At 63.5% G+C, this 115,343-nt stretch carries 98 protein-coding genes, 1 tRNA gene, 2 pseudogenes and 1 riboswitch (2 of these 102 running past the window's edge); of the genes and pseudogenes, 46 read left to right on the top strand and 55 right to left on the bottom strand.

The features are described 5' to 3' along the window. From FJ430_RS18560 to FJ430_RS18545, 4 genes are all read right to left on the bottom strand, one after another. Nucleotides 1–798, bottom strand: the 5' portion of a protein-coding gene (locus FJ430_RS18560; protein WP_140709675.1) for an ABC transporter ATP-binding protein. Its footprint begins 1,008 nt before the window's first position; only the first 798 of its 1,806 coding nucleotides appear in the window; it begins with the start codon at nt 796–798; its stop codon lies beyond the left edge, outside the window. A gap of 372 nt (nt 799–1,170) precedes the next feature. Beyond that, complete coding sequence (locus tag FJ430_RS18555; RefSeq protein ID WP_140709673.1) at nt 1,171–1,578, bottom strand: GNAT family N-acetyltransferase; 408 nt, start codon at nt 1,576–1,578, stop codon at nt 1,171–1,173. A 20-nt stretch (nt 1,579–1,598) separates the two neighbouring features. Further along, nucleotides 1,599–3,278, bottom strand: coding sequence for an NAD+ synthase (locus tag FJ430_RS18550; protein WP_140709671.1), 1,680 nt, complete (start codon nt 3,276–3,278; stop codon nt 1,599–1,601). A gap of 81 nt (nt 3,279–3,359) precedes the next feature. Beyond that, nucleotides 3,360–4,073 (bottom strand): DNA-3-methyladenine glycosylase I, encoded by a 714-nt coding sequence (locus tag FJ430_RS18545; protein ID WP_140709669.1) that lies wholly within the window; start codon nt 4,071–4,073, stop codon nt 3,360–3,362. A 91-nt stretch (nt 4,074–4,164) separates the two neighbouring features. On the opposite strand from FJ430_RS18545, the gene FJ430_RS18540 reads away from it, so the two are divergent. Together FJ430_RS18540 and FJ430_RS18535 are read left to right on the top strand one after the other, a co-directional pair. After that, nucleotides 4,165–4,728 (top strand): DUF1003 domain-containing protein, encoded by a 564-nt coding sequence (locus FJ430_RS18540; protein WP_140709666.1) that lies wholly within the window; start codon nt 4,165–4,167, stop codon nt 4,726–4,728. Continuing rightward, nucleotides 4,725–5,324 (top strand): DedA family protein, encoded by a 600-nt coding sequence (locus FJ430_RS18535; RefSeq protein ID WP_140709664.1) that lies wholly within the window; start codon nt 4,725–4,727, stop codon nt 5,322–5,324. The genes FJ430_RS18540 and FJ430_RS18535 overlap by 4 nt, the downstream gene beginning before the upstream one ends. Before the next feature lie 14 nt (nt 5,325–5,338). Here FJ430_RS18535 and FJ430_RS18530 read toward each other — a convergent pair whose 3' ends face one another. Together FJ430_RS18530 and FJ430_RS18525 are read right to left on the bottom strand one after the other, a co-directional pair. Then, nucleotides 5,339–5,698 (bottom strand): diacylglycerol kinase, encoded by a 360-nt coding sequence (locus tag FJ430_RS18530; RefSeq protein ID WP_140709662.1) that lies wholly within the window; start codon nt 5,696–5,698, stop codon nt 5,339–5,341. Between the two features lie 78 nt (nt 5,699–5,776). Further along, a complete protein-coding gene (locus FJ430_RS18525; protein WP_140709659.1) occupies nt 5,777–6,196 on the bottom strand; it encodes a GFA family protein in 420 nt (139 codons plus the stop codon). 323 nt (nt 6,197–6,519) lie between these two features. Between FJ430_RS18525 and FJ430_RS18520 the strand changes: the two genes are divergently transcribed. From FJ430_RS18520 to FJ430_RS18510, 3 genes are all read left to right on the top strand, one after another. Further along, on the top strand, nt 6,520–7,590 hold the full coding sequence (locus tag FJ430_RS18520; RefSeq protein ID WP_140709657.1) for a GGDEF domain-containing protein: 1,071 nt from the start codon (nt 6,520–6,522) through the stop codon (nt 7,588–7,590). A gap of 64 nt (nt 7,591–7,654) precedes the next feature. Further along, the gene (locus FJ430_RS18515; RefSeq protein WP_140646156.1) at nt 7,655–8,032 is read left to right on the top strand and encodes an MbcA/ParS/Xre antitoxin family protein; all 378 of its coding nucleotides are present in this window, start codon (nt 7,655–7,657) and stop codon (nt 8,030–8,032) included. After that, a complete protein-coding gene (locus tag FJ430_RS18510; RefSeq protein WP_140709655.1) occupies nt 7,992–8,756 on the top strand; it encodes an RES family NAD+ phosphorylase in 765 nt (254 codons plus the stop codon). The genes FJ430_RS18515 and FJ430_RS18510 overlap by 41 nt, the downstream gene beginning before the upstream one ends. A gap of 110 nt (nt 8,757–8,866) precedes the next feature. On the opposite strand, the gene FJ430_RS18505 is transcribed toward FJ430_RS18510, so the two are convergent. Next, nucleotides 8,867–9,571 (bottom strand): hypothetical protein, encoded by a 705-nt coding sequence (locus FJ430_RS18505; protein WP_140709653.1) that lies wholly within the window; start codon nt 9,569–9,571, stop codon nt 8,867–8,869. 193 nt (nt 9,572–9,764) lie between these two features. Here FJ430_RS18505 and FJ430_RS18500 point away from each other — a divergent pair, with 193 nt between their 5' ends. After that, nucleotides 9,765–11,345 (top strand): glycosyltransferase family 39 protein, encoded by a 1,581-nt coding sequence (locus FJ430_RS18500; RefSeq protein ID WP_140709651.1) that lies wholly within the window; start codon nt 9,765–9,767, stop codon nt 11,343–11,345. Nucleotides 11,346–11,447: 102 nt separating this feature from the next. On the opposite strand, the gene FJ430_RS18495 is transcribed toward FJ430_RS18500, so the two are convergent. From FJ430_RS18495 to FJ430_RS18475, 5 genes are all read right to left on the bottom strand, one after another. Continuing rightward, complete coding sequence (locus tag FJ430_RS18495; protein WP_140709649.1) at nt 11,448–12,821, bottom strand: class II 3-deoxy-7-phosphoheptulonate synthase; 1,374 nt, start codon at nt 12,819–12,821, stop codon at nt 11,448–11,450. 194 nt (nt 12,822–13,015) lie between these two features. Beyond that, a complete protein-coding gene (locus FJ430_RS18490; protein ID WP_140709647.1) occupies nt 13,016–13,447 on the bottom strand; it encodes a DUF3995 domain-containing protein in 432 nt (143 codons plus the stop codon). A gap of 2 nt (nt 13,448–13,449) precedes the next feature. Further along, nucleotides 13,450–13,782, bottom strand: a complete 333-nt coding sequence (locus FJ430_RS18485) for an Mpo1-like protein (protein WP_140651155.1) — start codon at nt 13,780–13,782, stop codon at nt 13,450–13,452. A 175-nt stretch (nt 13,783–13,957) separates the two neighbouring features. Then, nucleotides 13,958–17,455, bottom strand: a complete 3,498-nt coding sequence (gene mfd, locus FJ430_RS18480) for a transcription-repair coupling factor (protein WP_140709645.1) — start codon at nt 17,453–17,455, stop codon at nt 13,958–13,960. A 13-nt stretch (nt 17,456–17,468) separates the two neighbouring features. Continuing rightward, nucleotides 17,469–17,756, bottom strand: a complete 288-nt coding sequence (locus FJ430_RS18475; protein ID WP_140646163.1) for a succinate dehydrogenase assembly factor 2 — start codon at nt 17,754–17,756, stop codon at nt 17,469–17,471. A 93-nt stretch (nt 17,757–17,849) separates the two neighbouring features. On the opposite strand from FJ430_RS18475, the gene recG reads away from it, so the two are divergent. Beyond that, entirely contained in the window at nt 17,850–19,958 is a 2,109-nt protein-coding gene (recG, locus tag FJ430_RS18470) for an ATP-dependent DNA helicase RecG (protein WP_140709643.1), read from the top strand. Here the strand turns inward: recG and FJ430_RS18465 are convergent. The 6 genes and pseudogenes from FJ430_RS18465 to FJ430_RS18440 all read right to left on the bottom strand — a co-directional run bounded on the left by FJ430_RS18465 (nt 19,910) and on the right by FJ430_RS18440 (nt 25,750). Next, a complete protein-coding gene (locus FJ430_RS18465; RefSeq protein ID WP_140651161.1) occupies nt 19,910–20,662 on the bottom strand; it encodes a DUF502 domain-containing protein in 753 nt (250 codons plus the stop codon). The two genes, recG and FJ430_RS18465, sit on opposite strands and share 49 nt — an antisense overlap. 84 nt (nt 20,663–20,746) lie before the next feature. Further along, nucleotides 20,747–21,046, bottom strand: a complete 300-nt coding sequence (locus tag FJ430_RS18460; protein WP_140709641.1) for a HigA family addiction module antitoxin — start codon at nt 21,044–21,046, stop codon at nt 20,747–20,749. Between the two features lie 231 nt (nt 21,047–21,277). After that, nucleotides 21,278–21,570, bottom strand: a pseudogene (locus FJ430_RS18455) (GIY-YIG nuclease family protein). Nucleotides 21,571–21,741: 171 nt separating this feature from the next. Beyond that, nucleotides 21,742–23,565 carry a glutamine--fructose-6-phosphate transaminase (isomerizing) gene (gene glmS / locus FJ430_RS18450; protein WP_140709639.1) on the bottom strand — a complete coding sequence of 608 codons (1,824 nt, stop codon included), beginning with the start codon at nt 23,563–23,565 and terminating at the stop codon, nt 21,742–21,744. Nucleotides 23,566–23,799: 234 nt separating this feature from the next. After that, nucleotides 23,800–25,167 (bottom strand): bifunctional UDP-N-acetylglucosamine diphosphorylase/glucosamine-1-phosphate N-acetyltransferase GlmU, encoded by a 1,368-nt coding sequence (glmU, locus tag FJ430_RS18445; RefSeq protein WP_140709637.1) that lies wholly within the window; start codon nt 25,165–25,167, stop codon nt 23,800–23,802. Between the two features lie 145 nt (nt 25,168–25,312). Continuing rightward, nucleotides 25,313–25,750, bottom strand: coding sequence for a nuclear transport factor 2 family protein (locus tag FJ430_RS18440; protein WP_140709635.1), 438 nt, complete (start codon nt 25,748–25,750; stop codon nt 25,313–25,315). 228 nt (nt 25,751–25,978) lie between these two features. On the opposite strand from FJ430_RS18440, the gene FJ430_RS18435 reads away from it, so the two are divergent. Further along, nucleotides 25,979–27,106, top strand: coding sequence for a hypothetical protein (locus FJ430_RS18435; protein ID WP_140709633.1), 1,128 nt, complete (start codon nt 25,979–25,981; stop codon nt 27,104–27,106). Nucleotides 27,107–27,132: 26 nt separating this feature from the next. Here the strand turns inward: FJ430_RS18435 and FJ430_RS18430 are convergent, their stop codons facing one another. Further along, entirely contained in the window at nt 27,133–27,879 is a 747-nt protein-coding gene (locus FJ430_RS18430) for a cytochrome c biogenesis CcdA family protein (protein ID WP_095765112.1), read from the bottom strand. A 165-nt stretch (nt 27,880–28,044) separates the two neighbouring features. Here FJ430_RS18430 and FJ430_RS18425 point away from each other — a divergent pair, with 165 nt between their 5' ends. The 8 genes from FJ430_RS18425 to rpmG all read left to right on the top strand — a co-directional run bounded on the left by FJ430_RS18425 (nt 28,045) and on the right by rpmG (nt 36,992). After that, nucleotides 28,045–28,422: a hypothetical protein gene (locus FJ430_RS18425; RefSeq protein WP_140651169.1), complete on the top strand. Its 378-nt coding sequence runs from the start codon at nt 28,045–28,047 to the stop codon at nt 28,420–28,422. A gap of 343 nt (nt 28,423–28,765) precedes the next feature. Continuing rightward, nucleotides 28,766–31,333, top strand: a complete 2,568-nt coding sequence (gene topA / locus FJ430_RS18420) for a type I DNA topoisomerase (protein WP_140709631.1) — start codon at nt 28,766–28,768, stop codon at nt 31,331–31,333. A 6-nt stretch (nt 31,334–31,339) separates the two neighbouring features. Next, nucleotides 31,340–33,646 (top strand): ribonuclease R, encoded by a 2,307-nt coding sequence (gene rnr / locus FJ430_RS18415; RefSeq protein ID WP_140709629.1) that lies wholly within the window; start codon nt 31,340–31,342, stop codon nt 33,644–33,646. Further along, the gene (locus FJ430_RS18410) at nt 33,646–34,089 is read left to right on the top strand and encodes a DUF983 domain-containing protein (protein ID WP_140646176.1); all 444 of its coding nucleotides are present in this window, start codon (nt 33,646–33,648) and stop codon (nt 34,087–34,089) included. The genes rnr and FJ430_RS18410 overlap by 1 nt, the downstream gene beginning before the upstream one ends. A 91-nt stretch (nt 34,090–34,180) precedes the next feature. Next, nucleotides 34,181–34,921 carry an NUDIX hydrolase gene (locus FJ430_RS18405; protein WP_140709627.1) on the top strand — a complete coding sequence of 247 codons (741 nt, stop codon included), beginning with the start codon at nt 34,181–34,183 and terminating at the stop codon, nt 34,919–34,921. 20 nt (nt 34,922–34,941) lie between these two features. Further along, nucleotides 34,942–36,117 (top strand): MFS transporter, encoded by a 1,176-nt coding sequence (locus tag FJ430_RS18400; RefSeq protein WP_140709625.1) that lies wholly within the window; start codon nt 34,942–34,944, stop codon nt 36,115–36,117. A gap of 93 nt (nt 36,118–36,210) precedes the next feature. Next, complete coding sequence (locus FJ430_RS18395) at nt 36,211–36,720, top strand: hypothetical protein (protein WP_226891772.1); 510 nt, start codon at nt 36,211–36,213, stop codon at nt 36,718–36,720. Nucleotides 36,721–36,824: 104 nt separating this feature from the next. Beyond that, a complete protein-coding gene (gene rpmG, locus FJ430_RS18390; protein WP_006201775.1) occupies nt 36,825–36,992 on the top strand; it encodes a 50S ribosomal protein L33 in 168 nt (55 codons plus the stop codon). 675 nt (nt 36,993–37,667) lie between these two features. Here the strand turns inward: rpmG and FJ430_RS18385 are convergent. Both FJ430_RS18385 and FJ430_RS18380 read right to left on the bottom strand, forming a co-directional pair. Further along, complete coding sequence (locus FJ430_RS18385; protein ID WP_140709623.1) at nt 37,668–39,041, bottom strand: PleD family two-component system response regulator; 1,374 nt, start codon at nt 39,039–39,041, stop codon at nt 37,668–37,670. 33 nt (nt 39,042–39,074) lie between these two features. Next, the gene (locus FJ430_RS18380) at nt 39,075–39,446 is read right to left on the bottom strand and encodes a response regulator (protein ID WP_027166515.1); all 372 of its coding nucleotides are present in this window, start codon (nt 39,444–39,446) and stop codon (nt 39,075–39,077) included. Nucleotides 39,447–39,688: 242 nt separating this feature from the next. On the opposite strand from FJ430_RS18380, the gene FJ430_RS18375 reads away from it, so the two are divergent. Both FJ430_RS18375 and FJ430_RS18370 read left to right on the top strand, forming a co-directional pair. After that, a complete protein-coding gene (locus FJ430_RS18375; RefSeq protein WP_140709621.1) occupies nt 39,689–39,988 on the top strand; it encodes a DUF3572 domain-containing protein in 300 nt (99 codons plus the stop codon). Continuing rightward, nucleotides 39,985–40,638 carry a hypothetical protein gene (locus tag FJ430_RS18370; RefSeq protein ID WP_140709619.1) on the top strand — a complete coding sequence of 218 codons (654 nt, stop codon included), beginning with the start codon at nt 39,985–39,987 and terminating at the stop codon, nt 40,636–40,638. The genes FJ430_RS18375 and FJ430_RS18370 overlap by 4 nt, the downstream gene beginning before the upstream one ends. Nucleotides 40,639–40,647: 9 nt before the next feature. Here the strand turns inward: FJ430_RS18370 and FJ430_RS18365 are convergent, their stop codons facing one another. Both FJ430_RS18365 and FJ430_RS18360 read right to left on the bottom strand, forming a co-directional pair. Beyond that, a complete protein-coding gene (locus FJ430_RS18365) occupies nt 40,648–42,225 on the bottom strand; it encodes a hypothetical protein (protein ID WP_140709617.1) in 1,578 nt (525 codons plus the stop codon). A 94-nt stretch (nt 42,226–42,319) separates the two neighbouring features. Then, nucleotides 42,320–42,895: a GNAT family N-acetyltransferase gene (locus FJ430_RS18360; protein WP_140651184.1), complete on the bottom strand. Its 576-nt coding sequence runs from the start codon at nt 42,893–42,895 to the stop codon at nt 42,320–42,322. A gap of 65 nt (nt 42,896–42,960) precedes the next feature. Here FJ430_RS18360 and FJ430_RS18355 point away from each other — a divergent pair, with 65 nt between their 5' ends. Then, the gene (locus FJ430_RS18355) at nt 42,961–44,289 is read left to right on the top strand and encodes a DNA polymerase IV (protein ID WP_140709615.1); all 1,329 of its coding nucleotides are present in this window, start codon (nt 42,961–42,963) and stop codon (nt 44,287–44,289) included. A 4-nt stretch (nt 44,290–44,293) separates the two neighbouring features. On the opposite strand, the pseudogene FJ430_RS18350 reads toward FJ430_RS18355, so the two are convergent. Beyond that, nucleotides 44,294–44,796, bottom strand: a pseudogene (locus tag FJ430_RS18350) (hypothetical protein). A gap of 175 nt (nt 44,797–44,971) precedes the next feature. Here FJ430_RS18350 and FJ430_RS18345 point away from each other — a divergent pair. Next, complete coding sequence (locus FJ430_RS18345) at nt 44,972–45,859, top strand: DMT family transporter (RefSeq protein WP_140709613.1); 888 nt, start codon at nt 44,972–44,974, stop codon at nt 45,857–45,859. A gap of 1 nt (nt 45,860) precedes the next feature. On the opposite strand, the gene dnaE is transcribed toward FJ430_RS18345, so the two are convergent. Together dnaE and FJ430_RS18335 are read right to left on the bottom strand one after the other, a co-directional pair. Further along, nucleotides 45,861–49,385, bottom strand: a complete 3,525-nt coding sequence (dnaE, locus tag FJ430_RS18340) for a DNA polymerase III subunit alpha (RefSeq protein WP_140709611.1) — start codon at nt 49,383–49,385, stop codon at nt 45,861–45,863. A 120-nt stretch (nt 49,386–49,505) separates the two neighbouring features. After that, nucleotides 49,506–51,518: an acetyl/propionyl/methylcrotonyl-CoA carboxylase subunit alpha gene (locus tag FJ430_RS18335; protein WP_140709609.1), complete on the bottom strand. Its 2,013-nt coding sequence runs from the start codon at nt 51,516–51,518 to the stop codon at nt 49,506–49,508. A gap of 253 nt (nt 51,519–51,771) precedes the next feature. On the opposite strand from FJ430_RS18335, the gene FJ430_RS18330 reads away from it, so the two are divergent. From FJ430_RS18330 to FJ430_RS18300, 7 genes are all read left to right on the top strand, one after another. After that, nucleotides 51,772–52,899, top strand: coding sequence for an S-(hydroxymethyl)glutathione dehydrogenase/class III alcohol dehydrogenase (locus FJ430_RS18330; RefSeq protein WP_226891770.1), 1,128 nt, complete (start codon nt 51,772–51,774; stop codon nt 52,897–52,899). A 66-nt stretch (nt 52,900–52,965) separates the two neighbouring features. Continuing rightward, nucleotides 52,966–53,535, top strand: a complete 570-nt coding sequence (gene gfa, locus FJ430_RS18325) for an S-(hydroxymethyl)glutathione synthase (RefSeq protein WP_140640289.1) — start codon at nt 52,966–52,968, stop codon at nt 53,533–53,535. A 66-nt stretch (nt 53,536–53,601) separates the two neighbouring features. Continuing rightward, entirely contained in the window at nt 53,602–54,069 is a 468-nt protein-coding gene (locus FJ430_RS18320; protein WP_140647814.1) for a YaiI/YqxD family protein, read from the top strand. A gap of 26 nt (nt 54,070–54,095) precedes the next feature. Beyond that, nucleotides 54,096–54,767, top strand: coding sequence for a DUF1345 domain-containing protein (locus FJ430_RS18315; protein WP_140652327.1), 672 nt, complete (start codon nt 54,096–54,098; stop codon nt 54,765–54,767). Nucleotides 54,768–54,866: 99 nt separating this feature from the next. Continuing rightward, complete coding sequence (locus FJ430_RS18310; protein WP_140707943.1) at nt 54,867–55,748, top strand: cytochrome b/b6 domain-containing protein; 882 nt, start codon at nt 54,867–54,869, stop codon at nt 55,746–55,748. A 1-nt stretch (nt 55,749) separates the two neighbouring features. After that, entirely contained in the window at nt 55,750–56,541 is a 792-nt protein-coding gene (locus FJ430_RS18305) for a molybdopterin-binding protein (RefSeq protein ID WP_140707945.1), read from the top strand. Next, nucleotides 56,541–56,993 carry a GNAT family N-acetyltransferase gene (locus FJ430_RS18300; protein ID WP_140707947.1) on the top strand — a complete coding sequence of 151 codons (453 nt, stop codon included), beginning with the start codon at nt 56,541–56,543 and terminating at the stop codon, nt 56,991–56,993. Before FJ430_RS18305 ends, FJ430_RS18300 begins: the two co-directional genes overlap by 1 nt. Here the strand turns inward: FJ430_RS18300 and FJ430_RS18295 are convergent. After that, nucleotides 56,990–57,991 carry a hypothetical protein gene (locus FJ430_RS18295; RefSeq protein WP_140707949.1) on the bottom strand — a complete coding sequence of 334 codons (1,002 nt, stop codon included), beginning with the start codon at nt 57,989–57,991 and terminating at the stop codon, nt 56,990–56,992. The two genes, FJ430_RS18300 and FJ430_RS18295, sit on opposite strands and share 4 nt — an antisense overlap. A gap of 223 nt (nt 57,992–58,214) precedes the next feature. Further along, nucleotides 58,215–58,301: riboswitch (glycine riboswitch) on the top strand. Nucleotides 58,302–58,450: 149 nt separating this feature from the next. Between FJ430_RS18295 and gcvT the strand changes: the two genes are divergently transcribed. From gcvT to gcvP, 3 genes are read left to right on the top strand one after another with little or no spacing between them, the layout of a single operon-like run. Further along, nucleotides 58,451–59,551 carry a glycine cleavage system aminomethyltransferase GcvT gene (gcvT, locus tag FJ430_RS18290; protein WP_140707951.1) on the top strand — a complete coding sequence of 367 codons (1,101 nt, stop codon included), beginning with the start codon at nt 58,451–58,453 and terminating at the stop codon, nt 59,549–59,551. A 6-nt stretch (nt 59,552–59,557) separates the two neighbouring features. Then, entirely contained in the window at nt 59,558–59,926 is a 369-nt protein-coding gene (gcvH, locus tag FJ430_RS18285; RefSeq protein ID WP_140652339.1) for a glycine cleavage system protein GcvH, read from the top strand. A gap of 17 nt (nt 59,927–59,943) precedes the next feature. After that, nucleotides 59,944–62,754, top strand: coding sequence for an aminomethyl-transferring glycine dehydrogenase (gene gcvP, locus FJ430_RS18280; RefSeq protein WP_140707953.1), 2,811 nt, complete (start codon nt 59,944–59,946; stop codon nt 62,752–62,754). 15 nt (nt 62,755–62,769) lie between these two features. Here gcvP and FJ430_RS18275 read toward each other — a convergent pair whose 3' ends face one another. The 9 genes from FJ430_RS18275 to cpaB form a co-directional block, all read right to left on the bottom strand. After that, nucleotides 62,770–63,939 carry a GGDEF domain-containing protein gene (locus FJ430_RS18275; RefSeq protein ID WP_140707955.1) on the bottom strand — a complete coding sequence of 390 codons (1,170 nt, stop codon included), beginning with the start codon at nt 63,937–63,939 and terminating at the stop codon, nt 62,770–62,772. 179 nt (nt 63,940–64,118) lie between these two features. Beyond that, on the bottom strand, nt 64,119–64,592 hold the full coding sequence (locus tag FJ430_RS18270; protein WP_140542191.1) for a hypothetical protein: 474 nt from the start codon (nt 64,590–64,592) through the stop codon (nt 64,119–64,121). Between the two features lie 284 nt (nt 64,593–64,876). Next, the gene (locus tag FJ430_RS18265) at nt 64,877–65,839 is read right to left on the bottom strand and encodes a type II secretion system F family protein (RefSeq protein ID WP_140652345.1); all 963 of its coding nucleotides are present in this window, start codon (nt 65,837–65,839) and stop codon (nt 64,877–64,879) included. A 1-nt stretch (nt 65,840) separates the two neighbouring features. After that, nucleotides 65,841–66,806 (bottom strand): type II secretion system F family protein, encoded by a 966-nt coding sequence (locus FJ430_RS18260; RefSeq protein ID WP_140647825.1) that lies wholly within the window; start codon nt 66,804–66,806, stop codon nt 65,841–65,843. A gap of 4 nt (nt 66,807–66,810) precedes the next feature. Beyond that, complete coding sequence (locus FJ430_RS18255) at nt 66,811–68,232, bottom strand: CpaF family protein (protein ID WP_140707957.1); 1,422 nt, start codon at nt 68,230–68,232, stop codon at nt 66,811–66,813. Next, a complete protein-coding gene (locus tag FJ430_RS18250; RefSeq protein ID WP_140647827.1) occupies nt 68,229–69,443 on the bottom strand; it encodes an AAA family ATPase in 1,215 nt (404 codons plus the stop codon). Before FJ430_RS18250 ends, FJ430_RS18255 begins: the two co-directional genes overlap by 4 nt. A gap of 13 nt (nt 69,444–69,456) precedes the next feature. Continuing rightward, nucleotides 69,457–69,732, bottom strand: coding sequence for a hypothetical protein (locus FJ430_RS18245; RefSeq protein WP_140647828.1), 276 nt, complete (start codon nt 69,730–69,732; stop codon nt 69,457–69,459). A 4-nt stretch (nt 69,733–69,736) separates the two neighbouring features. Next, complete coding sequence (locus FJ430_RS18240) at nt 69,737–71,176, bottom strand: type II and III secretion system protein family protein (RefSeq protein ID WP_140647829.1); 1,440 nt, start codon at nt 71,174–71,176, stop codon at nt 69,737–69,739. 29 nt (nt 71,177–71,205) lie between these two features. Further along, nucleotides 71,206–72,126: a Flp pilus assembly protein CpaB gene (gene cpaB / locus FJ430_RS18235; RefSeq protein ID WP_140652349.1), complete on the bottom strand. Its 921-nt coding sequence runs from the start codon at nt 72,124–72,126 to the stop codon at nt 71,206–71,208. Nucleotides 72,127–72,380: 254 nt separating this feature from the next. On the opposite strand from cpaB, the gene parE reads away from it, so the two are divergent. The 3 genes from parE (at nt 72,381) to FJ430_RS18220 (ending at nt 77,078) form a co-directional block, all read left to right on the top strand. After that, nucleotides 72,381–74,435, top strand: a complete 2,055-nt coding sequence (gene parE, locus FJ430_RS18230) for a DNA topoisomerase IV subunit B (RefSeq protein WP_140647831.1) — start codon at nt 72,381–72,383, stop codon at nt 74,433–74,435. Nucleotides 74,436–74,477: 42 nt separating this feature from the next. Beyond that, on the top strand, nt 74,478–76,559 hold the full coding sequence (locus tag FJ430_RS18225) for an FUSC family protein (RefSeq protein WP_140707959.1): 2,082 nt from the start codon (nt 74,478–74,480) through the stop codon (nt 76,557–76,559). Between the two features lie 81 nt (nt 76,560–76,640). Next, a complete protein-coding gene (locus FJ430_RS18220; RefSeq protein ID WP_140707961.1) occupies nt 76,641–77,078 on the top strand; it encodes a VOC family protein in 438 nt (145 codons plus the stop codon). A gap of 14 nt (nt 77,079–77,092) precedes the next feature. Here the strand turns inward: FJ430_RS18220 and FJ430_RS18215 are convergent, their stop codons facing one another. Continuing rightward, nucleotides 77,093–78,214, bottom strand: a complete 1,122-nt coding sequence (locus FJ430_RS18215; protein ID WP_140647834.1) for a DUF2336 domain-containing protein — start codon at nt 78,212–78,214, stop codon at nt 77,093–77,095. Between the two features lie 152 nt (nt 78,215–78,366). On the opposite strand from FJ430_RS18215, the gene FJ430_RS18210 reads away from it, so the two are divergent. Together FJ430_RS18210 and FJ430_RS18205 are read left to right on the top strand one after the other, a co-directional pair. Next, a complete protein-coding gene (locus FJ430_RS18210) occupies nt 78,367–78,819 on the top strand; it encodes a MaoC family dehydratase (protein WP_140647835.1) in 453 nt (150 codons plus the stop codon). Beyond that, a complete protein-coding gene (locus FJ430_RS18205; RefSeq protein WP_140707963.1) occupies nt 78,819–79,700 on the top strand; it encodes an HpcH/HpaI aldolase/citrate lyase family protein in 882 nt (293 codons plus the stop codon). Before FJ430_RS18210 ends, FJ430_RS18205 begins: the two co-directional genes overlap by 1 nt. A 104-nt stretch (nt 79,701–79,804) precedes the next feature. Here FJ430_RS18205 and FJ430_RS18200 read toward each other — a convergent pair whose 3' ends face one another. Continuing rightward, nucleotides 79,805–80,479: a methyltransferase family protein gene (locus FJ430_RS18200; RefSeq protein ID WP_140707965.1), complete on the bottom strand. Its 675-nt coding sequence runs from the start codon at nt 80,477–80,479 to the stop codon at nt 79,805–79,807. Nucleotides 80,480–80,552: 73 nt separating this feature from the next. Then, on the bottom strand, nt 80,553–81,137 hold the full coding sequence (locus FJ430_RS18195) for a nitroreductase (protein WP_140707967.1): 585 nt from the start codon (nt 81,135–81,137) through the stop codon (nt 80,553–80,555). Nucleotides 81,138–81,420: 283 nt separating this feature from the next. Between FJ430_RS18195 and FJ430_RS18190 the strand changes: the two genes are divergently transcribed. Continuing rightward, entirely contained in the window at nt 81,421–82,386 is a 966-nt protein-coding gene (locus tag FJ430_RS18190) for a hypothetical protein (RefSeq protein ID WP_140652364.1), read from the top strand. Nucleotides 82,387–82,399: 13 nt separating this feature from the next. On the opposite strand, the gene FJ430_RS18185 is transcribed toward FJ430_RS18190, so the two are convergent. The 5 genes from FJ430_RS18185 to yidD all read right to left on the bottom strand — a co-directional run bounded on the left by FJ430_RS18185 (nt 82,400) and on the right by yidD (nt 88,119). After that, nucleotides 82,400–83,227, bottom strand: a complete 828-nt coding sequence (locus tag FJ430_RS18185; protein WP_140707969.1) for an outer membrane protein — start codon at nt 83,225–83,227, stop codon at nt 82,400–82,402. 151 nt (nt 83,228–83,378) lie between these two features. Further along, nucleotides 83,379–84,320 carry a lysophospholipid acyltransferase family protein gene (locus FJ430_RS18180; RefSeq protein WP_140707971.1) on the bottom strand — a complete coding sequence of 314 codons (942 nt, stop codon included), beginning with the start codon at nt 84,318–84,320 and terminating at the stop codon, nt 83,379–83,381. 83 nt (nt 84,321–84,403) lie between these two features. Next, entirely contained in the window at nt 84,404–86,377 is a 1,974-nt protein-coding gene (gene thrS, locus FJ430_RS18175; RefSeq protein WP_140707973.1) for a threonine--tRNA ligase, read from the bottom strand. Between the two features lie 150 nt (nt 86,378–86,527). Further along, nucleotides 86,528–87,340 carry a class D beta-lactamase gene (blaOXA, locus tag FJ430_RS18170; RefSeq protein WP_140707975.1) on the bottom strand — a complete coding sequence of 271 codons (813 nt, stop codon included), beginning with the start codon at nt 87,338–87,340 and terminating at the stop codon, nt 86,528–86,530. A gap of 404 nt (nt 87,341–87,744) precedes the next feature. Continuing rightward, nucleotides 87,745–88,119 (bottom strand): membrane protein insertion efficiency factor YidD, encoded by a 375-nt coding sequence (gene yidD, locus FJ430_RS18165; RefSeq protein ID WP_140647844.1) that lies wholly within the window; start codon nt 88,117–88,119, stop codon nt 87,745–87,747. 85 nt (nt 88,120–88,204) lie between these two features. On the opposite strand from yidD, the gene FJ430_RS18160 reads away from it, so the two are divergent. Together FJ430_RS18160 and FJ430_RS18155 are read left to right on the top strand one after the other, a co-directional pair. Continuing rightward, on the top strand, nt 88,205–88,399 hold the full coding sequence (locus FJ430_RS18160; RefSeq protein WP_140647845.1) for a hypothetical protein: 195 nt from the start codon (nt 88,205–88,207) through the stop codon (nt 88,397–88,399). 31 nt (nt 88,400–88,430) lie between these two features. Continuing rightward, nucleotides 88,431–89,336: a LysR substrate-binding domain-containing protein gene (locus FJ430_RS18155; RefSeq protein WP_140707977.1), complete on the top strand. Its 906-nt coding sequence runs from the start codon at nt 88,431–88,433 to the stop codon at nt 89,334–89,336. A gap of 9 nt (nt 89,337–89,345) precedes the next feature. Here the strand turns inward: FJ430_RS18155 and FJ430_RS18150 are convergent, their stop codons facing one another. Continuing rightward, nucleotides 89,346–89,792: an iron-sulfur cluster assembly scaffold protein gene (locus tag FJ430_RS18150; RefSeq protein WP_140707979.1), complete on the bottom strand. Its 447-nt coding sequence runs from the start codon at nt 89,790–89,792 to the stop codon at nt 89,346–89,348. A 236-nt stretch (nt 89,793–90,028) separates the two neighbouring features. On the opposite strand from FJ430_RS18150, the gene folE reads away from it, so the two are divergent. The 3 genes from folE (at nt 90,029) to FJ430_RS18135 (ending at nt 92,207) form a co-directional block, all read left to right on the top strand. Then, nucleotides 90,029–90,658, top strand: a complete 630-nt coding sequence (gene folE / locus FJ430_RS18145) for a GTP cyclohydrolase I FolE (protein WP_140648134.1) — start codon at nt 90,029–90,031, stop codon at nt 90,656–90,658. Between the two features lie 40 nt (nt 90,659–90,698). Next, nucleotides 90,699–91,157 (top strand): phosphoribosyl-AMP cyclohydrolase, encoded by a 459-nt coding sequence (gene hisI / locus FJ430_RS18140; protein WP_140707981.1) that lies wholly within the window; start codon nt 90,699–90,701, stop codon nt 91,155–91,157. A gap of 84 nt (nt 91,158–91,241) precedes the next feature. Beyond that, on the top strand, nt 91,242–92,207 hold the full coding sequence (locus FJ430_RS18135) for a patatin family protein (protein WP_140707984.1): 966 nt from the start codon (nt 91,242–91,244) through the stop codon (nt 92,205–92,207). A 119-nt stretch (nt 92,208–92,326) separates the two neighbouring features. On the opposite strand, the gene recJ is transcribed toward FJ430_RS18135, so the two are convergent. The 5 genes from recJ to FJ430_RS18110 all read right to left on the bottom strand — a co-directional run bounded on the left by recJ (nt 92,327) and on the right by FJ430_RS18110 (nt 98,418). Then, nucleotides 92,327–94,111, bottom strand: a complete 1,785-nt coding sequence (gene recJ, locus FJ430_RS18130; RefSeq protein ID WP_140652384.1) for a single-stranded-DNA-specific exonuclease RecJ — start codon at nt 94,109–94,111, stop codon at nt 92,327–92,329. 139 nt (nt 94,112–94,250) lie between these two features. Further along, a complete protein-coding gene (gene glpX / locus FJ430_RS18125) occupies nt 94,251–95,234 on the bottom strand; it encodes a class II fructose-bisphosphatase (RefSeq protein ID WP_140648138.1) in 984 nt (327 codons plus the stop codon). A 141-nt stretch (nt 95,235–95,375) separates the two neighbouring features. Beyond that, nucleotides 95,376–96,689, bottom strand: a complete 1,314-nt coding sequence (locus FJ430_RS18120; protein WP_140707986.1) for a homoserine dehydrogenase — start codon at nt 96,687–96,689, stop codon at nt 95,376–95,378. A gap of 58 nt (nt 96,690–96,747) precedes the next feature. After that, complete coding sequence (locus FJ430_RS18115; RefSeq protein ID WP_140648140.1) at nt 96,748–97,965, bottom strand: LL-diaminopimelate aminotransferase; 1,218 nt, start codon at nt 97,963–97,965, stop codon at nt 96,748–96,750. A 48-nt stretch (nt 97,966–98,013) separates the two neighbouring features. Next, a complete protein-coding gene (locus FJ430_RS18110) occupies nt 98,014–98,418 on the bottom strand; it encodes a hypothetical protein (protein WP_181175501.1) in 405 nt (134 codons plus the stop codon). A 97-nt stretch (nt 98,419–98,515) separates the two neighbouring features. Here FJ430_RS18110 and phaC point away from each other — a divergent pair, with 97 nt between their 5' ends. The 5 genes from phaC to FJ430_RS18085 all read left to right on the top strand — a co-directional run bounded on the left by phaC (nt 98,516) and on the right by FJ430_RS18085 (nt 103,873). Continuing rightward, entirely contained in the window at nt 98,516–100,351 is a 1,836-nt protein-coding gene (phaC, locus tag FJ430_RS18105) for a class I poly(R)-hydroxyalkanoic acid synthase (protein WP_140708002.1), read from the top strand. Between the two features lie 325 nt (nt 100,352–100,676). Then, nucleotides 100,677–101,834, top strand: coding sequence for a YcbK family protein (locus FJ430_RS18100; protein ID WP_181175507.1), 1,158 nt, complete (start codon nt 100,677–100,679; stop codon nt 101,832–101,834). A gap of 142 nt (nt 101,835–101,976) precedes the next feature. Further along, nucleotides 101,977–102,051 (top strand) — tRNA-Glu (locus FJ430_RS18095). A 129-nt stretch (nt 102,052–102,180) separates the two neighbouring features. Continuing rightward, nucleotides 102,181–103,158: an AAA family ATPase gene (locus FJ430_RS18090; RefSeq protein WP_140708006.1), complete on the top strand. Its 978-nt coding sequence runs from the start codon at nt 102,181–102,183 to the stop codon at nt 103,156–103,158. Between the two features lie 145 nt (nt 103,159–103,303). After that, nucleotides 103,304–103,873, top strand: coding sequence for a hypothetical protein (locus tag FJ430_RS18085; RefSeq protein ID WP_140708008.1), 570 nt, complete (start codon nt 103,304–103,306; stop codon nt 103,871–103,873). 303 nt (nt 103,874–104,176) lie between these two features. Here the strand turns inward: FJ430_RS18085 and dpdD are convergent, their stop codons facing one another. The 5 genes in view from dpdD to dpdH are tightly spaced (each overlapping or abutting the next) and all read right to left on the bottom strand, a layout consistent with a single transcriptional unit that may run on beyond the window. Next, the gene (dpdD, locus tag FJ430_RS18080; protein WP_140708010.1) at nt 104,177–106,459 is read right to left on the bottom strand and encodes a protein DpdD; all 2,283 of its coding nucleotides are present in this window, start codon (nt 106,457–106,459) and stop codon (nt 104,177–104,179) included. Beyond that, entirely contained in the window at nt 106,456–106,995 is a 540-nt protein-coding gene (gene dpdK, locus FJ430_RS18075; protein WP_140708012.1) for a phospholipase D-like domain-containing protein DpdK, read from the bottom strand. Before dpdK ends, dpdD begins: the two co-directional genes overlap by 4 nt. Beyond that, complete coding sequence (dpdJ, locus tag FJ430_RS18070) at nt 106,992–111,545, bottom strand: protein DpdJ (RefSeq protein WP_140708014.1); 4,554 nt, start codon at nt 111,543–111,545, stop codon at nt 106,992–106,994. Before dpdJ ends, dpdK begins: the two co-directional genes overlap by 4 nt. Then, nucleotides 111,542–112,270 (bottom strand): hypothetical protein, encoded by a 729-nt coding sequence (locus FJ430_RS18065; RefSeq protein ID WP_140708016.1) that lies wholly within the window; start codon nt 112,268–112,270, stop codon nt 111,542–111,544. The genes dpdJ and FJ430_RS18065 overlap by 4 nt, the downstream gene beginning before the upstream one ends. Further along, a protein-coding gene (dpdH, locus tag FJ430_RS18060; protein WP_140708018.1) for a protein DpdH crosses the window boundary here: on the bottom strand, nt 112,267–115,343 show its 3' portion. 22 nt of this gene lie beyond the right edge of the window; 3,077 of the gene's 3,099 nt are visible here — the last part of the coding sequence; its start codon lies beyond the right edge, outside the window; the stop codon is at nt 112,267–112,269. The genes FJ430_RS18065 and dpdH overlap by 4 nt, the downstream gene beginning before the upstream one ends.

Raw genomic sequence — 115,343 nt, 5'->3', positions numbered from 1 at the left:
CCCTTGCGTGGTGCCGTTGGCGGTGCCGCGCATCCAAGTGCGTCCGGTGCGCAGGCGCCATTTGGCGACGACGCGCGCCAGCCGCGCTTCCTCGCGCGCCTCCGCGCCGAAGCCCTTGACGACGGCATTGCAGCTCACCGCGTCAGCCAGCGAGCCGCCCAGCCGCGTGTCCCAGCTGTTGGCGAGCCGCGCGGCAGGCGCGACATAGCCGAGCGACAGCATCGCCGTGACCGCGATGAACAGCACCGAACCGGCGGCCACCACAGCCCCCATCAGCGGCCAGAACCAGCCGAGCAGCAGCGTCGAACCGACGAGCATAACGACCGACGGCAGAAGCGCGATCAGGATCGTGTCGTTGAGCAGGTCCAGCGCCCACATGCCGCGCGTTATCTTGCGCACCGTCGATCCGGCAAAGCTGTTGGCGTGCCAGTCCGTCGAGAAGCGCTGCACCCGATGGAAGGCATCGGCGGCTATGTCCGACATCATCTTCAGCGTCAGCTCGACGATCCACAGGAAGGCGGCGTTGCGCAGCACGACGCCTGCCAGCGCCAGCGCCATCAGGGTCGAGAACGCCGTCATCGCCGCACTCCAGGCGACTGCGTCGGTTCCGGCGCCGCTGGCGACCGCATCGACCAGGCGGCCTGAATAAAAGGGTGTCAGCACGTCGGCGAGCGTCGAGAGCAGGAAGGCGCCCATGATGAGCGAAAGCCGCCACGGCTGGTGGCGCCAGTGACTGAACGTAAAACCAAGCACACTGCGAAAGGCGCTCGCGCGCAGATCGATCTTGAAACGAGCCATGATGTTCATCCAGGCGCAAACGAGCCCGGTCCCGGTAAAATCAAATTGGAAAACCCGCGTCCGCGCGTTGCGGCGTCTCTGAAAGCGGAAGGTTCAGTATGGTAGGCCGCCCGCCCGAAGGCGGCGACCGGCAGCGGCAAACGCCTCTCCTGCATCCAGCTTTCCGATCATCTTCGGAAAGCCTGAGCAGACCTAGGCTTCGCGGCCTCGCGTAACGATGTCAAATCCTGCCATACGGTCCTCCCGGAAGGGAATCGCGGAAACGCCCTTATAGGGAGGCATCAGCCGATCGCCAAGTCGGCCCGTCACGGAAATGGCATCTGGTCCAAGCACTGAGACGAATTTGCAACAACGGCGGGTTGTGGCCAGGCCTCAGGCAGCGGGTGAGCGATCCAGTCGCATGTAGCGCCCTTCCGCCCGGAATCCGAACTTCTGGTAGAGGCTGTGAGCGTCGCTGGTCGTGAGGCTCCAATGAGAAACCGTCTTCATATCGGGATGATCTAGCAGTGCCTGCACAAGCCGTTTGCCGATGCCATGCCCACGACGCTCCGGCCAGACGATGACGTCGGCAAGATAGGCAAAGACCGTGTAGTCGGTGATCGCGCGGGCGAAGCCGACCTGCCTGCCGTCGAGATAGGCGCCGACGCAAAGCGAATTGTCGAAGGCGCGACGGTTCGCCTCGTCGGTTCGCGACGCTCCCCAATAGCTTTGCATGAGCTGGTCGGAGGTCGCCCGGAAATCGACCCGCGACAGGTCGAAACTGATTTCGATATCCTGCATGCGCGGCGCAATCTCGCGGACTAGCCGCGATCCCGGAACCGGTTGGTGATCGGATAGCGGCGGTCGCGGCCGAAATTCTTCCGTGTGATCTTGACGCCGGGCGCGGCCTGGCGGCGCTTGTATTCGGCGATATAGAGCAGGTGCTCGACGCGTGCCACCGTGGCCCGGTCGTGGCCGCGCGCGACGATGTCGTCGACGCTCATCTCGTTCTCCACCAGGCATTCCAGAATGTCGTCCAGCACCGGATAGGGCGGCAGCGAATCCTGGTCGGTCTGATTTTCGCGCAGCTCCGCCGACGGCGCCTTGTCGATGATGTTGTTCGGGATGACCTCGCCGGAGGGTCCGAGCGCGCCCGGCGGCACGTGCGAATTGCGCCAGCGCGACAGCGCATAGACCTGCATCTTGTAGAGATCCTTGATCGGGTTGAAGCCGCCGTTCATGTCGCCGTAAAGCGTGGCGTAGCCGACCGACATCTCGCTCTTGTTGCCGGTGGTGACCACCATCGAGCCGAACTTATTGGAGATCGCCATCAGGATCGTGCCGCGGGCGCGGCTCTGCAGGTTCTCCTCGGTGATGCCTTCCTGGGTGCCTTCGAAGAGCTGGGTCAGCGCGTGCTTGAAGCCTTCGACCGGCTCGGAGATCGGCACGATGTCGTAGCGGCAGCCGAGCGCTCTGGCGCAGTCCTCGGCGTCCTTCAGCGAATCCTTCGACGTATAGCGGTAGGGCATCATGACGGTCCGCAACCGCTCTTCGCCCAGCGCATCGACGGCCAAAGCCGCGCAGATTGCCGAGTCGATACCGCCGGAGAGACCGAGCACGACGTTCTTGAAACCGTTCTTGTTGACGTAGTCGCGCAGGCCGAGCATGCAGGCGCGATAATCGGCCTCTTCGCGCTCGGGGATCTTCGACATAGGACCTTCCGAGCAGATCCAGCTGTCTTCCTTTCTTTTCCAGGTGGTGACGTCGACCGCGTCCTCGAACTGGCTCATCTGGAAGGCGAGCGTCTTGTCGGAACCTATTGCAAACGACGCGCCGTCGAAGATCAGCTCGTCCTGTCCGCCGAGCTGGTTGGCGTAGATCATCGGCAAGCCGGTTTCAATGACCTGCCTGATGACGATCTGGTGCCGGACGTCGATCTTGGCGCGGTAATAGGGCGAGCCGTTCGGCACCAGCAGGATCTCGGCGCCGCTTTCGGCCAACGTCTCGCAGACGGCGATGTCGCCCCAGATGTCCTCGCAGATCGGAACGCCGATGCGCACGCCGCGGAAATTGACCGGCCCCTGCAGCTCCGGTCCGGCCTGGAACACGCGCTTCTCGTCGAACTCGCCATAGTTCGGCAGATCGAGCTTGTAGCGCTCGGCGATGATCTTGCCACCGTCGGCGAAGACGATGGAATTATGCGTGCCGGTCTTGCGCTTCAGCGGCGTGCCGATGATGACGCCGGGGCCGCCGTCGGCCGTGTCCTTGGCGAAATCCTGCGCCGCCTTCTCGCAAGCCTTCAGGAAGGACGGCTTCAGCACCAGGTCTTCCGGCGGATAACCGGCGAGGAAGAGCTCGGTGTAGAGCACCAGATCGGCGCCCTGGCGCGCCGCGTCCGCCCTCGCCTCGCGCGCTTTGGCCAGATTGCCGGCGACGTCGCCGACGGTCGGGTTGAGCTGGGCGACGGCGATGCGCAGGATATCGGGAGCGGTCTTGGTCATGGAACGGATTTAGCGTGGCTGAAATCGCCCCGCAATGGCGATTGCTTGTGCCAATCCAAGGTGCGCACGAATGCGCTCAGCCTAATCGCCCATGTACTCGCGCAACGTCTCTGCCGACCGGTTCTCGCCGATCGACATCGCCAGGATGCGCGAGATGTGGCGGCGCGGCAGGCCGGTCTCGGCCGACCATCGGTTGATCTGCGCCTGGATCTTGTCGAGATCCCGCTTCGAGGTCGGGTTCTCGGCGATATCGAGGCCGGCGTCGCGCAAAGCCGCCGCCATGTCGGTGGAGACGACAAACGTGTCCCATTCCATCCAGCGCAGAAAATACTGTCCGGTGTTGCCGCCGAGCCGGCTGCCATGCTTGGCCAGATAAGCGGTCAGGCCGACCTGATCGTCCGCCGGCCAGGAGGCGATGAATTTGCCGAAGCTGCCATTCTCCTTCGAGACGCGATCGACGAATGCGGCATTGTCGCGCACCGATTTGATCTTCTGCGGATTGCGCACGATGCGGCTGTCGGACGCCAGCTCGTGCCAGAAGTCGTCCGGCTGGAACAAGAGCCGCTTCGGTTCGAAGCCGAGGAACGCTTCCTCGAAACCCGGCCATTTCTGTTCGATGACGCGCCACACGAAGCCGGCGGCGAAAATGCGCTCGGCCATGGTCGAGAGAATGCGGTCGTCAGGGATTTTCGCCACCGCGGTGTTGTCGGGCGCCGGGCCGAGCAACGGCGCCAACACGGCCTCCCCGCCCTTGCGCTTTGCCGCACGCGCATGGATTTTCTGGAATTCGAGCATCGATTTCCTCGCCTGTTCGCCGCAATCTAGCACTTCACGTCCGGCCCGGCAGCCTCTACCTCTATCGACGCCCGGCCGAAGGAGAAGGCAGATGAACAAGATCGTCGAGGACATGGCGAACCGTTTGCTCAAGCGAAAGCCGGAAGGTTTCGGTCCGCTCGAGAGCCGCGTGCTGCAGTCGACGCTCGAACGCACCACCATCGCGCGCGACACCAACAAGGCCGTCGCCTTCCACGAGACCTATGGCGACCGCGTCGCCGACAGCATCGCCAGGATCGGCGGCTCCTGGTCGTTCATCCTCGGCTTCCTTGCCTTTCTCGTTATTTGGACCGTAGGCAATGCCTGGCTGCTCACGCGCGACGCTTTCGACCCCTACCCTTTCATCTTCCTCAACCTTGTGCTGTCGATGCTGGCGGCGATCCAGGCGCCGCTGATCATGATGTCGCAGAACCGCCAGACCGAGCGCGACCGCATCGACGCGGCGCATGACTACGAGGTCAATCTGAAGGCCGAGATCGAGATCATGGCCCTGCATGAAAAGCTCGACGAGTTGCGCCACAGCGAGATCATCGGCATGCGTGACGAAATCCTGCGCATGGCCGAGCAGATCAGGCGTATCGACGAGAAACTGTCCGCGCGGTCCGCAACAGAATGAGCGAGACCATCCACCACCTCATCGAGCAATATGGGCTGATCGCGGTCTTCCTGGGTTGCGTCGCCGAAGGCGAAAGCGCCGCGATCCTCGGCGGCTTCTTCGCTCATCAGCATTTTTTCGTGTTGTGGCAGACTTTCCTCGCTGCCTTTGTCGGCGCCTTCGCCGGCGACACCTTCTTCTTCACCATGGGGCGCAGCTTCGCCGAACATCGCTATGTGAGACTGTTGCGCAGGCGTCCGGGCTTCAGCCGCGCCTACCGCCTGCTCAACACCCATCCCAACATTTTCGTGCTGACCAACCGCTATATCTACGGCATGCGCCTGGTCGGCGGCATCGCCGCCGGCCTGTCGACCGTGTCCATGCCGCGTTTCGTCATCCTGAATGCCATCTCGTCCGCGGTCTGGGCGGCTCTGTTCAGCGGCATCGGCTATGTCTTCGGCCTCGGCGCGGAGCACATTGTGGGCCAGGCGTTTGCTCGCCATGAGCGCCTGCTCATCGCCCTTGGGGTCGGCATCGTTGTCGCCGTGGTCGCCTGGTTGGTAGGCCATCACTTCGCGAAGCGCGAACGCGCCAGGGAAAACCGGGCGGGATCGTGATCAATCCGCGAGGATCAGATCGGCGCGCCGACAAGGCGTTCGATGAGGGCGATGCCCCAGATGCCGCCGGCGATCACGATCGAAATCAGCACCGCCAGCGAGCCGCAATCCTTGGCAAGCTGGATATCGATATGGAACTCTCGCGAGATCGCGTCGCAGGCCGCCTCGATACCGGTGTTGAGCACTTCGACCATGATCAGGAGCAGCACCGCGCCGACGAGCAGGGCATAGCCGCGCCAGGAGACCGAGATGAACCAGCCTGCCGGCAAGGCAAGAGCAAGCAACAGCAATTCCTGCTGGAACGCCTTTTCGTGGGCGGCCAGCTTGCGGAAAGCCCGCACCGAATTGATGAAAGCGTCGATCAGCCGCTGCATGCCCAGCCCCGTTTCGAGTCACCGGCAGGGGGATATCGCAATGGCGGGATCAAGGGAATAAGGCAGCCGCCGCAAAATTCATCCGTCCGCGATCTTTATCGACGGCGTCGATTTCTCGAACTGCGGCAACCCATCCTCGATCGAATAATAATCGCCCTTGTCGCCGACAAAGATGTGGCTTTCCGCCGAGAGGCCGCTCGGCCTCTCGAAGGATCCGGCCATGATGGAGATCGTATCCAGTCCATTGTACTTCCAAAAGAGCAGCGAGCCGCAGGTGCGGCAGAAGCCGCGTTTGGCCACATCGGAGGCGCCGTACCAGGTGAGCGCGGCGGCGCCCTCTATGACGATATCGGCGTCCTTGGAGGCGGTTGCCGCGACGAAATGGCCGGTTTGCCGACGGCACTGCGAGCAGTGGCAATAGACGACGCCGCGCAACGGCCCGCTCGTCCTGAAACGCACCGCCCCGCACAGGCACGACCCGCTATGGTTTTCGTCCATTCCGGCCTCCGTCGACATCATCTGCCCCGTTCTTTGCGGAATAGAATTTCAGTTTTGAAATGGCTGGGCACCGGCAAATGCGACACCGGAGCGACGCGTTTCAGAAGCCGCGGCTGCACCCGCTTTGCACCCTGTGGTAGCAGAGACAATGAGGAAATGCCGGCTATTAAGGAAACTTTAGCGGGACCGCATTTATGCTTCCCACAAGCAATGGTCGTGTTGGGGACGCGCCGTCGCAACCGCAATTCTGATTCAAATCCCCGCGTGAGCGACTCCCGGCGGTGGCAGGTCTCCGGTCGCACTGAAGGGGAAGTGAACACAACATGCAGCCGGCAGCCATTCCGACCGACAGGAATACCGACATCGCCAGCACCGTCGTGGCGACGATGCGACAGCTCGGCGTCCTCGGCCTGCCGCGCAACTATGAAATCTTCTACGAGGCGCTGAGCGGCAGCAATCGCGAGCTCAGCCTTGCCGTCGTCTCGTTGAACAACCGTCCCACCCAGGAGGACCTCGATCGCATCGGGCGGACCTTCTTCCCGCAGCACCACGGCCCCACCATTGTCGAGCACGCCCGCGAGATGGTGGCCAAGGAGCTTGAGGACATTGCCATGCTGTTGCGCAATGAGCACTCGCATATCGAGAAGTACGGCCGCATCCTCGACGAGACATCGAGCGGCCTAAGCAATCGCAGCTTGCTCTCGCAAGAGCTCCTGCAAAAGATCGCCGGCGCGATGTCGGCCGCCACCAACTCGACGATCGACCACGGCCGCCAGATCGCCAGCACGCTCAGCGAAAAGACGGCTGAGCTTGAAAGCGTCAAGTCGAAGCTCGAGGAATACAAGCGGCTGGCCGACACGGATCCGCTCACGCAGCTGTGGAACCGCCGCGCCTTCGACAAGGAGATCACCCGGATCTACAACAGCAATCGCGGCATCCTGTTCAACGCCTTGATCCTTGCCGATATCGACCATTTCAAGGACATAAACGATCGCTACGGCCATCCGGTCGGCGACAGGATCCTGCAGATCATCGCCGAGATCTTCCAGTCCAGCGTGCGTTCCGACATATTTGTCGCGCGCACCGGCGGCGAGGAGTTCGCGCTTATCGTCGAGGGCGCCAGCGAGGAAGCCACTTACGAGATCGCCGAGCGCATCCGCGCGCTCATCGAGCAGACCCCGTTCGCCAGCAGCCAGAGCGGCATCAACTACGGCACCGTTACCGTATCGCTGGGTATCTGCATGGCTTCGGAGGCGGAAAGCCCCGAAGACCTCTACACCAAGGCGGACCGGGCGCTTTATCGCTCCAAGGTCGGCGGCCGCAACCGCGTCACCAGGCATTCGACGACGGCGGGCCGCCCCGCCAAGGGCTGGCTGCTTTACAAGAAAGACTGACAAGCCCCTTTCCAGACGAATTTTTGTGGATTATATTTTCCACAGAAATGAAAAGGGTGCGCTCATGCAACGTCCAGTCGCGGCCGCGACGGCGGCCGAAAACGCCGTCATCACCAAGGCCACGCTGCGCGCGGCCGACCTGCTCGACATCACCGCCAGGACACTCGCTTTGGTCATCGGCGTGTCGGAAGCGACGGTCTCGCGCATGCGCCGGCAGGAATTCCTGCTTGAACGCGGCACCAAGCCGTTCGAGCTGGCGGTGCTGTTCGTTCGCCTGTTCCGCTCGCTCGACGCCATCGTCGGCGGTGACGAGACCGTCGCCCGGGCGTGGCTGAAGAGCCCCAACACCACGCTCGACGGCACGCCGCTCGAGAAAATCCTGACGATTGCCGGACTTGTCGATGTCATTGCCTACCTGGACTCCCGGCGCGCTCTCGTCTGAGGCCGTCAAGCTCGAAGGCAAGTACTGGCGGATGGTCGAGGCGCAGCACCGTGTCTCGACCCTCAAGCTCGTCGACACACTCGACGAGCAGGCGCTGCTGGAGGACCTCATCGAGGACGCCAAGCCGCAGATCCCGATGGAATGCCGCCATCTCCATTACCTGCTGGCGACGCCTTTTCGCTATGGCTCCGTCTACCCGTACGGCTCGCGCTTCCGCCGCGCCGGCAAGACCAAAGGCGTCTACTATGCCGCCGAGACGGTGCTGACGGCGGTGGCGGAAATGGCCTTCTACCGCTTGCTGTTCTTCGCGGAATCGCCGGCGACACCATGGCCGAACGACGCCGCGGAATACACCGCCTTCGCCGCCGCGATGAAATGCGATCGCGCGATCGACCTGGCACGGCCGCCGCTCGATCGCGACGAGAAGGCCTGGACGCACCCCACCGACTACACCGCCTGTCAGGCGATCGCCGATGTCGCCCGCGAGGCCGAACTGCAGGCGATCCGCTATCGCTCGGTGCGCGATCCGAAGGGCGCCAACATCGCGCTTTTGACGTGCAAGGGCTTTGCCAAGGCCAAGCCGCTGGAGCCGCAGACCTGGCGCATCCGGATCGGCTCTTTCGGCCTGCAGGCAATCTGCGAATTCCCGGACAAGCGGCTCGAATTCTCACGCACCGCCTTTGCCGATCCAAGGCTTGCCGGAATGCGCTGGGAGCGCCGCTGAAGTTCCTGCTAATGCATGTCGCGCAAAAATGACCTCGGTTTTGCGACAACGACAAGCATCAAGCAACGACCTAAAGCGCGTCGCATGAATCCGTTTCGACGCGACGCGCTTTAGGCCAGGATGTTCACGGCGCGCGCGGCCACCAGCGCGATCGTCAAGAGCGAGATCATCGCCTCGGCCATCATAAGCAGCTTCGCGCGCTGCGTGAGCGGCAAGGTATCGGTCGGCGAGAACGCCGTGGCATTGGTGAAGGCCAGGAAGACATAGTCGACGAAGCCCGGCAGCCAGCCCTGTATCTCGCGATCGGGGAGCGTCATTTGCGGGAACAGGAAGTCGGCCTGCGCACGCTTGACCAGGCCGCAGGTAGGCGGACCGCCCCGGTCGGTGCTCCAGAACCACAGCGCAAAGACGATCACATTGGTGACCCAGATGTTGAGCGCGTCGACGAGCAGCGTCGTGCCGGCGCCGGCATGCCCTTCCAGCAGCGCCCGCACCAGGTAAACCAGCGACCCGCAATTCATGATGCTGATGATGCCGGTCATCACCAATGCCGTGCGGCGGATATAGAGGCGCAATTGGCCGATCGCGTACCAATGCTCGTGATCGACTGCCTTGCGCGTCGCCATTTGCGTCCAGGCCGTCGCAATCGACAGCGGCACCAGCAGCGCCGCTTCCACTGTCGGGGCGAGCCAGCGCGGACCGAAGGACAGGTTGTTGATGACCAGAAGCTGCAGGCAGATGATGACGAGAACCGCGGCGCGCGCCGACCAGAAATCGAGCCCGCGGTGATGAATGACGGCATGCTGGTGGCGCATGGAGGCACCTGTATTGCTGGAACGGCGGCGCCCCTGGGCCGGCTCCGGCAACGATCAGCCGGCGGTTTCTGCCCGAAGCGCCAGCGACGGGTTCCATAGCAATCTTGGCTTTACAATGTTGCGGCAGCATACATTTTCGTAAGCTTTTGCTATCGGACTGTTCAGCAATCCACCGGTGTGATTTTAGGCCCGCATGTCGAGAACCAGCGAATCCGTGAATGTCTGGCCTGCCGCAGCCGGGGCTGAAGACGATCTGTCTTCGATCTGGAACAGCCTGGTCCGGCACCCATGGCGATTGCTGGCGCTTTTGTGTCTGATCCAGATCGCCTGCTGGACCGTGATGCCGGCGATCGTCAATGTTGGACCGCCGCGCGACGTCGTCGAAGGTTTCCTGTGGGGTCGCGAATGGGTGCTGCTGACCTACAAGCACCCGCAACTCCCCTGCTGGCTGCTCGAGATCAGCCATCTCCTGACCGGCTCGTTCCGCTGGCCGCAATACATGCTGTCGCAGCTGATGGTCTCGACGACTTTCGTCCTGGTCTATCTGCTCGCGCGCGACATCATGGGCCCGACCCGTGCGCTCGCCGCCGTGTTGTTGATGCCCGCGATCTATTTCTTCGGCTGGCCCACCCCGCAATTCAACCACGACTACGCGCAGATGCCTTTCTGGGCCGCGACCTCTTGGCTGCTATGGCGCGCGGCGCGCGACGGGCGGCCGGGCTGGTGGCTCGCCCTCGGCCTCGTTGCCGGCGTTGGGCTCTATGCCAAGTTCTCGACGGCTCTGCTGCTGGCCTTCGGCGGCATCTGGATTTTGTGCGACACCCGTGCCCGAAGCCGGCTCGCCACGCCATGGCCGTGGCTCGGCCTCGCGGTTTTTCTTGGCGTCGTGGCGCCGCTGGCTGTGGCGCTCGTCCGCCTCGATTTCCTGCCGCTGACCTATGCCGAGCATCGTAACGCCTGGGTGATCGCCAACCGCGCCCGGCTCTACTATATCGGCGTTCAGCTTGCCGGGCTTGCCGCTGTTCCCGTCGTTCTGGCTATTTCCGGCCTGTTGCGACGGCAGCTCAAGCCCGTGCAAGACCCCTTGCCGGCCTACCCTGCTCCCGAGCGGCGCGCGGTTGCCTACCTGGCATGGATGGGTCTAGGGCCGGCGCTCCTGATCATGGCCGCATCGCTGTTTACCGGCACCGGCGAAGCCTGGGGCGCGACGATGTACAATCTCGTCGGCGTCCTGGCGATCGCGCTTCTGGGCCGGCGGCTGGGACCAACGGAATTGCGCCGGCTGGCGGTGCTGGCGCTGCTATGCGTGGTCGGCGTGTCGAGCGCCTATGCGGCGACCCGCTGGACCAGTTGCAACATACTCGGCCGCCTGCAGCCAATGTGCTGGCCGGCGCGGTCGATTTCGCTGACGGCCGATGCAATCTGGCACGAGGCGGTATCCGCGCCGCTGGGCATCGTCGGCGGCGACGACGGCACGGCCAGGCTTGCCGGACTGGAAGCCCCGGACCAGCCTTCCATCTTCACGACCCTCGACAGGCGCCTCGCCCCGTGGATCACGGACCAGCGGCTGCGGGATCAGGGCATGCTGCTTGTGTGGCCGCACGGCTGGAAACTTTCTCCGCAACAGGAGGCCTGGACCGCCGGCCTGCCGGTCAAGACGGTGGCATTCAACTGGTCGCTCAAGGGACCGCCCCTGGAGATCAACTTTGCCGTCATTCCGCCCGGTAGAACCAGCTTCCCGGGCAATCCTCCCGGACCGCCCGATCCGGAATGAGCCGACCCCGAATAGCCGGCGGTTGAAACCTATCTGCCCAAATTGAAAAGGCGCCGGCTTTCGCGCCGGCGCCTCCGATAATAATCCGGCATTAGGTCCTGTTCAGGCGATGGCGGCCTGCTTGTGCTGCACCGGGTGGCTCTTCTTGAGCAGGTCCGAGACCAGGAAGGCGAGCTCGATCGCCTGATCGGCGTTGAGGCGCGGGTCGCAATGGGTGTGGTAGCGGTCCTGCAGGTCTTCCGCCGTGATGGCGCGGGCGCCGCCCGTGCATTCGGTGACGTTCTTGCCGGTCATCTCCACATGGATGCCGCCCGGATGCGTGCCTTCGGCGCGGTGCACCTCGAAAAAGGTCTGCACTTCCTTGAGGATGCGGTCGAACGGCCGCGTCTTGTAGCCCGCCGCCTCGATCGTGTTGCCATGCATCGGATCGGACGACCACACGACGTTGCGGCCTTCCTTCTTGACCGCACGCACCAGCTTCGGCAGGTGCTCGGCGACCTTGTCCGAGCCGAAGCGGGCGATCAGCGTCAGGCGGCCCGGCTCGTTGTCGGGATTGAGCAGGTCGATGAGTTCCATGAGACCGTCCGGCGTCAGCGACGGGCCGCATTTCAGGCCGAGCGGATTCTTGATGCCGCGGCAATATTCGATATGTGCGTGATCCGGCTGGCGGGTACGGTCGCCGATCCAGATCATATGGCCCGAGGTCGCGTACCAGTCGCCGGAGGTCGAATCGACGCGCGTCAGCGCTTCCTCGTAGCCGAGCAGTAGCGCCTCGTGGCTGGTGTAGAAATCCGTCTCGCGCAGCGCGAAATTGGTTTCCGACGTGATGCCGACCGCGCGCATGAACTCCATCGTCTCGGTGATGCGGTTGGCGAGCGCACCGTATTTCTCGCCTTGCGGACTGTCGGCGACGAAGCCGAGCATCCAGCGATGCACGTTCTCCAGGCTGGCATAGCCGCCCTGCGCGAAGGCGCGCAGAAGGTTGAGCGTCGCGGCCGACTGGCGGTAGGCCATCTCCTGCCGGGCAGGATCCGGGACGCGCGACTTGGCGTCGAACTCGATGCCGTTGATGATGTCGCCGCGATAGCTCGGCAGCGTCACGCCGGCCTTGGTCTCGTTGTCGGACGAGCGCGGCTTGGCGAACTGGCCGGCGACGCGGCCGACCTTCACCACCGGCTGCGCGCCGGCGAAGGTGAGCACCACCGACATCTGCAGGAAGACGCGGAAGAAGTCGCGTATGTTGTCGGCGCCATGCTCGGCAAAGCTCTCGGCGCAATCGCCGCCCTGGAGCAGGAAGGCTTCGCCGGCGGCCACCGCCGCCAGCTGCTTCTTCAGCTTGCGCGCCTCGCCGGCAAAAACCAGCGGCGGGAAGGTGGCAAGCTGCGCTTCCGTGGCCTTCAGAGCGGCAAGGTCCGGATACGCCGGGACCTGCTTGATCGGCTTTGCTCTCCACGAATTCGGCGACCATTTCGTCATCGCTGCACCCAAACGCCCTTTCGGAGCAACCCAGGGGAAAACTGTGAAATTTCCGTCGGAATTGCGTCAAAACAAACCGGCGAACGCGCTTGCCCGCCATTCCAGCCTCGATACGAGGTCGCGGCTCCTTACACGAAGCCGATTGCCTATTCTAGCCGGGTTTTTCACCAGTGGCGAATGGTTCCACCGCCTCGCTATGCCGTGTCCGCCAGCGCGAGCAGGAACAAGCCCAGCCCCAACAACAGGCAAGATGGGCTGTAAAGCAGGCTGTCGTATCTGGCGAAACGCGTGTTCCTGACCCGCTTGAACAGCCCGAAATATCGCGACCAGCTCAATGCCCGCAGGGTGAATGCGGCCGCCCACAGGACAAGGGCCGTCTTCAGCAGCCAGTGCGGCAGCGGCAGGCGGATCAGGCCGGCGAAACCAAGAAGGAGAAGCAGGACCAGCGCCAGGACCAGACCGACCGCCAGGGCACCGACGGCCGTCTCCTTCGCCGCCGGGCCGCCGTCCTCGCGTTGAGGCAGCGAAACGCCGGCGCCGATGCGGCCGCCGAAGGCCCAGTAGACATGGAATCCGGCGCCAAGCATCAGCACGGCTGAACAGGCAGCTACAACCGCCGTTTCCATGCCTATCTGCCGGCGTCCTTCAGACGGCTGAGCTGGCGGCCAAGACCGCCCGTCAAATCGAGCGCGAGCATGCGAAGCAGCGCAATGGCGCTCCACAAGGGCCGTTCCGCGAAAGGTTTGTTGCTGTTGTGCTCAAGCAGGGGATGGGTGAACAACGCCGCAAGGTAGAAGACGGGAATGATGACCAGAAAGGCCCACCACGTCACGAGGAAGGATGCCGCGACGCCGGCGATCGGCGCAAAGAAGAGGCCGAGGTAATGGATAAAGCGGGTTGAAGGTTTTGAGTGGCCGGCAAGGTAACCGAGCCAGTATTCATCGAAAGTTTGCGGGTTCATAAGCAGCCCCTGCAGCGATGATTAGATTGGCCTATTGAACCTCTCAAGTACAAATACTGCAATGGTCATAATCGTCGCACGCCCTGCAAGTGCGCGCGATCTTTCGGGTGGGTTACTATTTCCTTGCGAGGGGTGCGCCTGCCGCTGCAACAGGCCGCAGGCCTGGTTCACGTGCCTATGCGGCCTTGTCGACGAGCCGGGCCAGTTGCGTCATCACCACCGCCGATCCCGCCAGGCGTTTTTCGGCATTCGGCCAATCGCGCATGAAGACGACGCTATGGTCGGCGCGGATCTTGGCCAGCGAGCCCTGCTCGCCGATGAACTTGACCAGCCCGACCGGATTGGGGAACTCGCGCTTGCGGAAATGGATGACGACGCCCTTGGGCCCGGCATCGAGCTTCTCGACATTGGCCTTGCGGCAGAGCGCCTTGATGAAGACGATCTTCAACAGATGCGTCACCTCTTCCGGCAGCGGCCCGAACCGGTCGATCAGTTCGGCGCCGAAGCCGTCGATCTCCTCCGTGGTTTCGAGATCGCCGAGGCGCCGGTAGAGCGCCATGCGGAGCTGCAGGTCCGGCACGTAGCTTTCCGGGATCATCACCGCGGTGCCGACCGCGATCTGCGGCGACCAGCCGCCGTCCTGCGCCTCGCCGGTATCCTTCACCTCGGCCACCGCCTCTTCCAGCATCTGCTGGTAGAGCTCGAAACCGACCTCCTTGATATGGCCCGACTGCTCTTCGCCCAAAAGATTGCCGGCGCCGCGGATGTCGAGGTCGTGGCTGGCGAGCTGGAAACCGGCGCCCAGCGTATCGAGCGACTGCAGCACCTTCAGCCGGCGCTCGGCCGTATCGGTGAGCTTGCGGTTGGCCGGCAGCGTGAACAGCGCATAGGCGCGCACCTTGGAACGGCCGACGCGGCCGCGCAGCTGGTAGAGTTGCGCGAGGCCGAACATGTCGGCGCGATGGACGATCAGCGTGTTGGCGGTCGGGATATCGAGCCCGGATTCAACGATGGTGGTCGACAGAAGCACGTCGTACTGGCCGTCGTAGAAGGCGTTCATGATGTCGTCGAGCTCGCCCGGCGGCATCTGCCCATGCGCCACCGCTATCTTCAGCTCCGGCACGGATTCCTTCAGGAAATCATGGATTTCCGAAAGGTCACTGATCCGCGGCACGACATAGAAGGAATGGCCGCCGCGATAGCGCTCGCGCAGCAGCGTCTCGCGGATGACCAGCGGATCGAAGGGCGAGATGAACGTGCGCACCGCCATGCGGTCGACCGGCGGCGTCGCGATCAGCGACAGTTCGCGCACGCCGGTCAGCGCCAGTTGCAGCGTGCGCGGGATCGGCGTCGCCGAAAGCGTCAGCACATGCACGTCGGACTTGAGGTCCTTCAGCCGCTCCTTGTGCTTGACGCCAAAATGCTGCTCCTCGTCGATGATCAGCAGGCCGAGACGCTTGAACGAGATCGAAGACCCAAGCAGCGCATGCGTGCCGACGACGATGTCGACCGTGCCCTCGGCAATGCCCTTCTTGGTTTCCGCCAATTCTTTTGAACCCACCAGGCGCGATGCCTGCGCGATGCGGATCGGCAGGCCCGAAAAGCGCTGCGAGAAGGTCTTGAAGTGCTGCCGCGACAACAGCGTCGTCGGCACCACGACCGCGACCTGGAACCCCTCCATGGCCGCGATGAAGGCGGCGCGCAGCGCCACTTCCGTCTTGCCGAAGCCGACGTCGCCGCAGACCAGCCGATCCATCGGCTTGCCGGCGCCGAGATCATCCATGACGGAATCGATCGCCGTCTGTTGGTCGTCGGTCTCCTCATAGGGGAAACGCGCCGCGAACTCGCCATAAAGCCCTTCGGCCGGGATCATAGCGGGCGCTGCACGCATCTGCCGCTCGGCGGCGATGCGGATCAATTGCCCGGCCATGTCGAGCAGGCGCCGCTTCAGCCGCGCCTTGCGCGCCTGCCAGGCGCCGCCACCCAGCTTGTCGAGCGTCGCTTCGGCCGAATCGGAGCCATAGCGCGACAGAAGCTCGATATTCTCGACCGGCAAGAACAACCGGTCGTCGCCGGCATAATGGATTTCGAGGCAGTCATGCGGCGCACCGACCGCTTCGATGGTGCGCAAGCCGATGAAGCGGCCGATGCCATGGTCGGCATGGACGACGATGTCGCCCGCCGACAGCGATGAGGCCTCGGCGATGAAGTCGGAAGCCTTCTTCTTGCGCTTCGAACGCCGGATCAGCCTGTCGCCAAGGATATCCTGCTCGGCAACGACCACCATATCGTCGGTCTCGAAGCCGGATTCGAGCGGCAGCACGGCAAGACCCGCCTGCCCCGGTTCCAGTTTTTCAACGTCGGCAAGCGTCGCGACCGGCTTCAGGTTGCCGAGGTGATGTTCGGCGAGGATCTGGCCAAGGCGGTCGAGCGAGCCTTCCGTCCAGCCGGCGACAATGACGCGGCGGCGCGCGGCGCGCTCGTCGGCAATGTGTTTTACGACGACGTCGAAGACATTGATGTTCGGGTCGGCGCGCTCCTCGGCAAAGCTGCGGCCGTGCCGCGAACCGCCATGGAACACTTTTTTGCTCCCGACATCGGGCGCGTCGAAGACCGTGAAGTCGATGTCTTCGCGCGGACCGAGCGAAGCCTTGAGATTGTCCGGCGACAGATAAAGTAGGTCCGGCGCCACCGGCTTGTAGGGCACGGCGTCCTTCAGCGCGCTGTCGGCCTGTTTCCGGCGCGCCTCGTAGTGGTCGAGGATCAACGTGTGACGCTCGGCCAGCGCCTCATGCGCCAGATGATCGAAGACGACAGGCGCATCCGGCAGATAGTCGAACACCGTCTCCAGCCGCTCGTAGAAGAAGGGCAGCCAGTGCTCCATGCCGGCGAAGCGCCGGCCTTCGCTGACCGCCGCATAGAGCGCGTCGTCGCGCGAGGGCGCGCCGAAAGCCTCGATATAGGAGCGGCGGAAGCGGCTGATCGTTTCGGGCGTCAGCGCCACCTCGCTCATCGCCTGCAGCGACATCGACTTGCGCTGGCCGGTGGTGCGCTGCGTCGCCACGTCGAAGACGCGGATCGATTCCAGCGTGTCGCCGAAGAAATCGAGGCGCAGCGCCTCGCTCCAGCCTGGCGCGAAAAGGTCGAGAATGCCGCCGCGCACCGCGAATTCGCCAAGGCCGCGCACCGTCGGCACGCGCTCGAAGCCGGAGATCTCGAGCCGCGCGATCAGCGCGTTCATGTCGATCTGGTTGCCAGGCTTGGCATGGAAAGTCTGCGCTTGGATCAGCTCGGCCGGCGGGATGCGCTGCAACAGCGCATTGGCGGTGGTGAGGATTACGGCGCGATGCGGCTTCTTCGCCAGCGCGATCATGGCCGAAAGCGCGTCGAGCCGTCGCGCAGCGGCATCGGCGCCGGGCGAGACGCGGTCGTAAGGCAGGCAGTCCCAGGCCGGCAGCTCCAGCACCGGCAGGCCGGGCGCGGCAAAGGCGAGCGCCTCGATGATCGCCGGCAGCCGCTGGCCGTCGCGCGCGACGAACAGCACCGGCTTGTCGGGCGCGATCTCCTGCGCCGTCTGCACCAGGGCGAAGGCTTCGTAGCCGTCGGCGACGCCGTCGACGATGAACTGACCGGCGCGGCCCTTGGGCAGGCCAATGGAAGGAATGAGGCTCATGAATATGCGTTTTTCAAAATGTCATGGTCCGGCGCGACGCCAGGATCTTCCGCAGAACCGCGCAGTCGATATCGGGCGGAACCGGGCGTTCGCCGGTGACCATCGGCAGGAATTCGGTGTCGGGGATTTCGAGAAGCCTCTCATATTGGTCGATTTCATCGCCGGTCAAGGCGCCGATCTCGGCGTCGGCGAAGGAACCGAGGATCAGGTCCATCTCGCGCATGCCGCGATGCCAGGATCGGAACAGAAGCTTGCGGCGGCGGGCGTCGAGCCCCTCGCTTGATCGCTGTGTTCCGGTCATGTCGCCGCATCCCTGTCCAAAGCGGCGCATATAGCGTGGATAGAGGGCGGTGTCAGCCTTTGCGCTGCCGCCGTCGCGACATAAGCTGACAGGATGCGTCCCACCATCCTCGATCCCCTGTTCGTTCCGATTACCTCGCTTGCCGGCGTCGGCCCGAAAGTCGGTCTGCTGATCGAGCGTGTGGTGCCGGCCGATCTCGGCGACCGCGCCGCGCGCGCGGCCGACCTTCTGTTCGTTCTGCCCAACACCGTGATCGACCGCCGCAACCGGCCCGGCATCGCGCTTTCGGCCGAGGGCCAGATCGTCACGCTCGAAGTGCGCGTCGACCGCCACCAGCCGCCGCCGCGCGGCAACAGGTCGGTGCCCTACCGGGTCTACGCCCATGACGACACCGGCGAGGTCGCGTTGACCTTCTTCCATGCCCATGCCGCCTATCTCGAAAAGGCAATGCCGGTTGGTGAGCATGTTGTCGTGTCCGGCCGCATGGAGTGGTTCAACGGCCGCCCGACCATGGTCCATCCAGATCATATCGCTTTGGCCAGCGAGGCCGACGGCCTGCCCTTGGTCGAGCCTGTCTATCCGCTGACCGCCGGGCTGTCGGCCAAGGTATTGCGCCGCGCCATCGGTCAGGCGCTGGGCCGCCTGCCGGAGCTGCCGGAGTGGCAGGACGACGCCTTCATGCGGCGCCAGACCTTCCCCGCCTTTGGCGATTCGCTCGCCCGTGTCCACCATCCGGCGGATCCGATCGACGTCGCCGTCGAAGGCTCGGCCTGGCGGCGCCTTGCCTATGACGAATTGCTGGCCGGTCAGGTGTCGCTCGCGCTGGTGCGGGCAAAGGTGCGACGCCTGTCAGGACGGCCGCTGGTCGGCGACGGCAGCATCGTCGAGAAACTGCGCGCGGCCCTGCCCTACAAGCTCACACCCAGCCAGGAATTCGCGCTTGGCGAAATCAACGCAGATCTTGCCGATCCCGAACGCATGCTGCGCCTGCTGCAGGGCGATGTCGGCTCGGGCAAGACGGTTGTGGCGCTGCTTGCCATGGCGCGCGCGGTCGAGGCCGGCGGCCAGGCGGCGCTGATGGCGCCGACCGAAATCCTGGCGCGCCAGCATCTGGCGACCATCGCGCCGCTGGCGGAGAAAGTCGGCCTGCGCCTTGCCATCCTGACCGGGCGCGAAAAGGGCCGCGAACGCACGGAGACGCTTGCCGGTCTTGCCAGCGGCGCGGTCGACATCGTCGTCGGCACGCATGCGCTGTTCCAGGAAAGCGTAACGTTCCATGATCTCGTGCTGGCCGTCGTCGACGAGCAGCACCGCTTCGGCGTCCACCAGCGCCTCGCCATCACCGCCAAGGGCGACGCGCCCGACATGCTGGTGATGACGGCCACACCCATCCCGCGCACGCTCGTGTTGACCGCCTTCGGCGACATGGACGTCTCGAAGCTGACCGAGAAGCCGGCCGGCCGACAGCCGATCCGCACCGTGACCTTGCCGATGGAGCGGCTGGACGAACTGGTCGGACGCATGCGCGATGCGGTCGCCGAGGGGCAAAAAATCTACTGGATCTGCCCGCTGGTCGAGGAATCCGAAGAAATCAAGCTGATGTCGGCCGAGGACCGTTTCGCTTCGCTGAAACCACTCTTCGGCGACCGGATCGGCCTGGTGCACGGCCGCATGAAGGGTGCGGAGAAAGATGAGGCGATGCGCGGCTTCAAGCAGGGCGAAACGCGCATCCTGATCGCCACCACCGTCATCGAGGTCGGCGTCGACGTGCCTGACGCGACCATCATGGTCATCGAGCATGCCGAACGCTTCGGCCTTGCCCAATTGCACCAGTTGCGCGGCCGGGTCGGGCGCGGCGACAAGCCGTCCTCCTGCGTGCTGCTCTACAAGGAGCCGCTCGGCGAGACGGCCAAACGCCGGCTTTCGGTGATGCGCGAGACCGAGGACGGCTTCAAGATCGCCGAGGAAGACCTGAAACTGCGCGGCGAAGGCGAATTGCTGGGCACGAGGCAGTCCGGCACGCCCGGCTTCCAGGTGGCGCGGATCGAATTCCATGCCGATCTGCTGGAAGCGGCACGAGACGATGCGCGGCTGATCCTGTCGCGCGACCCGGAATTGCAGTCCGAGCGCGGCGAGGCGCTGCGCTTGCTGCTTTACCTGTTCGGCCGCGACGAGGCGGTGCGGCTGCTGCGCGCCGGCTGAGCGCCGAGCGGCGGATTGGCGAGCGGTCCTTCGACCGGTTCGCCATTCAGCGTCACCAGCTTGGCCTTGACCTCCGGCGCCACCATGCCGGCCGAGACGATCAGCTTGGCTCCGTCCTCGATCGACATGTCGAGCGGCACGATCTCCGATTTGTGCACATACATCAGGAAGCCGGTGGTCGGATTGGGCGTGCATGGCATGAACACCGCGATCAGCGGATCGCCTTCCTGGTCGAGCTTCTGGTTGATCTCGGTCTCCTTCTCGCTGGCGACGAAGACCAGCGACCACACGCCCTTGCGCGGATATTCGACGAGGCCCACCTGGCGGAACATGTCGCCCTTGTTCGACAGCACCGTCTCGAAGATCTGCTTCAGCGAGCCGTAGATGCCCCTCACCAGTGGCATGCGGCCAAGCAGCCGTTCGCCGAAATTGACGATGGCGCGGCCGACGATATTCGCCGTCAGGAAACCGATCAGCGTGATCAGCACCAGCGCCACGATCAGCCCGAAGCCCGGAACCGGAAACGGCAGATAGGTGTCGGGATTGTAGCGAACCGGAATGTAGGGCTTCACCCAGGAATCGACCCAACCGATCAGCGACCAGGCGATGTAGGCCGTGATCGCCAGCGGCGCGCAGACCACGAAGCCGGTCAGGAAATAGTTCCTCAGCCGGGTCATGCCAGAGGTCTTCAGGGCGTCGGACATGGGTTCACCGCGGCGCAGGTTGCAACGCTGAGATTAGTGAACCGCGAGCCGGTTTGGAACTGCGAAGTTTTTAAAGAGCGCTGGTCACGCCGCTGTATCCAGCGGCACGATCTTCTCGAGTTCCGATGCTATTTTGCTCGCTTCGATCTCCGACTCGTAGGCCTTCTGGAAGTTCATCCAGAACTCGGGCGTGGTGTTGAAGAACTTGGCGAAGCGAAGCGCCGTATCCGGAGTAAGACCGACCTCCTCCTTGACGATGCGCTCGATCCGGGTGCGCGGAAGATTAAGCTTCTTCGCAAGCACGCCGGCACTCATGCCGAGCGGCACCAGATACTCCTCGCGCAGGAATTCTCCGGGGTGGATGGGGCGTGCAAACTTGAGCATAACCCAGTATCCTCAAAGGTTAGGCGGGCGGCCCTCCTCGCGACATGTACCATGCTATGATAGAGAGCCAAGATCACAGCTCTTTACGTTCCAAACGGAAGCTGCTTCCGTTCACGATTAGCCGAAACATCCTTTCCTTCGTCATCCACGGGCGGAGCAAGGAGCGAAGCGACGCGCGTAGACCCGAGGATCCATTCCGTGACGTTTGCGGCGGATCAAATCATTGCAGAATTAGGCGCTACCACCCGTGCCGCGGAAAAGCTCGAACCACTCTGGATTAGCCTTCTCGATTAGTTCGATCTTCCATTGGCGCGGCCAGCGTTTCAGCGATGTCTCGCGTTGGATGGCGTCTCGGATGTCGAAATATTCCTCGTACCAGACCAGGCGTTGCACACCATAGCGCCCGGTAAAGCGCGAGCCTTCGCCGGTCTGTGCTCCGGCATCCGACGGCTAAGATCGTTTGTGGCCCCGATGTAGATGGTGCCGCGCTTCTTGCTCGCAGTCATATAAACATAACCCGTCATGCATGAAGGATAACGGATGGATGATCACGCGACCATTCTGATGGGTTGCATTCTTTGGCTTGCGTCACGGAATGGATCCTCGGGTCTGCGCAGGAGCTTCGCTCCTGCTCCGCCCGTGGATGACGAAGTGGGGCCGTTGGCGTCATCCGCAACTTGCAACGGTAGCGAAACCTACTCCACCGTCACCGACTTCGCCAGATTGCGCGGCTGGTCGACATCGGTGCCCATGAAGACCGCGGTGAAATAGGCCAGCATCTGGATCGGCAGGGCGTAGATGATCGGCGAGATGATCTCCGGCACTTCGGGCAGGATGATCGTCTCCATCGTCTTGATGCCTGCATGCGCGGCGCCCTTCGCGTCGGTGATCAGGATGATCTTGCCGCCGCGCGCCGCCACTTCCTGCATGTTCGAGACCGTCTTTTCGAAGATGCGGTCATGCGGCGCGATGACGATTACCGGCATGTTCTCGTCGATCAGCGCGATCGGCCCATGCTTCAGTTCGCCGCCGGCATAGCCTTCGGCGTGGATGTAGGAAATCTCCTTGAGCTTCAGCGCGCCTTCCATCGCCAGCGGGAAATTGGTGTCGCGGCCGAGATAGAGCACGTCCTTGTAGCGCGAGAGCTCGCGCGAGATCCGCTCGATCTGCTCGTCGAGCTTCAGCACCTGGGTAGCGAAGCGCGGCGCCTCGGAAAGCTCGCGCACCAGCCGCTTTTCCTCGTCGCGCGAGATCGTGCCGCGCGCCACGCCGGCGCGGACCGCGAGCGCAGCCAAGACGGATAGCTGGCAGGTGAAAGCCTTTGTCGAGGCGACGCCGATTTCCGGTCCGGCAAGTGTCGGCAGCACGACGTCGGATTCACGCGCCATGGTCGATTCGCGCACATTGACCACGGCGCCGATCTTCATGCCGGCCTGGCGGCAATAGCGCAGCGAGGCCAGCGTGTCGGCCGTCTCACCAGACTGCGAGATGAAGAAGGCCGCGTCGTTGGCCGACAGCGGCATCTCGCGATAGCGGAATTCCGAGGCGACATCGATATCGATCGGCAGCCGTGCATAGCGCTCGAACCAGTATTTGCTGATCAGCCCGGCGAGATAGGCGGTCCCGCAGGCCGAGAGCGCCAGCCGGCCGATCTTGGCGAAGTCGAACGGTAGGTCGAGCGGCTTCGACACGCCCGAGACGAAATCCACGTAATGCGCCAGCGTGTGCGAGATCACCTCCGGCTGCTCATGGATTTCCTTTTCCATGAAATGCCGGCGGTTTCCCTTGTCGACCATGAAGCTGGTCGACAGCGATTGCTGGCGCTTGCGGTCGACCTTGTTGCCGTCGATGTCGTAGATCGCAACGCTTTCGCGGCGCACCACCGCCCAGTCGCCGTCCTCGAGATAGGTGATCGAGTTGGTGAAGGGCGCCAGCGCGATCGCGTCCGAGCCCAAAAACATCTCGCCATCGCCATGGCCGACGGCCAGAGGCGGACCATTGCGGGCGCCGACGATCAGGTCCTCGTCGCTCTTGAACATGATTGCCAGCGCGAAAGCGCCGGAGAGCCGCTTCAGCGCCGCATACGCGGCTTCCACGGGCTTCAGCCCCTTGGCGAGCTCGCGCGCCACCAGATGCGCGACGACCTCCGTGTCGGTCTGCGAGGCGAAGCTGTAGCCGTCGCGAGTGAGTTCGTCGCGCAGCTCGGCGAAATTCTCGATGATGCCGTTGTGGACGATGGCGACGCCTTCGGAAAAATGCGGATGCGCGTTGGTCTCGTTGGGCACGCCATGCGTCGCCCAGCGCGTGTGGCCGATGCCGATCGTGCCGTCGAGCGGTTCGTCCTTCAGCCGGCGTTCGAGGTTGATCAGTTTGCCTTCGGCGCGGCGGCGGCCGAGCTCGCCCTTCTCGATGGTGGCGACACCGGCCGAGTCGTAGCCGCGATATTCAAGCCGCTTCAGCGCATCGACGATGAGCGGCGCGACTTGGCTTCGGCCGACGATTCCAACGATACCGCACATGGCGATTGCCCCCGATTCCGAGCGGAAAACCCGGCGTTATCTAGGGACTGCCGGCTTGCCGCGAAAGTCACTTTGCGTTTCGTTCCGTGTCAGCGGAACGGTTCTTTGCCAGTGCACAATGCCAGACTGCGCTTGCAATCCGGTTACCTGAACCGCTCGGGTTTTCAGGGCCCTGGTTTCCACTCGTTCATATCTGACCGAGTTGCAACCGCCTCCGCAAGGAAGCGCTGAAAATCATTCCGCCGCCTTCTTCCTCGCCGCGGCGGCCGAGGCGAAGCGCTCGCGCAGCTCCTTGCCCTTGCCGGGGATCGTCTTCTGGCGGGCGCGACCGAAGGCCAGCGCGTCGTCCGGCACGCTCTCGGTGATCACGCTGCCGGAGGCGATATAGCCGCCCTTGCCGATCGTGACAGGCGCCACCAGCGAGGAATTCGAGCCGACAAAGGCCCCCTCGCCGATGTCGGTGAAGAATTTCGAGTAGCCGTCATAATTGCAGGTGATGGTGCCCGCGCCGATGTTGGCCGCGGCACCCACGCGCGCGTCGCCGATATAGGTCAGGTGGTTGACCTTGGCGCCCTCCTCGATCGTCGCCTGCTTGACCTCGCAGAAATTACCGACCTTTGCCTTGTTTCGAAGATCGGCGCCGGGCCTGAGCCGCGCAAACGGCCCGACATCGCAGTTCGAGGCGATCGTCGCGCCCTCGATATGGCTGAAAGCGTGGATCTTGACGCCCGACGCGATCCTGACGCCCGGACCGAACCAGACATTCGGCTCGACGATCGTGTCGGCGCCGATTTCGGTATCGTGCGAGAAATAGACAGTTTCGGGCGCGATCAGCGTAACGCCGGAAAGCATGGCCTCGCGCCGCCGGCGCGCCTGCCAGATCGATTCCGCCTCGGCAAGCTCGGCCCGGTTGTTGATGCCGAGCGCACTTTCGAAGCTGGCTTCCGTCGCCACCACATCGAGGCCTTCCGCACCGGCGATCTCGACGATGTCGGTGAGGTAGAACTCGCCCTTGGCGTTCTTGTTGCCGACCTTGTCGAGCAGCCGCAGCGCATGCTTGCCCGCCACCGCCATCATGCCGGCATTGCAGAAGCCGATCTTCTTTTCCGCCTCGGAACAGTCCTTCTCCTCGCGGATGGCGACGAGACGGCCGCCCTTTTCGATCAAACGGCCGTAGCCGGTCGGGCTTGGCGGACGAAAGCCGATGACGGCGACGGCGGCGCCCTCCGCCAACTTCTGCCGCGCAGCCGCCAGCGCCCGCGCATCGATCAACGGCGTGTCGCCGAACATGACGAGAATATCGTCATAACCCTTTGATATCGCTTCGCGAGCAGCAAGCACGGCATGCGCGGTGCCGAGCCGCTTCTCCTGCACGAACGTTTCCGCCTTGGGCGCGAATTTCTGCGCCGCCTTGCGCATCTCGTCGGCGCCGTGGCCGATCACCAGCGCCACGCCGGTCGCGCCAGCTCCTTCGGCGGCCCTCACCACGTGAGCCACCATCGGCAGCCCGGCAATCGCATGCAGCACCTTGGGCGTAGCGCTTTTCATGCGCGTGCCCTCGCCGGCGGCGAGGATGACGGACAGGCAGGATCTCTGGCTCATATAGGGGCAACCGTATGAAAAGGTTTGGAATCAAGGCACATTTAGCATTGGTGCTATGCTGCACCAATGCGGTTAAATTCCGGTGAGATGGTGGAGCGGCTGACTCTTAATCAGCTGGTCCACGACCAAATCCGACGGGCAGAGCTTACAACAGCCCGTGCTTGTTGAATTCCGCCTGCTCGTCGCCGGCGATCCAGCCAAACACCTTCAGGCTGCCTTGGCGCCTTTCGACGAGATAATCGACTTCGAAATCGATGGTCACGAGCCTTTTGTCCTTGCGTTCGTATTCGCCCGACCATTCTACCTTGGCCACGCAACGGTCCTGATCGATGGCCGTCACCGAGACATCCTTGCAGGTCATCGTCTTGCTGCCCATCGCCCGATAGGCTTCAAAACCCTTCCTCATCGTATCTTGAAATTTCTTGCCGTTCTCGCCGACCATGACGCCAACCGGGGTGACCGAGACAAATCCGGTCGAATACATAGCTCCAAAATCGTCCATGTCGACATTGCCGGCGATCGCGTCGTTGTAGACCTTCTCGTAGGTCTTGAAGAACTTTTGCACGTCCGCTTTGGCTACCATTATCGCCTCGCTATCGATGTTGTGCTTGCGATTCGGCAACGTCGGCTTTTCGGCATCGTTCCGATCTGGGTATCGAGCCAACCGCCCACGCACGAAATTTTCCAACAGTTTCTCAGTGGTCCTTGGTATTGCAGAAATTTCGGGAAAAGTTTGTGTTAGATACCGTCGTCATCATTCATCTGGCCGCCCCGTTTATGGCGCCGGCGTGCACTGAAGGAAAGGCTTCAGATGTTGAGCCACGGCTTTGAAGCTTTCGCCGTGTTTATTTTTTTCATTTTCATATCGATCTGTCCGGGCACGGCTCGGGCCGATTACACCACTCCGCATGCCGAGGTTGTTTGCCAACCCGGCCGTAACGTCGCGCTGATCCGCTTTACGCTGACGATGGACGAAGATCCGGTCGGGTATCGCCGACTGCCCACCAGCGTCGATCAGGGATTATCGGCGACGCCTACCACGGGTCGATCGAATTGCACCATGGTCAATGGCTGGACGATCCGCCTCCGTGATGGGCAAGACCAGGCTTTTGGGTATGGTCAGGGCGGCGCCGATCCGCCAGCCTTCTTCAGCCTTTGGATTGCGAAGCGAAAGATTTTTTCGCGCAAAGAGTGGAAGCCTGGCTACGCGACGGACAAAAAGCGCTGGCTGATCGGGATGGTGATCAGGCCGGATCGGCTTAGCTATTGTCATGTCGTCGGAGACGAGGCGCCGGACAAGGGACCCATTGTCTGCCTGGATGAGCCTTTCCAACTGAACCGGTACAAGGTCGATCGCGTCGAATATGCGCCGCCGGGTCGCCGGCCACCGGTTGGCACCATATTGCTGACGCATGGAACGACTGAGCCGCGTCTTTGTCGAAAATTCCTGCGTCTTCGACAGGAAGGATTTGAGAACGTCAGCACCTCCACGAACGACAACGCCAACGTCTTTCCCACGGACACCGCGCAGCAAAATCTCGACATCAAGGTGGCGACGATCGAGGTCTCGCCCGGCGTGCGTCGCAAGCTTGTCCGCTGGAGTGGAACCAATCATTATTTCGACGGCGATGTCATGCTCTTGGCGCCGCTCGCGGCTGATCCATCGACAGTCTTGAAAGAGAGTATGCTTGACGGCGGCGACACGTTTTCGGACGAATTGCCCTCGGGATGGAGCGTCATATCAGGCCAACTCCCCCGCCTCTACCCGAATGTAAGCCGGCGCTACGTGCACTTCGATACGCAGCGGATCGATGGACGGCTTTACTTGCTGGCCCAACCTTCCAACCGGGACCAGCGCCCCACCGCTGTCCTCGTCCGGCCGCTTGCTGATGGGTTCAAGACCATTTGCGTTTTCCAGCGTGTCGAGCCTCATTTCTGACGACTCACAAAACGGACGCCGGACCGCTACCCCAACCGGCCCAGCACCGGGAAATTCTCCAGCAGCCAATACGACGCGCTCTGCACGCCGCCGGTGAGGAAGAACACGCCGGCGACGACCAGCAGCGCGCCGATCGCCTTTTCCACACGGCCGAGATGGACGCGGAATTTGCCGAGGAAACGCATGAAGGCACCGGAAAACAGCGCCGCGATCAGGAACGGGATGCCTAGGCCCAGCGAATAGGCGGCAAGCAGCAGCGCGCCCTCGCCAACAGTCTCGCGCCCGCCGGCTAAAGTCAGGATCGGCCCCAGCACCGGGCCGATGCAAGGCGTCCAGCCGAAGGCGAAGGCCAGCCCCATGACATAGGCCGCGATCATGCTGGCAGGCTTGCCCTGCGACTGGAAGCGCGCCTCGCGCGACAGGAGCGGAATGCGCAGGATGCCGAGGAAATTGAGGCCCATGATGATGATCAGCACGCCCGCCGCCATCGCCAGCGGCTCCTGCCAGACGCGCAGCAGGCGGCCGATGGTCGAGGCGCCGGCCCCAAGCGCCACGAAGACGGTGGAAAAGCCGAGCACGAAGGCCACGGAAGCATAAAGCAGCGCGCCGCGGGCGCCTTCCTTTGCCGTCACGCTTTGATTGCCGCGGAAATCATCGACCGAAACGCCGGCCATGTAGCAGAGATAGGGCGGCACCAGCGGCAGCACACAAGGCGACAGGAAAGAGATCGCCCCTGCTCCGACCGCGCTGACATAGCCGATGTCCAATGCCATCCAATGAGTCCCGATTGTGCTGGCGTCGATATAGCGATGCGGGCGCGCGCCTGCCAATCACCATTGTGTGGCACGTCGCCGCTTCGCCAAGGAAGAAACAGCCGCGCCAATGCGTTGTCGGAATAGGCGCGCGATTGCCGTGCGCTCGTTCTCAGGGAGATTGTCATGAAATCGATCGCACTCGGGTTTGCCGCCCTTCTGCTCGGCACCGCAGCGTCCCATGCCGCCGAAGCATGGAAGGAAGCTGAAGTCGGCGGCAAGAAGATCTATACCGACGCCAAAGGCATGACGCTTTACACGTTCGACAAGGACAAGAAGGGCAAATCCAGCTGCTACGACAAATGCGCCGCCAACTGGCCGCCGCTGAAGGCCGAGGCCGGTGCCAAGGCCGACGATGAATGGACGATCGTCGACCGCACCGACGGCAGCAAGATGTGGGCCTATGACGGCAAGCCGGTCTATACCTTCGTCAAGGACAAGAAGGCCGGCGACATGACCGGCGAAGGCGTTGCCGGCGCCTGGCACGTCGTCAAGGCAGATTGAGTTTCTCCCACCGCTGGCATGCGGAAGACTGCCTGGCCGCCGAATTGGTTTGATTTGGCGGCCAGCGATCTTTCCGGGCGGGGCCAGCGCCTCGTCACTGTCCCTCGACTCGACTGGCCGGCACAGGCCGTCCCGGCGTGATACGAGGCGCGCACGCCTCCATCCCCAAAAAATGTGATCTTTGCCATACACTCTAAGAGTGTATTGCCGGCGACCGCTTCCCAAATTGCCCGCCTCCCCTTGACCGATTGCAAAAGCACGGCCATGTGAGCGACGAAAAGAGTGGGATTTCGTCGTGCGTCGCGGAGTTCTTCCGCCACCTCACAGCTGATTAAGAGACCTCATGGACGTCGTCGTCGTCGAATCGCCGGCCAAGGCGAAGACAATCAACAAATATCTGGGCAAGAACTATAAGGTCCTGGCCTCGTTCGGCCATGTCCGCGATCTGCCGGCCAAGGACGGCTCGGTCCGCCCTGACGAGGACTTCGCCATGTCCTGGTCGGTGGACACCGCGTCGGGCAAGCGCCTCGCCGACATCGCCAAGGCGGTCAAGGATGCCGACGGGCTGATCCTCGCCACCGACCCGGATCGCGAGGGCGAGGCGATTTCCTGGCATGTGCTGGAAGTCCTGAAGCAGAAGCGCGCGCTGAAGGACAAGCCGGTCAGCCGCGTCGTCTTCAACGCCATCACCAAGGCCTCGGTGCTGGATGCCATGGCCAATCCGCGCCAGATCGACGCGCCGCTGGTCGACGCCTATCTCGCTCGCCGTGCACTCGACTATCTCGTCGGCTTCACGCTCTCGCCGGTGCTGTGGCGCAAGCTGCCGGGCGCCCGCTCGGCCGGCCGCGTGCAGTCGGTGGCGCTGCGCCTGGTCTGCGACCGCGAATCCGAGATCGAACGCTTCATCCGCGAGGAATACTGGCAGATCGCTGCCATCCTCGACACGCCGCGCAAGGACAGTTTCGAAGCGCGGCTGACCGCCTTTGCCGGCAAGAAGCTGCAGAAGCTCGACATCGCCAACAAGGCCCAGGCCGACGACATCAAGGCGATGCTGGAAGGCGCGACCTTCAAGGCATTGTCGGTCGAGGCCAAACCCACCAAGCGCAATCCCGGCCCGCCCTTCACCACCTCGACGCTGCAGCAGGCCGCCTCCTCCGGGCTCGGCTTCTCGGCCACGCGCACCATGCAGGTGGCGCAAAAGCTCTATGAAGGCATGGATGTCGGCGGCGAGACCGCCGGCCTCATCACCTATATGCGAACCGACGGCGTGCAGATGGCGCCCGAGGCGATCGAGGCTGCCCGCAGCGCCATCGTCAGCGAGTTCGGCGCGAAATACCTGCCGGAAAAGCCGCGTTACTACACCACCAAGGCCAAGAACGCCCAGGAAGCGCACGAGGCGATCCGCCCGACCGATTTCAACCGCACGCCTCAATCGGTCAGGCAGTATCTCGACGCCGACCAGGCCCGCCTCTATGAGCTGATCTGGAAGCGCGCCATCGCCAGCCAGATGCAGCCGGCCGAGATCGAACGCACCACGGTCGAGATCGAGGCGGTCAATGGCGCTCGCACTGCCGAGCTTCGCGCCGTCGGTTCAGTTATCCGCTTCGACGGCTTCATCGCCGCCTATACCGACCAGAAGGACGAGGACGCGGAGGACGAGGAGAGCCGCCGTCTGCCCGAGATCCGTTCCGGCGAGCAGCTCGCCCGTCAGGCGATCAACGCCACCCAGCACACCACCGAGCCGCCGCCGCGCTACTCCGAGGCGTCGCTGATCAAGAAGCTGGAAGAGCTGGGCATTGGCCGGCCGTCGACCTACACCGCGATCCTGAAGACGCTCGAGGATCGCGACTACGTCACCATCGACCGGCGCAGGCTGGTGCCGCAGGCCAAGGGCCGGCTGCTCTCTGCCTTCCTCGAAAGCTTCTTCGAGCGTTATGTCGAGTATGATTTCACCGCTTCGCTCGAGGAAAAGCTCGACGAGATTTCCGACGGCAAGCTCGCCTGGAAGGACGTGCTGCGCGATTTCTGGAAGGATTTTTCCGGCGCCGTCGACGACATCAAGGAACTGCGCGTCACGGACGTGCTCGATGCGCTCAACGAAGAACTGGCGCCGCTTGTCTTCCCGGAACGCGAGGACGGCTCCAATCCGCGCATTTGCCCGAAATGCGGCTCAGGCAACCTCTCGCTGAAGCTCGGCAAGTTCGGCGCCTTCGTCGGCTGCTCGAACTATCCGGAGTGTTCCTACACCCGCCAGCTCGGCGACGCCGCCAATCCCAATGGCGAGAACGGCAATGGCGAGGACGGCGTCAAGCTGCTCGGCAAGGATCCTTACACCGCAGAGGAAATCACGCTGAGGAGCGGCCGTTTCGGCCCCTATATCCAGCGCGGCGAAGGCAAGGAGGCCAAGCGCTCGAGCCTGCCCAAGGGCTGGACGCCCGAGTCGATCGACCACGAAAAGGCGCTGGCGCTGCTGGCCCTGCCGCGTGACGTCGGAAAACATCCCGAATCCGGCAAGATGATCTCGGCCGGTCTCGGACGCTACGGCCCGTTCGTGCTGCATGATGGCACCTATGCCAATCTGGAAAGCATCGAGGACGTGTTCTCGATCGGCCTGAACCGCGCCGTCTCGGTGATCGCCGAGAAGCAGCAGAAGGGCAAGGGCGGCCGCAACGGCGCCACGCCTGCGGCGCTCAAGGAGCTTGGCGACCATCCCGACGGCGGCGGCAAGATCGTCGTGCGCGACGGCAAATACGGGCCCTATGTCAACTACGGCAAGGTCAATGCGACGCTGCCCAAGGGCAAGGATCCGCAATCGGTGACGATGGAAGAGGCGCTCACCCTGATTGCCGAAAGGGAGGCTAAGGGCGGAGGCGGCAAAAAGCCCTTCCGCAGGGCGGCGAAGAAGGGATAGCGGGACGTGGCGCGCAGGATCTCCGGAAGAAGCCACGGCGATCCGCGCCACGCCGACACCAGGGCCAAGGTCAAAGACGACTACCGTCCCTCGCGTGACGAGGTCCTGCGCTACATCGCCGAAAATCCCGACCGCTCCGGCAAGCGCGAGATCGCCAAGGCCTTCGCGCTGCGTGGCGAGGACCGCATCTGGCTGAAAGACCTGTTGCGCGACCTGCAGGACGAGGGCCTCCTCAACAAGGAGCGCAAGCGACTCACCCGCGCGGGCGCCGTGCCTCATGTCGCGGTGCTCGACATTTTCGGCCGCGACGATGACGGCATGCTTCTGGCGCATCCGAACGAATACACTGGCAACGGCTCGCCGCCCGTCATCGCCATTCGGATTTCGCGCGGCGCCAACGGCCCGGTGCCCGGCATCGGCGACCGCGTGCTTGCCAAGACCTTCCCGACCGACGATCCGTCAGGCCCCGCCTATACCGGGCGGGTGATGAAGATCTTCGAGAAGCGCAGCGACGCGGTGCTCGGTGTCTTCCGCGTGCTGAAAGACGGCACTTTCCGCATCGAGCCGGTCGAACGGCGCCAGCCAGAGCTGATCGTCGACAAGGAATTCCAGAACGGCGCCAAAAACGGCGACCTGGTCGAGGTCGAGCCGGCGCGGGCATCCCGTTACGGACTGCCCAGGGCGAAAGTGCTGGCGGTGCTGGGATCGCTGAGCAGCGAGAAGGCTGTCTCGATGATCGCCATCCACGCCCACGACATTCCCCATGTCTTTCCGGCGGACGTGATTGCCGAGGCCGAAGCGGTGAAGCCGGCGACGCTCGATCACCGCGAGGATTGGCGCAACCTGCCGCTGGTGACCATCGATCCGGCCGACGCGAAGGACCATGACGACGCCGTCTTCGCCACGCCCGATGCGGACGAGAAGAACCCCGGAGGCGTCGTCGTCACCGTGGCGATCGCCGATGTCGCCGCCTATGTGCGCTATGGCATGCCGCTCGACCGCGAAGCCCTGAAGCGCGGCAATTCGGTCTATTTTCCGGACCGCGTCGTGCCGATGCTGCCCGAACGCATCTCCAACGATCTCTGCTCGCTGCGCGAAGGCGAGGACAGGCCGGCAATCGCCGTGCGAATGACCTTTTCGTCGGAAGGCCGAAAGCTCAGGCATTCCTTCCACCGCGTCATGATGAAGTCGGCCGCCAAGCTCGCCTACCCGCAGGCGCAGGCCGCGATCGACGGCGTGCCCGACGACAAGACGCGGCCGATCCTCGATGGCGTGCTGAAGCCGCTCTGGGACGCCTACGCGGTGCTGAAGCGCGGCCGCGACGCCCGCCAGCCGCTGGAGCTCGACCTGCCGGAGCGCAAGATCCTGCTGAAGCCCGACGGCACGGTCGACCGGGTCACCGTGCCGGAGCGACTCGATGCGCATAAGCTGATCGAAGAGTTCATGATCCAGGCCAATGTCGCGGCCGCCGAAACCCTGGAGGGCAGAAAAGAGCCGCTCGTCTATCGCATCCATGACGCGCCGTCGCTCGCCAAGCAGGAATCGCTGCGCGAGTTCCTGCAGACGCTCAGCCTGTCCCTGGCGCGCGGCGCGCAGATGCGGCCCAGCCAATTCAACGGCATCCTGGAGCGCGTGCGCGGCGCTGACAACGAGGCGCTGGTCAACGAAGTGGTGCTGCGCTCGCAGAGCCAGGCCGAGTATTCGCCGAAGAATATCGGCCATTTCGGCCTCAACCTCAGGCGCTACGCACATTTCACCTCGCCGATCCGCCGCTATGCCGATCTGATCGTGCACCGCGGATTGATCGCGGCGCTTGGTCTGGGTCCCGGCGGCTTGACGCAGCAGGAGGCGGACAGGCTGGAAGAGGCCGCCGCCCTGATCTCGGCCACGGAACGCCGCGCCATGGCCGCCGAGCGCGATACGGTCGACCGGTTGATCGCCGCCTATCTCGCCGAGCGCGTCAACGACACGTTCGACGCGCGCATCTCCGGCGTCACCAAGGCGGGGCTCTTTGTCCAATTGCCGCAGTACGGCGCCGACGGCTTTATTCCGGTGTCAACTCTGGGCGGCGACTACTATATCTATGACGAAACCGCCCGATCGCTGTTCGGGGAACGCACTGGCAAAGGCTATCAGCTTGCCGACCGCGTCGAAGTCCGGCTGATCGAGGTCGCGCCGATGGCCGGCGCGATGCGTTTCGAGATGCTGACCGACCCGAAGCCCCTGCCCGGCTCAAAGCGGTCGTTCCACAAGGCCAAAGGCCGCGCCCGCGCGTCGCAATCGCGCGTCGGTCCGCGCGGCAGGAGAAGATGATGCCAGGCGATTTGCGGGTGGAAGAACAGGTTTTCGGCGGCGAGCACCACTCAGGCCGCGTCGCGCGCCCGCTGTGGACGGCGATCAAGCGCGGCATGCTCGGCCGTTGCCCGCATTGCGGCAAGGGAAAGCTGTTCCACGCTTTCGTGAAGCCCGTGGACAAGTGCGAGGTCTGCGGCGAGGAACTGCACCACCATCGCGCGGACGACCTGCCTGCCTATCTGGTCATCGTCATCGTCGGCCATATCGTGGTTGGCTCGTTCATGGCGGTGGAGGCCGCCACCACGCTCTCGACCTGGCAGCACGCGCTGATCTGGGTGCCGTTGACCATCATTCTCGCGCTCGTGCTGCTGCAGCCGGTCAAGGGCGCCGTCATCGGCCTGCAATGGGCGCTTTATATGCACGGCTTCGGCGACGAGAAAGACGAATTCGAGAGCCATTGATAAGTCAGGTCGCGCCGCTGCCGGCCCTGGTGCAAAGGCCGCGACGCGCAAGCCACTTTCGCATCCGGGAAGTTTCCGCTAGGTCGAGCGCATGGAACGAATGACCAAGGCGGATGTCGACAAGCTCGATAAGGGCCTGGCCGTGCGCAACGGTCGGGCGCTGCGTCCGCGCGATGCCGCGACCCTCATTCTGCTCGATCGCCGGGGCAAGGACGTTCTGGTGCTGATGGGCCGGCGCCATGCCGGGCACGCCTTCATGCCCGGGAAATTCGTCTTCCCCGGCGGTCGCACCGATCCAACCGACAGCCGCATTCCCGTCGCCGCCCCTCTGCGCGAAGAAGAAGAAAGTAGGTTGGTCTCAGGCCCCGGCCGCGCCAGCGTGGCGCGGGCGCGCGCAATCGCCCTGTCGGCGATTCGCGAGACCTATGAGGAAGCCGGCCTGCTTATCGGCCGCAAGGGCGCCTTCTCGACCGCAAAGCGCGACTGGCAGGGTTTCGCCGAACATGGCGTGGTCCCCTCGCTGGACGTGCTCCGCTTCATCGCCCGCGCCATCACCCCGCCCAATCGCGTGCGCCGTTTCGATACGCGTTTCTTCAGCGCCTGGCGCCACGACGTTGCCGTGGAGTTGCCCGGCGGCGGTCCGACCAACGAGCTCGAAGAACTCGTCTGGCTGCCGCTTGCCGACGCCCGCAAGGCCGACATCCCCGACATTACCGGCATGATCCTGGAAGAACTGGAAAGTCGGCTTGCCGACGATCCCTTGCTGCGGCCGGGGGGCGCCGTGCCGTTCTTCCGGCTCGTCCGCAACCGCTTTGTCCGCGAAGTCCTTTAGAAGCAGAGCATTTTGATCCCATGACGGTCGATACCCAAGAACAGGGCGACGAACGCGTACACTGGCTGCCGATGATCGCGGCGATCTCCTCGATCAGCGTCGTCGGCATCGCCATCGGCCTCGGCATGCCGCTGCTCAGCGTCATTCTGGAAAGCCGCGGCCATTCCGCTTCGATGATCGGCCTCAACACGGCCGTCGCCGGTCTCGCCTCGATTGCCGGCGCGCCGCTCGCCACCCCGCTTGCCATGCGGCTCGGCGTCGCCTGGACCATGCTGTTGATGATTGCCATCGGCGCGCTCGCCTTTGTCGGCTTCCATTTCGCGCCGGATTTCTGGATGTGGTTTCCGCTCCGCGTCGCCCTGCACATCTCGCTGACGGTGCTGTTCATCCTGTCGGAATTCTGGATCAGCACCTCCGCCCCGCCGAACCGGCGCGGCCTTGTGCTTGGCATCTACGCCACCGTGCTGTCGCTCGGCTTTGCCGCCGGACCCTGGCTGTTCGCCCATCTCGGCAGCACGGGCTTCCTGCCGTTCGGCGTCACCATAGCGCTGGTGACGCTTGCCGCTATTCCGGTGCTGGCGGCCCGCAACGAGAGTCCGACCATCGTCGCCGACAGCGAGACCAGCCACTTCCTGCGCTATATCTGGCTGGTGCCGACCGCGACCTTCGCCGTGCTTGTTTTCGGCGCCGTCGAGACCGGCGGTTTCTCGCTCTTCCCCGTCTATGGCAGCCGTATCGGCTATTCGGAAGCCGACGCCGCGCTGCTCCTGACAATGATCGGGCTCGGCAATGTGCTTCTGCAGATCCCGATCGGCATGATCAGCGACCGCGTTTCCGACCGGCGCTACCTGCTGCTGGCCTGCGCCACGGTCGGCCTCATCGGCACGGTCTTCATGCCGTTCTTCGCACAGAACTGGCATCTGATGGCGGCCCTCCTGTTCGTCTGGGGCGGCGTCGTCGCCGCCATGTACACGATCGGCCTTGCCCATCTCGGCTCGCAGCTGTCCGGCCATGAACTGGCATCCGCCAATGCTGCCTTCGTGCTTTGCTATGGCGTCGGCATGGTGCTGGGTCCGCAGGCGATCGGCATCGGCATGGATGCCTTCGGTCCATCCGGCTTCGGCTGGTCGCTGGCCTTTTTCTTCGCTGCCTACATGGCTCTGATCCTGGTCAGGCTGGTGCGCAAGATTCTGTAGGCAAATGCCGCTGAAGCGTCGGGCATCCTGACATCACCGTGTCAGCAGCACCCCTGCTATACCCTGTCTCCAGCGCGAAGTAGGAGAATTGCGATGGTCGACAGCGGCTTTGAAACCAAATCCCTCAGGATGGAACTGCTTCTGCTCGTCACATTCCAGGCGCCGGCCGCCGATGTCGAGCGCATCATGGAGGCGGTGGTGGCGATCACGCCGCTGCGCATGGGCAAATATGACAGCAACGCCTATCAGTCGGCGCAAGGCGTCGAGCGCTATCGGCCGCTCGAGGGCGCCGCCGCGGGCGCCGAGACGGAATTGCGCCGGCGGCCCGGCACCGTTGAAGTGTCGTTCGAGATCGCCGACGACCAGCCGCTCGCCGCTCGTGTCGTCGAGGCGATATTCCAGGCCCACTCCTATCAGGAGCCCGTCATCCGCATCCAACCGCTACTCGCCAGCCGTTCCAAGGGTCTTGACGACCATGCCAATCCCAACCGTTGGTGGAACAGCACGGGCGACTGGAAAAAACGGCTCAGCGGGTCGGCGAGAACGCCTGAAGCGGCGAGATCGGCCATGTCCAAATGGAGCAGGGAAGGCGCCCGGGCTTGACTTTCCGGGCGCGTTCTTTATGTGTCGCGCCAAGTTTCCCGCGTCCGGGTGTTTTCCCCGTGCTCCAGCGGCCAAAACTCCACGAACATTAACGGACGAAAATCATGGCCAAAGCCGCAAACATCAAGATCAAGCTTCTGTCGACCGCCGACACCGGGTTCTTCTACGTCACCAGCAAGAACAGCCGTACCAAGACGGACAAGCTCTCGTTCCGCAAGTACGACCCGGTCGCCAAGAAGCACGTCGAGTTCAAGGAAACCAAGATCAAGTAATCTGGTTATCCCGAGAAATCAAAACGCCGCCCCTCGGGCGGCGTTTTTGTTTTGGAGCAATTCCAGGAAAAGTCCGACACGGTTTCCCGGCAGACGGAAAGACCGAGCGGCTGCGGAGCCTGCGCGACTGTCTGCGCAAGCTTCCGATGTCGGTTTTTGAGAAAAGGGGGCCGGTCGGCGTTTGGCAGCGGTACGAGGAGGCCACTATGCGCCAGCGCCGGCCGGCCGACCCCACGGACCCAGGAGATGCGGCGGACCTGAGCATCATGGGGTATTTTTTGGATCGAGCCGGCTAGTCTACCCTCGTGCCGGCCTCGCCTTCTGTCTATGCGTCGCAGATTTGCGCAAGACCTTATAAAAATCAACCATTTCTTAACCACCGCTCGCGAATCGCTTGGGTTAAGGTAAATTCGTAACCCTGTTGGGACGGCCGAGAATCGTCGCCTTTTGCCGAGCATGTCTCCCGAGAGTGGAAACCGGTTTCGGGACAAAGACAGGCGCGTGCTGGGTGTGAAAGATCGCGACGCGTTTTTGGGATGTGTTGAGATTCAGGTCAGGCCGAGCCGAGAACGTTGGTTTCCGAGAACCGGAGCGGAGCGTACTTAAAGTAAGTGAGCACCAGAAGCGCAGGAAACCATCGTTCGCAGGCCGGCATCACCTGAATATCAACACAGCCTAGGCGGCCTTGGCGACCACCCGGTTGCGGCCGCCGCTTTTGGCCTCGTAGAGCGCCAGGTCGGCGCGCTTCATCAGCGCGGCGACGCTGTCCGTCCCTTTCAGGACCGACGACACCCCGACGCTGACCGTGACCTCGATCATCTTGCCGTCGTTGCCGATCGCGAAAGGCGCCTGCGCGATCTCGGCGCGGATGCGCTCGGCGACCTTCTCGGCGACCGCGCCGTCGGTGTCCGGCATCACCACGACGAACTCCTCGCCGCCGAAGCGGCAGGCGAGATCGATGCCGCGCACATTCTTGCGCAGCCGCCGGGCGAACTCGCGCAGCACGTCGTCACCGCCGTCATGGCCATGGGTGTCGTTGATCGACTTGAAGCGATCGAGATCGGTGATCATCACCGACAGTGGCCGCCGCCGCGCCACGGCGCGGTCGAACAGCGTCTGCAGATGGCTGTCGAGGTAGCGCCGGTTGTGCAGCCCGGTCAGCCCGTCGATCACCGCCATCTCGATCGTCTGGGCGACGCTGGCCCGCAATTGGTCGTTGTAGCGCTTGCGCCGCACCTGCGTGCGCAGCCTCGCTGTCAGCTCGTGCTGGTCGATCGGCCGGATCAGGTAGTCGTTGATGCCGAGTTCCAGCCCGCGCAGGATGCGGCCCTCCTCGCCCTCGTCGGCGAGCAGCATGATCGGCAGGAAGCGGGTGCGGTCGAGCGAACGCAGCTGCGAGCAGAGCCTCAGCGCATCGAAATTCGAGAAGGCGGTCGACACCAGCACACATTCATACGCCGCCTCGGCCGCCTGGAAGAACCCGGCATTCGGATCGGTCGCGACATCCAGCTCGGCGCTGTTGCGCAGCATCTTCTGGATGCGTTCGACGGAAGATTTGCGCTCGTCGACAAGCAGCACCCTCGGCTTGGTGTCCTCGGTCGCGAAATCGCGGCTCAGAAGCTCTTCGATGCCGATATTGCGCGTCGTCGAGGCGCGCAGCCGTAATTCGTCGGTCAGCGACTTCAGCCTGACCAGGCTCTTCACGCGCGTCATCAGTTGCAGGTCGTTGACCGGCTTGGTCAGGAAATCGTCCGCGCCCGCCTCGAGGCCGCGCACCCGGTCCGACACCTGGTCGAGCGCGGTGATCATGACGACGGGGATATGCGAGGTCGCCGGATCGCTCTTCAGGCGCTTGCAGACCTCGAACCCGTCCATGTCCGGCATCATGACATCGAGCAGCACCACGTCGACCTTGCCGTTCTCGCAGGTCTCGATCGCATCCAGGCCGTTGCTGGCCGTCAGCACCTCGAAATACTCGGCAAGCAGCCGAACCTCCAGCAGCCGCACATTGGCGGGGATATCGTCGACGACGAGGATCCGCGCGGTCATCTCAACAAACTCCGGCTCTGCTGGTCTCGGGCATCAGGCGTCGCCCAGATAGGATTTGATCGTCTCGATGAAGCGCGGCACCGAGATCGGCTTGGAGATATAGGCCTCGCAGCCGCCCTGGCGGATGCGCTCCTCATCGCCCTTCATGGCGAAGGCGGTGACGGCGATGACCGGGATCGAATGCAATTCGTCGTCTTCCTTAAGCCATTTCGTCACTTCCAGGCCGGAGACTTCGGGCAACTGGATGTCCATCAGAATCAGGTCCGGCCGATGCTGGCGCGCGAGATCCAGCGCCTCCAGCCCGTTACGCGTGCGAACCGTCTCGTAACCGCTGGCTTCGATGAGGTCCCGAAAGAGCTTCATGTTAAGCTCATTGTCCTCGACGATCATGACCTTCTTAGCCATCAGTTTCCCGTCCCGACCGCCCTCGAAACCGAAGGCCGTCGCAATGCGTCCCCTTCGGACCGCACCCAACCCTTTTCCACTCTAGCCCAATATGATTGACGAAACGGAAACCGGAGGTTGGAAAGCTGCACCAATTCCACCTTCGGACGTTGTACGGGAAAGAGCGGAGGCTTGCCGCAAGCGACGCTTGCCGTTACTGCGGAAGGAGACTCGAAAAAAAATCCACCATTCCAAAGGTAATGATGGCGAACGCAGCGTCAATGCGCGAGGAAGCGGAAACCATTGCCGTCAGGGCTCTGGGCTTCGTCGCCGCCGATCCCGAACTTCTGCCCCGCTTCCTGGCGATCACAGGCATCGAGGCGAACTCGATCCGGAGGGCCGCAGCCGAGCCCGGCTTCCTCGCCGGCGTCCTGCAGTTCATCCTCGCCCACGAGCCGACGCTACTGCGCTTCGCCGACGAGACCGGTACCCCGCCAGCCGCCGTCGGCAAGGCGCTGCGCGCGCTCCCGCTCGGCAACGACGACCACGAGCGTTCGACATGAGCGATGATCCCGAGACGGCGCGGCAGATCGAAGAACTTGCCGCCGATGACCGGCCGCTGCTGGTGCTCGACGTCGACGACGTCGTGCTGGAATTCATCCGGCCGTTTCCGCACTACCTGAAGTCGCGCGGTTTCGGCCTGACGCTCGCTTCCTTCCGATTGACCGGCAACATCGCCGAGACGGCAACCGGCCGGCTGATCGAGCAACCCGAGGTGACGGCGCTCCTGGGCGAATTCTTCGATGCCCAGGCGGATTGGCAAAGCATCGCCGACGGCGCCGCGGATGCCCTGGCGATGCTCGGCCGAAGCGCCGAGATCGTCATGCTGACCGCCATGCCGCACAAGCACCGCGACGTGCGCCGCGCGCATCTCGATGCGCTGGGGCTAAATTATCCGCTGCTGACGACGGAAATGGCCAAGGGACCGGCAATCGCGAAACTGCGCGGCGTCAAGGGCCGGTCCGTCGCCTTCGTCGACGACCAGCCCTCCAACCTGATCTCGGCGCGCAATTCCGTCGCGGATGCCCACCTCTTCCATTTGATGGCCGACAACGCGCTGCGCGCCTTCTTGCCGCCAACGCCGGAAGACATCATCTCGGTCGAGGACTGGCGGGATGCGGCGCCAAAAATCGCCAGCGCTCTCGGGCTTTAACCCAAGCGCTCAGGGCTGCAGCTTCGCTCCGGCCCCGCCATTGTCGCCGCCATCCGTATCGTCGCCCCCACTCGAATTGTCGGTTCCGTTCGAGCCGTCATCACCACCCGAGTCGTCCTGACCCGCGCTGTCGTCCTGGGCGGCATCCGGCCCCTTCAGCATGGCGCCGTTGACCTTGACCGAGCCGTCGGCTTTCGTGTCGATCACCCACTCCAGGCGGCCATCCGGCAATGTCTTGCCAAATCCCTTGACGGCCAGCGCAAATGGGAAGGCTTGCGCCATCTGCTCATCGCTCTTGGCCGCTTCCTTCAGGGCATCGACGATCTTGTCGTAGCCGGTGACGTCGATGGTCACGGTCGCGTCGGGCTTCTCGCCGGGAAAAGTCATTTCACCCTCCAGCGCGACCTCGATATCGCCGTTCTTCACCGTGCTGTGCCCGATCACGACCTTCGGATTCTTGGCCTTGAAATCGGCGACCAGAGCCTTGCCGAATTCATCCGACAGCGGCGGATTCTTATTGAGATCAAAGGCTTCGATCGCCTTTTTCGCCATCGTATCGAGATCGATATTCGCGCCGCCGAAGTTCAGATCGATGTCGGTTGGCAGCAATGGGACGGTCCATTCCGGTAGGGTCTGCCGCGGAATTGTCAGGCCGGCAGCCTTGATCTTGTAGTCGACCTTGCCGTTCTGGGAGACGCCGTCCATGCCGAATGCGGTGCTGAATTGCGCGGCCCCGAACTTGCCGACAGGGCTCTCCACCTCGAAATCCTTGAAGCCGTAGTTGCCGTCGACCCTTTCCCAGATGGGCAGCGCGGCCAGCATGAGCGATTTGAGCTCAGCCTGGTTCGCCTTGAGTTTGGCTTCGTCCTCGTTGGCCACGGCAAAGGCAAGCAGGTCGAGCAGTGGCTTCGTCCGCACGCCTTTGCCGTTTGCATCCACCGAAAGTTCCGGCGTTTTCAAGGTGAGCGGGAAATTCATTCCGCTGTTGGGATCGTCGATCTTGATCTTCTCGACGAAGTCCGAAACTTTCTGGGTGGCCGTGAAGTCGACGCCGCCATTGGCTGATTTGGTCGCCGTGACGGTGGCGGTGCCGGCGCCGGTCGAGACATCGGCCTGCTGCTTGGCTTCCCGGGACGTCATGGTCATCCCGGCCAACGAGCTGGTGGCATTGGTGAAGGCGGCAAGCGCCGGATCGTAGACGCTGGTCAGCTTACCGTCCTTGATCGTGAACTCCATGCTCTGACGGCCTTCCGGCCCATCGAACTCGAGGGACGCACCCTGCGAGAAATTCGACGAGACGTCCCAGGATCCGTCGCTGCGCGGCTTCACCATCAAGGCATATGGCGCCATGTCGAATTTGAGGAGCTTCTGCTCCGGCAGCGCATTGACGAGCGATTTGACGTCAAACGCGATCTTGTAGGCGTCGCCCTCGACCGAAACCTTGAGCACGCCCTTGTCGAACGCCTGCTTGCCGAAATAACGCGCCAGATTGTCGGACAGCTCCTTGGCGCCTTGATTGTCGACAGTCTGGGCAAAAGCCGGCGCGCTGAGCGCAAGGGCAAAGGCAAGTGGCAAAATACGCTTCACGTCGGTTCTCCGTGATCTCGGAAAGATTGTGCTTCTGGTAGGCAAGAAGCGTTACAGCCGCAAGACGCCGACTGTAAGCCAAAAGCGCATCCGGCTAAAGCACCAGCCGCATCAGCGGCCGGCCGGGCTTGCGTTCGACAAGCCTCTGGAAGCCGGCCTTCTCGAACACACGCGACGAGCCGACGAAAAGCCCGATCGAGCGCGAATCGCGCGACAGGTCGATCGGGCAGGCTTCCAGCAGCCGCGCACCGTTCTCGCGCGCGAAGGCGATGCCGCCCTCGACGAGACGATGCGTGACACCCCTTCCCCTCGCCTTGACGCGAATGAAGAAGCACGAGATCGCCCACACGTCCGGATCGCCGGCATCGGCCGGATCGACCGGCGCCGAGCCCCTGCCCTGGTTGTTCCATTCGGGCACGTCGGCGCGCGGCCCGATCTGCATCCAGCCGACGGCCTTTCCGTCCTCGAGCGCCAAAAGCCCCGGCGGCGGGCCCGTTTCGATTCGCGCCTTGATGAGATCCTTGTTGCGCTCCTTGTCGCTGGCGCGCCGTTGCGCCGGCGCCAGCCGGAAATGCGTGCACCAGCACCCGTAACAGGCGCCCTGCTTGCCGAAGAGGTCCTCGAAATCGGGCCAGCGCTCGGGGGTCAGCGGTGCTATGGTCGTGCTCATGCGTTCTCCCCAGGCCAAGCTTGTTGCCAGCCTTGCGCTGTCGTACCATTGCATCTGTTCTCTTTATGTTCGCAGCGATGGCGGCTCCTGTCAACAATCCCGAAGACGGTTTTTGCCGTGACTGCCTGGCTTTCCAGCGCTCCGAGACGCGTCGCTGCGATCGCTGCGGCAGCCCGCGCCTTGTCCGCCACGCCGAGCTCTACCGGCTCAAGATCGCCCATATCGACTGCGACGCCTTCTACGCGGCGATCGAAAAGCGCGACAACCCGGCGCTGAAGGACAGGCCAGTGATCGTCGGCGGCGGCCGGCGCGGCGTCGTCTCCACTGCCTGCTACATCGCCCGCATCCAGGGCGTGCGCTCGGCCATGCCGATGTTCAAGGCGCTCGAACTGTGCCCCGAAGCGGTGGTGATCCCGCCCGACATGGAAAAATATGTCGGCGTCGGGCGCGAGGTCCGCGCGTTGATGCTGGCGCTGACGCCGCAGGTCGAGCCGCTGTCGATCGACGAGGCCTTTGTCGACCTGGCTGGCACCGAGCGGCTGCACGGCATGCCGCCGGCACTGGTGCTGGCGCGCTTCGCGCAGACGGTGGAAAAGGAGCTCGGCATCACCGTTTCGGCCGGCCTCTCCTACTGCAAGTTCCTGGCCAAGATCGCCTCGGATTTCCGCAAGCCGCGCGGTTTTTCGGTGATCGGCGAAGCCGAGGCGCCAAGCTTCCTCGCAGTGCAGCCGGTGACGATGATCTGGGGCGTCGGCAAGGCGCTTGCCGCGACGCTGGAGCGCGACGGCATCCGCATGATTGCGCAATTGCAGCGCATGGAGCGCGGCGACCTGATGCGCCGCTACGGCGTGATGGGCGACCGGCTCTATCGCCTGTCGCGCGGCGAGGACGATCGCCCGGTCGACCCCGGTGGCGATGCCAAGAGCGTCTCGGCCGAAACCACCTTCGACACCGACATCGCCGCCTTGGCGGAACTGGTGCCGGTGCTTCGCGGTCTGTCGGAAAAGGTCTCGGCGCGGTTGAAGAAATCAGGCATTGCCGGGCGCACCGTGGTGCTGAAGCTGAAGACGCAGGATTTCAAGCTCCGCACCCGCAACCGTCAGCTCGGTGACCCGACCCGCCTGGCCGACCGCATTTTCCAGACCGGGCTCGATCTGTTGCGCCGCGAGGCCGACGGAACAAAATTCCGCCTGCTCGGCATCGGCGTCAGCGACCTCTCTGACGACGAAAAGGCCGATCCGCCGGACCTGGTCGACATGCAGTCGCGCAAGCGCGCGCTGGCGGAAGGCGCGATGGACACGCTGCGCGACAAGTTCGGCAGGAAAGCCGTCGAGACCGGCTACACATTCGGCAAGGGCCGCGCCGCCAATCCGCCCGAGCCGCTGGAGGATTGAGGGGTCAGGTCCGCTTGAGGTCGATCCGGCTCGTCACCACCATCTTGCCGGTTGCCGGATCCATGTCGGTCACCGTCATGCGCATATTGTCCGGCCCGATCTTCTCGACCGTCAGCTCCGCGTCGCGGTCGCCATTGACGATTTTCGCCCAATGGATGTCGAGGTTGATCGCATCGCCCTTGCGGCTTCCGCTGAGCCCGGCAGGCCCGCTGCGCGAGCCGATATAGCTGCCGGTGTAGCTCTCCCCGCTGACCTTCAGGTCGGCGCGGATTTCCCGCGACATGATCAGCAGCGCGCGGCAGGTGCCGTCAAGCGACAGCGAGTCCGCCGTCGCGTCCGAGGTGAAGGTGCAATTGATGTTCACACCGGCGTGTTCGTCCTGATCCTGACCGTTCCCTTGCCGGAGAACTTTCCCTGCAGCGAGCGCAGGAAAGCCGCCTCGTCTGCATGCGCGCCCGTCGAGCAGAAAAGACAGGCGGCGGCCAGCAAAGCAGCAGTCGATTTCATCAAGACGTCCCCTCTTGCGATCATAGCCTTCCGATGGAAGCGTGGACTTAACTGGTGCCCAGGCGCCAGGTTCCGCCGCGGCGATGACGGTTTTTTTCACACCCGATCCGCTGGCCCAGTGGAATGACGCCACTAACGGTTGCGGCCGGGGTCCGGGTTTGCGATAGGGCCCCAAATGGCGCCCGCTTCCTCGATCCCAAAAGCCGCGTTCTGGATGGCTCTGTCAATCGCCTCGATGCTGGCGATGTCGGTTGCCGGTCGCGAAACGACAGCCGAGCTCAACGTCTTCCAGGTGCTGGAGCTGCGCTCGGTGATCGGTTTCTTCATCCTTTTGCCGCTGGTGATGATGAGCGGCGGTTTTGCCGCGATGCGCACCGAGCGTCCGTTCGCCCATGTCGCCCGCAACATGATCCACTATACCGGCCAGGCCGCCTGGCTCTACGCGCTGACGCTCATTCCGCTCGCCGTGCTGATCTCGATCGAGTTCACCACGCCGATCTGGACAGCGATCCTCGCCGTCAGCTTTCTGGGGGAAAGACTGTCGCGGTCGAAGCTCACGGCGATCGTGCTTGGTCTGATCGGCGTGGTCGTCATCGTGCGCCCAAGCGCCGGTTCGATGGACCCCGGCCACCTCGTCGTCCTGGGCGCCGCGGTCTGCTTCGGCATCTCGATGGTGCTGGTCAAGTCGATGACCAAAACCGAAAGCGTGGTGCGCATCATCTTCTGGATGCTGATCATCCAGTCGGTGGTTGGCTTGATCCCCGCTCTCTATAGCTGGCACAACCCTTCGCCAGGGCTCTGGCCGTGGATCTTCGTCATCGCCTTCACCGGCATGTCGTCGCATTTCTGCCTGGCGCGCGCTCTCACCCACGCTGACGCCACGATCATCTCGCCGATGGATTTTTTGCGCGTGCCGCTGACGGCGCTGGTCGGCTGGCTGCTCTATCACGAGCAGATCGACGTCTTCACCGCCGGCGGCGCCGCCCTGATCCTCGCCGGCAACTTGCTCAACCTGCAGCGCAAGACACCGCAAGTGGCAGAGGCGGAGGCGGCAACGCCCTGAGCTAGACCAACTCCACTTCCACCACGCCCTGCACCGCACGCATGGCAGAGGCGATTTGCGGCGAGACGCGATAATTACCCAAGCCGATCTCAACCTCGCCCTGCGCCTCTCCCTTGAGAACGATAATGCTGACTTGACTGTCGCCACGCTGTTTGAGCTGCGATTGAATGATCGATGATGGTCCATCGTCTCTGACAAAAATGCGTAGCGCTTTCTGGATGCGGCTGGCTTCGTCGTCCAGTGATTGCACCGAGTTAATGCGCAGATTTACGCCCTCAGGCCTGTCTTCGGCTGCAACCATAATCACCACCGAACTGCCGGGCTCCAGCATGTCGCGATACTGCGCCAGACCTTCGGAAAACAGCACAGCCTCATACTGTCCCGTCGTGTCGGAAAACTGCACGACGCCCATCTTGTTTCCGGTGCGGGTCTTGCGCTCCTGCTTGGAGGTGACCGTGCCGGCGAGGCGTCCGGCCGCGGCGCCGCGTTTGACCGCAGCCGAGAATTCCGCCCAGTTCTGCACCCGCATCTTCTGGAGCGCCGCCTTGTACTCGTCGAGCGGATGGGCCGAGAGGTAGAAGCCCACCACCTGGAACTCGCGGTGCAGCCGGTCCGCGGCAAGCCACGGATCGGTCGCGGGCAGGTTGAGCGCCTGCGACTGGCTCCCAAGCGAAGCGCCGAAAATGTCGGCCTGGCCGGAGATGGCGTTTTGCTGCGCCAGCGAGGCCAGGCCCATCATCCGCTCGACGCCGGCCATCATCTGCGCGCGATCGTGGCCGAAGCAATCGAGCGCGCCTGCCATGATCAGGCTTTCGAAGACGCGCTTGCCGACGATCTTCGGATCGACCCGCTCGCAAAAATCGGCAAGGTTCTTGAACGGCTTCTGGCCACGCTTCTCGACGATGTGCTCGACCGCCGCATCGCCGACGCCCTTCAGCGCCGCAAGGGAATAGAAGATCTTGTTTTCGCCAACCTCGAAGGGGCGGAAACTCGACATTACCGACGGCGCCACCACCTCGATGCCGAGGCGCATGGCGTCCTGGCGGAAATCGGCCAGCTTGTCGGTGTTGCTCATGTCGAGCGTCATCGACGCCGCAAGGAACTCGACCGGGTAATGCGCCTTCAGGTAGGCGGTCTGGTAGGAAACGACCGCGTAGGCCGCCGCGTGCGACTTGTTGAAGCCGTAGTCGGCGAACTTGGCCAGGAGGTCGAAGATGAAATCGGCCTGCGGCTTTGAGACGCCGCGCTCGACCGCGCCGGAGACAAAGCGCTCGCGCTGCTTGTCCATCTCGGCGCGGATCTTCTTGCCCATGGCGCGGCGCAAAAGATCGGCTTCGCCGAGCGAATAGCCGGACAGCTCCTGCGCGATCTGCATCACCTGTTCCTGGTAGACGATGACGCCTTGGGTCTCCTTCACCAGATGGTCGATCTTGGGATGGATCGAGGCCATCTCCTCCTCGCCATGCTTTCTGGCGTTGTAGGTCGGGATGTTCTCCATCGGACCGGGGCGATAGAGCGCCACCAGCGCGATGATGTCCTCGATGCAGTCCGGCCGCATGCCGATCAGCGCCTTGCGCATGCCGGCACTTTCAACCTGGAACACGCCGACCACCTCGCCGCGCGACAGCATGGCGTAGGTGTCTGGGTCGTCGAGCGGGATCGTCGCGAGATCGATGTCGACGCCGCGCCGGCGGATCAGCTTCACCGCGGTCTCCAGCACGGTCAGCGTCTTCAGGCCGAGGAAGTCGAACTTCACCAGGCCGGCCTGCTCGACATATTTCATGTTGAACTGGGTGACCGGCATGTCCGAGCGCGGATCGCGATACATCGGCACCAGTTCCGACAAAGGCCGATCGCCGATGACGATGCCCGCGGCATGCGTCGAGGCGTGGCGGTAAAGGCCTTCGAGCTTCTGCGCCGTGTCGAGCAGCGTCTGCACGATCGGTTCCTTCTCCGCCTCCTCGGCAAAGCGCGGCTCGTTGGCGATGGCATCCGCCAGCTTGACCGGGTTGGCCGGGTTCTGCGGCACCATTTTGGAGAGCTTGTCGACCTGGCCGTAGGGCATTTGGAGCACACGGCCGACGTCGCGCAGCACGGCGCGCGCCTGCAGCGTACCGAAGGTGATGATCTGCCCGACCTGGTCGCGGCCGTATTTCTGCTGGACGTAGCGGATCACCTCCTCGCGCCGGTCCTGGCAGAAGTCGATGTCGAAGTCCGGCATCGACACCCGGTCCGGATTGAGGAAGCGCTCGAACAGCAGCGAGAAACGCAGCGGGTCGATGTCGGTGATGGTGGTTGAATAGGCGACCAGCGAACCGGCGCCCGAACCGCGGCCCGGTCCGACCGGAATGCCTTGCGCCTTCGCCCATTTGATGAAGTCGGCAACGATCAGGAAGTAGCCTGGGAACTTCATCTTCTCGATGATGCCAAGCTCGAATTCGAGCCGTTCGCGATATTGCTCGACCGTGTAGCCGGGCGTCGGCCCGTGCGCGGCAAGCCGCGCCTCCAGCCCTTCGCGCGCCTGGCGGGCGAGCTCGGCCGCCTCCGCTTTCTCGGCCGCGTCCTTGTCTGCGGCGTCGGCGCCGGTGAAGCGCGGCAGGATCGGGCTGCGGTTCTTCGGATAATAGGAGCAGCGCATGGCGATCTCGACCGTGTTGTCGATCGCTTCCGGCAGGTCCGAGAAGAGCCGCGCCATATCGGCCTGGCTGCGCAGGAAATTGTCCGCGGCGAGCCGCCGGCGGTTGTCGGCGGCCACCACCGAGCCCTCGGCGATGGCGATCAAAGCGTCATGCGCCTCATAGTCGTCGCGCTTGGAGAAGAATGCCTCGTTGGTGGCGACCAGCGGCAGTTCATGCGTGTAGGCAAGGTCGACCGTCGACTTCTCGACCATGCGGTCATAGCCGGCGACCCGTTCCAGTTCGACATAGAGCCTGTCGCCGAACAGGTCTTTGAGGAAGAGCAGCCGCTGTTCGGCGAGATCGCGCCGGTCGGCCTTCAGAGCGGTGCCGATCGGGCCCCGCGGCCCGCCGGTGAGGCAGATCAGGCCATCGCTTCTGCCTTCCAGCATCGTGCTGGTCAGGTGCACCGGCTCGCCGGGCGGCGTCTCGAGATAGACCTTGCTGATCAGCCGCACGAGATTGGCATAGCCGGCCTCGCTGGCGGCGATCAGCACGACAGGCGACATTTCCGGTCCATGCCGGCGGCGGTCTCGCTGGCCGTCGCTCGCCTCGCCGGAAAAGGCGAGATCGACCTGGCAGCCGATGATCGGCTGGATGCCGTCCTTGACCGCCTTCTGGGCGAATTCGAGCGCCCCGAACAAATTGTTGGTGTCGGTGACCGCGATCGCCGGCGCCTCGTCCTTGACGGCATGGCCGACGATCGCGCCAAGCTGCAAGGCGCCTTCCAGCAGCGAATAGGCCGAATGCACGCGCAGATGGATGAAGGTCCGCGCCGGCGCTTCCGGCCGCGCGGCCTTCACGGCAGCTTCGCGCTGCAACGGGTCGCGAGGAAGTCGTTCATCCGCCATATTTTTTCGCGCCGTCCCAAAGACTCAAATCCATGCAGATGTATTGTCCCGGACGGGGCCATGCCAGTCCAGCACAATCGACCCACAGACCACAGGCTTGCGGCCCCGTATCGCCTCGTCTCAGGCGAACTCCATGATCACCGCATCGACCGCCAGGCTGTCACCCGGCTTGGCGTTGAGCTTGGCAATGGTGAGGTCGCGTTCGGCGCGCAGCACGTTCTCCATTTTCATGGCCTCGACCACGGCCAGCGTCTCGCCGGCCTTGACCTCCTGGCCCTCGGCCACGGCGATCGAGACGACGAGCCCAGGCATCGGGCAGAGCAGCATCTTCGAGGTGTCGGGCGGCAGCTTTTCCGGCATCAGCCTTTCGAGCTCCGCGGTGCGCGGCAGCATGGCTTGAGCCGTCACCGACATGCCTTTCCAGGCGATGCGCAAACCGTTCAGCATTGGGCGGATCTGGGCGGCGATGTTCTTGCCGCCAACCGTGCCCTGCCAGATCGCGTCGCCCGGCCGCCAGTCCGAAGCGACGGTCAGCGGCCTGCCGCCATCGATCGACAGATCGACCTCCATCGGGATGGAAACCATGCCGTCGACGATTTCGACCGGAAGATAGTCAGCGTCGATCTTCGCCACCCAATCGCGCTTGAGATGGCCGGAATGCGGCGCCAGCCGGCCGCTCAGGCGGTCGAGCCGGTCGCGGCGCAGCAGTTCGATCGCGGTTGCAACGGCGGCAAACACCGCCCTCTCCCCGCCATCGGGCTCGACCGGCGCGAAGCCGTCCGGATATTCCTCCGCGATGAAGCCGGTCGACAGCCGCCCCTCGCGCCAGCGCGGGTGCTGCATCAGCGCCGAAAGGAAAGGGATGTTGTGTTCGATGCCGTCGACGACGAAACTGTCCAGCGCCTCCGACATGGCGTCGATCGCCTCAAGCCTGGTCGGCGCCCAGGTGCAGAGCTTGGCCACCATGGGGTCGTAGAACATCGAAATTTCCGACCCTTCGGCGACGCCGGTATCGTTGCGGACCACGACATCGCCGAACGTGCCCTCCTCCGGCGGCCGGTAACGGGTCAGCCGGCCGATCGAGGGCAGGAAGTTGCGGAAAGGATCCTCAGCGTAAAGGCGGCTTTCCACCGCCCAGCCGTTGAGCTTCACGTCGCTCTGCTTGATGTCGAGCTTTTCGCCGGCGGCGACGCGGATCATCTGTTCGACCAGGTCGATGCCGGTCACGAGCTCGGTCACCGGGTGCTCGACCTGCAACCGCGTATTCATTTCAAGGAAATAGAAGTTCTTGTCCTTGTCGACGATGAACTCGACCGTGCCGGCGCTCTGGTAGTCGACGGCCTTGGCCAGTGCCACCGCCTGCTCGCCCATCGCCTTTCTGGTCTTGGCATCGAGGAATGGCGACGGCGCCTCTTCGACCACTTTCTGGTTGCGGCGCTGGATCGAGCATTCGCGCTCGCCGAGATAGAGCGCGGTGCCATGCGCGTCGGCCAGCACCTGGATCTCGATGTGGCGCGGGTCGACGACGAACTTCTCGATGAAGACGCGGTCGTCGCCAAAGGAGCTTTTCGCTTCCGAACGCGCCCGGTCGAAACCGTCGCGCACTTCGGCCTTGCTCCAGGCGATGCGCATGCCCTTGCCGCCACCGCCGGCGGAGGCCTTGATCATCACCGGATAGCCGATCTCGCCGGCAATCCTTTCGGCATGGTCGGCGTCTTCGATGACGCCCAGCCATCCAGGCACGGTCGAGACCTTGGCCTCGCTGGCGAACTTCTTCGATTCGATCTTGTCGCCCATCGCCTTGATGGCCTTGGGCTTCGGTCCGATGAAAACGATGCCTTCCTTCTCCAGCGCCTCGCAGAAGGAGGCACGCTCGGACAGGAAGCCATAACCCGGATGCACGGCTTCCGCGCCGGTCTCCTTGCAGGCGGAGATGATCTTCTCAGGGACCAGATAGCTCTGCGCCGCCGGCGAAGGTCCGATATGCACCGCTTCGTCGGCCATTTCGACATGCACGGCATCGCGGTCGGCGTCCGAATAGACCGCGACGGTGGCGATCCCCATCTTTCGCGCCGTCTTGATCACACGGCAGGCGATCTCGCCGCGATTGGCGATCAGGATTTTCTTGAACATTCGGATGTCGTTCCTCCGGCGAAGCGGTCCTGTTCTATGGACAATTCCGGCGCGTCTCAAGTGCCCACGGGGCCACCTCCCACGGCTGGCGCCGATTGCAGGAACCGCGCCGAAAAACGTCGCAACAGACGTTGGCCGCCAGCGCGGAACTCGCTAAGCTTGCCCGTGACGCCGAACGGATGGCAGGCTGCCATTCCCCACGAACAGCTTGCCGTTAGCTGAAACTTACAGATTGCCTTGGGAGGAGTGCCTCATGAAAACGCGTGCCGCCGTTGCCGTTGCCGCCGGAAAGCCGCTTGAGATCATGGAGGTGGACCTCGAAGGGCCGCGCGAGGGCGAGGTGCTGGTCGAGGTCAAGGCGACCGGCATCTGCCATACCGACGAGTTCACGCTGTCGGGCGCCGATCCGGAAGGGCTGTTTCCGGCCATCCTCGGCCATGAGGGCGCCGGCATCGTCGTCGATGTCGGCAAGGGCGTCACCTCGGTCAAGAAGGGCGACCATGTCATCCCGCTCTATACGCCCGAATGCCGGCAGTGCCCGTCGTGCCTGTCGCGCAAGACCAATCTGTGCACCGCCATCCGCGCCACGCAAGGGCAGGGCTTGATGCCCGACGGCACCTCGCGCTTCTCGATGGGCAAGGACAAGCTGTTCCACTATATGGGCTGCTCGACCTTCTCCAACTTCACCGTGCTGCCCGAGATCGCGGTGGCCAAGGTCAATCCCGACGCCCCCTTCGACAAGATCTGCTACATCGGCTGCGGCGTGACGACCGGCATCGGCGCGGTGATCAACACCGCCAAGGTCGAGCAAGGCGCGACGGCGGTCGTCTTCGGCCTCGGCGGCATTGGCTTGAACGTCATCCAGGGACTTTGCCTTGCCGGCGCCGACATGATCATCGGCGTCGATTTGAACAACGACAAGAAGGCCTGGGGCGAGAAGTTCGGCATGACGCATTTCGTCAATCCGAAGGAGATCGACGGCGACGTCGTGCCTTACCTGGTCAACCTGACCAAGCGCGGCGCCGACCAGATCGGCGGCGCCGACTACACCTTCGACTGCACCGGCAACACCAAGGTGATGCGCCAGGCGCTGGAGGCCTCGCATCGCGGCTGGGGCAAGTCGGTCGTCATCGGCGTTGCCGGCGCCGGCCAGGAGATCTCGACCAGGCCGTTCCAGCTGGTCACCGGGCGCAGCTGGATGGGCACCGCCTTCGGCGGCGCGCGCGGCCGCACCGACGTGCCAAAAATCGTCGACTGGTACATGGAAGGCAAGATCCAGATCGATCCGATGATCACCCACACGCTGAAGCTGGAAGACATCAACAAGGGCTTCGACCTCATGCATGAGGGCAAGTCGATCCGCAGCGTCGTGGTTTACTGAGGAAAAACAAGTCGCCGACCTATGGCCAGCGACTGAAGTTGCACAGGTTCAACAAGGGAGGAACTCATGCCTGAAAAACTGCATCCGAAGATCGACAATGGCCTGCCGAGGGAGAGCGCGAGCTTTGCCGGCGGCACGCTGGTCTGCCTGTGCACCAGCAATCCGGTGAAGGTGAAGGTCAAGGGCCAGATCGCCCACAACCACGCCTGCGGCTGCACCAAATGCTGGAAGCCGGACGGCGCCATCTTCTCGGTGGTTGCCGTTGCCGGCAGCGGCGACGTCACCGTCACCGAGAATGGCGACAAGCTGAAGGTGGTCGATCCCTCGGCCCTCATCCAGCGCCATGCCTGCACAAGCTGCGGCGTCCACATGTACGGCCCGGTCGAGCGCGACCATCCCTTCAAGGGCCTGTCCTTCATCCATCCCGAGCGCTTCGAGGAGGATGGCTGGTCGCCGCCGGGCTTCACCGCCTTCGTCTCCTCGATCATCGAATCCGGTGTCGATCCGAGCCGCATGGACGGCATCCGCGCCCAGCTGAAGTCGATCGGGCTGGAGCCCTATGACTGCCTCAGCCCCGGCCTGATGGACTATATCGCCACCTGGACCGCCAAGAAGTCGGGCGCCTTGGCGGCCTGACAAATCCTACGATTTCTGCCATGGGGCTGGCTGACACGCCGGCCCCATGTTTGTTTGGAAGTAACGATGCCCGCACCCGTTGTCTACGTCGATGCCGACGCCTGCCCGGTCAAGGCCGAGGTCGAGAAGGTCGCGGAGCGCCATGGCGTCATCGTCACCTATGTCTCCAATGGCGGCCTGCGGCCGTCGCGCGATCCGATGGTCCGCAACGTCGTCGTCTCCAAGGGCGCCGACGCGGCGGACGACTGGATCGTCGAGAATGCCAAGGCCAACGATGTCGTGGTGACGGCCGACATTCCGCTTGCCGCGCGCACGGTGGCGCTCGGCGCGCATGTGCTGGGACCCACCGGCCGCCCCTTCACGCCGGAAACCATCGGCATGGCGGTGGCGATGCGCGACCTCAAGCAGCATCTGCGCGAAACCGGCGAGAGCCGGGGGTTCAACGCCAGCTTCACGCAGAAGGACCGCTCGCAGTTTCTCGGCGAGCTCGACCGCATCTTGCGGCGGGCTTTGAAATCCGTCACACCGGACTGATCCAACGTCTTCAGGGGCCTCGGGCCATGGGTGAGGATCTCAACACGCCGATGCATCGGCACATGCAGTTCGCCCTCGCCGCGGCCATCGGCATCGTCGCGCTGCTGCTTGCCTTGTTGCTGCGCGCGCCGCTGCCCTACTCGATCGGCGCCAATGTGTTCTTCGCCAGCTATATCGCCCTGGTGCTGGCCCTGATGCCCAGCCTTACCGGGCGCTATCTCAGCAAGAACGCGCGCGCGACCGACCTGCCCGTCTTTCTGATCTTCGCCGTCACGCTCTTTGTCGTCGGCGCCGCCATCGTGTCGCTGTTCCTGCTCATCAACCAGAAGGATGCCGCTCATCCCCTGCAGCTCGCCTTCGCCATGCTGTCGATCCCGCTCGGCTGGTTCACCATCCACGCTATGGCGTCGCTGCACTATGCGCATGTCTATTGGAAGGATGGCGACGAGCTCGACGAGAAAACCCAGAAGAAGATGCCGGTCGGCGGCCTCGATTTTCCGGGCGGCAAAAGACCGGAAGGCTGGGACTTCCTCTATTTCGCGACGGTCATCGGCATGACGGCACAGACGGCGGACACGGCCATCACCACCTCGCAGATGCGGCTGGTCGTGCTCGTCCATTCGGTCCTGACCTTTTTCTTCAACACGGTGATCGTTGCCGCGGCGGTCAATCTCGCTGTCAGCCTGGGTTCTCCGTAATAAATCCGTGATCGCATGAAACAACGCTTTGCCTGACGGCGTATTGGGAGGAAGAACGCAAGCCGGTAAGCGGTGAGCGGTGCAGGGCCGGAGACGAAGATGGAAGCCATTGCCAGGAACGAGCCGGTAGCAGAGGCCGATAAACCTGTGCCGAAAAATGGGCCGCTCATTTACCGCCAGTCGGGCTGGACCCGCCTTACCCATTGGCTCTGGGCTTTCTCGCTGTTCTTCATGCTGCTTTCCGGTCTGCAGATCTTCAATGCGCGACCGCAGCTCTATGTCGGCAAGCAGTCCGGCTTCGAGTTCAACAACACCATCCTCCAGATCGGCGCCGAGAATACCGCCAACGGACCGCGCGGTTTCACCGAAATCTTCGGCCATCGCTTCGACACCACGGGCGTGCTCGGCTGGTCGGGGCCGCCGGGACAAGAGACGCCGCGCGCCTTCCCGGCCTGGGCGACAATTCCCTCCTATTACGATCTCGGCACCGCCCGCGTCGTGCATTTCTTCTTCGCCTGGATCCTGACCACAACGCTGCTCGTCTGGCTGATCGCCGGCCTGGTCAACGGCCATATCCGTCGCGATCTCGCCCCTCGCGTGTCGGACCTGCGCAAGCTGCCGCGCGACATCGTCGATCACGCGAAGCTGAAATTCCACCACACGCGCGAATACAACACGCTGCAGAAGATGGCCTATGGCGGCGTGCTCTTCGTGCTGCTGCCGCTGATGATCATCACCGGCCTGGCCATGTCGCCGAGCATGAATTCGGTGTTGCCCTGGCTGAATGAGATACTCGGCGGCAGGCAGACGGCGCGGACCATCCATTTCACCGTCATGGTGCTGCTCGTCCTTTTCTTCGTCATCCACATCCTGATGATTCTCGCCGCCGGCCCGATCAACGAGCTGCGCTCGATCATCACCGGCTGGTACCGCACCGACCCGCCCACGAAGCACGCCGAGCCGAGCGAGAGGAGCGCCTGACATGGCAAAATTCCAAATCAGTCGCCGCAAGTTCTTGACCGCCAGCAGCCTCGGACTGTCCGGGATCGCGCTGTCGGGTTGCGATGCCTTCGACAGCGGCCTCGGCATCGGTGGCGGCCTGCGCAGCTTCCTTGAGAACGCCAACGGCCTCACCTGGCGCGCGCAGCGCCTGCTTGCCGGCCGCGACGCGCTGGCGCCGGAATTCACCGAGGCCGATATCCGCCAGCCGCAGCGGCCGAATGGCATCACGGCGCCCGATGACGACACCTACAAGGGTCTGCTCGCCAACAATTTCGCCGACTGGCGCCTGGAGGTTTCAGGCCTCGTCGAAAAACCGCTGTCGCTGACTCGCGAGCAGCTCCAGAACATGCCGAGCCGCACCCAGATCACGCGCCACGACTGCGTCGAAGGCTGGAGCTGCATCGCCAAATGGACCGGCACGCCGCTGTCGTTGGTGCTGGACCAGGCGGTGGTCAAGCCGCAGGCCCGCTACGTCATGTTCCACTGCCTCGACACCATTGAGCAAAGCCTGTCCGGCAACATCAAATATTACGGCACCATCGACCTGATCGACGCCCGCCATCCACAGACGATTCTGGCCTATGGCCTGAACGGCAAGCCCTTGCCGGTCGAGAACGGCGCGCCGCTTCGCGTGCGGGTCGAGCGCCAGCTCGGCTACAAGATGCCCAAATACATCTACAAGATCGAGCTGGTCGACAGTTTTGCCAATGTCGGCGGCGGCCGCGGCGGCTACTGGGAGGACAATGGCTACGACTGGTATGGCGGGATTTGATGGTCCCTCGCCTGCAGGCCGAGCACGATCTGTCGCCCATCGAATTGGCTGCCCTCGAGGAACGTCTCAACGGCGACAACCGACGCAAAACCGGCTGCGATGATGATCGGGGGTTGATCTTCGTGATCCGCGACGAGGCCGGAGGCGTGATCGGCATTGCCGCCGGCTACTCGTGGGCAGGAACCGCCGAACTCAAATTGATGTGGGTCGATGAAACCTATCGAGGCCGCGGCTACGGCAAGAAGCTGCTCGATGCTTTCACAGCCGAGGCCGCCAGCCGGGGCGTCGGGCGGGTATGGGTTTCGAGCCACGACTTCCAGGCGCCGGGCCTTTACGAAAAAGCCGGCTTCGAGCGCATGGCCGAGTTGCCGCAATGGCCCGAAGGCCATTCCAACGTCATCCTTTGTAAGACGATAGCCGCCCGGCATCGACCGGGCGCGACGGAGGCTTAAGCAACCTTGTCGAGCAGCGGCCTCAGCGCCGGGTGGATTTCCGGCGAAGCGTGCTTGATCAGCGTCAGCAGTGCGCGCTCGTTGTCGCGCAGCGGCCGCTGGCCGCCGCCGACGCGCTCGGCCAGCCATTCGGCCTCGCTCGCATCGATCGTCTCGGCGCGGCGGGCAAGCGCTTCGGTGGCCCGGTTCCTGGCTTCCCATTCCGCCTCGATATCGCCGGGCGAATGGTAGGCTTCGAGGATTGCCGCGAACCCGCCCGAGACCATCCGGCTGAAGAAACCGCCAAGCGTCGGGCCTGCCTCGTCGAGGAAGGTCTCGTGGCGCAGCGCCACTTCGCGCGTCGGCGGCTCGTAGCCGGCCGAGCACATGACGTAATTGGCGATCGCCTTGACGAAGAGGTCGTTCCAGGACGGATCGTTCTCGGCGGCCGCGGTCCGGTCGTTGATCCTGAACAGGACCTCCGCCTCGGCCTTGCTGATGGCGATGTTGCCGTCGCCGCCATAGGCATAGAGGATGCGCCGCAACAGATCGACCTCGGCCTTGGTGATCAGCCCAGGTACGAGATCGCCGAGCATCAACGGGCCTTTGCCGTCGATTACCGCATGCGCGACCTGTTCCAGCGCGTAGGCCGAGAGCTGGCCGGGCGAGGATTTCGCTTCCTCCAGCACATGCACCAGCAGCTCCAGCTCGGTGCGGCTGTCGACCATGCCGTCGCGCGAGATCGTGCGGACCAGCCAGTCGGCATTTTGCTCGGAGATGTAGCCTTCCGGCTTTTCCTGGTGGACGATGTAGTCGGTCACCGCCTCGACGAAGAACGGCGCCCATTCGCCGCATTTGTCTCGCGCCGTCTGGTCGAGCGCGAACAGCGCCTCCGCTTCGCCGCGACCCACCACGCCATCCGCGAAAACCTCGTGCCGCAGCATCGTCACGTCTTCGGCCGTGATCTTGTTCTTCGAGGTCAGCCCCGCCACCGGAGCGCTCATGATCAATTCGCCCATTTGCCGTCCCTGCCTGTCGCCCGCTGCCGGCGAACTCAGTGCATTACCCCACCGAGCTTTATCAGCATTGTCTTGAGAAACCGGCAAACGGCGTGGTTAGCGAAGCCTTGTCGGCCAATGCATATCGCCGAAACGCAGGGCACGCTTTAAATGTCGCTGGGAGGTGACAAGGTGTCGCCGACGGGCTATGGATGGCGCGTCGGGGGCTCAGGTGACTGAGTCCTACCTGTTTGCGGGAGAGAGCAGCGCAAGCTGTCGCCGAAGGGGAAATCGCCCGAAATCTCTCAGGCAAAAGAACCGTAGACGGGAAAGACAACTCTGGAAAGTCGGGATTCGTCCCGCGCCGAAGGTGTAAGCGCTGCCGACAGAGTTACGGGGCGCGAGTCTCTCAGGCTTCAGACAGAGGGGCACGAATTAGGCCGCCGCCGGCGGTCGATTGCGTGCGACTCTGGAGAAGACATGACAGGCGACGACACCAGACATCTACCCCTTGAGGATTTGCATCAGGCCGCGGGCGCGCGTTTCGGCGCCTTCGCCGGCTGGTCGATGCCGCTCACCTACCCGCCCGGCGTGATGAAGGAGCACCTTCACTCGCGCGAGCATGCCGGCCTGTTCGACATCTCGCATATGAAGCTGTTCGAGGTCGCCGGTCCGGGAGCCATCGCATTGTTGAACCGCGCCTGCCCGCTCGATGCCGGCGCGCTGGACATCTCGCAGTCCAAATACACTTTCTTCCCCAACGAGGCGGCAGGCATCATCGACGACCTAATCGTGACGCGCCTGGGCGATGACCGGTTCATGGTGGTGGCCAACGCCGGCAACGCCGTCGAGGACGAGAAGCATCTGCGCGACCTCTCCGCCGATTTCGACGCCAAGGTCGAGCCGCTTGACCGCGTCTTCCTGGCGATCCAGGGACCGGACGCCTGGGCAGCCCTTGCGCGGGCCGGCACCGAAACCGGCTCGCTGCTCTTCATGCACGGGGTCGAGCCAAGGCAAAACTGGTTCATGAGCCGTTCCGGCTACACCGGTGAGGACGGTTTCGAGATCGGCCTGCCGGAGAGGGATGCCCGCGATCTTGTCGCCAGACTCCTGGAAGACGAGCGCGTGCAGTGGATCGGCCTTGCCGCTCGCGACAGCCTGCGGCTCGAGGCCGGGCTTTGCCTGCACGGCCAGGACCTGACGCCGGAAATCGACCCGGCAAGCGCCGGACTGATGTGGGCGATTCCCAAGGAGGTTCGGGCCTCGGGTCATTTCATTGGCGCCGACGCGCTGCGCTCTGTCATCGAGCGTGGGCCGTCGCAGAAGCGCGTCGGCTTGAAGCCCGAAGGGCGTCAGCCGGTGCGCGCCGGCGCGGCGCTCATCGATGCCGACGGCAATCCGGCCGGCCACGTCACCTCGGGCGGCTTCGGCCCCTCGACCGGGCACCCCGTCGCCATGGGCTACGTCAACACCTCGCTGGCCAAGCCCGGCACGAAACTCTTCGCCGACGTCCGCGGGACGAAAATCCCGGTCGACGTCGCGTCCCTGCCCTTCACCCCACATCGCTACCGCAAAGGATAAGACCCAATGGCAAAGATCTATTTCACCGAAGACCATGAATGGCTGCGCGTAGAGGGCGGCGTCGCCACCGTCGGCATCACCGACTATGCGCAGGAACAGCTCGGCGATCTCGTTTTCGTCGAGCTGCCGGAAATCGGCCGCAAGCTTGCCAAGGGCGACACCGCCGTGGTCGTCGAATCCGTCAAGGCGGCGTCGGACGTCTACGCACCGGTCGACGGCGAGATCACCGAGGCCAACGCCTCGCTGTCGGCCGATCCCTCTCTGGTCAACTCGGCCGCGACCGGCGACGGCTGGCTCTGGAAGATGAAGCTCGCCAACGAAAGCCAGCTCGACAGCCTCATGGACGAGGCCGGCTACAAAGCCCATATCGGCTGATATCAGGACATAAAGACATGACCGCAGCGCTTACTCCCTTCTCGGCCCGACATATCGGCCCGGGCATCAACGATGTCAGAGCCATGCTTGCCGTGCTCGGCGTTCCGTCCGTCGAAACGCTGATCAGCCAGGCCGTGCCGAGATCGATCCGCCTCGACCAGCCGCTCAACCTGCCGGCTCCGGCCAACGAAGCGGAAGCGCTGGCCGAACTGTCTGCGATCATGGCGAAGAACTGGGTGCTGAAAAGCTTCATCGGCGCCGGCTATCATGGCGTCTTCGTGCCGCCGGTCATCCAGCGCAACCTGTTCGAGAACCCGGCCTGGTACACGGCCTACACCCCCTACCAGGCCGAGATCAGCCAGGGCCGGCTGGAGATGCTGTTCAACTTCCAGACATTGGTGACGGAACTGACCGGCCTGCCGGTGGCGTCCGCCTCGCTGCTCGACGAAGCCACCGCCGTCGCCGAAGCCGTCGGCATCGCGCTGCGCCACCACCGCGACAAGCGCACCAAGGTGGCGCTTGCCGGCACGCCGCATCCGCAAACGCTGGACGTCGTGCGCACCCGCGCCGAACCGCTCGGCATCGAGGTCGACGGCGAGACGATCGACGACAACACCGCCGCCCTGCTCGTATCCTGGCCGGACACATTCGGCGTCTACGGCGACCACAAGGCGGCGATCGAGAAGGCCCGTGCCGCCGGCGCGCTCGTCGTCTTCATCGCCGATCCGCTGGCGCTGACCCTCACCGACGCGCCGGCGAAGCTTGGCGCCGACATCGCCGTCGGTCCGATGCAGCGTTTCGGCGTGCCGATGGGCTTTGGCGGCCCGCACGCCGCCTATTGCGCCGTTTCCGACAAGCTGACCCGCCTGATGCCCGGCCGCCTGGTCGGCCAGTCGACGGACACCATGGGCCGCCCGGGCTACCGGTTGGCGCTGCAGACGCGCGAGCAGCACATCCGCCGCGACAAGGCGACCTCCAACATCTGCACCGCGCAGGCGCTGTTGGCCAATATGGCGACGGCCTATGCGATCTGGCACGGTCCTGCCGGCCTGCAGGCGATTGCCGGTCAGATCCACGGGTTGGCCGATCGCCTCGCCTCGGGTCTCAAGGCTGCAGGCGTTGCTGTGCTTGGCGCAAGCCGCTTCGACACAGTGACCGCGGAAGTGAAGGGCAAGGCCGCGGCAATAGAAGCTGCCGCTCAGAAGACCGGCCGGCTGTTGCGCGTCATCGATGCCGACTGCGTCAGTGTCGCCTTCGACGAGACTTCCACGGAAGCCGACCTCGAGGCGATCGCCGCCCTGTTCGAGGCCAAGCCCGGCGCGGCGGAAGGCGGCTCCATGCCGGGCAAGCCGCGCGGCAAGGAATTCCTCACCCAGCCGGTCTTCCACGACAACCATTCCGAAACCGAGATGATGCGCTTCCTGCGCAGGCTGGCCGACAAGGACCTCGCGCTCGATCGCACCATGATCCCGCTCGGATCCTGCACCATGAAGCTCAACGCCGCCGCCGAGATGATGCCTGTGAGCTGGCCGAGCGTCGCCAATCTGCATCCCTTCGCGCCGGCCGGCCATTGCGAGGGCTATCGCAAGATGGTCGGCGATCTGGAGGCCTGGCTGTCGGAAATCACCGGTTTCGACGCCGTCAGCCTGCAGCCCAATGCCGGCAGCCAGGGCGAATATGCCGGCCTGCTCGCCATCCGCGCCTATCACCGCGCGCGCGGCGAAGGCCACCGCACCGTTTGCCTGATCCCGTCCTCCGCGCACGGCACCAATCCGGCGAGCGCCGCGATGGCTGGCATGAGTGTCGTCGTCGTGCGTTGCCTGGACGACGGCAACATCGACATGGACGATCTGCGCGCCAAAGCCAACGAGCACTCCAAGAACCTCGCGGCGCTGATGTTCACCTACCCTTCGACGCATGGCGTCTACGAGGAAGGGGCGCGCCATCTCTGCGCGCTGATCCACGAGCATGGCGGCCAGGTCTATTTCGACGGCGCCAACCTCAACGCCCTGGTCGGCCTCGCCCGCCCCGGCGACATCGGCGCCGACGTCTGCCATATGAACCTGCACAAGACCTTCTGCATCCCGCATGGCGGCGGCGGCCCGGGCGTCGGCCCGATCGGCGTCAGGGCGCATCTGAAACCCTATTTGCCGGGCCATGTCACCGAAGGCTCGGCGCAGGCCGTTGCCGCCGCGCCCTTCGGCAGTGCGTCGATCCTGCCGATCACGTGGATGTACATCCGCATGATGGGCGGCTCCGGCCTGAAGCAGGCGACCGAGACGGCGATCGTTTCCGCCAACTACGTGGCGACGCGGCTCGCGCCGCACTACCCGCTGCTCTACAAGGGCAGGAGCGATCGCATCGCGCATGAATGCATCCTCGACACGCGCGTGCTCAAGGAAAGCGCCGGCATCAGCGTCGACGACATCGCCAAGCGCCTGATCGACTACGGCTTCCATGCGCCGACCATGTCGTTCCCGGTTGCCGGCACGCTGATGGTCGAGCCGACCGAGTCCGAGCCCAAGCGCGAGCTCGACCGTTTTTGCGAGGCGATGATCGCCATCGCCAGCGAGGCGGCGAAAGTGGCGAAGGGCGAGTGGCCGTCCAGCGACAACCCGCTGGTCAACGCCCCGCACACCGCGGCGGAGGCGCTTGCCGGTGAGTGGAAGCATCCCTACTCGCGGCTGGAGGCGGCCTATCCGGCGGGCGACGCGGATCTGGCGGCGAAATACTGGCCGCCGGTCTCGCGCATCGACAATGTCGCTGGCGACCGCAACCTGGTCTGCTCGTGCCCGCCGCTGTCAGAATATCTCGGCGCCGCGGAGTAGCAGCCCAGATTTTGCTCAGGCGGTTTTCAGGGCCGGCACATCGGGCTGGCCCAATTCGGTCTGAGCGATGACGCGATTGCGTCCTGCACGCTTGGCCGCATAAAGCGCGGCGTCCGCTTGCGCCAGCACCTCGTCGAGGGGGCGGCCGGCGGTCGAGCCGAATCCCACGCCGCCGCTGACGCTGCTGCGCAGCGGGCCGCGATGGGTCGCAACGATCTCGGTGCCGAAAGCGACGCCGATCCGGCTTGCCATGTCATGCGCCTTTTCCGGCGTCACGCGCGTCATGACGAGCGCGAATTCCTCGCCGCCCAGCCGGAATGCGTCGACACCTGCCCTGCCGTATTTCTTGATCACCGCCGCGAAGCGGCAAAGCACCTGATCGCCGACGGGGTGGCCGAAGACGTCGTTGGTCATCTTGAAATGGTCGAGATCGAACATCGCGATCGCCATGAACGGACCGAAGCTGCGATCGCCGTAAAGCTCGGTGAGCGCCCTGCGGTTCATCAGGCCGGTCAGCGGATCGGTCATCGTCTCGGCCTTGAGCTCGATCTGCGCCTGCAGGTGGTGCAGCGAAAGCGTCAGCGCGCCGAGGCCGGTCATGCAGGCGACCGCGACGACGGAGTTCAGCCGTTCCGCCCAATTGTCGGGTGCGGCGCCGAGGACCCATTGCCCCTGGACGAGCAACACCGCGCCGCACAGCGCGAAGGACAGACCGCAGGCTCCGCTGAGGAAGGAGACGACCAGAAGGATCCGCCGGTCGTGATCCCCCTTCATCCAGAACATCGCCCCGATCGCCGCGAGCAGCGCCGTCACGGCCGCATAGGTGATCTGGAAGCCGATGCCGTCGAAGCCGAGATAGGTGACCAGAGCGCAGGCCGCCATCGCGGCCAGCGCCGGCACGATGGCGCGGCGGTAGTCGCGAAAGCCGAGATACTGCATGGCCGACAGGCAGATGATCAGGAAACCCAGGGTCAACAGCGCCAGCACGACCTGGCACAGCCAGGGACCGGCATCCTTGGCATAGCGCCAGAACGCGACGACATGGGCGACGAGCACCAGGGTGCCGCAGGCAACCGTGAGCACGAAGCGCGCCCGCGGCGTGGTGAGCCAGATTGCAAACATGGTGATGCTGAGGCATGTGCCCGACAGCGCCGCCGCGAGCAGGAGCGAACTGAAATCCAACATCCGTGAAGAACTGCCTCTAGCGTCTAACCGGTGCCCGTCCTCCAATGTAGGCTGACTGCGGCTGGCGCAAACCGTTTTCGGACGATGCCCAACGCTACCTCGACACAGGGTTTACAAAGCGTCGATATGTGAGGCGAAATCCCGTGAGGATACACGGGAAACGAGAACCCGCAGACGGATCAGCCCTTGTCGAGCAGCGCCAGATTGGCGTTGACCACCGTCTGGTCGGCCATGCCGGCCTTGGCTTCGAGCAGCAGCGCGCGCGCCTTCTTCTTGTTGCCGCGCAGAAGCTGCGAATAACCCATATTGTTGACGATCTGCGGCTTGCGCCCGGCGACCTTCAACAGCTGCATATAGGCGCGATCGGCGAAGTCGAAGCGGCCAAGCTCGTCATAAGATGCGGCAAGCCCCATCCAGGCCTCGGCATTGTCGGATTTGAGTTCTACCGCCTTGCGGAAATGCTGTTCGGCAAGGCCGAAATTCGCCTCGCGGAACTGCGCCTTGCCTTCAACGAGGTCGTTGGCGCTGACATCCTTGGCCACCGGCTGGATCGCCGTGGTCTTGGTCGTGTCGACGTTGTTGTTCGTCGTGCAGCCGGTAATCATCAACACGGCCGCCAACGCTGCCGCTGCCCTGGGAAGTCTCTGACGCATGCCCCTGCCCCATCGCCCGATTTGTCCGGGTCGTTCTTCAGGAAAAACCATACAGAAGAGCGATTAAGCTTCGGTGCCGAAATGCAGCTAAATTTTGGTTGCCCGCAGAGGATGCGTTAACCACGGTTGCCCGGATTCAGGTCAGGCCGAGCCGAAAGCGACGGGTTCCGAGAACCGGCCTACGCCGGCCGTACTTCATAGAGCGGAGACACTCACGAGCGCTTCGGCCGGCGAGGCCGGAAGCGCAGGAGGCCGCCATTTGCAGACCGGCCTCGCCTGAATCTTTAGTGCGCGGTCAGCTTCACGATGATCGGTATGATGGCGATCATCAGCACCACCGGCAGGATGCAGACCGTCACCGGGACTGACATCTTGGCCGGCAGGGCATGCGCCTTCTCCTCGGCCAGCGACATGCGCTTGTGCCGCATTTCGTCGGAAAAGACGCGCAGCGAGCCCGACAGGCTGGTGCCAAGTTCCTTGGATTGCTGCAGCAGCGTCGCGAAGGAGCGAACCTCGTCGAGGCTGAGGCGGTCGGCAAGCGCCTTCAGCGCGTCGTCGAGGCTGCGCCCGGCCCGCAACTCCAGCGACACCAGGATCAGGTTCTGGCTGAGCGACGGATAGGTCCTGGCAAGCTCCCTGGAGACCCGCTCGATGCCGGCTTCCATGCTCATGCCGGCATCGGAGCAGACGATCATCAAATCCATGAAATCGGGAAAGCCGTTGCGGTATTCGCGCATCTTTTCCCGAACCTTCTGCGTCAGCACCAGGCCAGGCAGGAAATAGCCGCCTGCAGCCGACAGGATAATGAAGGTCCAGCGGCTGGTCATGGTCGACTCGGCGCTGGCCGCCCAGTGGTTGACCAGGAATGCGCCGAACGCCGCGCCGACCAGCGCGGCGAAACGGATCAGGAAGAACATGCCGACGGCGCGCGGCTCCATGTAGCCGGCCTGGATGAGCTTCAGGCGCAGCCGCGCGACATTTTCCGGATCGCTCTTGGCATAGAACTCCTGCGCCCGTTTCACCGCCTTCTCGCGCACGGCGTTGGTGCTCTTCTTGGGCGCCGGCTCCGCCTGCTCGGCCGGCTGCAAAATCTCCACCTTCAGCCGGCGCTTGACGTCGCCGCGATCGCCCTTGGCGAGCACCAGCGGCCAGGCGACGGCGCCGCCGCCCAGCACAAGGAGCAGCACGGCGACCGGCATCGGCGAGGTCGGCGCGAGCGAAGCGAGGAAGCGGATGACGTCTTCCATTTCAGAACCTGAAATTCGACATCTTGAACATGATGGCGTTGCCGAGCAGCAGCCAGATCACGGAGCCGCTCAGCATGTACCAGGTCTTCGGCACGTCCCAGACATCCTGGTAGAATTGCGGCATCAGCACCATGATGGCGGTGAACAGAAGCACGGGGACCGCGGTCAGGATGTAAGCCGACATGCGCCCTTCCGTCGAAATGGCGCGCACCTTGCGGCGCAGCTTGCCGCGGTCGCGGATCGTCGCCGACAGGCCGTCGAGGATCTCGCGCAGATTGCCGCCCGAACTGCTCTGGATCGACACCGCCGTGACGAACAGCGGCAGGTCCTCATGCCCCACCCGGTCGAAAAGGTTGTTCAGCGCCGAGACCAGGTCGGAGCCATAGGTCACCTCGTCGGCGACGACGCCGAACTCGGTGCCGATCGGATCGGCCATTTCGCGCGACACCATGGCAATCGCCACCGGCACCGGATGGCCGGCCTTCAGGCCGCGCGTGATCAGCTCCAGCGCCTCGGGCAGTTGCATGCCGAACCGCTTGTGCCGGCGCTTGCGCAGGAAGCGCATGGCCATTACCGGCAGCACCGGCAACAGCAAGACAAACAGGATGAGGCCGAACAGGAGCGGCAGGCCCTTCCAGATGCCGACAAGCGCCAGCGCCGCGGCCACGCCCGAGGTGATCGTCAGGAACTTCGGCAGCGGCGTGGTCATGCCGGACTGCGTGCGCAGGGCGCGGAAGCGGTCGAGGGAAAAGATGGAGCCGCCGCCGTCGATCCCGCGTTCCTTGCGCAGCTGGATCAGCACCTGCTCCTGGCTGATCTTATTCTCCGCGAGCTTCATGCGGCGGTTGATGGCCGTGCGCTTGTCGCTGCGCCCGGCATAGAGCAAATAAAGGCCCTCGGCGATCATGATGCCGGTGAGCGCCGCCGCGGCGTAGACGACGTAGACCGGGCTGAATCCCTCGAACACCGGCCTAGTCCTGCGGCCGGCCGGGTTCGAAATACTTGCCCGGGAATTCGATACCCATGTTGCGCAGGTCCTCGAGGAAGCGTGGCCGGATACCGGTCGCTTCGAAGTGGCCGAGGATCTTTCCGTCCGCCTCCATGCCGGTGCGCACGAAGCGGAAGATCTCCTGCATCTGGATGACGTCGCCTTCCATGCCGGTCACTTCGGCGACGCTGGTCACCTTGCGCTTGCCGTCGGACAGGCGCGTCAGCTGGACAATGATGTCGATGGCGCTGGAGATCTGGCTGCGGATCGACTGCACGGTCATCGGCATGCCGGTCATGCCGAGCATCTGTTCCAGACGCGAGATGGCATCGCGCGGCGTGTTGGCATGGATGGTGGCCATCGAGCCTTCATGACCGGTGTTCATCGCCTGCAGCATGTCGAAGGCCTCCTCGCCGCGGCACTCGCCGAGGATGACGCGATCGGGGCGCATGCGCAGCGCGTTCTTGACCAGGTCGCGCTGCTTCAATTCGCCGTGGCCCTCGATATTGGCCGGGCGCGTTTCCATGCGCGCGACATGCGGCTGCTGCAATTGCAGCTCGGCCGCGTCCTCGATGGTGATCAAGCGCTCGTCTTCCGGAATGAAGGCCGACAAGGCATTGAGCATCGTCGTCTTGCCCGTGCCGGTGCCGCCGGAGATGATCGTGGTCTTGCGGGCATGCACCGCCGCCGCCAGCACCTCGGCCATGTTCTGGGTGATGGCGCCGAATTCGACCAGTTTGTGCAGGCCGAGCTTGTTCTTGGAGAATTTGCGGATCGACACCAGCGGCCCGTCGACGCCGACCGGGCGGATCGCCGCGTTGAAGCGCGAGCCGTCGAGCATGCGGGCGTCGACCATCGGCTGCGATTCATCGACGCGGCGGCCGACCGCCGCGACGATTTTATTAATGATTCGAAGTAGATGTGCCTCATCCTTGAACGGGATGTTGACCTGCTGCAGCTTGCCGCGCTTTTCGACGAAGCAGTTCTGGTGGCCGTTGATCAGGATATCGTTGATCTCGGGGTCCTTGAGCAGCGGCTCCAGCGGGCCGAGGCCCACCATCTCGTCGACGATGTCGTCGACCAGGGCGTCGAGTTCGGCGTTGTTGATCGCCATCCGCTCATTGCGCGTCTTTTCCGAGACGAATTCATGCACCTGCCGGCGCATTTCATCCCGGGGCAGCCGCTCTAGCGCCACGAGGTTGATCTCCTCGAGCAGCATGCGATGGATACGCACACGCGCATCGAGCACCTTGTTGGCGCTCTTTGCAGGCGCTGCTTCAGGCTTCGGCGGCGCCGGCTTGCGGGTCGTCGGGATGATCACGGCATTGTGCGTCACCGGCGCGGATTCGAGCGCCCGCTGCGGACGAACGTCGCGGCTCTGCAGGTTGGAAAAGCGGCTGTTCATCCTGCCTTCCTCTTCAGCAAGCCCTTGCCCAGGCCGAACAGCGACTTCGACTTGGCCATCATCTGGACGGCCTCCTCCGGCAGGATGATCTTCTTCAGGTCGTTGACGACATTGGCGTTGGGGTCGATGGCGTGCAGCGGCACGCCGCGGTCGACCGCCTCGCGCACCAGCCGGTAATTGTTGGAGATGCCGCCAACGAAATGCTCGCCGAGAATCTCCTGGACGTCAGCCTGCTTGATGCCGCTATCGAACATCTTCTGCTCGAAACGGTTGACGATGACGTTGGGCTTCACTTCCTTGCCGGCGGTCTCATAGACGGCCTGGATGAGACGCTGCGTATGGCGCAGGCAGGGCACCGTCATCTCGGCGACGATATAGAGCTTGTTCGAGCCGAGCAGCACCGTCTCGGTCCAGGGAAACCATGTACGCGGCATGTCGATGACGACATTGTCGAAATAGGCCGCCACGAGGTCGAGCATGCGCACCACGACATCGGTCTTGAACGAGCGCATGTCCGACGGGCGCGTGGGAGCGGCTAGCACGCACAGCCCGCTCGCATGCTTGGACAGCATCACGTCAAGCAATTGCCGGTCGAGGCGCTCCGGCTGGTTCTCGATTTCCGTAATGTCGAAGCGCGGTTCGAGATCGAGATATTCGGCGCAGGCGCCTTGCTGGAAATTGAGGTCGACGACGCATGTCGAGGCGCCGCGCGTCACCGAATGATGCAGTTGGAACGCCGTCTGCAAGGCGAGCGTGGTGGTGCCGACGCCGCCGGCGGCCGGCATGAACGTGTAGATGTGCGATTCGGTGTTCTCTTCCCGCCCCGGCCCTTGCAGCGCACGGATGACGGAACGCACGAGGTCGGCCGTGGTGATCGGCTTGACCAGGAAATCGGCGACCTTGAGCTGCACCAGGATACGCACCGCCGCCGCGTTGAATTCCTGGGTCACGACGATCACCGGAATGCTGCCTTCCAGCCGTCGCATGACGCGCTGCAGCGACTCGATTTCCTCGAGCTTGGCTGCATCCATGTCGACGATGACCGTGCCGAAGTCCGTCTCGAGGATCTCGCCGCGCAGCTCGTTGACACTCTTTTCCAGCGTCAAAAGCTCGATGACCTCGGAGGCCGCGAAAGCTGTCCGTGTGTCTTGCAAGAACGTCGTGTCCGTCGAAACGAGCAGGATCTTCTTGGTCTTGCTACCAGATGCCATCGTCGTCAGCCCATCAGTCCGATGTCGTTGATGATGATGTCGTCGGCGCCGACCCCGAGCCGGCCTTCGCACCGACGGCGGTGCTCTCGGAACCCGGACGCTGGGCCGGCACGAGAAGCCGGGTGTTCTGCACGCCGTACTTCCACGGATCGACCATCTGCATGGCGGTGTTGGACGCCTGTGCGTTGCCGACTCCGAGCGTCACCCCTTCGGTGCGGACATAGTCGTCGCTGGTGCAGCCGCCGGCGAAACCGGCCAGGAGCAGAGCGATGCAAACGGGGATGCGCATGGCCTTAGTCCTTTGGCAGATCGAGGAAGTGGCCGGACGTGGCGGCAGCTATCGGGCGGGCGGCGCTGCCGTCCGCCAGCGTCACCGGACGCTTCGACGCCGAGGCGTCCACTTCCTCTGTGTTGTTCAGGAAATAGTCGGCGGGACTTGCCGGCTGGGTGCCGTCGGTCGGCTCGACCATCTTCTTCGAGGGATCGACCGGCTTGACCAGGTAAGGCGTGACGATGATGACCAGGTCGGTCTCGCGCCGCTGATAGGATTTCGACGAAAACAGCGGACCGAGCACCGGCAGCCTGCCGATCCCCGGCACCCGCGATGTCGTGATGTCGTTCTGCGACTGCAGGAGGCCGGCGATCATGAAGCTCTGGCCGTTCTTGAGGTCGACCGATGTCCTGGCGCGGCGCACGATGAAGGCCGGAATGGAAATGCCGCTGCTGACCTGGATGGAAGCGGACGGGTCGATCGAGGACACTTCCGGCGCGATGTCGAGGCTTACCAGCCCGTCCTTCAGCACCGTCGGCGTGAAATCCAGGCCGACGCCGTACTTCTTGTAGGTGACGCTGATCTTGCCATTGTCTTCGGAAACCGGGATCGGGAACTCGCCGCCGGCAAGGAAGCTCGCCGTCTGGCCCGAACGCGCAATCAGGTTCGGCTCCGCCAGCCGCCGCGCCAGGCCGCGTTCCTCCAGCGCCTTGATGGCGATGTCGATCGAAACGCCGTTCGACAGCAGGCTGCCGATGATCTCGCCTGTTCCGGCAGCCGTCAGGTTTCCCCCATCCGGGCTCAGCACGACTTTGCGGTTGCCGATGCCATAGGCGAAATTGGCGGCGTATTTGGCGCCGAGATCCTGACCGGCCTGGCGATTGATCTCGACGAAGCGGACGTTGAGCTGCACCTGCTGCGAGGACGAGATGTTGACCGAGTTGATGATTTCCTCGTTGCCGGAAAAGCGCGACGCGATCTTGCTGGCCTTGTCGGCGGCGACCGCATCGTCGGCCTCGCCCGACAGCACGACGCGGCCGTTCGCCGAACCGACCTTGATCTTGGCGTCGGGAACGCTGGCGCGGATGGTGCTGGCCAGTTGGTCTGTATCCAGCGTCACCTCGATATCGATGGTGCCGACAAGCTGCTTGTTCTGGTCGAACAGGGCGATACCGGTGGTGCCCAGATTGTTGCCGAGCACGTAGAAGGACTTGTCGGTCAGCGGATTGACGTTGGCGATCTCCGGATCGCCGATGACGATCTGGTAGAAGGCGGCGCTTGTCATGATCGTCTTCGGCTTGCCCTTGGCCACCTTGATCGAGGCGTTCTTGTTCGCCGATACATAGACGACGTCATTGCCAGCCCTTGCCGGCGCGGCGACGCCAAGCATTGCCGCCGCCAGCGCTATCGCGCCGAGAAGACGCCATCCCCCGGTCGTCCGAAATGCATCAAACCCGAACATCTTGCCCCGTCCCCGCCGGTCCCCACCGGCTATTGCTGCAGTTCCTGCGGCGGTTCCCGTGAAGGAACCTTGTATTCCTCGACCTTGTCGCCACGCGTCACGATCACCGTCTTTAGTTTCGGCTCGCCCTGGTCCTTCGTCATCGCATTGACGAGCGAGGCGGCGCTCGCCTGCGCGTTTGCGGCAACCGAGCCGCCGAAGGACGAGATGGTCGTAAGCCCGCCATTGCTGGCGGTTGCGTCGGCGGCCGACCGCAGCGACAACGACAGCGTGCCGACGGTGCGGGCAAGCGCCACTTTCTGCGCCCCTTCGTTGGTCACTTCGAGGGTCACGGAATTGGCGATTTGCGGCTCGGTCTTGCGCTCGTCGGCGCCCTGTCCAACCGAAAGCACCTTGGCATCGGAGACGACGATCTCGGACGTGACGGTCGATCCGGCGGCGCCCTGCGCATTCTTGGACACTTCCTGGATATCACCAGCGTCGCGCGTCAGCACGACGTCCACGCGGTCTCCCGGCGTGATGAAGCCGCCGACCCCGGCGATCTCATCGGTGCGGATGGTGACGGCCCGCATTCCCGGCGACAGCATGTTGGAAAGGGTGGCGCGGCCATTCGGCCCCGACAGCTTGGTGAGCAGCACCGGTTCGTTGACCTCGATCGGCGACAGCACGACCCGGCTGCCGTCCGCAAGCAGCTTGTCGATCGTCGGGAAAGCACCTTGCGGCAGGGAATCCTGCGGCCACGGAATCTCGGCGAGCTGCGGCCGTCCGAGCTCCATGCCGTAACGCAGTGGCGCTTGCGCCACCACGATGGTCTTGAACTCGACTTTGGGCTGCTGCGGCGCCATGACGGAGACGACCTTGACCTCGGGCTGAGCCTTTGCCTGGCTCTTGACCCAGAAATCCGCCGCAAAGATCGAGATCGCGCCGAACACGGCGGCGATGCCGATCATGGTAATGGCCCTGCCCCTCACAACGAAACCCCTGACGCCCGTGGTCTTTTGTTGGTTGGGCCTCACGCTAGGCGTTAATGTTAAAGAATCGGGAATACCGGGGCACGCCGACCGCCCTATTTCGGCCGGCTTGGTTATCGAATGGTTTTAGAATAAGAGACAGTTTGATCCCTGAACGGAACAGGAACTCGTTCGCCCGCCAAAAGCGTGGCAGTATCGAGACGTGATTCGCTTTACCGGACGCTAGGCCCAGCATGGACGACAGCAACGACCTCTTCGGCAAGATGGAAAAGCCGGCACAGCCGGTGCGCGCGCCGTCGCGCCCGGCCGATCCGCTCATGCAGGCCGCGAAGCGTTCGGCCCCCGCCCGCGACGGCAGCGAGGGCTACAGCGCCGCCGACATCGAGGTGCTGGAAGGGCTGGAACCGGTGCGCCGCCGTCCGGGCATGTATATCGGCGGCACCGACGACAAGGCGATGCATCACCTGTTCGCCGAGGTCATCGACAATTCGATGGACGAAGCGGTGGCCGGTCACGCCACCTTCATCGACGTCGAGCTTTCCGCCGACGGCTTCCTGACCGTCACCGACAACGGCCGCGGCATCCCGGTCGATCCGCATCCGAAATTCAAGAAGCCAGCGCTCGAAGTCATCATGACCACGCTGCATTCGGGCGGCAAGTTCGACTCCAAGGTCTACGAGACCTCCGGCGGCCTGCATGGCGTCGGCGTTTCGGTCGTCAACGCGTTGTCCGACCATCTCGAGGTCGAGGTCGCGCGGGGACGTCAGCTCTACCGCCAGCGTTTTTCGCGCGGCGTCCCGGTCAGCGGTCTTGAGCATCTCGGCGAGGTCCACAACCGCCGCGGCACCAGGACCCGCTTCCATCCCGACGAGCAGATTTTCGGCAAGGGCGCCGCCTTCGAACCGGCGCGGCTTTACCGCATGACGCGCTCGAAGGCCTATCTGTTCGGCGGCGTCGAGATCCGCTGGACCTGCGATCCGTCGCTGATCAAGGAAAAGGACCAGACGCCGGCCAAGGCCGAGTTCCATTTCCCCGGCGGCCTGAAGGACTATCTCAAGGCGACGCTCGGCGACGAATTCCAGGTCACGCGCGAGGTCTTCGCCGGCAAGAGCGACAAGCAGGGCGGCCATGCTTCGCTCGAATGGGCGGTGACCTGGTTCGGCGGCGACGGTTTCCTCAACTCCTATTGCAACACCATTCCGACCCCCGAAGGCGGCACGCATGAGGCCGGATTCCGCAACGTGCTGACGCGCGGACTGCGCGCTTACGCCGACCTCATCGGCAACAAGCGCGCCTCGATCATCACCACCGACGACGTGATGATCTCGGCCGCCGGCATGCTGTCGGTGTTCATCCGCGAGCCTGAATTCGTCGGCCAGACCAAGGACAGGCTGGCGACGATCGAGGCGATGCGCATCGTCGAGAACGCCCTTCGCGACCCGTTCGACCACTGGCTGGCCGACAATCCGCAGGAAGCCTCGAAGCTTCTGGAGTGGGTCATCGCGCGCGCCGACGAACGCGTGCGGCGCCGCCAGGAAAAGGAAGTCTCGCGCAAGAGCGCGGTGCGCAAGCTGCGCCTTCCGGGCAAGCTCGCCGACTGCACGCAGAACGCCGCCGCCGGCGCCGAGATCTTCATCGTCGAGGGCGACTCGGCCGGCGGCTCGGCCAAGCAGGCGCGCGACCGCGCCAGCCAGGCGGTGCTGCCGCTGCGCGGCAAGATCCTCAACGTCGCCTCCGCCGGCAACGACAAGCTCGCCGCCAACCAGCAGATTTCCGACCTGATCCAGGCGCTCGGCTGCGGCACGCGCTCGAAATACCGCGACGAGGATCTGCGCTACGACCGCGTGATCATCATGACCGACGCCGACGTCGACGGCGCGCACATCGCTTCGCTGTTGATCACCTTCTTCTATCAGGAGATGCCGAACCTGATCCGCGGCGGCCATCTCTATATGGCCGTGCCGCCGCTCTATTCGATCCGGCAGGGCGGCAAGGTCGGCTACGCTCGCGACGACGCGCACAAGGACGAACTGCTGCGCACCGAATTCACCGGCCGCGGCAAGGTCGAGATCGGCCGCTTCAAGGGCCTCGGCGAGATGATGGCGGCGCAGCTCAAGGAGACCACGATGGATCCGAGGAAGCGCACGCTTCTAAGGGTCGACGTGATCGACGCCGAGCAGGCCACCAAGGATGCCGTCGACGCGCTGATGGGCACCAAGCCCGAGGCGCGTTTCCGCTTCATCCAGGAGCGCGCCGAATTCGCAGAGGCGGACGTGCTGGATATCTGATCGCCTGCCGGTCCATAACAGTCTCCGGCACGGAGAACCGATGTGACCTGGACGCGGTTGAAAGAGCTTGTCGAGACGCCCTTAAGCGGTTTGACGCAGCCGACCCGTTCGGACTGGATTTTTGCCCTGCGCACGGTTTCGGCCGGACTGATCGCGCTGCTTGTCGCCTACGCGCTGAAGCTCGACCATCCGCAATGGGCGATGATGACGGTGTTCATCGTCGCGCAGCCGGTCGCCGGCATGGTGCTGGCAAAGGGCTTCTACCGGCTGCTCGGCACGCTGGCCGGCGGCCTGGCGGCCGTCGGCATCACATCGCTGTTCGGCGCCAATCCCTGGCTGTTGGTGAGCGTGCTGGCGCTCTGGATCGGCGTCTGCACGCTGGTCTCGTCGCTATTGCGCAACCCGGAAGCCTATGGCGCCGCGCTTGCCGGCTATACCGCGATGATCATCAGCCTGCCGGCCCTCGGACAACCGCATATTGTCGTCGACCTCGCCGTCGCCCGTTGCGCGGAGATCGCGCTCGGCATCGTCTGCGCCGGCGTCACCAGCCGGCTGATCCTGCCGAAGCTCGCGGCCGACGCCATTATTTCCAGGTTGAAACGCAGCATCCTCGACCTCGCCGAATATGCCGGCGGCGCCTTTTCCAACGGCGATCCGGCAAGCCTCTCCGCACTCCAGCGCAAGCTGATCACCGATGCCCAGACGCTTGCCGAGATGCGCACCTATGCGCGCCTGGAAGCGCCGAGCTTCGCCACCCGCGCCCACCCGGTGCGGCGCACGATCGGTCAGCTTCTGTGGGCGCTTTCGGCGGCGCGCGCACTGCACAGCCACCGCAGGCCGAAGAACGCGGCGCTCATTCCCGTGCGCAGCGAATTGAAGGCCTTCGTCGGCGAACTTGCGGCGACACCCGGCGCGCTCGACGACACCGGCCCCTGGGTGGCGCGGCTCGATGCGATCGCAAGCAAGGCCAGGGAGATGCCCGACCTGCCCAACGATGACGGCTCCAGCGATACCGCCGAAGACAAGGTCGGCACCATCACCCGCCTGACCATTGCCGGCGATTTCGCCGAGGCGCTGAAGCAGGTGATGCGCGGCCTTGACGCGCTTCGCTCGCCCGTCTCGCGGAAGTCGAGCGAGCGAGGCCAGCCGGCGCTGGTCGTCCACCGCGACTACCAGGCCGCGTGGCGCAACGCCGTGCGCGCCGCGCTCGCGACGTTGCTCGTGGCGATCTTCTGGCTGACGACCAAATGGTCGGAAGCCGCCGGCACCGTCATCCTCGTCGCCGTCGTCTCCAGCCTGTTCGCGGCGCGCCCGGATCCGGTGCAGTCCGCCTGGGGTTTCTTCACCGGAACGCTGATCGCGCTGCCTTTTGCCTTTCTGGTCGGCCAGGTCGCGCTGCCGGCGCTGCCGGGCTTCGGCTGGTTCACGCTCTTCGTGGTGCCGATCCTGGTGCCCGCGGCGCTCGGCATGGCAAATCCCCGCCATGTCGGCGTCGCCACCGCCTTCGCCATCAACTTCCTCGCCTTCCTCAGCCCGCATCAGCAGATGATCTACGATCCCGGGCCATTCTTCGCCGGCTCGGCGTCGATCCTGGTCGGCATCCTGATTGCCGTCGGCGTCTTCATCGTCGTGCTGCCCGCCGACCCCTGGGTCACCGTGGAGCGTATCTCGCAGGCGATGCGCGAGGATCTGGCGCGGCTTTGCCTGCATGAGCGCATACCCCGGCGCTCGGCCTTCGAAAGCCTCGCCTATGACCGGATCAACCAGTTGATGCCGCAGGTGCAGCAAACGGGCCGCAAGGGCGATCCCATTCTTGGCGGAAGCATTTCGGCCGTCACCGTCGGGCTGGAGGTGCTGCGGCTGCGCCACGCGCAACTGAACTCCGCCGTCCCGCACGAAACAGTCGAGTCCATCGGCAATTTCCTGCGCGGCCTGGCGCGCGAATTGCTGTTTAGACGGCCGGGCGAGCCGCAGACCGCGACCGTCGCGGTGGCGAGGCAATATGCGGCCAGCATCGCCCAACGCAGCGATCGGCTCGAAATGCTGCAGATCGCCGCCTCGCTGCGCGTCATCGCCGCGGCGATGGAAGATTATCCGGATTTCTTTGCGAAGGGTCGCGCCTGAACAATTCGGAGCCCCGTTTCAGGTGAGACCGGTTCGGGAATGGTTCTTGTTAGGCTGGTCGAGACATTCTAGGTTGGACACATGGCGCTCAAACGGATGGACAACATAGGAATCGTCGTCGAGGACCTCGACGAGACGATTGAATTCTTCCGCGAGCTCGGTCTTGAACTCGAAGGGCGAGCCACGATCGAAGGAGAATGGGCCGGACGTGTCACCGGGCTCGGCGATCAGCACGTCGAGACTGCGATGATGCGCACGCCGGACGGTCATAGCCGGCTCGAGCTGTCCCGCTTCATCACACCGCCTGTCGTCGCGGATCACCGCAACGCTCCGGTGAACGCCCTGGGCTATCTCCGCGTCATGTTCGCCGTGGACGACGTCGACGAGACGCTTGAGAGACTCCGCAAGCGCGGCACCGAGCTCGTCGGCGAAGTGGTCCAGTATAAGGACGCGTATCGGCTTTGCTACATTCGCGGGCCTGAAGGGCTTCTCATCGGCCTCGCCCAGGAACTCGGCTGAGACTTGAATATGCCCTAGGCAGCGGCGATGGCCAGCGCGTGCCCGCGCGCGTTTTCCCGCAAGGCATCGAGGTGGATAGACTTCACCAGCCCGGCAAGATCGCCCTCGGCGGATTGGCCGCCGAGTTCCTTCAACATCAGCCAGCTCACTTCCTGCACGCCGGCGACACGCCGGCCGTTGGCGACCTCGCGCCAGATCTTGAGCGCGCGCAGGATGATGGCATGCGTGGCCGGCGCAAGTCCGGCGCTGCGGAACAGCGCCTGCAGCGCAACGTCGTGCCCGCCAGCGAGAAGTGCCGTCACCCGCTGCTCGGACTGTTGGGCCAAAGCCACCAGCGTCGAGCCGAAGAAGTCCACCTTGCCATGCGCGATGGTGCGGATGATGAAGCTTGCCGTGAGGTCGCCGCGCAGCCTCAGATGCTCGATCAACGCGGCATGTTCTTCCAGGCGCGTTCCCTCGATCAGCGTGACCGAGGCTTTCACGCAGGCGTCGCGCATCACGCGATCGGCGCGCGCCGCACCCATCATCGCCAGCACCAGGGGTGAACCTTTCAGGGTCTCGCCGAGCTTGACCAGGAGCATGTGCCGGCAGTCGGCCGGCAAGCGCCGATCGGCGATCAGCGCCTCGCGCACCAGCGGCAGGTGGCCGTGCCGCTCGGCCATGCGGCGGAAGCTCAGCGAAGCAATCTCGGCGCCGCTGTTGCCGACCAGCGCGGCGCAGGCCTCCGGTTCGCCGATCTCGGCGATCGCCGCCGCCAGCGACATCGAGACGACCGGACGGTTGGCGATCAGCTTCTGCGTCGCCTTCTGGCCGCAGGCGACGCGCTCGACCAGATCGGCATCGGTAAGCAGCGGCGAACGCGCCAGAACCAGCGCCGCGACTTCCGGCTGGTCGGCGGCCAACGCGCTGATCACCTGCGGCGGCGCGTGATGGCTCATCGACAGCGCCTCGGCGAGCGCCTGGCGCACCTTGGAGGAAGCGTCGTCCAGAAGCAGCGTGAGCGCCGCCTCGGCGGCGCAGCGATCCTCGAACGGCAGATCGGAATTGATATAGGCACGCGCCAGCGCGCTCGCGGCGGCGGCACGCTCGGAAACCCGTGCCGTATCAATCCATTTTAGAAAGTGCGAAACAACCATGCCGACCAGCTACGCCCTCGCCGGGATGTTCCCGGCCCCGTTGTCAACGGTAGGCTGGAAATGGTTTACGAACGGTTCACCATGTTTCTTAACCGGCTTGATGGAGGCGCGGCCAACGCCTATCAAGCAGGTGCATTGGAGGAGATCGAACCATGGCCGGGCTTTATCTGGAAGAGTTTGTCGTCGGCCACGTTTTCCATCACACGCTGCGCAAGACAGTGACCGAGAGCGACAACATGCTGTTTTCGGTGATGACGCTGAACCCGCAGCCCCTGCACATCGATTTCGACTTCGCCGCAAAGACCGAATGGGGCAAGCCGCTGGTGAATTCGCTGTTCACGCTCGGCCTGATGATCGGCATTTCGGTGAACGACATCACCGTCGGCACCACTGTCGCCAATCTCGGCATGAAGGAGACGGTGTTCCCGCATCCCGTCTTTCACGGCGACACCATCCGGGTCGAGACGACGGTCGTCTCCGTGCGCGAGTCCAAGTCGAAACCCGACCGCGGCATCGTCGAGTTCGAGCATCGCGCCTACAATCAAAATGCCGTTCTCGTCGCCAAATGCACAAGGCAGGCGATGATGCTGAAGAAGGCGGCCTGATGCGCTCGCTGCTTTTCGTACCCGGCGACTCCGAGCGGAAGCTGGAAAAAGGTTTTGAAGCCGGTGCCGACGTGGTCATCGTCGATCTTGAGGATTCCGTCGCCGCCGCGAACAAGGGAACGGCACGCACGACCGCGGCCGGGTTCATTTCGAGCCAAAGACACCGGACGGGTTCCGCCATCTATGTGCGGGTCAACGACCTGTCGACCGGCCTCACCGACGCCGATCTCGCGGCACTCGTCCCTGCTAAGCCCGACGGCATCATGCTGCCCAAGTCGAACAGCGGACGGGACGTCCAGCAGCTGGCGGCGAAGCTCCGGGTGCATGAGGCCGAAAACGGGCTGCCGGACGGCGCCATAAGAATCCTGCCGATCATCACCGAGACCGCGGCGGGCGTGTTGGCGGCGGCCAGCTATGCCGGAACGAGCGCGCGGCTCGCCGGCCTGACCTGGGGCGCCGAGGACTTGTCGGCCGCGATCGGCGCGCGCTCGACCCGCGACGAGGGCGGCCGTTACACCGACCTGTTTCGCCTGGCGCGCACCATGACCATTCTGGCGGCCGGCGCGGCCGAAGTCGCCGCTGTCGACACCGTCTTTCCGGATTTCCGCGACATGGCCGCCTTCGAGAAGGAATGCCGCGAGGCCGAGCGCGACGGCTTCACCGGCAAGATGGCGATCCATCCGGCGCAGGTGCCGGTCATCAACGCCGCCTTCACGCCATCCGCCGAAGCGGTCGAGCGGTCGCAGGCGATCGTCGACGCCTTCGCGGCGGCGGGAAACCCGGGCGTCGTCGGCATCGACGGCAAGATGTACGACCGGCCGCATCTGCGCCTGGCCGAACGTTTGCTGGCTCGCGCTAGAGCAATTCCAGGAAAAGTGTGAGCGGTTTTCTGTCCGGAATTGCGTAAAAACAAGGAGATAGAGCATTTCACCGTTTCACGGAAACGGTGAAATGCTCTAGGGCGGCAGGCAGCTCCGCCTGACCGCTACCAGACCATCGGGATCAGTTTGTAGCGAACGCGCGCGGCGTAATCGTCATAGCCCCGCAGGCCGGTCCGCAAGGTCTTTTCCTCGATGAAGGTGCGGATGGCGAGCAGGACGATGAAGGCGGGGACCGATGCCAACCCCCACCAGGAACCAAGCAGCAGCGCCGTGCCGGCGAAATAGAGTATGGCGCCGGCATACATGGGGTGGCGGACATAGCCGTATGGACCGGTGGTGATCACCTTCTGCCCGCGCTCGTCCTGGATCTTCACGACAGGCGCCGCAAAGCTGTTTTCCAGCATCGTCAGATAGCAGACCCATATCCCGACAAGCAGGACCAGCGCACCGATCACTTGCACCCAGACGGGAACTGGCGACCAGCGGAAGCGGAAGTCGAGCCCCATCAGGACCAGCCAGGCGAAAATGCCGATAAGCAATATGCTCAGCACGATCTTGTCGGCCGCGGTCTGGGTCTTCTGGATCGGCGGGCGGAGGCGCTCGTTCATCAGGCCTGGATCGCGCCGGGCGAGCGCCACGCCCATGGTCAGGCTCAGTCCGACCATCACGACTATGTACACCCAGGCTCCGGTCCAGTGCAGCGTACCGGCCGACACGAAGAGCAAGGCCCCCATGAGGCCGAACCATACGAATGTCTGGAGAACCAATCTCGAGATCATGACCAACCTTCCGTGACGTCCCCCGCCACTATTGGCCGCCCGCCGAGCCGTTCTGCGAAAATCCCAAAAGGTCCTAACCGGCCCAGGGACCGGCGTAATCGGCATAGAGCTTCGCCGGATCGGGCCGTGGCCGCTCCGGCGCAGGCCCCTGATACGACCCGATATGGACGAAGCCGATGACGCGCTCCTGCGGCGACAGCCCGAGGATCGCCCTGCCCTCGACCACATCGGAATACCAGTTGCTGATCATGTTGGTGCCATAGCCCAGCGCGTTGGCCGCGATCATCAGGTTCATGGCCGCCATGCCGCCCGACAGGAACATCTCCCATTGCGGGATCTTCGGATTCTCCTTCGGCACCGACACGACGCCGATCACCAGAGGCGCGCGCGAGAAGCGCGCCAGTTCCTGGTTGCGCCGGCCTTCCGGCAATGGCCCCTCGCGCTGCTCGGCAAGCGCCGCCAGCTTCCGGCCGATCTCGACCCGCGCCTCGCCGCGATAGAGGATGAAACGCCAGGGCTCGAGCCTGCCATGGTCGGGCACGCGCGAGGCCGCCGCGATCATCGTCGCGATCTCGGCATCGCTCGGCGCCGGCTCCTTGAGGTCGGGTATCGGCGCGGAATTACGGGTGAGCAGGAAGTCGATGATCGGCGACGCCATGGGCGCAAGTCTCCTAAGCATTCAATAGCATTCAATTTGGAGCTGAAGCACGCCATCGGGAGGTCGGGCGGCTCGGGCGGTGGCGTTTTGCGCCGGATAAGAAGCTGCCGCGCCGGGCGACGCGCTTCTAGAGCATGATGCCGAAAAGTGTGAAGCGGTTTTCGGACGACATCATGCTCTACTTCTTTGACTTAGAGCCGGATTCAGATTTCAGGTCAATTCGACCTGAAATCATCCGGCTCTAGGCCTTGAAATTGCCACCGCCTTGGGCTTCAACGCAAGCATGTTTGAGGGGTACCTGCGCCTTTTCGTGATCGCACTGGTCGCTGCGTTGTTCGCGGTGCCGGTTTCCTTCGCGCTCGCCCAGAACGCCAATGATGTCGGCGACATCAAACTTCCAGGCATTTCGAGCTATGCGACGCCAAAGGCCGGGGCGCCGCTGGCGCTCGGCAATGGCGGCGCCATCACCCTGTCGGCGCAGTTGACCGACAAGGGCGCCGACATCACTCGCGGCATCGTCTGGCGGGTCTTCAAGCCGGAACCCGCCAGCGACGGCAAGCTGCCGATGGTGGCGTCCGCGCATGGCGGCACGGCCGTGTTCCAGCTCGACCCAGGCAGCTATCTCGTCCATGCCTCCTACGGACGCGCCGGCGCCACCAAGCGCATCACCGTCGGCAAGGAGGCCCGGCGCGAAAGCCTTGTGCTCGATGCCGGCGGCTTGAAGCTCGACGCGGTGACATCGGGCGGCGCGCCCATCCCGTCGAAGAAACTGCGCTTTTCGATCTATGAAGGCGCGGCCGCGGCCAATGGCGACCGGGCGCTGATCGCCCCCGACGTCGCGCCGAACACCGTGGTGCGGCTGAATGCCGGCACCTACCATGTCGTCTCAACCTATGGCGCGGTCAACGCCGTGATCCGCTCCGATATCCGCGTCGAGGCCGGCAAGCTGACGGAGGCGACCGTCGAGCACCGCGCCGCCGAGATGACGATGAAGCTGGTGCGTGAGCCCGGCGGCGAAGCCATCGCCGACACGTCCTGGTCGCTGCTCAACGAAAGCGGCGATCCGATCAAGGAAGCGGTCGGCGCCTTCGCCTCGATGGTGCTGGCCGAAGGACAGTACACCATCATCGCCAAGAACCGCGACCGCATCTACCAGAAGGACTTCACGGTCGTTGCCGGCCAGAACCAGGAAATCGAGGTGGTGGCCAATGAGCAGTCCGCCATCGATCCGGAGGAAGGCGCGGACTGACCGGGTCCGGCTCTCAGTTGAAGTGGTAGTTCAGGCCGATGCGAACGGTCTGCTCGTGGAACTTGGCCGACACTTTGAAATCCACCGGAGCAGTCGCGGGAGCTGTAAAAGACCGACGCCCGAGATCAACATAGAGGTACTCGGCTTTGACGCTCCAGTTGGGCGCCAGCATCGTCTCGACGCCCGCTCCCAACGCCCAGCCCAACCGGGTGCTGTCGGACGAACTGTTTACGCAAATATCAACTTCGGAGCAGGGATTCTGCGCGGGTATGGAAGGCAAATTGACCGTGCTGAAGACAATATTGGTCTTGCCGTAGGCCAAACCGCCAGTCGCGTAGACCAGCCATTGCGGATCGACGAGATAGCCGGCGCGGGCGCGCACGGTGCCATACCAGTCAACTTTCTTGCTGACGGTCGTATCTGTCTGGTCAAAAGACTGGGGGCTCCTTAGTTGCGTCTCCGAGCCCTTTATCCCCGACGCCTGAATATCCGCCTCGATGCCGACGACCCAGTTGGAAGGCAGCTGCCAGTTATAGCCAACCTGGCCCCCGCCAACGACGCCGCGCGCGGAGGGTGACATCGACGTTGGAAACGCACCGGCCTCGTTAAGAGCGTCTACAATCGCCTGAATGTCTTCAATAGGAAAATCAGGCGGTGCGTGTTCAGGCCCTGGTTTCAACAATAAACCCAAGTCGCCCGAATCCCAGCCATAGCCGATATTGGCGCCGATATAGGCGCCACTCCAAGAGGGGGCCGCATCGCCGGCCATTGCGGAGTTGATGCCAACTCCTGCGGCACCCAGGACCAGTCCCGTCAATACAATAGTGTTGGCGATATTCATCGGCTCAGCTCCCCACCCAGCCTTTGATAGCAAATCGCGCAACTTGTGACTGCGGCTATTAAGCCACAGTATGAATATCTATAAATTACTAAAGCAACAGCTAAAATATGGCTATCAAGGGTGACTATGTCGCCAAGACGGAGCTTGTCCGTCAGGCGGCCTTGCGCATCCGCTTCGGCAGGAACGGCACACGTCCGCGTTGCGCAGCCGGGATCGCCAGGTCGAAGACCGCGCGGTAGAGTCGGTCGAGCAGCGCCTTGCGCTCGCGCAGCGGTTCGAGGTCGTTCCATCTCAGCACGTCGCCTACCCGCACCTCGATTGTCCTGCCTGACAGGCGGGCGAATTCGCGGATGAGCAGGGAAAGGCGCAGCGTCAACGATGCCTTGCCGATGAACTTGGCCACGCGGTTGTCGCGCTCGGCCATGTTCATCGGACCGCTGACGAGGTGGAACAGACGCCCGTTTTGGCCGGAAAAGTGCATCGGGATGACCGAGGCCTTGGCCTCCTGAACCAACTTGGCCGGAAACATCTTCCATGGCAGGTCGATGGCGCGGCCGAAGACCTTGGGCGCCGTGGCGACACCGCCAGCAGGGAAGATCACGATGGTAACACCGTTCTTCAACAGCCTCACGGCCTCATGGCGCACCGCCATATTGTTCTTCAGCGCTTCCTTTGTCTCGGAAAAATCGATCGGCAGCGAATAGGGCTCCATCTCGCGGATCCTGAGCAGGTCCTTATGGATCATGACCCGGAACGGGCGGCCCAACTGCTCGACAAGCGAAAGCACGGCAATGCCGTCGCCGATGCCGAAGGGGTGGTTGGCGACGATGACCAGCGGCGTATCGGGCAGCGCCGCCGGCGGCCATTGCACGGCGTTGCGGACCTTGACGTCGATCAACTCCAGCATGCGGGTGAACACCCGGTCGCCGGTGGGAACCACCTGGCGGCGCCAGAAGTCGTAGAGCACGGCAAAGCGGTCGCGACCCGATAGGCCCTCGACCGAATGGATGAACCAGCGCGTCAGCACCGGTTGATGCGGGTTGGCGTAGGAAAGCTCGGGAAATCGTCTTTCCCGCAGTTTCAACTTGAGCATGGCGGCTCGTTACAAGGCTGGCGTGACAGGCATATGAAAATGGCGGTGGAGACGCCACCGCCATTCTAGGAAGTGCTGGTAGATCAGGCTGCGCGACGCTTGCGGTCGGGCGAGACCGCCTCGTCGGAAAGCTGCTTCACCGCTTCGTCGAGCTTCAGCGATTCCTGGTCGCGGGAGCCCAGCCGGCGGACGTTGACGGTTTCCTCTTCCGCCTCGCGCCTGCCGCAGACGAGGATGACAGGGACCTTGGCCAGGGAATGCTCGCGCACCTTGTAGTTGATCTTCTCGTTGCGCAGGTCGGTCTCGGCCAACAGCCCCGCCGCCTTCAGCCGCTCGACGACCTTGGTGGCGTATTGGTCCGCATCCGAGGTGATCGTCGCCACCACCACCTGCAGCGGCGCGAACCACAGCGGGAAATGGCCGGAATAGTTCTCGATCAGGATGCCGAGGAACCGCTCCATCGAGCCGCAGACCGCGCGATGCACCATCACCGGCTGCTTCTTCTCCGAGTCCGAGCCGATATAGAAGGCGCCGAAGCGCTCCGGCAGGTTGAAGTCGACCTGCGTGGTGCCGCATTGCCATTCACGGCCGATGGCGTCCTTCAGCACATATTCGAACTTCGGCCCGTAGAACGCGCCCTCGCCCGGATTGATCGAGGTCTTGATGCGGTTGCCGGAGCGCGCGCGGATCGTCTCCAGCACGTTGCTCATGATCGCCTCGGCGTGGTCCCAGGCCTCGTCGGTGCCGACGCGCTTGTCCGGCCGGGTCGACAGCTTCACGCTGACCTCGTCGAAGCCGAAATCGGCATAGGTCGACAGGATCAGGTCGTTGATGCGCAGGCATTCGGCCGCGAGCTGCTCCTCGGTGCAGAAGATATGCGCGTCGTCCTGGGTGAAGCCGCGTACGCGCATCAGCCCGTGCAGCGCGCCCGACGGCTCGTAGCGATGCACATTGCCGAACTCCGCAAGCTTGACGGGCAGTTCGCGGTAAGACTTCAACCCATGCTTGAAGATCTGCACGTGACCGGGACAGTTCATCGGCTTCAGCGCGAAGACGCGGTCGTCGTCGGTGTCGTCGCCGGCGACAGTCACCTTGAACATCGCATCGCGATACCAGCCCCAGTGGCCCGACGTCTCCCACAGGCTCTTGTCCAGCACTTGCGGCGCGTTGACCTCCTGATAGCCGTGCTCGTCGAGGCGGCGGCGCATGTAGTTGATCAGGTTCTGCACCATCTTCCAGCCCTTGGCGTGCCAGAAGACGACGCCCGGCCCCTCTTCCTGGAAATGGAACAGGTCCATCTCGCGGCCGAGCTTGCGATGATCGCGCTTCTCCGCCTCTTCCAGCAGCGTCTGGTAGGCCTCGAGCTGCGCCTGGTCGGCAAAGGCTGTGCCGTAGATGCGCGTCAGCATCGGATTGTTCGAGTCACCGCGCCAATAGGCGCCCGCCACCTTCATCAGCTTGAAGGCATTGCCGATCTGCCCGGTCGAGGCCATGTGCGGACCGCGGCACAAGTCGAACCAGTCGCCCTGGGCGTAGATCTTGAGGTCCTGGTCTTCCGGAATGGCGTCGATCAGCTCGAGCTTGTAGCGCTCGCCCTTGTCGGCGAAGACCTTCTTCGCCTTCTCGCGCGACCACACTTGCTTGGTGAACGGCTTGTTGCGCGCGATGATCTCGCGCATCTTCTTCTCGATCACCGGGAAATCGTCCGGCGTGAACGGCTCGTTGCGCGCGAAGTCGTAATAGAACCCGTTCTCGATCACCGGCCCGATCGTCACCTGCGTTCCCGGCCACAGCTCCTGCACGGCCTCTGCCAGCACATGCGCCGTGTCGTGACGGATGAGTTCCAGCGCGCGCGGATCCTCGCGGGTGATGATCTCGACCTTGCCGGACGTGCCGAGCGGATCGGAAAGATCGCGAACGGTGCCGTCGAGACTGTAGGCGACAGCCTTCTTGGCCAGCGACTTGGAGATCGATTCGGCAAGACCCGCGCCGGTCAGCGCCGCATCGTACTCGCGGACGGAACCATCGGGAAATGTCAGAGAAACGGAATTCGGCATCAGGGTTCTCCTATCCAGTCCCGCAAACGAGCGCGGGTGGTGAAATGCATGCCGCAGGATGCGTTGCGGCATGCAGAGGGTTAGCCGGAGGCGTCCGGCAGCGGCAGTCTTTTATGAGGAGTTTCCGCCGCCGTAAAGCCGCAAGCCGTTCTATTTGATAAGGTCGGGCAAATCCTTCAGGAACGCCGCCCGCGTCGCGAGGCCTTTCGGCTTATCGGTCCTTTTGGCATCGACGACCAGCCTTGCAAATACGATGCGGCGGCCATTCTTCTCCGCCCAGCCGACGAACCAGCCGAGCGAGCGCTTGCCGTCCTGGCCGAGCCTTGTGCTGCCGGTCTTGCCTTGCACGGTCCAGTCTCCTGCCGCGAAGGTCGGCAGGATCGCCCTGGTCATCTCATGCGCCTTCGCCGACACCGGCATCTTGCCTGCGAGCAGCTGGCGCAGGAACGCCGTCTGCTCGACCGGCGATATCTCGAGCGAGGAATTTATCCAGGATTGCGTGAGCCCGTTGTCCTTGCCCGCATCGCCCGAGACGTCCTCGTTGCCATAACCGAATTTCGACAGATAGAAGGCGAACTTCTCGGCGCCGAGACGCCGCGTGATCTCGCGCGAGTACCAGACGATGGAGTCGCGCTCCCAGATCGTCGGATCGACGGTCTTCTGGTCACGCTTCGCCGCCTTGAATTCCGGCTTGTAGTCCCAGCTCGGCGTGTGCTGATCGCTCAGAATGCCGGAATCGTAGCCGATCAGCGCGAGCGGCACCTTGAACGTCGAGGCCGGACTGACGCGGTGGTCGCAGACGCCGTCCTGGTAAAGCGTTTCGCCGCTCCGTGAATCCTGGATCAGCGTGCAGCGGATATCGTCGAGCGGCGCCGATTGCGCCCGCACCGGCAAGCCCAGCATCCAGGCCAGAAGGAAGAGGACGATGGCGAAAATGAAAGGATAGCGGTCCATCTGGCGCATGGCGAAGTCACTCCGGAATGAGATTGCGGGAGCGGCTTAGCGAGGCGACTTGTCTCGATTTTGTCTCAAATTCGCAGTGTTCGTGCAGCTTCGCGTTAACCCTACCGGGCGGTAAACAAAGCTTAGACGATGACAGGCCTGCGAACTGTCTTGCCCGGCTGCGGGTCGGCCTTCAAAGCGCCATTTGGCTCAGCGGCAGGGCCGGCCGGATTTTCATTCACAGCTTTCGGCATATCGCGTGGCTGCGGCATCAGTCCGAGGAATTCAGGCCGCAGCCCATCGCCCCGCTTGGCGGCATGGGCGTGAATGGCCAGGAACAACGACATCATGGGGAAACCTCGCATCTTGGAGGGCTCCAGTGTCGCTTCGGCCAGCGGGTGCCGCCACCCGTTTCGGGACAAGCCTCAGCTATTGGCTTCGCCGCGTTTCTTACCGATCCGCCAGTAGCGCCAGGGCATGAACCAGACATAGCGCTGGGCAAGCGTCTCCGGCACGCGGTCGATGCCGTGCGTTCCGAGCGGACCGCAGCGCAGGACCCGGAACAGGCCCATCCAGCCACCGGCCCAAAGGCCATGGCGAGCTATCGCCTCATGCGCATATTCGGAGCAGGTCGGCAGGTGCCGGCAGCTGTTGCCGACGAAGCCCGAGAGCGTCAGTTGATAGAGGCGCACGAGCGACGTGCCCAGGATGCGCCCAGGCGTCTTGCGCCATGGCCCCGGCCAGTTGCGCCCGCTCTGCACCGGCCGGACGCCATGGGTATGCCCGGAATGGTCGCCCATTTCTCCGCAGCCTGTTTCACTGCGCGATAGATGTGGGCTCCGGCGCTGAAACGCAATGCCCTCATGGCCTGGAGCGCCGGACGGGATGGCTGCCGGTCCATGGGCGATGGTGAGAGGGAAGATCGCGACAGTTATGGTGGCCGCCGCGCACGACTTCGCCGTGCCATTGGAAGGTCGCTATCCGTATCACATCACTGAAAATGGCCAGGAACTCGTTCATGGCAGGTCTCCTTTGAAACGGATTAGACTGCTGCTGGTCTTCCTGCTCAAACGAGTATAATTTCCGCTTTGAATAACTTGAGGTTATGCGAATGAAGCGAGGACGGCTGCCGCTGACGGCACTCAGGAGTTTTGAAACGGCCGGCCGGCATTTGAGCTTCAGCCGGGCGGCCGAGGAGCTTTATGTCTCGCAGGCCGCGATCAGCCGTCAGATCCGCGAGCTCGAGACCTTCCTTGGAAGACCGCTGTTTCTGCGCCTCCATCGCCGCGTCGAACTGACCGATGCGGGACAAAGGCTGCTCGACCGATTGGTCAGGAGCTTCGATGACATCGACCGGGTGCTTTCGGAGCTTACGGCCTCGCCGGCGCAAGCCGTCGTCCGTGTAAGCGTCGAACCGTCGCTTGCCGCCGTATGGCTGGTGCCGCGGCTCAATCGCTTCCGCCAATTACGGCCCGATATCGATGTGTCCCTCGAAGTCGATCCACGGCCGATCGAGTTCCGCAGCGATCAGCCCGAACTCGCCTTGCGTTTCAGCGCGCACGCCACGTCATGGCCGCGCAGCGAGGCCGAGCGCCTGGTCTCGACCGTCGATTCACCGGTTCTGTCGCCGGGGTTGTTGGCATCCGGCCCTCCCTTGGAGAAGCCGATCGACCTTCGCCACTACACGCTGCTGCATGAGGAAAACCGCCAGGGTTGGGCGCGCTGGTTCCAGGCAGCCGGCGTGCCCGCCGATGCGGTACCCGCTCGTGGCCCTATGCTGGCCGACATCTCGCTTTCGAAACAGGCTGCGCTGCTCGGCCATGGCGTGGCGCTCGGCGATCTCCTCCAGGTCGGGGAAGAACTCGCGTCAGGCACTTTGATCAAGCCGTTCGGTATCGATGTCGCTTCCGGCGCCTACTGGCTGGTGGCCAGGAGCCTGCGGAATCTGCCGGAGCCCGCCAAGGCCTTCGCCGACTGGATCCGAAACGAATTCGCCGTGACCAGGGGAGCGGCCTGACCGCTACCTTCAAGCCGCCTGTCCGGCGCGCTTCTTCTCGATCTGGCCGATCGCATCGACCACCGCGTCGAAGGTCAGCATGGTCGAGGCATGGCGCGCCTTGTAGTCGCGCACCGGCTCCAGATATTTGAGGTCGGCGAAACGGCCATCGGGCGGTGCGCCGTTCTCCTTGAGCATCTTCAGCATGGTTTCGCGCACGGCGCGCAATTCGTCGGCGCGGGCGCCGACCACATGCTGGGCCATGATAGACGACGAGGCCTGGCCGAGCGCGCAGGCCTTCACGTCATGGGCGAAATCGGTCACCACGTCGCCATCCATCTTGAGGTCGACGGTGACGGTCGAGCCGCACAATTTGGAATGCGCCCTGGCCGTCGCGTCGGCATCGTCGAGCCGGCCGATCCGCCCTATGTTCCCGGCGAAACCGAGAATTTTCGCATTGTAGACGTCGTCGATCATATTTTTCCAATCCGTCGCCGCCGAGCGAACAGGCTTTGCCGTTCTCGCGTCTTCCTTTCGCGCCGCCAGAACCATATATAATAATCGCAGTCGGGCATCGACAAGGCGACGACAAGCCGTTGTCCCTGCCCATATGTTCACGCCGCTTGCGGGATGGAAATGGGCGATTTTCACCCAAAAGGTCGTGGTCCGTTCAACTCGTCCCACCTTTGAGTGGGACTACGGGAGACGCCTTTATGGATGCCGTCATCAAGAAAATCATGCCCCCGTCCGAATATCTGGACAAGCCTGTCACCGATCGTCCGAGCGAGGCTGAGGTCGAAGCCGCCGTGCGTACGCTTTTGCGTTGGACCGGCGACAATCCGGACCGCGAAGGCCTGATCGACACGCCCAAGCGTGTCACCAAAGCCTTCCGTGAAATGTTCAACGGCTATGACATGTGCCCGGCCGACGAGCTTGGCCGCACCTTCGAGGAAGTCGCCGGCTATGACGATCTCGTCATCGTCAGGGACATAAAGTTCCATTCGCATTGCGAGCACCACATGGTGCCGATCATCGGCAAGGCGCATGTCGGCTATCTGCCGGACGGCAAGGTCGTCGGCCTGTCGAAGATCGCGCGTGTCGTCGACATCTTCGCGCATCGCCTGCAGACCCAGGAGGCGATGACGGCGCAGATCGCCGGCGTCATCCAGGACGTTCTCAACCCGCGCGGCGTCGCCGTCATGCTCGAGGCCGAGCATATGTGCATGGCCATGCGCGGCATCCGCAAGCAGGGCTCGACCACGCTGACCTCGACCTTCACCGGCGTCTTCAAGGACACGCCCGAGGAGCAGGTCCGCTTCGTCACCATGGTGCGCGCCGGCTGATTTGCCGGCCCTCGCCGGCCCGAACATACAAGGACCGGCGATGTCGGCAGTCGAATTCCCAAAAGCTCCATCAGACAAGAAAGCGCTGGAGGAAGGCACCGTTCTTTCTCCGCGCTTCGATGCCGCGGGCCTCGTCACCGTCGTCGTCACCGATGCCGGCGACGGCATGCTCTTGATGGTCGCGCATATGAACGCCGAAGCGCTGGCGCTGACGCTCGAGACCGGGGTCGCCCACTACTGGTCGCGCTCACGCAACGCGCTGTGGAAGAAGGGCGAGACCTCGGGCAATTTCCAGCACGTCGTCGAGATGCGCACGGATTGTGACCAGGACGCGATATGGTTGCGTGTCAAAGTGTTGGGCCACGACGCAACCTGTCACACCGGCAGACGTTCCTGCTTTTATCGGACGGTGGGGCTGAACGACGGCAAGACGACGCTTGTCGACGACGGCAGCAGACCGCTGTTCGATGCGGACCATACGTATCGGAAGCCGGTGTGAACCATTCAATATTCACAAACCACTCATATTCACTATTCTCAAATATCCTTGCGGTAGAAGGGATATGGGACAAGGGAGATCGTGATGCTCGAATGGGCGTCATTGCGCAGCAGATCTGACGTTCGGGAGGCCAACGGCCCCGCATCGTCCGGCGGCGCGTCTGACCCGAAGCCAGACAGGAAAGCCGGTATCTCGCTGGCGCTCGGCGGCGGATGCGCCCGCGGCTGGGCCCATATCGGCGTGCTGCGCGCGCTTGACGAGGCCGGCATCGAAGTATCGATGATCGCCGGCACCTCGATCGGCGCGCTGGTAGGCGGCTGCTACCTTGCCGGCAAGCTCGACGAACTGGAAGAATTCGCCAGAAGCCTGACCAAGCGGCGCATTTTCGGCCTTCTCGATCTCAATCTTCGCGGCAGCGGCCTGTTCGGCGGCATGAGGCTCGATCAGCGCCTGCGCGAGCACCTCGCCGGCGCCCGTTTCGAGGACTTGTCGAAACCTTTCGTCGCCGTCGCGTCTGAAATCCGCACCGGCCATGAGATATGGCTGTCGAGCGGCTCGCTCGTCACCGCCATGCGCGCCTCCTATGCGCTGCCGGGCGTCTTCGAGCCGGTGGCCTGCAACGGCCGTATGCTGGTCGACGGCGCGCTGGTCAATCCGGTGCCGGTCTCGGTCTGCCGCGCCTATGAGCAGCCGCTCGTCGTGGCCGTCAACCTGCATTACGACCTGTTCGGCCGCGCCGCCGTCATCAAGCACAGCGCCGGCGAACTGCTTGTCGAGAACGACGCGCCGCGCCCCGGCCAGGTCAATCCCCAATCACATCAGACACGCCTTGGTATCACCGGCGTCATGGTCGAGGCCTTCAACATCATCCAGGACCGGATTTCGCGCGCCAGGCTCGCCGGCGATCCGCCGGATATGTCGCTGCAGCCCAAGCTCAGCCATATCGGCCTGACGGAATTCCATCGCGCCGACGAGGCGATCAGCCTCGGTTACCAGGCGACGAAGTCCCAGATCAACGAACTGACCCGGCTGCAGACCGTTCTGGTCTGAATTCCCCCCTATTGCATCGTTAATGCATGTCGCGCAAAAGTGTGCAGCGGTTTTGCGCGACATGCATGAAAACAAAGGCTTAAAGCGCGTCGCCTGAATCCGCTTCAGCGCGACGCGCTTCAAGCCAGCGCCGCATCGCTGATGCGAAACTGCACCGTGCGGTTGCCGTTCCAGTAATTGCCCGAGAGCGAACCGGCGATATGCACGGTCCTGCCCCTGTTTTTGAACAGGAATTCACCGAGCGCGGTGTCGACGGCACGGAACGCCATGGCCTGGATTTTGCCGCCGCTTTGCGACTGCAGGTCAACGCGGATGTGGTTGGTGCCGATCGCGCGCGCGTCGGCCAGCCGATGGCGCGGCAGCACGAACACCGGTGCGATGTGTCCGGCGCCGAACGGCCCGGCTTTCTCCAGCGCGTCGAGCAGCGCGATCGTGGCGCCCTCGGCGGCCAAGGCGCCATCGATCGCCAGGCTCTCCTCGTTCTGCAGCCGGAACACGTCGGCCGCGGCGCGCTCCTCGAAGAAGGCGCGCAGTTCGCCTAGCTTGGCGCGCTCGACGGTGATGCCCGCCGCCATTGCGTGCCCGCCGCCCTTGACGATCAGCCCGGCCTCGGCCGCCTCGCGGACCAGCCGGCCGAGATCGAAGCCGGTCACCGAACGGCCGGAGCCCGTGCCGATGCCGGTCGAATTGAACGCGATGGCAAAGGCAGGCCGGCGCGCATAATCCTTGAGCCGCGAAGCAATCAGCCCGACGATCCCCGGATGCCAGGTGTTGCTGGCGGTGACGATGACCGCCGGGCCGTTGCCGCCGGCAAGCTCCGCATCGGCCTCGGCGCGCGCCTGCGCCAGCATCTCCTGCTCCATCTGCTGCCGTTCCTGGTTCAGCCGGTCCAGCGTCTCGGCAATCCCTGTCGCCTCGACGGGATCGTCGGTGGCCAAAAGCCGGCTGCCGAGCGCGGCATCGCCGATGCGGCCGCCGGCATTGATGCGCGGGCCGATCAGGAAGGACAGATGGAAAGTGTTGATCGGTTCGCCGATGCGTGAAACCCGCGCCAGCGCCGCCAGCCCCTCGTTCTTCTGCTGGCGCGCCACTTGCAGCCCCTTGACCACGAAGGCCCGGTTGACCCCGGTGAGCGGCACCACGTCGCAGACCGTCGCCAGCGCCACCAGGTCGAGCATTGAAAGCAGGTCGACCGGCGCGGCGTCCGGTAGCCTCGCGCGCAGCACCTTCGCCGTCTGGACAAGACACAGGAAGACGACGCCTGCGGCGCACAGATGCCCCTGCCCCGACAGGTCGTCCTCGCGATTGGGGTTGACCACGGCGTCCGCGGCCGGCAACGGGCCGCCGACCTGGTGATGGTCGAGCACCACGACATCGGCGCCGGCCTCTCTGGCCGCGTCGATCGAGGTCGCGCTGTTGGTGCCGCAGTCGACGGTGACGATCAGCTTCGCGCCGCGCGAGATCAGCTCCCGCATCGCTTCCGGATTGGGTCCGTAGCCCTCGAAGATGCGGTCCGGGATGTAGATTTCCGACGGCACTGAAAAATGCGTGAGAAAGCGCTTGATGAGCGCCGACGATGCCGCGCCGTCGACGTCATAGTCGCCGAAGATGGCCACTTTCTCGCGGGCGACGATCGCATCGGCCAGCCTCGCCGCCGCTTTCTCCATATCGGTCAGCGATGCCGGGTTCGGCAGAAGCTCGCGAATGGTCGGATCAAGGAAACGCTCGGTCTGCTCCACGCTGACGCCGCGCCCGGCAAGCACCCGCGCCACGATATCCGGCACGCCACGGCCTTGCGCGATCGCGAGCGCGGCCATGTCCTGCCGCTCGGTCAGCCGGTGTTCCCAGGAAACACCGGTCGCCGACTGCCTGACATCGAGGAAGAACCGTTTCTCGCCGGTCATGCGACGCGCCGTCTGCACATCATTGCTGCGCAGATATCAACATGCGACGTCCAGAGCAATTGCGGGGAAGCGAGCAATCCGGGGAAAGGTGTGGAACGTTTTCCCCGGATTGCGGCAAAAGCGCTCGGGCTAAGCGAAATCAGAACTTATCCAGATCCTGGTGCCTGGCCTTGATCTCGCGCACCGTGCGCGAGGACGAGCGCAGCACGATGGTGTGGGTGGTGATGAAGGTGCGGCCGAATTTCACCCCGTCGAGCAGGTTGCCGTCGGTGACGCCGGTCGCCGCGAACAGCACGTCGCCGCGCGCCATGTCCTGGGCGCGGTAGATCCGCTTCGGGTCGGAAATGCCCATCTTCTGCGCCCGCGCCACCTTTTCCGGCGTGTCGAGGATCAGCCGGCCCTGCATCTGTCCGCCGGTGCAGCGAAGTGCGGCCGCCGCCAGCACGCCTTCCGGCGCGCCGCCGGTGCCGAGATAGATGTCGATGCCGGTCTCGTCCGGATCGGTGGTGTGGATGACGCCGGCGACATCGCCGTCGCCGATCAGCCGGATCGCCGCACCCGTGGCGCGCACGGCGTCGATCAGCTTGGCGTGACGCGGCCGGTCGAGGATGCAGGCGGTGATGTCGGAAACGGCCACGCCCTTGGCCCTGGCCAGATTGGCGAGGTTCTCGGCTGGCGAGGCGTCGATGTCGATCAGGCCTTCCGGATAGCCGGGACCGATGGCGATCTTGTCCATGTAGACGTCCGGCGCGAACAGCAGGCTGCCCTTCTCGGCAATGGCGATGACGGCCAGAGCGTTGGGCAGGTTCTTGGCGCAAATCGTCGTACCTTCGAGCGGATCGAGCGCGATGTCGACGGCCGGACCTTTGCCGGTGCCGACCTCCTCGCCGATATAGAGCATCGGCGCCTCGTCGCGCTCGCCTTCGCCGATCACCACCGTGCCCTTGATGGCCAGCCGGTTGAGCTCCTGGCGCATGGCGTCGACCGCCACCTGGTCAGCTGCCTTCTCGTCACCGCGCCCGCGCAGCCTTGCCGCCGCGACCGCCGCCCGCTCGGTGACGCGCACGACTTCCATGGTAAGGATCCGGTCGAGGCCGGCGGCGATGTTCTGGGCTATATTCATGAACGGGCATTCCTCGTGAAACTCAGCCTCCCGCCAGAGGCGCGCTTCTTCTGGCAAAGCTCCATGACAACGGCAAGACTTGCCCCCTCAATTTTTGAAACGACAGCAAAATCAATCGATTGAAGATGAAATCGGACTTGGCTATTCCGCCCGCTCGATGCGGATCACCTGCGGCTTGTCGGTCAGATGACCGTCCTTGGTAATGCCTTCGACGGCCTTGCGCACCGCCGCTTCCGTCGTCTCGTGGGTAACGAGGATGACGGTCTTCTGCGCCTGCGTTTCCGGGCCGGCCGCCTGCTGGACGATCGATTCCAGCGAGATGTCGTTGTCGGCCATGCGTTTGGCGATGGCCGCGAAGACGCCGGTGCGGTCATGCACGGTCAGCCGGATGAAATAGCCGCCGGCATGGCTGCGCATCCGCGCCTTCTTGTAGGGCTTCAGTTCCTTCGCCGGCCAGCCGAAGACCGGGCCGTGCTGGAAGCCCGGCCGGCTCTTGGCGATGTCGGCGATGTCGCCGACGACCGCCGAAGCGGTGGCATTGCCGCCCGCGCCCGGACCCGAGAGCAGGAGCTCGCCCAGGATATCGGTCTCGATCGCCACCGCGTTGGTGACGCCATGCACCTGCGCGATGACCGAAGCCGTCGGCACCATGGTCGGGTGCACGCGCTGTTCGATGCCGCTGTCGGTGCGCTGCGCAACGCCGAGCAGCTTGATGCGGTAGCCAAGATCGCCCGCCGCGCGGATATCGGCCTGGGTGATGTTGGAGATGCCTTCCATATAGATGTCGCCGGCGGCGATCCTGGTGCCGAAGGCAAGGCTGGTCAGGATCGACAATTTGTGTGCCGTGTCATGGCCTTCGATATCGAAGGTCGGATCGGCCTCGGCGTAACCCAGCCGCTGCGCGTCCTTCAGGCAGCCGTCGAAGGAAATGCCTTCCGCCTCCATGCGGGTCAGGATGTAGTTGCACGTGCCGTTGAGGATGCCGAAGACGCGGGTCACCGCGTTGCCCGCCATCGCCTCTCGCATCGTCTTGATGACCGGGATGCCGCCGGCCACCGCTGCCTCGTAGTTGAGCAGCACGCCTTTCTTCTCGGCGACCTCGGCAAGCGCCACGCCATGCTTGGCAAGCAGCGCCTTGTTGGCGGTCACGACATGGCGCCCGGCCTCGAGCCCCGCCTTCACCGACAGCCGCGCCGGCCCCTCGTCGCCGCCGATCAGTTCGACGAAGACGTCGATATCGGCCCGCTCGGCCATCTTGACCGGATCGTCGAACCATTTCGCGGCGCTGAGATCGATGCCGCGGTCGCGTTTCGGATCGCGGGCCGAAACGGCGGTCACGACGATGTCGCGGCCGCACTGCCGGGTAAGCTCGGCCGCCTTGTCGCGCAGCACGCGCGCCACCGAGGCGCCTACCGTGCCGAGACCGGCAATTCCAACGCGCAACGCTTCAGCCATGTCCGGCGACGCCCCTCAAACTTGCAAAAAATGTCAGGTGCAAAAAATGTCAGGCAACTCAACGACGAGCGGCTAAAGGCACCACATTGTTGGGCTGCTTGGCGGTGGTCGCGAGGAACTTCTTGATGTTGCGAGCGGCCTGGCGGATCCGGTGCTCGTTCTCGACCAGCGCCACGCGCACATAGTCGTCGCCATGCTCGCCGAAGCCGACACCCGGCGCCACCGCGACATCCGCATGCTCGATGAGTAGCTTGGAGAATTCGAGCGAGCCGAGATGGCGGAACGGCTCCGGGATCGGCGCCCAGGCGAACATCGAGGCCGCGGGCGCGGGAATGGTCCAGCCGGCGCGGCCGAAGGAATCGACCATCACGTCGCGCCGCTTGTGGTAGACCTCGCGCACCTCCTCGATGTCGGCACCGTCGCCGTTCAGCGCATGCGCCGCCGCAACCTGGATCGGTGTGAACGCGCCATAGTCGAGATAGGACTTCACCCGCGTCAGCGCCGAAATCAGCCGCTCGTTGCCGACCGCGAAACCCATGCGCCACCCAGGCATGGAAAAGGTCTTCGACATCGAGGTGAACTCGACGCAGACATCCATCGCGCCCGGCACCTGCAGCACCGACGGCGGCGGATTGCCGTCGAAATAGATTTCCGAATAGGCGAGATCCGACAAGATGATGATGTCGTTCTTCTTCGCGAAGGCGACCACGTCCTTGTAGAAGTCGAGCGAGGCGACAAGCGCCGTCGGGTTCGACGGATAGTTGAGGATCAGCGCCAGCGGCTTCGGGATCGAATGGCGGATGCCGCGCTCGACCGCCGGGATGAAGCCGTCATCGGGCTCGACCTGCAGCGAGCGGATCACCCCGCCCGACATGATGAAGCCGAAGGCATGGATCGGATAGGTCGGATTGGGGCACAGGATGACGTCGCCGGGCGCGGTGATCGCCTGTGCCATGTTGGCGAAGCCCTCTTTCGAGCCGAGCGTCGCCACCACTTGCGTGTCGGGGTTGAGCTTCACGCCGAAGCGGCGCTGATAATAACTCGCCTGGGCGCGGCGCAGGCCGGGAATGCCGCGCGACGACGAATAGCGATGCGTGCGCGGGTCGCGCACCACTTCGCACAATTTGTCGACGATGGCTTTCGGCGTCGGCAGATCCGGATTGCCCATGCCAAGGTCGATGATGTCGGCGCCGCGCGAACGGGCGCTGGCCTTCAGCCGATTGACCTGCTCGAACACGTAGGGCGGAAGCCGGCGTACCTTGTGAAATTCTTCCATTTCGGTTCCAGACGATCAAAGGGGGCGCTTTCGGCGCGCGATATAAACCTAATTGCAACTAGGGTCGAGAGCAGGGTCGCATTTGCCCTCGATCTGCTTCAGCGTGTCGTCGCCATGCGTCTTGGCCAAGGTGCTGAGTGCCGCCGCATTCGCCGGTGCCTTGACGCCGCTGCCCTTGGCGATCTGCGCCTGCTCCTTGGCCTTGAGCTGGGCGAGGTTCGCGGCGGTCTCTTCCTTGGTGAGTTGCTTGGCGGCGACCGGCGGCGGGACATTGAGGTTCGGATAGGTGCCGGTGTCCTTCGGGCCTTCGGTCAAGGCCGTCGGCGCATTGTTCGTGCTAGTGCTCGTGCAGCCGCCGGCGGGCAGCAGCACGCCGACCAGCCCCGCCACGGCCGCCATGCGGCAAATCGAACCCGCGTCGAGAAAAAAAGTCCGGCCAACATTAATCGTCATATTGTTTTCCTGGCAGCCGGGTTACAGCAAATTGGACCCGGTCAGATGTCCCATGGTAATATGTCAAGAAAACGCTCCGGGAGGAACCCCGCGAACCATGTCCAAACCTGATGATTCGGACAAAGCGGAAAATGGCGGACCTTCGGCCATCGAGCAATATCTGGTGAAGGATCCCGAGCGCTTCGCCCTGAACATGGCGCGCATGATCGAGCAGGCCGGCAAGGCGGCTTCCGCCTGGGCCGAACCGCGCGAGAAGGGTGAAGTGCGCGACCATGTCGCCGAACCGGTCGTCGACATGGTCAAGACCTTCTCCAAGCTCTCGGAATACTGGCTGGGCGATCCGCAACGCGCGCTCGAAGCGCAGACGCGACTCTTCGCCGGCTATATGACCGTCTGGGCGAACGCCATCCAGAAAGTCAACCCCAACGCCGAGGCGCCGCGGGACGCGGTTCAGCCCGAACGCGGCGACAAGCGCTTCCAGGACCCGGAATGGGGCCGCAACGCCTTCTTCGATTTCCTCAAGCAGGCCTATCTCGTCACCTCGCACTGGGCGAACGAGCTTGTCGAGCATGCCGAGGGCCTGGACGAGCACACCCGCCACAAGGCGAGCTTCTACGTCAAGCAGGTGTCGAACGCGATCGCGCCGTCGAACTTCATCTTGACCAATCCGGAGCTGTTCCGCGAGACCGTCGCCTCGAACGGCGAGAACCTCGTGCGCGGCATGAAGATGCTGGCCGAGGACATCGCCGCCGGCCGGGGCGACCTGAGGCTGCGCCAGGCGGATTACACGCCCTTCGAAATCGGCAAGAACATCGCCACGACGCCCGGCAAGGTCATCGGCCGCAGCGACGTCGCCGAGATCATCCAATACGACCCGGTGACGGAGACCGTGCTGAAACGGCCGCTGCTGATCTGCCCGCCATGGATCAACAAATTCTATATCCTCGATCTCAACCCGCAGAAATCCTTCATCCGCTGGGCGATCGAGCAGGGCCACACCGTCTTCGTCATCTCCTGGATCAATCCCGACGAACGCCACGGGACCAAGGGCTGGGAGGCCTATATCCGCGAAGGCCTGCAATTCGGCCTCGACATGGTGGAGAAGGCGACCGGCGAAAAAGAGGTCAACGCCATCGGCTACTGCGTCGGCGGCACGCTGCTTGGCGCCGCGCTTGCCCTGTTGGCGCAGGAGGGCGATCACCGCATCAAATCGGCCACCTTCTTCACCACGCAGGTCGACTTCACCCATGCCGGCGACCTCAAGGTGTTCGTCGACGAGGACCAGGTCGCAGCCGTCGAGCGCTCGATGAGCGAAAAGGGCTATCTGGAAGGCACCAAGATGGCGACCGCCTTCAACATGCTGCGCTCGGGCGACCTGATCTGGCCCTACGTCGTCAACAACTACATGCGCGGCAAGGAGCCCCTGCCGTTCGACCTGCTCTACTGGAATTCCGATTCCACGCGCATGGCGGCGGCCAACCACTCGTTTTATCTGCGCAATTGCTATCTCGAGAACAATCTCTCGCGCGGCGTGATGGAGCTTGCCGGGCGCATGGTCTCGCTGGCCGACATCACGATTCCGGTCTACAACCTGGCCACGAAGGAAGACCACATCGCGCCGGCGCTTTCGGTGTTTCTGGGATCGCAGTTTTTCGGCGGCGACGTCGAGTATGTGATGGCGGGCTCCGGCCACATCGCTGGCGTCGTCAACCCGCCCGCCGCCAGGAAATATCAGTACTGGACCGGCGGCAAGCCGGTGGGTGACTTCGACGCGTGGCTCGCCGCGGCGCACGAGCATCCCGGGTCCTGGTGGACGCACTGGCAACACTGGATCGAGAACCAGGACGACATCCGCGTACCCGCCCGAAAACCGGGCAAGCGTATGAAAACCTTGGGGGATGCGCCGGGCACCTATGTCAAGGTGCGCGTGTAACAGACTGTAATGTCTGGTGAGTTGACGCCCCGCCCAAACAGGGCGAAATGGTGGCGTCAATCGTTCGGCGGCCTCAAATCAGCGTTCGACGCAGAATAATTCCGAGGCTTGCAGATTCGACACATGTCCCGTTCCGGTTGGGAACAGGAGGGTTATCGCGGCGCCGTTATGGAGTGGCGCGGCGATAACGAACCGACCGGATACCGAAGGGGAATTTATTTTGAAATCAGCAGGTTGGCGTCTTGCACGAGGGGAAAGCCGCAGCATTGCGGCGGCGCTTTTCTCCGTGCTTCTGACCTCCTGCACATCCACCGGCGACCCGACGATGTCGGTCGTTTCGCCCGCCTACAATTCGACCGCGACCGAAATGAGCGCGTCATCCAGCGCCAAGACCGCGGCTTCGGCCGATTCGTCGTTGCAGGCATCGGCGCCCGCCGAGGCGGCATCGACCGTGATGAGCGAGAGCGATACGCCCCTGCCCGAGAAGGTCGCCTATGTGCCGGAGACGCGGCCGGACGGCACCTTCCCCATCGCCATCCCTGCCGGCGCCCAGGCCATTGCCGGAAGCACGCCGCAACCGCTGGTTCAGCAGGCGCAAACGGCGCAACAGACGCAAGCCGTCGCCCAGCAGGTCGCCGCCGGCGATGCCGCCGCTGTAGCGTCGAAGGCGCAGGCGACCACGCAAGCCATGAGCAACGGCGTCTATGTGACCGCCGGCGAGCCGGCGCAGCCGCAGATCGCCGCGCCGAAGAAGAGCCTGTTCGCCTCGCTGTTCAGCACCACGCCGGCTGCGGCCGCGCCCACCCCCCTGATCAACAACGCGCGCTCCGGCGACCAGCCGGCGGCGCAGGCCAAGACCACGCCGCCGCCGGCCAAGCCGATCGTGACGCTGGCCTCGGCGACCCCGGCCGAGAAGCCGGTGCAACTGGCCTCGCTCGACGACCCGGCCAATCACATCACCGGCGCCGACGCTCTCCCCGGCGTGCGCCAGACGGCGCTGTTCGAGATCAAGCGCAAGTCCGGCATCGACGACGAGAGCGACGTCGACCTCAATGAGGACGAGGGCGGCGGTTCCTACCAGGTGGCGTCGGCCGCCGGCATGGCGAGACTCGCGCCAAATGGTCTTTTGAAGCAGAATGAAAGCGTCGACGTCGCCTGCCTCAAGCCTTCGCTGGTGCGGGTGCTGAAGACGATCGAGGGCCATTTCGGCCGCAAGATGATCGTCACCTCCGGCTATCGCGATCCCTCGCGCAACCGCCGCGCCAACGGCGCCAAGAACTCGCTGCACATGTACTGCGCCGCCGCCGACATCCAGGTGCCGGGCGTCTCGAAGTGGGAGCTGGCGAACTACGTCCGCACGATGCCGGGCCGCGGCGGCGTCGGCACCTACTGCCACACCGAATCCGTCCATGTCGACGTCGGCCCCGAGCGCGACTGGAACTGGCGCTGCCGTCGCCGCAGCGGTGGTGGCGAGGACGGCTGAGCCTGCCCGCCGTTCGTGCACGTCCGGCGCTTTTTTCGTCTAAAGCCACGCGTTTCACGGCGCCGTGAAAAAAGTTGTCGCATGTGGCTGCGGATGGGTTGCCGGTTGGCAACAACGCAATTATAAGCCGCTTCGTCTGAGCGCGCCCATCGTCTAGCGGTTAGGACACCGCCCTTTCACGGCGGTAACAGGGGTTCGATTCCCCTTGGGCGTACCAGTCTTTTCAATGACTTGAATATGATTTGAGATTTGTGGTCCCGATAAGAGGCCCGAAATGAACTGCCTTGCCGGGGTTGGAAGGTCGACGTCGCCAGCCTAAGGTGATCCGCACAGGGGGGCCCGTCGGATGATCATCAAGGTTGAGTTGCGCAGCTTTCGCGGTTTCGAACGTGTCGAGGCTGCCCTCGCCCCTCATGCCTTCGTGTCAGGAGCAAACAGTGCCGGCAAGAGCACGATCATCGAGGCAATTGCATTGGCGGAAGGCTGCGTGCGCCTCGCCAAGCGACAAAATCATCACATGCAGATGTCGTGGGGCGGAGTATTGTTTCCCGCCTATAGGGTCCCGAGTTCGTCGGAGGACGAGGACGACCCTGTTCGTCATGAGTTCCGGAACGACGAGACGAGGATTAAAGCTCGGTGGGAAAGCGGCGCAACGATAGAGATCGTGTGGCCGGACGCTACATATGATCAGGCGCCGTTCTTCGTGCTGCATGACGAGAATGGGCGGGCCATTTCTACCCCTGCCAAGGTCCGCAGCCTGTTTTTGCCGATTGTTCCGATACCGGTCATCACACCACTTGATCGCGTGGAGCAGGTCAAGGACACCAAGTACATCGCGAAGCACTCCAATGGCCGCCTGGCTAGCAGGCACTTTCGCAATCATCTCTGGCGGTTGAGCAAAACGTCCTCGTGGGACGACTTCCGAGGGTTTTGCGAGGACTGGCTACCGGAAATGCGCCTAGAGGACGTCGACCTCGACATGGTTGGCAATCGGATTTCCGTCTTCTATCGCGAACCGGGAAGCCGGATACCAAAGGAACTGTCATGGTCGGGCGATGGCTTGCAGATATTTATACAATTGTTGTGGCATCTCTATAGCGCCAGAGATGCGAGCACAATCATGCTTGATGAACCTGAAGTCTATTTGCATCCCACCTTGCAGAAACGGCTGGTTGCGCTCTTAAACTCCTTGCCTGCACAGATCGTCATTGCAAGTCACTCGTCCCATATTCTAAACGCCGCCCCGCAGGACTGCATTTTGCACGTGGATCGCCGAAGGAACTTGGCAGTGCGTACGGACAGCCTCACGACTTACGCGTACTAGCTAGCGGCGCGTTTGCAGCGGGTGCCTTTCAGGCGTCCGCTGATAGCTATGGAAGCAGGGCTTCTGGCACAATGCCTACGGTCGGCTTACGCCCCACCGGCCGTTATGCCGATGAACTGAATCGATCAGGCAGGCGGATGATCCAATGCCCGGCAGAACAAAGCGCCAGAACGGACCGGAAGAAGAACACACGCACATCGCCATTAGAGTGGAGAGCTGCGAGGTGAGCGTCAAAGCTCGCATCAATCACGATGTTTACGCACCTGAGTATGCTTGGGATTTGGATGATGGCGATCCGCTGTATCAGTTCACAACGCAACTGACAGTGGTAGGCATGGCGACTTATCCAGAAGGACGGGCGGGCGATGCCTATGAATTAGCAATCTATGGCTCCAATTCGGACACACGGCGCCTTAGTGCAACGGTGAAGGACGTGCAGGCGCGTGACGAACACGGTTTGCCGCAATATCGTTCATATCGCGGTAGGCAGATCCCGATTTACAATCCACCCTCAGGCATGGGGCTCATCAAGAAGATCCGCGGCGAGCCACGCTGGACGGCATGGCTTTATGTCCCACCGAACTTTACGAGCGACGCACTCGCCCTGCTGAGCAACGGACGATCACTGTTCTTGGCGATATACGAGCGCAAAAAGGGCGGTACCCGCTGGGTCCAGGGCGTGAGTTTGCAAACGACCGACCCTGCAGAAGAATAGACGACGAATGAGTGCCTCGTTCAGTACTGCCGAGGCGCCGGGCTTCGCGCGACCGGCGCAGATTCAATCCCTGCCCCACCAACTAAATTTCCAAATGGCAACAGATACTTGGGGGCGATCGTGTTAAATAGAATGATGGCCGACTTTCGCGCAACCCTCACCACCATGCCGGCGATGTCCACACGCCCCTTTTGCAGATCGGGTCGAAAATGGAATTGTTGTCGTGCCGATCTGCCGACCTTTAGCGTGTTCATGATTCGACAACACGTTGGGGAGCTGATCAGGGGCGTCGCATGGGCTGAATCAGCTCAGACTGTCGAGAACGGCACGAAGTAGACTAGCCGTCCCCTTGCCCGCCACCATTACCGGTTCGCGCGTTCCCATCGCATCCTTCACACAATAATAGGCCTGATGGCTGCTGCTCTTCCATGCGAAGACAAAAATGTCTGCGGCCTTGGCGAGACTGGTAAGGCGCGCCGTCGCCACCGTGTCTGCATTGGTTTCGACGCGAACGCCGGGAAACATCTCAAGAAGCGCTGCCCTGGCGCGGCGCGCAGCTGCCTCCGCCAGTGTGTAGATCGCAATCATCTTGCCGGACAGGTCGTGCGTTTCGATATCCGCTTCCGCCTGCTCGGGAAGCGTGATCGCACCAAGCACCTCCGAATCGAGCCCATAGTCTCGGCATAGCAATATGAAAGGCAGAACATCCTGGCGCTCAAGGCGATGCGCGAAGAGTTGTGCCTGCCCCACCAACAGGAGAAAGAATTGCCGCCGGGCTGCGCGCGCCGCTTCCCCCGGCGCAGGTGCGATGGCAAGCGCCTCGCAAATATCAAGGCTCCACGTGAGATGCGCGTAGGAGCCTACCCGGAGTTGGACGTCTTCGAGGCCGCTGACGAGATTGCGATAATCGGACGGAGACAGGCCGATCGTCAGCAGTTGTCCGAGGAGCAATTGGAGAAGTTCGAGATCAGTCGGGGTCAAGGTATCGTCAAGGGCTAGCAGGTCGAAGAGTAGGATCGCGATCGGCCTCCCGCTTTCATGCACAGGCGTGCCATCTACAAAGACAGCGTTGAAGATCGCGGGCACCGCGCGACGTGCAGCCTGAGCCGCCTCGCCGGAGAGCCCGCCCAGCAGTCCCGCAAATCGGCTCGATGCAGCGTCATCCCTGGTAATCTGGGCGACGTCCCATGTGAGAGCGTTGTCGAGTGACTGGGCAAGAGCGCTAATGTCGCGGCCAGCGGCGAGGCCTTCAGCCCAGGCAAACCAGCTATCGACTGCGGTTATCGGCGCTTCGTCACGCGCATCCCGCTGTGGCGCGCCCCGCAGGTCGTCGATCCTTTTACGAACGGGGTCGGCCAGGGTCGCGACGAATGCCGGATCGGCCTCGTCGATCCTGGCAAGCAGACTTTGACACGTGTCGTTAGCATCGATGAAAAGCACGCAGGCGAGCAGGCGCTGCACCGAACGCTTGCTCAGCGGCAGGTCGCGATAAAGCGCGAAGGCACGGTCATATTGGCCGTCGTCAAATGCCTGTTCAGCCTCGTCCTCGTCCGAGGCCGAAACTGGTCCTTCCAGGACCGGCGATGGCGCCGGTGCAGAAACAGGCGCGGCAAGCCCTGCGAACAACATGTGACCAGGATCATCGGTCGGTAACAGGGAGGCCAGATCAGTGAGGAGCGCATCGTTTGGCCGGTCGAGCACGCGCTCGAACAGCAGGAAGGCCTTGATCACCCGCGGCGTGCGGATACCGCGTCGGGTCGCGAAAAGACGCGGATAGGGTGTTCCCAGATGCTGCTTGAATGCGTCGAGTAGCGCCGGGGCATCGCCGATCTTCTCCAGATCGTCGAGATACGTCCTGTAGAGTGCCTCGATGATGTCGGCGAGAATCTGCACCGGCATCGGCAGATCGGAGAGCGTCTTGATCAGCCAGTGATCGCGGGCGATCTGCGGCCAAAGACCGAGACCGGCCTTCAGCCGCACATCGAGATACTTGAGGTTCTCCTCGTTCAGGCGCCCCGTCTCGCGCAACTCGGCAATCAAGGCCTCAGCCCGCTCGGCGTCCTGGACTAGTAGCGCACGCTCGAAGTCCGAGCGGATGGCCCCAACCGGTCGCACGGGCATGCGGTTGGTCAGCGGGCGGCGCTGGGCAAGATTGGCAAAGGCGGTCAAACGATCGGCCATCCGCGCGGTCGTCGCGCCGACCGTACCAGAAAAGCGGTAAACGATCCCGTCGTAGCGTTGCCGCATCGCCATTGCCATTGGATCGGGACTGTCCCCGGACATGGCCTCGATCTGGTCGAGATAGGTTGGCCCGAGCCAGCCCATCAGTTCCTTCTTGAGTTCGAAAGCGCCAGCCGGTCCGCGCGTGGTCGCGTACCAGCCGACAATCTCGCCGGAGCGCACAAAGGGCAGCATGATCGGCGTTTGCGGGGGACCGCTGCCGACTAGGTGTAGCCAGGGAAGTATATGATCGATGAGCCCCTGCGGCGCCGTGCGCTGCTCGATACTGTGCCAGTTGAGACCATTGGGCGCGCTGAAGAAGACCTGCAGCCAAGCGACCTCGGACGGTGCGAGATCGGCGATCACTTGTCGACCTCGATATAGGATTCGAAATTTAGGCGCGCTTCGGCGAGCGTCTTTGCATTGGTGTCATAGACGACCATCTCGTCGTTCAACTCGAGGCCGTTATAGGTCAGGTTCATTGACCCTGTGAGCAGACCGCGCTTGAGAAGCACCCCCTTGGTATGAAGGTGCTGGCGCTGGACGATCAGCAGCCGATCGGAAAGTCCTGCCTCTTCGGCTGCCTCGCTGACGGTCGCGATGAAGGCATCATTATGCGTGTCGAAACTGGTTGCGATGCCGAGCGACGTGCCGCGCGCCATCAGGTTGATCGTAACTTCCACGAGACGAACTTCGCGGCTGCCCCATTCAGGATTGACCGACCCGAAGCCACCCGCGCGATTGTCGAACAGCAAGATATTGCTGATCCATGGGCTGACCAGCCAGGCCCGTTCGCCGCCCGGAGCGAGAAGTTCGCCGAGGAGCATCAGTTGCAGCAGTTCACGGATTAGATTCTGGCTTGTGACCGCGCTCTTGAAAATTCGACGTGTCTCGAAGGTCATTGCACGGCCTCCGCGATATCGACATCGACATGATAGGCGCTGCCCGAGCGCCGGACCGCCTGCACGCGGGCAAAGACCGACAGGTAACCCGTCTGCACCGGGTTAGTGGCGAGGAAATTGAAGGCGTCCGCGAGGCGACCGGCCTGGTTCATCGGACAGATGAGCGTTGCGGATCCGGCATCGGCTAGACGTGTCAGGCATTCGCCGGGCCATTTGTCATCCTCAAGATCGATAAACGCATTTTCATGTGCGAGGAACGACATCAACAGCAAGGGTTCGGGTGCTGGCAGGTCAGCAAATTGGGAATAGAGGTGCAATCCGGCCTGGCGGATCTGCGGCCCGCGCGGCCACAGCAAGCCATAGATTACACCGAAGCGCCATTGGGCGGGATTGATCGTGGGCGTGTCGATGCCGGCGAAGCTGAGCGCAGTATCGATGTCGTCGCGTCGTGACAGCCTGTATGCGACGACACGCGCATCCAGTTCAACTCCAAGCCGCTCTTCCTCGGCCGACCAGTGGCGGATAGCACCGAGAAAGAAGGTGTCGCTTTCGCGAGTCGAGCCGGGGCGAAGGACACGGTTAGCGAGCGCGACCATGAAAGCGTGGAAGGTCACGAATCCCTCCGCCGCTAACGTTTCGCGCACGACCGAAAAAGCCCGGTGGCTCTCGGACACCCCATAAGCATCACGGAAGCCGTTCGTCGCCGCCGCCAGATCGCCGTCGGGGTCTCCCTCGACGACCAAACTGAGAAAGCGCTGCAATTGATAATCGCTGAGTGCGAAATCATTGTCGCGCAACGCCGCCGTCATAAGACTATAAAAGCGGCGCGGGTCCTCGGCGTATTGGCGCAGCGCCTCCTCGATCTGACCGTTGCCGCCAGGGGCGGTCTCGCTGATCCAGATTTCGGCGGCCGGTTGATCGGTGAGAACGTCGTCGGACTCACGCGGACCGGGGTCGATATCGACGACGAGGCCGTCTGCGTCGATCTCCGGACAAAGGCTCAATATAGCGTTGAGGGCGGCTGCCGCGGTTGTCGCCGCGAAGCGCTCGCGCAGCCAAGGCTCCCAATTGGCGACGATCGGTTGCCACAGGATCTCCGCAAGGCTAAACAACCTGGTTCGGATCTGCGGGTTGGCGATGTGCAGGGCCAGATCCTGGCGGAGCTTATCCTGAAGGTTGCCCTGGCCGGTGGGATCATCGACGATTGGCGACTGGAACAGGATGTCGAGCGTCTGGCCTAGACTCAGTTCCGCCCGATCGTGCGCCAGATTGTCAGCGGCTTCTTCCAGCCCGATCGCCTTGGCGATCGCCTCGTTGCTGATCGCCGCGAGAAGGAGGTGGGCGAGCCACTCCCGGGCGAAGCGATTGTCGACGGCGTCGAGATAGGATCCGTCGATTGCTTGGTTGTGGAAACGCGCGGTGCGGATCGCTCGGTAGGGCGGATCCGAGTCGGTGCCGAGGCTCGACCAAAGGTCCTGTGGGAAACGGAGGCGCAGACAGAATGCGTCGACCCCGAAGCTGAAGCCAAGCGCAGCGGCGCCTCCGTCCATCTCGTAGCTGAATTTCTTGTTTTGTGACGTCCCGTCGCGATAGCGGATGCTAGCGTCGCTCCCGATCGCCATACGCCGCGCTTCTGCCGCACTGAGGTTCTGATGGGTGTAGAAGCGGGCATCGGCAATGAAGGGAGCCCATGGGCTGCCTATCGGCGACGCCAGGACCAGACCGACTTCGCGGGCTACGATCTGCGAACGCCAGCGCAACCGCGCGTTCGAGGTGTCGACCACCGTACTGGCGGGTTGCTGGACCAGAAATTCGCGCGGCCGATAGACCGGTAGCGGCAGGACGTCCCCATTGGTCGTCCGAACCCGCCATTCACCGATGAGGTCGGCCCGCACGTAGGGCGCGAGATCGACGCTTTGCGCGACATTCTGGTCGAGTTGCGGACAAATCCAGTGCCGTTCAAGAGCATGGCTGATGCCGTAGCGCCGCGAGACGCGGCCGGCCGCATATTCCTTCATCGCCTGCGAGATCGGCATGACGACACGCTCGGGCGTTGCTCGACCCGACTGGCCGAGCACGATCTCGACTTCGGGCAGGTTGAGATCACTGAACAGGTTGGCCGGAGCGAACTCGGGCAAGGGCGAGTTGCCGACATGATAGTCGGCGCCTGCCTCGCCATAAGCTGACCAGCGCGATTCTAGCCGGCGCAACGCGGTCGGTAGCACCTCGACCAGGAGCGGGCGCGGATGGTCCCAAAGCAGGGCTTCGATCTCGTCGCGGTCAAGCTTGAGAGCCTGTCCGAGATAGTCTGCATAGCGTTCGAGGTCGGCTTCGGTGGTGAGAATGCCGCGGATGAGGTCGGCCAGTTTCGTCTGGCGTGCGCGCTGGTTGGGCGTGCCAGCGGGTCCGTACATGTTGATCCACACGCTGCCGCGCGGGTTTGTGCCGATCACCAGGCTGAGGTAATCGAGCGTCGCGTAAACCGCCTGGATACGTTCGACATAGCGATTGCTGATTGGCAGCGATCGGGCAGCGATCTCAGGGTCGAACAGCAGGTCATAACCCTGATAGGCGAGCCGATCGCGGCCATAGTCGGACAAGATCACGACCGTCCAAGGGCGCATGCGTCCCGAACGCCCAGCCCGGCCTTTACGCTGGAGAAATTGGGCGACGTCGTTGGGAGACTTGTGCTGGATGACGGCGCCGACGAGCGGGTCATTATAGCCGACCTCGAGCGACGCGGTCGCAACGATGATATCGAGATGACTGCCGACACCCGGGTCCATAGACATGACGCGGCCGACGGTCTTGCGATCGTTGGATTGCAGAGTGTGACCGATGTCGACAGCGGCCTGCCAATCTTGGCCATGAAGCTTGCGATGTTCGCTCGCCATCGGCGTGCGCAAGGAGGCAAGCCCACCATTGGGGTGACGGTTCATGTCGATCCGGCCGCTGCTTTGCCGTCCCTCGGCATCAAGCATGGCGAAGAACATGCGGTTGATGACATCGAGATTGTCGGCGAATAGGAACAGCCGTTCGCCAAAGACGCCTTGGCTCCGGCGCAGGTCAGGTGCATCGAGCATTCGGGAGAGCAACATGGCCGACTGGATCGTGGTCGACAGAAGCGCGGTACGGGAAACGGGGTCGCCGCGAAGCGCCAGCAGATACTCCGCGCCCTCTGCGATCATATCGCGGGTCCGGGGGGCGATCTCAAGAGAGGCCTGTTCGTGCAGTCCGGTCAATCGCGCAAAGAAGCGCGCCCCGTCGGCGAGCGTCGCCGAGAGGCCGACGAAACTGACCGACCGGCGCAGTAGTCGGCGCCATCGGCGTAGCAGGAACGCGACCTGCGCGCCCGATGTACCGGCATAGGTATGGACTTCGTCGAGCAGCATGAGTTCGACAGGGCGTTCACAGCGATCACCTAGGCCGAACAGGTGGCGGACACGGTCATCGCCCATCCGCTGGTTCAGCATCTCGGTCGTAGTGAACAGGATGTCTGGGCTCTCGCGCTCGAGCCGTTGACGCGTAAGGATAATCTCGTCGCTTTCGATTGAGGCGGCGCAGGTCTGGCAGACCAGGCGTTCGGCCCCGGCCCTGCGATCCAGGTTATGCCACAGCATATCGCCGTCACAGCCATCGGTCGGGCAGCGCAGATAGTCGCAGATCAAGCCGTCCGCGTGGCGACGCCAACCGGTGCGGGCCTCAGCGTCGGCGGCGTCCTTCGGCGTCGGGCCGAAATAGGTGCCGATGAGGATCTTGCGACAGCCCTGTTGCAACAGGCTGGCGTCGAGCCGCCGTGCCTGACTGTAGACCTCGGCGAACTGGTCTTTGAGCAATTCGTTGCGCGGGTAGAGCGCGAGCACCTTGACCCAGCGACTGGCGGAGGAATCGCGCCGGATGTGCGATGCAATCCGAGCGAGTGAAGGTAGATAGAACGCGAGGGTTTTTCCGCTTCCGGTCCCGGCGCTGACCAGCGTCGCGATCGAGTTAGACTGCTCGAAACCGGCCAAGATGCGAGCGGCGGCATCGACCTGGAAGCTGGCTAGGCCGAAATCGGGGCCGTAGCTGTTGATTAGGGTCGACAGAGCATCGCGCGCAGAGGCGTCGGACGTTGCCGCCTGAACCTGAATGCGCGCTTGCTCGGCCGAGATTTGCCGGCGCGGATAACGCCGTCGGCGCCAGATGAAGCGGAAGTCCGCGACGAGCGTCGGCGCGGATTGCCAGCCAATCAGGCCCCGATGCTGCGGAAACAACTGCCTGAGCCGAAAAAATAGTCGGACCGCTTCCGCCATCCGCGAGCGAAAGCGGCTGGTTTCGCCGTCGCCGATGTCGAACAGCAGCGCGCGATCGCGAAGCGCTGCCACGACTTCGGCGACACTGACGAAGGTCAGACCGTCGGCATAAGCGGTGTCGTCAAGCAGGGGGTCAATGAGTTCGCCGAGTTCCCCAAGCGTCAGAAATCCATCAACGAGGCCCCAGGTGAGCAGCCGTGCTTCGCGCTGTTCTATCCGATCCAGGCTGGTGAGGAGGAGTTTTTCATCGCCGTTCATGCGCGATCCGATGATTTGACGCGATAGGCGTCGAGACTCTCATTTTCGCGCAGCCACGCGAGCACCTCGTCAGTCAACAGGCTGATCGGAGCACCAAGAACGGACTGTACCGCCTCGAGAAACGCCTTCACCTCGGGCGCGACATGGAAATCGAACGCCTTCGCAACGCCTTCGAGTTGGCTGCCCAGTGTTCGTGCTCGCTCGATTGTCGCCTGATCGGGAGGCAGGCTGTCGAAGAGTGCTTTAAACTGGCTATAGAGGCCCTGATAGACTTTGAGTGCTTCCTGGTTCGGCTTCGTCTTGGCCAGCTTGGACTCGATCGCTGCAGGCGTATCGCCGCTGAACAGGCTGGTCCGCTCGGCCTTCCAGGCGGCGGTGACCGCCGCCTGGAGATCGCGTGCTGCCGAGTCGATCTCCTCGAGCATTGTCGGCCATGCCTGGCCCCTTTTGAGTGTTGCGGACTTTGGTGTCACTGCAAAGCGCTCGAGCACGGTAGTCGCCTTTTTGCGGACCACAGCGCCGCTCGGGGGGTCGACAATGGTGATGCCGGCCTTGGTGAGTAGGCGCCTCTTCTCGGCTGAGCCCGAAAATTTCTCGACGTGCCGGGCAAGTTGGCCCCGTAGGCCTTCCAGGTCGGCGGCTTCAGCCACGTTGGAACTCATCTCATGAAGGCGGCTCAGACGAGCGCGTAACGCCGACGCACGGGCAGGCAAGGTCGTGCTCATGGCGTCGCCTCCTGCGCATCGGGTTGGGCGATGGTGGTCAGCATCGCGGTGATTTCGGCAACGAGCGTGGCAGGATCGGCCTGCCCCCGATTTGCCTCTTCGCGCGCGACACTGTCCTCCGCCGCCTTGATCAGGCTTGTCGTGTGGCCGAGAAAGGTCATGGTTCGATCGATCAGCCCGAAGTCGAGCGCGCCGAGGCTATTGAGTGCTTTGGGAATCTGATCGAGGTCGCCGTCGACGATCGTGGCAACTTTGCTCACCAGATCCTTGATCGCACTGGCCTGAAATTCGATCAGTCTGCGCTCGAACTCTTTGAGTGTGATGAGCAGATTGATATGAGTGCCAGTCATGGCGAGCAGGCGGCCGATGTCATGGAGATCGGCAACGAACGCTGCCTTGTCGAAGCTGTCGTCGATATAGGCGCTAATCTGCGCATTGAACGATTTGAGCTTAGCGACTACCGGGCTGAGTTGATTCTTTAAACGCACCTCGGCAATCGGACGGATGAAGTCTTTGACGTCTTGGGGCAGCTGGTCACCCCCCCCTCGTGCGGCGGCGTCATCGCCGAGCGCGTCGATCAGGCGGACGATGTCGATCCCAAAAGCTGTGCGCCCAGTCCCTTGGAAAGCCGCCGTCCGCTCGAGCAATTCGGTCTGCAGCCGCTCGCGTCCCGGCTTGTCGTCGATCGCTGCCGAGGCGTTCGACCGGAGCCGATCCCAACTCTCCTCGAAGATCTGTGTTGCCTTCGGCTCGGGTTTGGCAAAGAGCGCCTTTAGCGCTGATTCCGATGTTGTGGGCTTGAGTGCGGGTTCGAGCCCGATGATCCTCGACTGGGTGATGAGGGCGCGGCTAAGGGCGGCCGCCTGATCGTGCGCGGCTCGTACCAAAATCGGATTGAGTTGGGCGATTAGCCGATCAACGATCGTAGCACTTGCGATATAGTCATCGTCCGCTTGTGCATATGACCAGCGGCGGTTGTTGACGGTGGCGAAGCGGAAGGCGGCCAGCAGGCCCGCACGCACCGAGCCATCGGCGTCCTTTGCGTCGTCGGCGACTGAAATCTTCGTGTTCAGGTTGCCGCGCGCCTGCGGAATCTCTATCCAGTTTGGCGGAAGATCGACAGAGCGCATTCGGAGAGCCGGCCAGTCGATAGCATCGCGGACCATGTCCATCAGCGCCTTGCGCAACTCGTTGGCATCCCGCTGCTCAAGAGCAGTACCACCGGACCATTTCTCCAGCTTGACGCGCAGGTCGGTAACGCGCGGATCCTCGGTGGCCATGTCCACAACACGCGTGGCGACTTCGGCCCCACCACCCTCGGTCTTGCCCTCGCTTGTCGTGGGAGGTGCAGGAGGCGGTGGCGCGACGAAGCCAATATTGGCAAGTTCGCTCGGCGGTGGCAGGTGAAAGGCCGTAAAAATCGCCGGCGAGATATGCTTGATCGCCGCTACGTCGGGCGGGTTGCCGCCCCAGAGCGCGAGAAGGGTTGAAAGCCGGCCGCTGACCGAATCGGGCTGATGGGTCTGCTTGATCCAGCTTGCGAGAGTGGCGTTCGGCCGAAAGCCCTGGAACTCGGGCGTCGGGAAGTTGTGAGCTTCGAAGCTCTTGCGCAATAGCAGAGTCGACCGCAGGATCTGGTTGATGACGCGCCGCGGATTGAGTTCGAGCTTCCCACCTTTGAGCAGAATGCGGCCGGCAAGCGCATCGATTGCTTCGCGGTTGAACGGAAAGAGCGGCGCGCCATTGCTCGCGCTTCCAAATGCGGCGACAGCGTCGCTGTCGGCTTCGTTAAGATCCTCGTCGCGCCACAACGGCAACCAGTCGGTGAGCGACTGTTCCGGCCCACGCTGCCTGAAGAGGCGCTTGAGATCGGCGCTCCCCCAGCGGGCGGCATTGAGATAGGCGCCGACCATATCCACGACGCTTGCCTTGATTTCGTCATCGCCCTGCAGTCGGCCCCCGATAACCCATTCCCAGCGGGCGCGGGTCAGGATCGTATCGCGGAAATTCAGATGACCGTCGGTGAGTGCGAGCGCCGTGCGCATGGTCGCGCGCACTTTTTCGCCGGCATATTCGCCTTCCTGAATGCAGACCTTAAGCAGTACCTCCTGAATGCCCGCAAGCGCCGCAAAATCCTCGACGAGAAGGACCAGATCCTTGCCTTCCTGGAACAGGATCTCGCGAACCGAGAGGATGATCTCCTGCAGCGTAATGCCGCCCGTGCTCTGCTCGAGTTGAAAGACATTGCTGATCGCCGGATCAATCGCCTTGTTCAGCAAGTCGACCGCTGGCTCGAGCCGTTCGAGCCCGACCATGGCGATGTTGACCTTGTAATAGTCGCGGACCCTCTGGGCGGCCTTGCTGATATCCACCTCCTTGGGAAGGATTAGATCGGACGCGACAAAACGAGACAGCGTATCTGCCTGCTCGACTTCGCCCGATCGCCCACTCAGCGCGCGAGACAACACTCGGGCGAGGATGGTCTTGAAATGCTCGGCGAGCGCTGCGTCCGAAAAGAGCTTCGGCAAATCCCCAGAATACCCGATCAGTTGGCGTAGGTCGCTTCGGTCGGGATTTTGCTTGAACTCGGCGATCAACTCAGCGCGGCGCGCTGTAAGCGCATTTTCGAGGTGGGCGCGAAAGGTGACGACGGCACTATCCAGGTTCACCTCTGCAACCGCGCGAGTGAGATCCTGCCAAGGCTTGGTGTATTGGGGATTGTCCTTGAGCGGCGCAAGGATCAGTTCGACGACGGTGCGCAGGCTCGCACTCTTGGGGATGCGGATGATGTGATAGCGATCGCGCTTCGCAGAACGCTGCAATTGGGCATCAAGCCAGCGGACAATATGTGACTTGCCCACTCCGGAGACGCCGGTGATGGGCAGGAGCACGTAGCCGCCGGGAACATTTTCGGTGGTGAAGGCTTCAAGCAGATCCAACTCGGTCGCCGGCGTTGTGACCTCACTACCTTCGGCGCGCCGCACGATCGCAACGGGCTGGTGAACGGCGAGCAGCACCGCTGCATCGGCGGTCTCCGCTTCATTCTTGATGCAAGCGTTCACTGCATCGGCAT

It is taken from the genome of Mesorhizobium sp. B2-8-5 (genome assembly GCF_006440675.2).
In the GTDB taxonomy this organism is placed as follows: Bacteria; Pseudomonadota; Alphaproteobacteria; order Rhizobiales; family Rhizobiaceae; genus Mesorhizobium.
The sequence above is the reverse complement of the archived record's forward strand: the minus strand, read 5'-3'. Positions and strand labels throughout refer to the sequence as shown.

Coding starts and splice junctions, on each gene's coding strand:
- FJ430_RS18555 (WP_140709673.1), bottom strand. CDS start 1,578: ATGCAGGATATCGAAATCAGTTTCGACCTGTCGCGGGTCGATTTCCGG.
- FJ430_RS18550 (WP_140709671.1), bottom strand. CDS start 3,278: ATGACCAAGACCGCTCCCGATATCCTGCGCATCGCCGTCGCCCAGCTC.
- FJ430_RS18545 (WP_140709669.1), bottom strand. CDS start 4,073: ATGCTCGAATTCCAGAAAATCCATGCGCGTGCGGCAAAGCGCAAGGGC.
- FJ430_RS18540 (WP_140709666.1), top strand. CDS start 4,165: ATGAACAAGATCGTCGAGGACATGGCGAACCGTTTGCTCAAGCGAAAG.
- FJ430_RS18535 (WP_140709664.1), top strand. CDS start 4,725: ATGAGCGAGACCATCCACCACCTCATCGAGCAATATGGGCTGATCGCG.
- FJ430_RS18530 (WP_140709662.1), bottom strand. CDS start 5,698: ATGCAGCGGCTGATCGACGCTTTCATCAATTCGGTGCGGGCTTTCCGC.
- FJ430_RS18525 (WP_140709659.1), bottom strand. CDS start 6,196: ATGGACGAAAACCATAGCGGGTCGTGCCTGTGCGGGGCGGTGCGTTTC.
- FJ430_RS18520 (WP_140709657.1), top strand. CDS start 6,520: ATGCAGCCGGCAGCCATTCCGACCGACAGGAATACCGACATCGCCAGC.
- FJ430_RS18515 (WP_140646156.1), top strand. CDS start 7,655: ATGCAACGTCCAGTCGCGGCCGCGACGGCGGCCGAAAACGCCGTCATC.
- FJ430_RS18510 (WP_140709655.1), top strand. CDS start 7,992: ATGTCATTGCCTACCTGGACTCCCGGCGCGCTCTCGTCTGAGGCCGTC.
- FJ430_RS18505 (WP_140709653.1), bottom strand. CDS start 9,571: ATGCGCCACCAGCATGCCGTCATTCATCACCGCGGGCTCGATTTCTGG.
- FJ430_RS18500 (WP_140709651.1), top strand. CDS start 9,765: ATGTCGAGAACCAGCGAATCCGTGAATGTCTGGCCTGCCGCAGCCGGG.
- FJ430_RS18495 (WP_140709649.1), bottom strand. CDS start 12,821: ATGACGAAATGGTCGCCGAATTCGTGGAGAGCAAAGCCGATCAAGCAG.
- FJ430_RS18490 (WP_140709647.1), bottom strand. CDS start 13,447: ATGGAAACGGCGGTTGTAGCTGCCTGTTCAGCCGTGCTGATGCTTGGC.
- FJ430_RS18485 (WP_140651155.1), bottom strand. CDS start 13,782: ATGAACCCGCAAACTTTCGATGAATACTGGCTCGGTTACCTTGCCGGC.
- mfd (WP_140709645.1), bottom strand. CDS start 17,455: ATGAGCCTCATTCCTTCCATTGGCCTGCCCAAGGGCCGCGCCGGTCAG.
- FJ430_RS18475 (WP_140646163.1), bottom strand. CDS start 17,756: ATGACCGGAACACAGCGATCAAGCGAGGGGCTCGACGCCCGCCGCCGC.
- recG (WP_140709643.1), top strand. CDS start 17,850: ATGCGTCCCACCATCCTCGATCCCCTGTTCGTTCCGATTACCTCGCTT.
- FJ430_RS18465 (WP_140651161.1), bottom strand. CDS start 20,662: ATGTCCGACGCCCTGAAGACCTCTGGCATGACCCGGCTGAGGAACTAT.
- FJ430_RS18460 (WP_140709641.1), bottom strand. CDS start 21,046: ATGCTCAAGTTTGCACGCCCCATCCACCCCGGAGAATTCCTGCGCGAG.
- glmS (WP_140709639.1), bottom strand. CDS start 23,565: ATGTGCGGTATCGTTGGAATCGTCGGCCGAAGCCAAGTCGCGCCGCTC.
- glmU (WP_140709637.1), bottom strand. CDS start 25,167: ATGAGCCAGAGATCCTGCCTGTCCGTCATCCTCGCCGCCGGCGAGGGC.
- FJ430_RS18440 (WP_140709635.1), bottom strand. CDS start 25,750: ATGGTAGCCAAAGCGGACGTGCAAAAGTTCTTCAAGACCTACGAGAAG.
- FJ430_RS18435 (WP_140709633.1), top strand. CDS start 25,979: ATGTTGAGCCACGGCTTTGAAGCTTTCGCCGTGTTTATTTTTTTCATT.
- FJ430_RS18430 (WP_095765112.1), bottom strand. CDS start 27,879: ATGGCATTGGACATCGGCTATGTCAGCGCGGTCGGAGCAGGGGCGATC.
- FJ430_RS18425 (WP_140651169.1), top strand. CDS start 28,045: ATGAAATCGATCGCACTCGGGTTTGCCGCCCTTCTGCTCGGCACCGCA.
- topA (WP_140709631.1), top strand. CDS start 28,766: ATGGACGTCGTCGTCGTCGAATCGCCGGCCAAGGCGAAGACAATCAAC.
- FJ430_RS18410 (WP_140646176.1), top strand. CDS start 33,646: ATGCCAGGCGATTTGCGGGTGGAAGAACAGGTTTTCGGCGGCGAGCAC.
- FJ430_RS18405 (WP_140709627.1), top strand. CDS start 34,181: ATGGAACGAATGACCAAGGCGGATGTCGACAAGCTCGATAAGGGCCTG.
- FJ430_RS18400 (WP_140709625.1), top strand. CDS start 34,942: ATGACGGTCGATACCCAAGAACAGGGCGACGAACGCGTACACTGGCTG.
- FJ430_RS18395 (WP_226891772.1), top strand. CDS start 36,211: ATGGTCGACAGCGGCTTTGAAACCAAATCCCTCAGGATGGAACTGCTT.
- rpmG (WP_006201775.1), top strand. CDS start 36,825: ATGGCCAAAGCCGCAAACATCAAGATCAAGCTTCTGTCGACCGCCGAC.
- FJ430_RS18385 (WP_140709623.1), bottom strand. CDS start 39,041: ATGACCGCGCGGATCCTCGTCGTCGACGATATCCCCGCCAATGTGCGG.
- FJ430_RS18380 (WP_027166515.1), bottom strand. CDS start 39,446: ATGGCTAAGAAGGTCATGATCGTCGAGGACAATGAGCTTAACATGAAG.
- FJ430_RS18375 (WP_140709621.1), top strand. CDS start 39,689: ATGGCGAACGCAGCGTCAATGCGCGAGGAAGCGGAAACCATTGCCGTC.
- FJ430_RS18370 (WP_140709619.1), top strand. CDS start 39,985: ATGAGCGATGATCCCGAGACGGCGCGGCAGATCGAAGAACTTGCCGCC.
- FJ430_RS18360 (WP_140651184.1), bottom strand. CDS start 42,895: ATGAGCACGACCATAGCACCGCTGACCCCCGAGCGCTGGCCCGATTTC.
- FJ430_RS18355 (WP_140709615.1), top strand. CDS start 42,961: ATGTTCGCAGCGATGGCGGCTCCTGTCAACAATCCCGAAGACGGTTTT.
- FJ430_RS18345 (WP_140709613.1), top strand. CDS start 44,972: ATGGCGCCCGCTTCCTCGATCCCAAAAGCCGCGTTCTGGATGGCTCTG.
- dnaE (WP_140709611.1), bottom strand. CDS start 49,385: ATGGCGGATGAACGACTTCCTCGCGACCCGTTGCAGCGCGAAGCTGCC.
- FJ430_RS18335 (WP_140709609.1), bottom strand. CDS start 51,518: ATGTTCAAGAAAATCCTGATCGCCAATCGCGGCGAGATCGCCTGCCGT.
- FJ430_RS18330 (WP_226891770.1), top strand. CDS start 51,772: ATGAAAACGCGTGCCGCCGTTGCCGTTGCCGCCGGAAAGCCGCTTGAG.
- gfa (WP_140640289.1), top strand. CDS start 52,966: ATGCCTGAAAAACTGCATCCGAAGATCGACAATGGCCTGCCGAGGGAG.
- FJ430_RS18320 (WP_140647814.1), top strand. CDS start 53,602: ATGCCCGCACCCGTTGTCTACGTCGATGCCGACGCCTGCCCGGTCAAG.
- FJ430_RS18315 (WP_140652327.1), top strand. CDS start 54,096: ATGGGTGAGGATCTCAACACGCCGATGCATCGGCACATGCAGTTCGCC.
- FJ430_RS18310 (WP_140707943.1), top strand. CDS start 54,867: ATGGAAGCCATTGCCAGGAACGAGCCGGTAGCAGAGGCCGATAAACCT.
- FJ430_RS18305 (WP_140707945.1), top strand. CDS start 55,750: ATGGCAAAATTCCAAATCAGTCGCCGCAAGTTCTTGACCGCCAGCAGC.
- FJ430_RS18300 (WP_140707947.1), top strand. CDS start 56,541: ATGGTCCCTCGCCTGCAGGCCGAGCACGATCTGTCGCCCATCGAATTG.
- FJ430_RS18295 (WP_140707949.1), bottom strand. CDS start 57,991: ATGGGCGAATTGATCATGAGCGCTCCGGTGGCGGGGCTGACCTCGAAG.
- gcvT (WP_140707951.1), top strand. CDS start 58,451: ATGACAGGCGACGACACCAGACATCTACCCCTTGAGGATTTGCATCAG.
- gcvH (WP_140652339.1), top strand. CDS start 59,558: ATGGCAAAGATCTATTTCACCGAAGACCATGAATGGCTGCGCGTAGAG.
- gcvP (WP_140707953.1), top strand. CDS start 59,944: ATGACCGCAGCGCTTACTCCCTTCTCGGCCCGACATATCGGCCCGGGC.
- FJ430_RS18275 (WP_140707955.1), bottom strand. CDS start 63,939: ATGTTGGATTTCAGTTCGCTCCTGCTCGCGGCGGCGCTGTCGGGCACA.
- FJ430_RS18270 (WP_140542191.1), bottom strand. CDS start 64,592: ATGCGTCAGAGACTTCCCAGGGCAGCGGCAGCGTTGGCGGCCGTGTTG.
- FJ430_RS18265 (WP_140652345.1), bottom strand. CDS start 65,839: ATGGAAGACGTCATCCGCTTCCTCGCTTCGCTCGCGCCGACCTCGCCG.
- FJ430_RS18255 (WP_140707957.1), bottom strand. CDS start 68,232: ATGAACAGCCGCTTTTCCAACCTGCAGAGCCGCGACGTTCGTCCGCAG.
- FJ430_RS18250 (WP_140647827.1), bottom strand. CDS start 69,443: ATGGCATCTGGTAGCAAGACCAAGAAGATCCTGCTCGTTTCGACGGAC.
- FJ430_RS18245 (WP_140647828.1), bottom strand. CDS start 69,732: ATGCGCATCCCCGTTTGCATCGCTCTGCTCCTGGCCGGTTTCGCCGGC.
- FJ430_RS18240 (WP_140647829.1), bottom strand. CDS start 71,176: ATGTTCGGGTTTGATGCATTTCGGACGACCGGGGGATGGCGTCTTCTC.
- cpaB (WP_140652349.1), bottom strand. CDS start 72,126: ATGATCGGCATCGCCGCCGTGTTCGGCGCGATCTCGATCTTTGCGGCG.
- parE (WP_140647831.1), top strand. CDS start 72,381: ATGGACGACAGCAACGACCTCTTCGGCAAGATGGAAAAGCCGGCACAG.
- FJ430_RS18220 (WP_140707961.1), top strand. CDS start 76,641: ATGGCGCTCAAACGGATGGACAACATAGGAATCGTCGTCGAGGACCTC.
- FJ430_RS18215 (WP_140647834.1), bottom strand. CDS start 78,214: ATGGTTGTTTCGCACTTTCTAAAATGGATTGATACGGCACGGGTTTCC.
- FJ430_RS18210 (WP_140647835.1), top strand. CDS start 78,367: ATGGCCGGGCTTTATCTGGAAGAGTTTGTCGTCGGCCACGTTTTCCAT.
- FJ430_RS18205 (WP_140707963.1), top strand. CDS start 78,819: ATGCGCTCGCTGCTTTTCGTACCCGGCGACTCCGAGCGGAAGCTGGAA.
- FJ430_RS18200 (WP_140707965.1), bottom strand. CDS start 80,479: ATGATCTCGAGATTGGTTCTCCAGACATTCGTATGGTTCGGCCTCATG.
- FJ430_RS18195 (WP_140707967.1), bottom strand. CDS start 81,137: ATGGCGTCGCCGATCATCGACTTCCTGCTCACCCGTAATTCCGCGCCG.
- FJ430_RS18190 (WP_140652364.1), top strand. CDS start 81,421: ATGTTTGAGGGGTACCTGCGCCTTTTCGTGATCGCACTGGTCGCTGCG.
- FJ430_RS18185 (WP_140707969.1), bottom strand. CDS start 83,227: ATGAATATCGCCAACACTATTGTATTGACGGGACTGGTCCTGGGTGCC.
- FJ430_RS18180 (WP_140707971.1), bottom strand. CDS start 84,320: ATGCTCAAGTTGAAACTGCGGGAAAGACGATTTCCCGAGCTTTCCTAC.
- thrS (WP_140707973.1), bottom strand. CDS start 86,377: ATGCCGAATTCCGTTTCTCTGACATTTCCCGATGGTTCCGTCCGCGAG.
- blaOXA (WP_140707975.1), bottom strand. CDS start 87,340: ATGCGCCAGATGGACCGCTATCCTTTCATTTTCGCCATCGTCCTCTTC.
- yidD (WP_140647844.1), bottom strand. CDS start 88,119: ATGGGCGACCATTCCGGGCATACCCATGGCGTCCGGCCGGTGCAGAGC.
- FJ430_RS18160 (WP_140647845.1), top strand. CDS start 88,205: ATGGCTGCCGGTCCATGGGCGATGGTGAGAGGGAAGATCGCGACAGTT.
- FJ430_RS18155 (WP_140707977.1), top strand. CDS start 88,431: ATGAAGCGAGGACGGCTGCCGCTGACGGCACTCAGGAGTTTTGAAACG.
- FJ430_RS18150 (WP_140707979.1), bottom strand. CDS start 89,792: ATGATCGACGACGTCTACAATGCGAAAATTCTCGGTTTCGCCGGGAAC.
- folE (WP_140648134.1), top strand. CDS start 90,029: ATGGATGCCGTCATCAAGAAAATCATGCCCCCGTCCGAATATCTGGAC.
- hisI (WP_140707981.1), top strand. CDS start 90,699: ATGTCGGCAGTCGAATTCCCAAAAGCTCCATCAGACAAGAAAGCGCTG.
- FJ430_RS18135 (WP_140707984.1), top strand. CDS start 91,242: ATGCTCGAATGGGCGTCATTGCGCAGCAGATCTGACGTTCGGGAGGCC.
- recJ (WP_140652384.1), bottom strand. CDS start 94,111: ATGACCGGCGAGAAACGGTTCTTCCTCGATGTCAGGCAGTCGGCGACC.
- glpX (WP_140648138.1), bottom strand. CDS start 95,234: ATGAATATAGCCCAGAACATCGCCGCCGGCCTCGACCGGATCCTTACC.
- FJ430_RS18120 (WP_140707986.1), bottom strand. CDS start 96,689: ATGGCTGAAGCGTTGCGCGTTGGAATTGCCGGTCTCGGCACGGTAGGC.
- FJ430_RS18115 (WP_140648140.1), bottom strand. CDS start 97,965: ATGGAAGAATTTCACAAGGTACGCCGGCTTCCGCCCTACGTGTTCGAG.
- FJ430_RS18110 (WP_181175501.1), bottom strand. CDS start 98,418: ATGACGATTAATGTTGGCCGGACTTTTTTTCTCGACGCGGGTTCGATT.
- phaC (WP_140708002.1), top strand. CDS start 98,516: ATGTCCAAACCTGATGATTCGGACAAAGCGGAAAATGGCGGACCTTCG.
- FJ430_RS18100 (WP_181175507.1), top strand. CDS start 100,677: ATGTCGGTCGTTTCGCCCGCCTACAATTCGACCGCGACCGAAATGAGC.
- FJ430_RS18090 (WP_140708006.1), top strand. CDS start 102,181: ATGATCATCAAGGTTGAGTTGCGCAGCTTTCGCGGTTTCGAACGTGTC.
- FJ430_RS18085 (WP_140708008.1), top strand. CDS start 103,304: ATGCCCGGCAGAACAAAGCGCCAGAACGGACCGGAAGAAGAACACACG.
- dpdK (WP_140708012.1), bottom strand. CDS start 106,995: ATGACCTTCGAGACACGTCGAATTTTCAAGAGCGCGGTCACAAGCCAG.
- dpdJ (WP_140708014.1), bottom strand. CDS start 111,545: ATGAACGGCGATGAAAAACTCCTCCTCACCAGCCTGGATCGGATAGAA.
- FJ430_RS18065 (WP_140708016.1), bottom strand. CDS start 112,270: ATGAGCACGACCTTGCCTGCCCGTGCGTCGGCGTTACGCGCTCGTCTG.